Raw genomic sequence first — 102,809 nt, forward strand, 5'->3', positions numbered from 1 at the left:
AGTTGAGTTAGGCGATATCAAAGTACAAGCCTGCTATCTTCATTGTATTGATTCTGTGGTAGGCGGTCCAACTGACCGGTTGCGATATTTAACTAAAGACAGGAATAGCCATAAAAAAACACCAATCAATTTAGAAGTTCATAATTATTTGTCTAATACAGGCAATCTTAACCTATGGGAGCATATGCTAAAATACCTTCCTGAAAAATATCAAGTGAATATGCCATTTTTTAGCGCAGTTATCGATAATACTAAGAACATAACCTATTCTGTTCATGAAAAAGAGTATACCCATCGCTCAAATAGCTGGTTATTTCCTGCATCACATGAGGCGTTAGCTGGAAGACCCAGAAATCAAATTGAACAATGGTCGGGAGATATTGTTCTTGCTGATATTATTCGTAACTTGGCAGAGCTTTCTTTTAAGCTCAATGAAAATTGGGCAAAAAAAATGCTACAAAAAGGACAGATTGCATTAGAGAAATTACGTCAATACAATATTAATTTGGGAAGTTGCAGAAAATATTTAGATTTTGATGACATTACAACTACTCTTTTTGGTAGGGACTCAACAAAAGATGATCACATTCACTCATTTCTGGATATAAGAAATTTTAGTTAACTGGCCAGACATCAGTGCTCACTTAGCTTTATTTCGCTGGATTAATTGTTTTACCTCAAAATAAATAACCATTAAGAAATCACACAACGCAAATGGCCATTCTCCAAAGGTACTTAAAAAATTGGCATAACCACCTAATTGTAATAACCTTTCATGGCATTCGCTGCAAAAATAAACTTTAACAGAAGAACTACTTAACTGACTCACAATTTCTATCTTTGGCGTTGCGCGAGCACCACATTTTTTACAAAAAAATTTCATAGATAAACTTTAATAGTAGATATAGAAGTATAAGATAACCTAATTTAAAGTCTAAATAGTCATAAATTCTAGAAGCGATACTGAACCCTAAAACAACCCAGCTTATAAAATAAAAGTTGCTATATGTCGTCAGAGCTATTAATTTTGTAACTTAATACATTACGTAAGTATTGGGGTACTACAAATTATGGATAATGTCTTAATTTGTCTGATGTTTTTATTTTTACTTGTTATTTCAGATATGATTAGGCGATTAATCCCCTCCTTACCTGCACCTTTAATTCAAATCGTCATTGGGATATTAATTGGGCTTCTTTTTCCTGGCTCACACGTAGGATTTAATCCTGAACTTTTTATGCTTTTATTTATTCCTCCCTTATTGTTTATTGATAGTTGGCGTTTTCCTAAACGCGAATTTTTATCCAATACCAGGCCTATTATTATGCTATCAATTGGTTTGGTATTTTTTACAGTCATTGGAATGGGCTATTTAATTCATTGGTTAATTCCTTTAATACCTTTACCCGCTTCATTTGCCCTAGCAGCAGCTCTCTCACCCACCGATGCCGTAGCCTTACGCTCCTTAGCAACCAAGTCGCAAATGCCTGAACGGATTATTTACATTTTGCAAGGAGAGGCGCTCTTAAACGATGCCTCTGGCCTTGTCTCATTTAAATTTGCTGTTGCAGCAATGCTTACTGGCGTCTTTTCATTAACCGAGGCTGTGTACAGTCTTTTTTTAATCGGCTTAGAAGGACTTGCGATAGGAGTATGCCTTACTTATGTATTCATTATTCTTTTAGGACGACTCAGTATTAAAAGTACCCAAGAAACTACTACAGAAAATCTTTTATTAATTCTTTTACCTTTTACTGCTTATCTCATTGCCGAAAAATTGGGGGGATCAGGAATTTTAGCTGCTGTCGCTGCCGGATTTACTATTGATCAGGCAGGATTTTTAGACAGAACGCTCGCCACAATGAGAATTGAAGGCCATTTTATTAGAGGTATGATTGAAGCCACTTTAAATGGTGCCATATTTATCCTTTTAGGAATTTACACTGCCAACTCTCTGGATTTATTAGCGCATACTGGCAGTAATTTACCTCATTGTGCCGGCATTGTTGTGATTATAACTTTCTCACTCTTCGCTTTGCGCTTTCTATGGATCTATTTAACACTCCCCCTTGAAGTACTTCTTGCACGCTACCGTCATAAAACCTGGCGACGTCCTCATCTAAAAGTAATTACAGCGATTTCCCTAGGGGGGGTTCGCGGAGCAATAGCTTTGGCTGCAATTTTATCTCTCCCAACACTGATGCCAGATGGCATGCCTTTCCCAGGACATGATCTATTAATAACCATTGCTGTGGGTGTCGTTCTTTGTTCTTTACTAGTGAGTATGATAGCTCTGCCTTTAATCTTGCCAGGATTAAAAAACTTAATTGTCGCACCTCCCTACGACGAAGAAAAAGATGCCATTATTGCAGCTGTTGGAGCAGGAATTAAAGCAATTGAAAAACGCATGAAAAAGCTTTGTGAGACGTTGGATGAACATGAAGCTGATATTTGCAAACAAGTAGGAAACACCATTTTGGCGGCTCTAAATCAATTTTTAGCCTCCAATATTGAGGTGGAGACAGAAAGCAGCAGTTCAAATAAATTGTCTTTAGAAATTGAACAGGAGCTTAGGTTAGCAGGTTTAGAAGGTGCCCGTCAGGAATTACGCGTTTTAAGAAAAAGCGGAAAAATAAATGATACAACTATGATGATACTTATTAGCCGACTCGACTTAAGGCAAGTCTCTTTAGCTAACAATAGAAATCTTAACACCAAACTCACTAAACCTTAAACTCTTGCGAGTGAAAATCTCCCTAAACATTCTCATTACTAACTCTTGTATTAGCAACCCCAAATGAGGTAAAAATGATGAGCCAACTAACGTCATAAGGGATTACCATGAAACTATTTTATACAAAGGGAGCATGCTCATTGGCCGTGCGTATTGTTATCAATGAAATTGGCATTAATTGTGATTATGAATCAGTCAATTTAAAAACTCAAAGAACTGAAAACGAACAAGACTTTCTAAGAATTAATCCTAAAGGTGCTGTCCCTACTCTTCAGTTAGAGAATGGCCAATATCTCACTGAAAATGCTGTTATTCAACAATATCTTGCTGATAAATTCCAAGCAAGAGAGTTATTACCACCTATCGGTGATTTTAAGCGTTATCGTATTCTCGAGTGTTTAAATTTTATAACCACAGAATTACATAAGAATTTTGGCAGTTTGTTTAATCCCAATATTCCTCAAGAGATAAAAGACAAGATCTATATAGGACTTATCAAAACCAAATTAGCTTATATTGATAAGCAACTAAAACATCAATACCTCATGGGTGAACATTTTACTTTACCAGATGCGTATATGTTCGTCATACTTCTGTGGGCAATGAATTTTAAAATAGATATTAAACAATGGGATCATCTACCGCGGTATTTTGCAACCCTGAAGAAAAGACCATCCATTGTAAAATCGCTTAAAGAAGAAGCTCTAGAGCTTGCTTGAGTTTTTGAGTCAACTTAACTATAGCCTCGATAAGTCTCAAGGCTATAGTCTTCTCTGGGTTATCTACAAATCCTGTTTGCTACTAACTATTGAGTAATAGCAATATAGGATTACAAATTAGTCAACCTTTGGACGAACAATCAAAACATCACACTCGGCACCATGCAAAATAGCATTAGCGGTTGAGCCTAATAATAAAGCAAGTCCATGCTTACCATGACTTCCCGTCACAATTAGATCAATTTTCTTTTCTTGAGCCACACGCAAAATTTCATTCTTGGTAGAACCAAACTCAATCATGCAATGTGCACTGTCAACACCAAGCTTTCTAGCTAAAGCTGACAGCTCTTTTTCTGCTTGTTCACGAATTGAAACTTCTACTTCAGCAAATCCGGCAAAGCCAGGGTAAGCATATGCTGGAATTGGCTCCACGACATGGACTAATAGTAGGTCAGCACCGTTTTCATCAGCAATTTTTTTTGCTTTATGAGCTGCTTTTATTCCCACCTCATCAAAATCTGTCGCGAATAAGACCCTTTTATACATGATTCTCTCTCCTTGGCTACGCTAATTCTTATATTAGTAGAAATTTTTAATTTCCATGGAAATCAGTTTACTATAAAATTTGCTTATCTTAAATTCAAAATGCCAGAATTAAAGAAACTGAGAAACAGGGGTGCCCTTATTGCTGGATAATTTGATTGTCGACAACTCAAATTGTCTCCTAAAACTGAATTTTCATTCAGAGTCCATATTTATAAGGGCTGAGAAATACCCATCGAACCTGTCGGGTAATGCCGTCGTAGGGATAATGTGATGTTTTTAGATATCTTAGGGACTGTAACGTCCTTATTAGCTACTTATTATTTTATTCAACTCAACAATAAAGCATGGCTTAGTAGCCTATTCGCCACCCTAGCAAATAGCTGGTTATATTGGCAAAAAGGGATTTATGCTGACATGTTGCTTGAATCATTTTATTTTTTAAGCACCTGCTATGGGTGGTATCTTTGGCGTACGTCAACTCAAAAAGAAGTTATAATCATTGGCAAACTATCTATAAAACAATGGTTCGTACTTCTAGGACTTATTGCAGGCCTCTTTGTGCTTATCGTAAATCTGCTAGTTACTTTTACTCATTCTGATATTGCCCTATTAGATGCTTTAACAACCTCATTAAGCCTTGGTGCTCAATGGTTGATGTGCTATAAAATAATTGCCACATGGATTCTATGGTTTATTACAGACGCTATTTATGCATTCATGTACATTCAGAAGGAAATACCATTTCATAGTTTGTTAATGGTTGTATATACACTGATGGCAATTATTGGTTATCGCACATGGGCTAAACAGCGAGGCATTCAACTGCTCAGCCGCACGAAATCATGTCTGCAATAGCAACTCTCTTGACGAGTCTTCATGGCTTATAACTAAGATCTTAACCTAATGCAGCAAGCCCAGAAGTAGAACGAATCCATGGTTTAAATTGGGTAAGAGCAACAGGCAAATTATTAGCTGCATGCTGCGCTTGCTCAAAACGGCCATATTCTCCCAAAGTTAGCACATACCAATTAACTCCTTGCCGCTTTGCCAGGCGAATTTTAGTGTTACTGTCCAAGTGATGCAGATTTATAAAACGTTTAATATCTGCAAGATTCTGGCTAGCTAATATTTGAACCGTAAATTGGCCTTGTTGCATTATAGTAGGAGTTGTCTCTAGAGCTATCGTGCTAACTTCCGCATTAAAAGCTGGTTGAGACATCGGTTTAGGAACATCCCTGGAAGAAACCACACTTCTTTCTAATACAGCAACTTGTTTTATATCCTGATTCACTAGAGTCTTGGGTATAACAACTACTTTATCCATAACCACCAACGACGGGTCATTATTGTTCTCATCCTCATCTAAAACCACGTCAACAACCCTTTTTAATGGTGGCGGTTGAAGTGCTTGTTTTATCGCAGCCATCGTAAATGCAGGAATATAACTATCCATTTTTTCGCCATTAAAACTTGGTATTTGGCTAACTAAAGCGGGTTCGTTATTTTGCATTGCAGGTACCTTGGGCACGAAAGAAGGCAACTTCTGCTCTACAATGACCACTTGGGGCTTTTCTTGATTAACTGGAGGCTTTATTTGTCCAAACATATCCTGATTTTGCCAAATATAAACCGAAGCTAAAAAAGCTACTGCAACAGTTGCAGTTAAACCAATGTATTTTGAAAAAGAGGATTTCTGTATTGCTGCAGATTTTAACGACTCTGGACAGAAGTAATTAGTCATTTCCTTATTGATACGGGCAATATTGCCTCCAGTCAGCTGATAAAATTGTTCCAGTCGTTTATCCGACATAGTTTGATCAATACGTTTCAATGTGGGTAAGCTATTTAGCAGATATGTTTTTGTTTCAGTTTCAGTTAAAGCACCAGGCTCAAAGCGATGAATCATGCTTCCCAAAGAGTCAGCTTCTAACTTGTTTAAACTTGCTGCTAAAGAAAAATCAGAAATTAAACAAATGTGAAAAAAGCATTGCTCACCTTGTTGCTTTAGTACAAGCAAAGTCTCTTGCAGAAAAGCATCGGGAACATGCTGTGCATCATCAATAATGAGTAATACATGAGCCTTTCTCTCATTAATTTGTTGAATGATATTAGCAATAGTAAGTTCAGAATCAGTCCGCAAATGAAACATAGTTGCTAATTGCACCAATAAACTTGCTTGTGTAAATGGAGGAACAGCTTTTATTACCTGTGATTTAATTTGCGAGTCAAGACCTGCTTGCAGTAATTCGATAAAAGTTGTTTTGCCTCCTCCTGCTTCTGCAAGCACGGCTATCAGCGCATTGTTAAATAAAATTAAATGATTAATAAAATCAATTTTTGTAAGCCAAGCCCCTGGTTTAAAAATATTTTTATCAGAGGACTTATTGATTTCCTTATTCTCTAATTCCTGCGTCACATTTTGCATTATTAATCTCCTTCAACTGCAGCTTCCAGTATTAAGCGCAACAGGTTCTCTGGTACATTGTCTTCAATGTAACAATCCCCTACCGCTTTCATTAATATGAAGCGCAAATTTTTATTTTTTATCTTTTTATCCTGCAACATTGCTGACTGCAATTCATCAAGATTGATGTCCTTAGGAATTCGTCGCGGTAATTTTGCCATTAATAACATTTCATCAATTAAATTGACTGTTTCTGCATTCAGATGAGCATACTGTTGCGATAATAATGCTGCACAATAAAGTCCGATTGCTACTGCTTCACCATGCAACCAACGACTATAGTGCGTACATGCCTCAAGTGCATGAGCGAAAGTATGGCCAAGATTCAAAAAAGCCCGTTGACCTGATTTTTCATATTGATCTTGCTCCACATAACTGGCTTTTATCTGGCAGCAATGACTAATAACAGCAGCCAAATCCTCTGAAAGGGTTGATTCCATTCCTTCCTTTAGCATATGAAAAACCAGCTTAAAAAACTCTCCACCTGTTAATAATGCGTATTTGATAACCTCAGCTAATCCAGCTCTAAACTCACGCATTGGCAACGTTTTTAAAGTGTTCAAGTCAATAATTACCGCTGCAGGTTGATAAAAACTTCCAATCATATTTTTTGCTTGAGGGTGATTGATAGCCGTCTTGCCACCAACAGAAGCATCAACTTGAGCCAACAAGGTGGTTGGAATTTGCACGAATTGCACGCCACGCTGATACGTTGCGGCTGCGAAGCCGGTAATATCGCCTATAACACCGCCCCCTAAAGCAATAAGTGTCGTGTCTCTAGAGTGGTGTGTAGCAATTAATTTATCATAAATAGCAAATAGACTTTCCTGATTTTTGAACTCTTCCCCATCATCAAGAATGACAACGTCACATTGCCTATTTGCAAATGCTCTTTCAAGATAGCTAAGGTAGAGCGATGCTATTTTGTCATTAGTAACGATTAGAACCTGCTCGCCTGCCAAATAGCGATTAAGAATTATTGGATCCTGTAAAGCATTATATCCTATAGTGATAGGGTACTCTTGATTTGGTAAATGAATTACCAATTCTTTGTAGATCTCAAACTTCGCCATAGATATATTTGATAATGTTATTAGCTACAGCTTTTACAGTTAACTTGTCCGTTTCAAAGCTGATATCAGCAAGCTCATCGTAAAATGGTTCTCTCTCATCGCGAAGCATTTCTAAACGACTTTCTAAATCTTCAGTTTGCAGTAGCGGGCGCTTAGTATCACGCTTTGTACGCTCATATTGTTGCTGTAAAGATGTTTTTAAATAAATAACGGTTCCTCTTCCAGCTAAAGCATTGCGATTTTCAGGTGTCATAACCACACCACCACCCGTGGCGAGTACGATATTCGTTTTTTGTGTTAACTCATCAATCACCTTCTGTTCACGACGACGAAACCCTTCCTCACCTTCAATATCAAATATCCAAGAGATATCGGCTCCCGCACGCTCTTCAATCACCTCGTCAGAATCATAGAACTCAAGCTTGAGCTCCTTTGCCAAAGTACGGCCTATTGTGCTTTTACCTGCTCCCATCGGCCCTATTAAAAATATATTTCGTACTTTAACTATGCTCATTTTTAATTACATACCCCTTCAGCTGAAATATAAGAAATATCTTATATTTAGATTAAACATAGTACACTCAAGGAAAACCTTAATGAGTTTTACCTAAGCAACAGCTCTCCTATCGCTGGATATTAGCATACCCTTTATGGATTTAATTACTTACTCACCTGCTCTAACTCTACACCTCTTACCAATTCTTTCCGTCGACTGCCAAAAGTTTTTGGCGATAAATTGTTTGATATTATCCTAGGAGTAATGAAAATGAGCAACTCCTCATTTCTAGTTGATATCGATTGATTTCTAAATAATGCTCCTACAACCGGTAATTCACCTAAGAATGGAACACGGTTAACTTCATTATTTTTATCTTGTTTATAAATTCCACCCAGAACAATTGTACGCCCATTATTAACCACGACGTTTGTTTGAATTTCTTTGGTTAAAATAGTCGGCACGCCATTAAAAACTTTGGGTGAAGGAATATCTTGATTAATTTTTAAATCCATCAAAATTTTATTATCAGGAGTAATTTGCGGCGTTACTTTCAAACTCAAGACTGCCTTTTTAAAAGCAACAGCTGTTGCGCCACTCGAAGTTGCCTCTTGATAAGGAATCTCCTCTCCTGACTCAATCAATGCTGGTTGTTGATTAGTTGCTATAAGCCTCGGACTAGATATAACTTCTCCAAGCCCTTCACTTTCAAGGGCAGACAACTCTAAATCCAACAAAATACCATCACTCAACCTGGCAAGTGCTACGCCAACCACTGGTGAAGTAGCCATTGACGCACTTCCCAAATCTATATTCAATCGTTCCCCCAATGGTATAGTACCCGTTGAGTTAACCTTATTTGCCATTTGCTTACTTTTTAAGATGTCGGGATAAATAGGTTTTGAGACATCAAAATGTAATCCTAAATCCAGCGTAAAGTCTTTAGTAACATTGACTATTCGAGCCTCTATCAATACTTGCTTAACAGGAACATCAAATTGTTTGATAAGCTTTCTAATAGCTGTAAGACGCTCGGGATTATCTTGTATCCACAAGGTATTGGTTCTAATGTCAACAGCCAACCTGCCTCGTTTGGATAAAAAAGTTTCCTCTTTTTCTTGCAGAAGATTAGCAATGTCGGCCGCTTTAGCATAATTGATTTGAAAAAATGCTGAATGCAAAGGGGCTGTATTGTTTATTTCAAATTGAGTTCGTCGTATTTTTTTCTCACGTTTAGTCATCTCTTCGGCAGGTGCGATAAACATGATATTGCCCATTCGTCGTTTCTCTAAAGATCGGGTTGTTAAAATGATACTCAAAGCTTGATTCCAAGGTACCTCATTCAAGCTTAGTGTAATATTACCCGTTACTGTATCACTGATAACCACATTGATGCCAGTAAATTCGGCCAATAATTGCAAAACAGCTTTTACCTCAATATCTTGAAAATTTAAGGAAATTCGCTTGTTCTCAAATTCACTTTTAGCAATTCTATCCTTTTCTGTTTGTACTGTAACCTTTTTTAAAGTGGTCTGTGATGAAATATTTTGAGCATATAAGCCATCAACACAAAAGAAGATGCATAAACTTAGGAATGTTTTACGCAAATTTGACTCCTTTCCCCTGGCTTAAAAAAACCTTGACTCCTTTTTTTCGCCATTTACCATTCACAAAATTTTGCTCTTCGAATAGAAGATCATTTTCATTTATTTTTAATAGCCTCATATTATTTTGCCCGACATAATCTCCTTTCTTCACATGAATAATTTTCCCATTAGGCACCTTAATTAAAGCCCACGTCATAGAAAAATTGCGAATTAATCCTACAAATTTTAAAGAATTCATCGAGAATTCTGTTAATAAATGGTTAGAAGAACTTTTCCTAATTTTCCTGTTTTCACGGCTTATTAGTTTAAAAGGATCCCTCCGTTGATTACCTTGAGGATAATCAAAATTCATGACTGGTTTAATCAAGGATATTTCTTCTTGGTAAGGAATAGCTCGATCTTTTATTGTTTTTATATAGACTTTTAAATCATCATTTGTCGAATTACCGCATGAAATCAACATCGAAAAACCCAAAACGACCAACCAATTTCTTTGAATCATTTTTCTCTTGAACGATAAATTTTAATGGTAATTTTCATGAGCAAAACATTAGACAAATAACTTTCATTTTTAACCGATAATTTGGTTATCTTAAAATAATCAAAGGTTATAAGATAAGGAAAGCTTGCTATTTTGCTTAAAAATAATGCCAATTGGCTATATTCTCCCGTAACAGCCATTTCAATAGGTAACTCGACATAGAAACTATGTTGGCTCTCAACATGTGGAGCAAAAAAATTAATAGTAAGGCCACAATTTTTTGCTGTCTTAAAAATTTCTTCAGCTAAGGGAGAAATTTCATTATGCCTAGGCAGCAATTTAAGCATTAAACTCAACTCATTATTTAACCGTTTGATTTGAGCACGGTGATTTCTTAAATTAGATGAGGCTAGATATTTTTTCTCAAATGCCGTTCTTAATTCAGTTTCTTTTAAAAACAGATTTTCATACTGCTCTTCATTAGGCTTAATAACTAGTAAATAATCTACAAAAAGTACTAAAACAGCTATAAGAACAACCAAGGGATATTTTCTTGACCTTAACCATCTCGTAATTTGTCTTATTGTTACTCCACTATTATTTATTTTTATTAGCGCATTATTGACCATAAAGTTTCACATCAATATTTAATTTAAATTTATTATATTTTTCACTTTTATTTCTATCTTTTTTTATCTCTGTTATCTTGGAGTTTAGAAGCCATTTATTTTTATTGATTTTCCGCATAATTTTCATTACATCATGATGCTGTTTTACGCACCCAGATAAGATAATTTTATTGTCCTTTTTTTCAATACCATTCAAATAAGATTCGCCAGGAATTATTTTTGGAATGTTGTCGAAAAAATGGATAATTGAAACAGTACTTTTTTGCAAAAAATATATTTTTTCAAGATGAACTCTAATTGATGCACTCAATTTTTCAAGCCGGGTGATTTCCTTAATTTTTATATTGCATTTCTTTATTTCATCTTGCAGATAAGCGTTGCGCAGCAATTGATTATCATAAAGATAATTCATACGCATATGCATTATGTAGATGAATGTTATAGTGAAAGCAAAATTACCAACCACCCATATTATAAACTTATTTTTTGCCTCAATTTTTTGACGGATACGCCAAGGAAGTAAATTAATTTCTGACATAACTTAACCTCATTCTCTTAAAGCCAAGCCACATGCTATAAGTAGAGAAGGAGCTTTCTCTATGAAGTTTTGTGAAAAAGCGTTATTTGAAAAGCACATTTCTTTAAACGGATTCGCCAAACTGGTGGGAATACCTACTTTTTCTTGCAGTCGCTGACAAAAATTCGGCAAACGTGCCGTATCACCTGCTAAAAATAGATGATGAATTACTTTCGACGAGTTAGCTGAGTAAAAGAATTGTAACATCCTTTTAATTTGGCGGATTAGTTGCTCCATCCTGATCACTTGTGATTTTTGCTCACCTAGGGTAATCGAGCGCTCCATTTTGCAATAATTGCCTTCTTTGGAGTTATCATGTTGTGGCATCAAAACCTCACCCCATTGATTACAACCGCTTGCCTCTTCATGAGCAAATATTATTTTTCCATCCTGTGCCATCTTTAAATGGGTAAAAAGCTCATTAATATGAATGATAGCAATACCTTTCTTTTCTTCCTTTGACAATCTTGTTGTTAATAAGGGAATCACTCGCTCCAATGCACTTGATTCACTTTCCACCACCTGGGCAGTGAGTCCAGCTCGTGTAATTGCTTCAACACGAGTGTTAACATGCTCCGCTCTGCAAGCAGTAATCAAAACATCAAGCATATTGCCATGAATCGATGAAGGTCCTCGTATGGCGAAATCCATATTAATTTCGTGAAGAGGGCAAGAAAAATGTTTACTTGCTTCAAGAAAAATAATCTCATCCATTTCATCTTTGGGCAGATTATTCTTAATTTGAATTACTTTTGTAATAATTGCCGCATCAGGCACTGCCAGAACAATTGATTTACATGACCAATTTGCCCTAAATAAAAGTTTTTTTATACTATTGAACAGAGCTTCCTGATCTCTTATTTGGTTATCGACAATTACATGAGGATCTAAGGATTCAGAAAGAAAATTATCAATATGATAAGTAGCAGCAATTTTTGTAATTTGTAAAGCATGAATTGAGAGCGAAGTGATATCCATTCCTATCATGGAACGATTTTGTGACTTAAACCGTTTGAGCACTTTAATTCCTTATTTATTTCCTTTGGACTTGTCTACTAAGTCTCTATTCCATTTTTTTAAGAAACTTAGAAGGGATGCAAATATAACCGATGCCAATCCAAAAATAAAATATTTTTATTTAAAATCAATAAATTTCTTTATTAGATGGTTCAAAATTTGGCGTATTAACTTTTGCAATTTACCGATTGTCCAACACTTGCACTCATCGTTTTATTTAAATATAGTGGATTAGTTATTACCGCTTATCATCTCGTCACTATATTGTTAAAAGGAGTTAATATGTCGCGATTACAAAATGTAATTCTTTCTCTGTGTGAAGTTATTATTAGCTATTCTGAATCTCAATCCAAAACTAATAAAACATACTCAAGGGAAGAGCTGCTTAAAAAATCACATCTAGACTTTATGGAATCCTTACAAACTATTATTAATGAGGGTACAACAATCTATGTTACCAGAGTGAGTTTACTTAATTATTTTCATTTTGAAATTAATAGATTAAAACCGCTTCTCGAACAAAATGCTCCCTTGAGCCAAGAAGATACCCTCATTATGCAGCAACATTTGCAAGCACTGATACTTAATGTAAACAAATTATTAAATACTTCACAAAGCTCAACCGTCACCATCAATTACAGAAAAAAATCAGAAGATATTCCTGGATTTATCCGTGGCATGGCTAAAGGCTGGACTCTTTGTAATTCTGGGCAAATTATTCAAGATGGATTTATTGCCCCTTTAGGACTTCTTGAGTATTCCGAAAAAACTGTTGCTAATTTTATTGATTGCTTGATTAAAGAACATCAGTTGGAGGTGGGGATGCCTCTTCTATCCAGAGAAAACGGCGAGCTTAAAAAAGAAATTAGTACGTTGAAAGAGAATAACGAAAGCTTAACAGAGGCAAATCTGAAATTAGAAAATGACAAACAACGAATGTCAGAGGAGATTGAAAGCTTAAAACTGGACACGTCAACTCTTAAGGAAGAAAAAGGAAAACTGGAAAAACAATATCAAGATGCACACGATGAAGTTGAGCGTCTCAGAAAAGAAATTGCTCTATTAAAAACCTCAAAGCCCTCCCTTAATTTTACCTCTAAAAAATATTACCATCCTTTTTGGGGCATGGGCATAAATGGACTTAGTGCTGCTTTATTACCAGGGACAATCAATACTACTGAACAGGTCGAAGAGCTAGATCCTGAGGAAAAAACCACTTCATCAAATCCTCTTTTTAATCCTTATTCTGAATAGTTTCTCTCCCTCTTCTTGAGAGGGAATTAGGGTCTATCTACAATTCTACTATCTTGGCTGAAAATTAAGGCTTTTCAACTCAAGTTAGCGAATTGTAAAGACCCTTCTAATAGGTTTTTAAAAAATCTTAAATAATCTTTACAATAAAATGCAGAAGATCGGTGTAAAAACGACGGAAGAATTCGCAAAATACTATTAAATAGCGCTATAATCCGCTGATTATAGATCTACTACATATTACAATATCAGATGAGAAAATCGGCATATTTCTGGCGTAAGGGCTTATGGGCTTTATTTAGTCTTTTTTTCCTACTTGTTGTTGGCATAAGTTTTCTTTATCTTTATCTTGAAAGTCAGCTCCCTAATGTAGACTCCCTGAAAACTGTGCGTCTGCAAGTTCCTTTACGGATCTACACTCAAGATGGTTTACTTATCCAAGAATATGGGGAAAAGCGACGTATTCCACTTAGTTATGAAGACATCCCACCCACCTTAATTCACGCTATTTTGGCCACTGAAGATCAGCGCTTTTTTGAACATCCTGGCGTAGACATTTTTGGCCTAGGAAGAGCAACTGTTCGCATGATACAAACAGGAACAAAATCTCAGGGTGGTAGTACTATCACCATGCAGGTAGCCCGTAACTTCTTTTTAAGTCGCAAAAAAACTTTTTTACGTAAATTTAATGAAATTTTATTGGCCATCAAAATTGACCGCGAATTAAGCAAAGAAAAAATTCTTGAGCTTTATCTCAATAAAATCTACTTGGGTAATCGTGCTTATGGTGTCGGCGCTGCTGCTGAAGTTTATTATGGCAAATCTTTGAAGGAATTAAATCTGGCAGAATTAGCAATGATAGCTGGTTTGCCACAAGCTCCATCAACTCAAAATCCAATCGCCAATCCTCTTGCCGCTAAAAAGCGACGTGATCATGTTCTGGAGCGTTTGCTTGAAGAAAAATATATTACTGATAAACAATACCAAGAGGCTGTGAGCCAACCTATTACTGCCAAATATCACGGCACTAATATCGAAGTCAGCGCCCCCTATGTTGCCGAAATGATTCGTCAATCCCTTTATGATCATTTTGGACCGAAAGCTTACACTAAAGGATATAAAGTCTACACAACTATTAAGGGTCCTTTGCAAATTACTGCAAACAAGGTTGTTACAGACAGCCTTCTCTCTTATGACCGCCGTCATGGTTATAGAGGTCCTATAGCCAAAATAAGCGGCGTCGATAGTCAATCACCTGACTCTCTACACAAGTTATTAGCCCAATATCCTGTTATTAATGGCCTTGAACCTGCCGTCATTTTGGCTGTTGGTGATAAAGAAGCAATAGCCGCAAATCGTCATGGACGTAATTTTACTATTCCCTGGGAAGGACTCTCCTGGGCGAGACCTGCTCTTAAACACGGTTGGATGGGTAAAGCACCTACTAAAGCCCAGCAAGTCGTCGCAGTGGGTGATATTGTCTATGTCCATAATCAAGATAATAAGTGGCAATTGTCGCAAATTCCTCAAATCGAAGCTGCATTAGTTGCCTTAAACCCCAATAATGGCGCCTTGGAAGCATTAGTAGGTGGATTTAACTTCCAAAAGAGTAAGTTTAACCGCGCTACTCAATCAGAAAGACAGCCAGGCTCAAGCTTCAAACCCTTTATTTATGCCGCTGCCTTAAATAAGGGTTATACACTCGCCACTCTTGTCAACGATGCTCCTATAGTTGTTGATGATCCAAGTCAGGCAAATCTATGGCGCCCTCACAATGTCAATCTTACTTTTAATGGTCCTACTCGTCTTAAAGACGCGCTAGTCCACTCACGCAATCTAGTTTCTATCCGCGTTTTAGATGATATTGGCTTTGACTATGCGATTGATTTTATTTCTCGCTTTGGTTTCCGTAAGGAAAAATTGCCAAAAGCTTTATCATTGGCTTTAGGTAGCTTATCGGTAAGTCCAATGGAGCTAACTGCTGCTTATGCTGTTTTCGCAAATGGTGGTTTTAGAATCGAGCCCTATTTAATTGATCACATTACAGATAATGACGGTGAAATCCTTCTGCAAGCAAAACCTTCTATTGCTTGTGATCAATGTGAGTTAGATAAAGTCGACCCCTCTACTCTCGCACCGCGAGTGATTTCTGCTGACATAGCTTTCTTAATGACCTCAGCGTTAAAGGGGGTTATTCAACATGGTACTGCCCATGCTGCAAGAGTATTAAATCGCCCCGATCTGGCAGGCAAAACAGGAACCACAAATGATCAAGTGGATGCATGGTTTGCTGGCTTTAATCCCGATTTAGTAGTAACAACTTGGGTTGGCTATGATAATCCGCAATCACTGCATGAATATGCGGCTGGCTTGGCTTTACCCATGTGGATTGATTTTATGAAAATTGCTTTGATCAATATGCCAGAAAAGCAACTACATCAGCCTGAAAACATTGTTGCTGTTCAAATTGATCCGGCAACAGGTTTACTGGCTAAAATGAATCAGCCCAATACCATTACAGAATATTTTCGTGAGCAGGATGTTCCTGGCACAGAACCTACTTCAGATGATACAGAAACCTCTACAGACGCTGATACACAAGACAATTTATTTTAAAGAATGACGTCCCATATTGGAATAGTATGGGACAGTTCCATATTAAGCAGGCACTAGGTGGATTGTGTAGTGTTGAGATGAGGATAGCGCAAATATGCGGTATCCCTCTAAATTTATCTATATTTTTTAACTGGCTAATGCTTCCGCAGCATCCACATACTCATAACCAAGATCAAGGGCTACAGCTTCAAAAGTAATCATACCTTTGTGGACATTCAGACCATTCAACAAATGACCATCGCTTAGCAAAGCCAATTTAACTCCTTTGGTCACTAGACTCATTACAAAAGGTAAAGTGGCATTATTTAAAGCAAAAGTAGAAGTACGAGGCACAGCACCTGGCATGTTGGCTACACAATAATGAACTACGTGCTCAACAACATACGTTGGTTCTTGGTGTGTTGTAGGACGGCTTGTTTCAAAACAACCACCTTGATCAATTGCCACATCGACTACAACGGAACCAGGCCTCATTGACTTTAGCATCGCTCTTGTCACTAGCTTAGGAGCTGCTGCTCCAGGCACCAACACAGCACCAATGACTAAATCAGCTTCAGCTACATAACGCTCTAAGGATTCAACGGTTGCATAGATAGTATTCAGTTTAGAGCCAAATTGAAAATCCAACTCCCGCAAACGGGACAGCGATTTGTCAATAACAATTACGCGCGCTTCCATACCCATGGCCATGCGTACAGCATTACTACCTACAACCCCCCCTCCAATGACAACAACATTGGCTGGAGCAACCCCAGGGACACCACCCAATAAAACCCCGCTACCCCCCTGAGCCATTTCCAAGCAATGCGCTCCGGCCTGGATAGACATTCGCCCAGCAACCTGGGACATTGGCGTTAAGAGCGGTAAGCCTCCATCATTTTGAGTTACCGTTTCATAAGCAATTGCTGTTGCTCCAGACTCTTTAAGTAAACGAGTTTGCTGCGGATCGGGAGCCAAATGCAAATAGGTAAATATAGTTTGCCCTTCTCTTAGACGTTTGCATTCTATTGGTTGGGGCTCTTTGACTTTAACAATTAATTCGGCTCGCTCAAAAACCTCATCTGCCGTAGCAACAATCTCAGCCCCAGCAGCACGATATTGTTCATCACTAATACCAATCCCTAAGCCAGCGCCCTTTTCGACGAGAACATTGCTTCCCACTCTTACAATTTCCCGTACGCTTCCTGGAACAAGACCAACACGATTTTCTTGAGACTTAATTTCCTTTGGGACACCTACAAACATAGCTTCTTCCTTCTAAAATAGCTTAACATCGTTGTTCTAAGTAAAGGATTACCTGAAATTCAAAACCCGCTACAGAGAGGTACGAGGAGGCACGTAGCATTGAAGACTCGAGCCCTGTATCATAGACGCAACTCTCCTCTGCAGTAGAGTTTCAAAGAAATTCACTAATTAACTATTACTTCAATTGCTTAATAAGCTCGGGTACTAATTCAAATAAATCACCAACCAAACCATAATTTGCTATTTGAAAAATTGGGGCATCCTCATCTTTATTAATAGCAACGATGACTTTGGAGTCTTTCATACCTGCTAAATGCTGCACTGCGCCTGAGATACCCACAGCAATATACAAGGTTGGGGCAACAACCTTTCCTGTCTGCCCTACTTGATAATCATTGGGAACAAAGCCTGCATCTACAGCAGCCCTAGAAGCACCTACTGCAGCACCGAGAGCGTCTGCTAACTCTTCTATCAACTTAAATTTTTCAGCGCTCTGTAATCCTCTTCCACCAGAAACAACAATCTTTGCACTTCCTAAGTCAGGACGTTCAGAACGGCTTAATTCATGCTTAACAAATTTTGTCTTTGTTTCGCTAGAAGGTTTATCAATAAGTTCTATACAACAAGGAGGTTGAGTGCCATTAACGCCGTCAAACGCAGTAGTACGAATAGTAAGAACTTTTATTGGATCTAGAACCTTAACAGTTTCAATCGCATTCCCCGCATAAATAGGATGTTCAAAAATGTCTTGCTCAATAATGCGACTTACATCTGAAATTTGAGTCACATCTAACTTCGCTGCAACCCGTGGTAACAAATTTTTACCAAACGTTGAGGAAGGTGCCAAAATAGCAGAAAACGATGATGCCATAGAGGTAATTAATTCAGCTAAATTTTCTGCAAGTTGATGTTCATAGCAAATATTATCAACCAACCATACAGCGTGAACCCCCTCTATAGCAGCAGCTTGTTCCGCCACAGCTTTACATTGATGGCCGGCTACTAACAAGACAAGGTTTTGCTTTAACTGCATTGCAGCAGCAATAGTATTCCGTGTCGAAGAATGCATTGATTGATTATCATGTTCAACGATGACCAAAGTGCTCATTTTTTCTCCCTATAAAGCACTTTGGCTTCATTTTGCAGTTTATTCAGTAATTCCTCTACCGATGCTACCTTGATACCACCACTTCGAGACTCAGGTGCTGTTGTTGCCAGTATTTCGACATGCTCTTTCAAAGTAAGATTGAGATCATCGCACTCAATAATATCCAGAGGCTTGCGTTTCGCTTTCATAATATTAGGCAAGCTAGCATAACGTGGTTCGTTCAAACGCAAATCCGTACTTACTATTGCGGGTAATTCCATTGCTAAAGTTTCTAACCCCCCATCAATCTCTCGCGTTACTTCGAGTACCTGGCCTTGAATTGTCAGTTTGGATGCAAACGTTCCCTGAGGCCAGTTAAGCAATGCTGCAAGCATTTGAGGAGTTTGATTATTATCACCATCAATGGATTGCTTACCCATTAAAATCAAATTAGGTTGTTCATCGCCAGCAACTTTTTGCAATATCTTGGCAATATTTAGACTACAGAAGTGTTTATCTGTCCGCACCAATATAGCCCTATCAGCACCGAGAGCAAGCGCATGCCGTAATGTTTCTTGGCTAGCGTCGGGACCAATAGTGACAGCAATGACTTCATTGGCGATATTTTTTTCCTTTAAACGAATTGCTTCTTCTATAGCAATTTCATCAAAAGGATTCATAGACATTTTAATATTTTGTGTTTCCACCCCAGTATTATCTGACTTAACCCGGATTTTAACGTAAGGGTCAATCGCTCGCTTCACTGCAACCAGAATTTTCATAGTTCCTCTCTGGAATATCAACCAGTCAGCATCTTGCCAGAGATGTTGACTTAAATTCAAGTTAGTTTTTATTACTTTTTCCGTTTAAAGACCAGACGCATCTAATTTAGATGCGTTTACCCCAGCCTCTATTTCGACTATCTATCATCACTTAAAGTTCGTAGATATTCATTAAATTCCTGCCCAATCTCAGGATGAATCAAACCCAACTCAACAGTTGCTTGCAAATAACCCAATTTTGAACCACAGTCATAGCGCTTTCCATGAAACTGATAAGCTTGAACTTTTTGCTCCGTTAATAATCCTCGAATACCATCCGTTAGCTGAATTTCACCGCGATAATCAGGCACCGTCTGCTTGAGGCAGGAAAAAATTGCGGGCGTAAAAATATAGCGACCTACTGCTGCAAGATTAGAAGGAGCCAGCTCTCTTTTGGGCTTCTCTATCATTGCAAGTATAGTTGAATAATTTTCCGCGGCATCTACTACTCGCACCACACCATATTGGGGAACATCATGCCAAGGCACAGGTTGAACTGCTAAAACAGACAAATGATCTCTTTTAAAATGCTCAGTCATAGCCGATAAGCATGGGAGTCTTGAATCATCAATCAAATCATCTGCTAATAAAACCGCAAACGGATCTTCGCCAATAACATGCTCTGCACATAAAACTGCATGACCAAGCCCTAATGGCTGATTTTGCCTAACATAAGTAAATTGGATACCTGGCGGTGAAACACCCTTTACAAGCTCGAGCAGTTTTTCTTTTCCTTGCTCTTCAAGACGTTTCTCTAGTTCGAAATGATTATCAAAATGATCTTCAATAGCTCGTTTGCTTGAACTTGTAATAAAAATCATATGATTAATTCCAGCGCGAACAGCTTCCTCAACGGCATATTGGATTAAAGGCTTATCAACAATAGGTAACATTTCCTTTGGATTAGCTTTCGTAGCTGGTAAGAAGCGCGACCCTATACCTGCTACTGGGAAAACAGCTTTTTTTACTTGCATCCTTTATCTACTCCTACTCGATGCACATCCAACCAATGGACGCCCCACAGAATAATAATATGCTAATCGTGCAGCTACTATCTTTGATAAATCAAAGCAATTGCGACCATCAATTAGAGGGGCATTGTCTAATTTGCTTTTTAATGCTTCTAAGCCAAAACTTTTAAATTCTTGCCATTCAGTCACAATAACTAATGCATCCAATCCTTCGTCGAGTACAGCCGCAGCCGAAGGACACCAGGTAATAGCCGAATCATCATTTAACAACTTTCGTGCTGCTGACATTGCTACGGGATCGAACACTTTAAGGTGAACATTAGACTCTAATAATGCTTTAATTGCCACAAGACTACTTGCTTCACGCAAATCATCAGTTCCTGGCTTGAATGCCAATCCCCAAATACCAATCGTCAATCCACTAAGATGATGATTAAAATGCTTTGACAATTGTCTAAACACCCAACTTTTTTGTGTCTCATTGACACTATCAATCGCTTGCAAAAGCGTGGTATCAATATCTATTGTTTTTGCAGTTTGCACCAAGGCACGAACATCTTTTGGGAAACAAGAGCCTCCATAGCCAATACCGGCCTGTAAAAAATGAGGCCCTATTCGATGATCAAGCCCAATACCCTGACGAATATCATCAATATTAGCATTCAGCTCTTCTGCAATTTGACTAATTTGATTGATAAAACTTATTTTACAGGCAAGCATGGCATTGGCTGAATATTTAGTAAGCTCCGCGGAACGTCGTCCCATACATAATAAAGGGATACCTTTTTCTACCAAAGATTGGTAGATGCTCTTCAGAATAGGTAAAGCTTTTTCTTCGCCACCAATAATGATTCTGTCAGCATTTAAGAAATCATAAACAGCAGTTCCCTCCCTCAAAAATTCAGGGTTAGAAACCACGTCCATGCTAATTTTTTTGCCCCATCGAGATAACTCCTTATCCACTTCAGCTTGAATGGCATCACCTGTTCCAACAGGAACAGTGGATTTGGTTACTAAAACTCCATCTTTACTTGCTTCTTGAGCCACCCGTGTTGCAACTTCAAATACTTGCGATAAATCGGCACTACCATCGGCTTGGCTTGGAGTTCCTGTAGCAATAATATGGACATCAGCCATTTTAATAGCTTCAGTGAGATCATTAGTAAATTTAAGTCGTGTTGATTTTAGTTGCTCTTGCAGCAATTCCGGGAGCTGTTCTTCATAAATTGGACACTCTCCCTCTAGCAACATAGCAATTTTTTGCTTGTTAATATCTGCACAAATGACTTGATGTCCAAGTTTCGCCAAACAAACCGCAGAGACTAATCCTACATAGCCTGCACCATAAACAGAAATGATCATTGTTGTCTCAAGAAATTAAATACCCTGTATTATCCTAAAAAACACGGTAGCATTCTACTATGAGCTGCAAATAGTAAGCTGTTTTTGCTCCTCAGATGAATTAGGATTATGAATCAGCCGTAATGTTGTTTGCGCAACCTCAATTGCTTTATGAGTGCCACTCCCCTTGACATTAATCAACTTATTATCAACAAGACTTTTTATAATTTTTTCAGCCTCTTCAAGTTTAGTAGTCACATCAAGGTCACGTTTATCCAATCGACGTAGTGCACGTAACGCTTCTTTAATAGCGGCATTTTTTTGACTTCCTAGACGCCATCCAGACAGCCATTGACTATCCAATTGTTTTGACTTTAACTCAAGACTCATTGCAATCACTTTTAATTCAAATGTTTTGAAGCGAATGCCACCAAATAAATCTTGAGGAGCTAGTATCAGAGCTTTATTCTCAGTAGTTGTCTTGGTACTTGGTTGAGAGACTGTCAGTAATCTGTAAATGCCATCTCCAGCATCAATGCTTAAATTAATAGCTCCTTGCACCATAAAAATATTTAGTTCCGTAAGACGAGCAATAAGTGCAGTCACTGCATTAAAAATCGTAGTACCAAATACCCGCATCATGTGCCCCACAGTTTGACAACGTGTTGAGGAAGATTGTTCAAGCCATTGACCGCCACGGGATAAAGTAAACGTTACAGCATAAAGCAACGCTAATTCTTCCAGAAAGAAGCTAACACAATAACCTGTCGTTAAATAAGGCATCAATTGAGTAATTCTTTGTGCCCAAACAATAGATATATTGTCATTGATTTGATTATTGTAACCTTCAGCTGAAGTTAGCATTACCAGAACACTTTCCAATAATGCTCGTTGAGTATGAGTTGTTGCCAGTTCTATATCTCTTTTCACACGTGCTATTAAAGCTTCCATGGTCAAAATATTTTGAAAATGAAAATCTGGATCTTCTGGTGTTGTTAATTTTTTTTCACATAGTTTAACTAGGTGGAAACAAGTACCTTGCTCAGTTATTCCTGAGCTCAGTGTGTATTGCAACCATTTGCTTTCAGGAGTACTTACAGGGTATTTATCGGGATGAAATAGCAACTGTAATTTTTTAGTGTGAGGATTTATCGCCTCAGGCGTTAATCCATCTTGCGAAAGGTATTGGCAAATTAATGCAATTAAGCTTGCTTCGATTTTTTGCTTGTCCTCCAGTGTGATGTTTTTTTTATCTTTATAGATAAAATTTTCTTGCTCAAAATCGGCATATTGTCCAATTAGTTCCTTTAAGTGCATATCAAAATCCATCATGTGCTCCCTGCTTATGATCCCTTATCACTACAGCTTAAAATAGACTACAAAAAAATCCAACAACAAACTTTAAAATTTCTCAAATTGATGAAAAATTGCCGACATAAAACTAGAAGACGAAACGCTAATACAGTAGATTATCCCTACTTTTTCTAGGATAATACCACCCCTATCTATCCGTGTATTGTAGCCAATATGGATATTCAAATAAAAAAAGAGGGATATTGGTCTGAGCATCCAGCAGTCAGTTTATTAGTTGTCGCTGTGATTATTTTTTTAATTAGGATTTTCTTACGTGATCAGGTTCTCTTATTGGATGAAGCAGAGCAGGTCATCGTTGCTCAAAAATTACTGCCTGGTTATCCAGCTCAACCGCCTCTTTATACCTGGCTGCAATATTTCTTTTTTGAACTTTTTGGTATTAATTTATTTAGTTTGGCACTCTTAAAAAGCCTTCTTATATTTGGCTGCCTCTACTTTTATTACTTAATTTGCCGCATTCATTGTGAAAATAATGTGTTAGCTTGGTGTGCAGTAATATCTTGGGCTCTTATTCCACCTATTGGTCTGGATCTCATAAAAGATAATACCCACTCCATACTTGTATTATTCGCAGCTTGTCTGACTTGGTATTGGCTAATAGTGGCTGAACATTGGTCAAAATTGCTTTGGTATTGTTGCTTTGGCGGAATTCTAGGGATAGGTTTACTCTCAAAATTTAACTACTTACTATTTCTTTCAATCCTATTTCTTAGTTCACTGACAATCCCAGAGTTTCGTAGGCAATTTCTTAGTCCTTATATAATTCTGAGCTTAGTAATAATGGCCATTATTACTAGTCCTTTTTTTAGCTGGCTTTTAATAAATCAAAATCTAGGACTTTCAAGCCTGCATAAACTAAACACCGCTACCTCCTTTTTTTTGGAAGGGCCTCTTCGTTTAGCGACAGTAACTCTTCTATTTGTAGCACCTGTCCTCGTGGTTTTGATTCTTCTTTTCCCAAGAGCGAAAAATCGAAACTCTCAGCATAAAAAGACAAATAAGTTACTCTTTCGTTATCATGCTTTTAGCCTACCCACGTTAGCAGTTATTATTTTAATTGCAGACTTTCATAATTTTAGAGGCCGTTGGCTTGTTCCTATTTTATTTTTGTGCCCCGTTTTCTATTTAAGTCAATTAAAATATGGAGTCAAATTAAAAAGCAGAGTGATTTCACTAGTGAGTCTTTGCGCGATAACCCAGTTTATTTTTTTTGCTATACTCATCTACAATAGCTACTCCAAACACACAAAACAAAAACAGTTCCCATTAAACCAGATCATAGAATTGGCCAAAGCGAATTCAGCTCAAGTAGATTATATTGTTTCCGATTCTTATTGGCTTTTAGGTAATCTTGCCATCGCTCTTCCCACAAAAAATATCTGGATGATACGGCCTTCTGAACTACTCTTGCCGAAAGGCAGATCTTTAATTTTATGGAAAGGTACACAGCTCCCTTTTTGGGTTGAGTTGTTTACTAACACTTATTATGTAACCGAATTGAATCTTCTTCTGAATGTTGAAACCAAAGCAGCAGTGGGTGGCCAAGCCTTTGCTTACCGGCCCAGCGTTGAACTCACTCCAACTGGATTTTTGTATACAACATCGGAGATAAGAGGCTTAAGATAAGCCCCCCTCACTAGTACGATTTAATTTTCCAACACGAGAGGCTCTCTCGCGTTGGATTAGATATAGATTACGGGCGTAAATAAAAACTCCGGTAGATTGTCCCAAGATAAATACAGGATCTTGCTTATAAATTGAATAGATTAAAAGCGTTAATCCGCCAAGTAGGCTTAAGTACCAAAAAGCCACTGGAATGATACTTTTTTTCTCTTTTTCACTGACTAACCACTGTACTATGAAACGAGCAGAGAAAATTCCTTGCCCAACCAAGCCAAGAGCAAGCCAAAGATACTCAGTGTTCATATTTAGAAACCTCCGGTGCACAAGGACGTTTTAGTAGCCAACGCACACCAATTAAATCATGGATACCTACAAATAATCGATTCATCACACCATATTTAGAAACGCCATGCCAACGAGGACGATGATTAACCGGAAAGTTTACCAACGTAAATCCTGCTCTTTTAAATAAAGCAGGTAAAAAACGATGTAAATGATTAAAATGCGGCAAAGCTAAAAAAGCATCGCGAGGAAATAATTTTAAACTGCAGCCTGTATCAGGACAATCGTCATTAAGTAATCGTTGGCGAATACCGTTGCCAATACGCGAAGAAAGTCGTCGCAAGGTATTATCATCCCTTTTTTTACGAATTCCTAATACCACTGTTTGAGGGTCTCTACATTGCTCAAAAAGACGAGGAATATCATTGGGATCATTTTGACCATCTCCATCCAAAGTGATGAGCATGGAGTACTGCGCTGCTCTGGCACCGCTAACCAAACCTGCACTCTGGCCAAAGTTTTTTTTGTGATACACAACACGCAAATTACTATAGCTTTGCGACAGTAATTTTAGCCGCTCCGTAGTTCCATCAGTACTACCATCATCGACGAAAATGACTTCATAAATAAAGCGTTCATTGGGAAGAGCCGCTACAATTTCTTTATAGAGTCCTTCAACGTTATCGACTTCATTGTAAACAGGTATAATTATAGATACATCTTGCTGTTGCTTGTTTGCGAACATTACTTCATCCAAAGTAAATCAAAATTTTTGTATTATACTGCATGTACCCAGGCAGGTGCCAGCCAAGATTTGCGACGTAAAAAACAAAGCAAAATACCTATTTCCAGTAGGGATAAGTATCCTGCAACTAATACATCACTCAAATAATGATGGGTTAACAACACTCGAGACATTGCTACAGTAATCCCAGTTAAGAGCAATGCATAGCAGTAGCGTGGGAATACAATACTTAATCCAAATACTACACTCATGATGGTAGTTGTATGACCTGACGGAAAAGACCAAAATGGTGCATGGAACTGTAAACCATAAAAACCGTACAGATCATTATGTATCCATAAATTGGGGCGCGCACGTCCAAATAATACTTTTAAAAATACACAGATAGCATTAGGTATAACAACACACATAAAGAGGAACCATGCGCGTGCTTCCCATTCACGATTAGTACGAATATAACGAAAGAAAACTGCCAAAATAAAAAACAGGGACATATAGAGAACACCTAATCCTAATTTGGTAATCCAACCTATTAAAGCCAGGTGCTTTCTCACATCAAAATTATAAAAATATTCAGCGATTGGTTTGTCAAAATATAAAAAAGACAAAACTATCAAACCAACATAACCTATCATTACACCAGGCTTGGTCATAATTGCCAGTAAGCGATCAAATGGCGACATTAGTGTTTCTCCTTTTGTTGCGTTACAAGAACAAGCTCAAGCCAACGCCCCTTAGTGTAATTATATCCTGTAGTCTGAGCTTTAATAGATAATTGAAGTCCATCTCTTTTCCATGAGTCTAAAATAGTAGGGTTAATTAGGGCTAAACGTGTAGCATCGTTTTTTACTGCTTCTTCAGCACTAGTGCTGTCAAGAAACTTCACCAATTTAGTATTAAAATTAAACACTAAACTTGGCTCTTCAAATCCTACTACCAACAGGGGTTTTTTGTCTGATATTTCATTTTTTTCGATTAACTTCGTCACGTTATATGTCAGCCACAACGGCTCCATTTGCGGCAATAGTTTTGAAAAAATTAAAGGATAGGCGAATAGAGCGGTAACAAGAACAGCAATGCTTGCCCGCTGATAAGCTCCATGCCATGAAAAATAGACGCAGACAACCGTCATCATCGCTATCCCACCCAAAAGTATAAAGCTAATAGCAGGGATTTGTTGAGATACTAAGTAAGGAAGAACAACTAGGCCACAAGCCAAACCAATTGATAAAATTCCCCACATTATTTGCAAAAAATGCACCCATTTCCCAGGAGTCTTGGCTGGTTTATTATTTACAATAGCTAAAGCACAAAGCAAAGCAATTACCGGAAAGGTCGGCAAAATATACTGGGGTAGCTTCGTGGGCATAATCTCAAAAAACAGCCACGTTGGTAAAAGCCAGGCCAATAAAAATTTAACGATTTTCTCATGCCGATGACAATAGGCGTAAACGCCTCCAAGCCATAAAAATAAAGACGCAGGCCAAAAAGTTAATGGTAAAATCAAAAGATGAAATAATGGCGGTTTGCCATGAGACTCATGTCCACCTTGTAATTTCGGCAATAAATCCTTATGCAACATCTTCATGAGATAATTACTGTTCTCTGCCTCATTAACCATAAATAGCCAGGCTAATGTCAGTACTATAAAAAGTAATAACCCACGATAAACCCGTAAACCACGAAGCCAATCCATTCGCCGCTCTAGAGTACAAAGCGCAATAATTGTTAAAGCACCTACTAAGGGAGTCACTCCTTTTAATACCATTCCATAAGCCATTGCAAACCAAAAGCATAATGCCCATCCCCAATGCACCTTTTGGTTCGTAGTCCCCCTTTCATAGCAATACCATAAAGCACCCTGCATTAGTAAAACAGAGAACAATAAAGAGGCGTCTATCACAGCCATGTGTGTTTCAATAATGAGCAACAATGAGGTTGCAAATAATGCTGAAGCCAATAAGGCTGCACGTCGACCAACAAAATTCCGAGTAAAAAAATAAAGCAATAAAACTGAAAACAAGCCCCCTAAAATAGAGGGAACGCGGTATGGCCAAATTTGAGAGGTCTCAGAATTACTGAATAAATTAACACTCGCAGCTTGCAACCAATTAATGCCCGGTGGTTTTTGAAAACGTGTTTTTTCTTGAAAACGAATTTGAAAATACTGACCAGTTTGAAGCATTTGTCGGCTTGCTTGCGCAAAATGAGCTTCATCTCGATCGATGACTGGCAATTTCATGATGCCAGGAAGAAAGAGTAGTAATGAAAAAAAAGCCAACATTAAAGAATGCTGTAATTTATACAAGATTCCAGCCCAAATGCAAATTTTCGATGATATAGGAAGAGCACGTAAAATTCTACAATTAGATCAAATTACAAAGCAGAGCCATGATTCTTTGTTTTAATATACCCACCTTCAAGGACTCATTTGACAATAGAAAATTAATGACCTACTACAATACATACTGACCACAAAAAGCCATCAATCATGCCATTTGAGCCCAAATTCTTTGTGGAAACACATGAGTTAAAACAAAAAATTAATTTAAAAGAAAAAGTTAAGGCAGTAGATTTCACTATATTATCTTCTTCATTTTCCTGTAATAGTGAATTAGATTTAGCTATTTTAAAAGAATGCATTGCCGCTTTTCCCAAGGAGTTTGTTAGAAATCTCGTGTGCATCCGTCCAGAAAGGCTTATTGAACATGAAATCCTTGCCCAATTACAGGCCACTATAAAACTTGATCGCTCCGTTGACGATGAGGCAGACACATTTGGCAGAGCATTTACTTTGGTACAAAAAAACCTTAACGATAAGGAAATTCAGCAAAAATGTCTTGAATTATACAAGGTATCTCAAATTGAGATTTCTAATTTTTTTAATGAATTAAGCCAAAATAAAGAACCCAAATCTGATTTTTTTACCTCTAAAGATCACGAGATATTAAAATCTTTTTATTCTGATCTTTCGGGCAAGAAACCCTGGTCTAGCGATACGGATTTGTTGAAAGCAGTTTGTACGCAAAGTGCCATGGCAATTATTTATACTCGTGAGGCCAGAAAGATAATAGCACCAGAAGTACACGGCGTAATTGATAATCTCTGTATTGATCAAACAATGACCCCTCTCGAACCTGTTAAAAAAGATGAAGGAATAGCAATCTTTACCACAGGTGGAGTTGCCTCTGGTAAAGGTACCTGTTTAAGAAATATAGAGGATACCTTGAAACAACGTACCCCAAAAGCGATTCAATGGAATGAGCTAATCCATCATAATGCTGACCGATTGAAACCATTTCTGCAAAATCCAGAACTTGATCCCAAAAAATACTCTCAATATACCTATGAAGAAGCCTTACTAGTCAAAGAAAGAATAATGCAGATACTTGAACAACAAGGACTTAAACTTGGCGGTTATCCACATTTCCTGCATGATCAAACCAAACTAAAACCAGATGAGCTTAGAGAGGCTGCCAGTCGCTATGGAGAGGTGGTTATTACAGCGATCTCAACTGAGGTTTCCTCTTCTATCGAGTGGGCATATGGTCGGGGAGAAAAAACAGGGAGATATGAGCATACAGAGGGTCTTTTAGGTTCCCATCAAGCTGTGCCTGGAGAATTTATAAAGTCATTAAATCAAGATGAATTAATAAGTAAAGGCAAAATTAGTGTGGCTATGTATGACAATAATAGCCCAACCAGAGAACTAACTATGTTTGCTTCAATTGATATGCAGAGCAAAACGATCACTATTTATAATGATGAGATGATGCAAAAATGGATTAAAAAAGAGAACATTAATACTAAAGCAGATCCTAATGGCGAGCTATATTTTGATAAACCTACCCGCTCTACTGACGAATATTTTGGACCATTAACTCAAAAAGGTTTTGCGATTAGTTATGAGAATTTAGATCTTAAAATAGAGAAGACATACTAGGCAATGATCTAATTCGCTAAATATACTAAGAAAAATTTTAATAGATGCATCGGTTATTAACTTTATCCACTGTGTGATAAAATTAACCGATTAAAGTAAAGGGGTATAATATGAAAGAAATACCTAAAGATAAACCAGCTAAATGGTCTTTTATAGAAACTTCTCGTTCTGTATTAGAGAAGCAAAAGCTTACGAATTCTTCTGAATCCGTAGAGTCATCCGATAAAACGAAAATCCCGCTTACGCCAGATAATATCTCAGAGGCTGATCCGGAAGTAAAAGAATTTTTATCAGATTTATCGAAATCTTCTCTCAGGTAATCAGGTAATGCTCAGGATTTTCTGTTTTAAGCTTTACCAAGTAATTTGGCTATCGGACATAACATTTTGCCCATCTACCCTTGAGTAGAAACCTTACTATCCGCTAGAATGGCTAATTTTATTATTTAGTGAATCGGCATGCTCGAACTAACCACAGCCCAACAAATTGCTATCTGGTTACTTCCTGTCCTATTTGCCATAACCTTTCATGAAGCAGCCCACGCTTGGGTTGCTTATCGTCTCGGTGATACCACAGCAAAAATGTTGGGACGTTTAAGCTTTAATCCTATTCGTCACATCGATCTTGTGGGTACTATAATTGTGCCTATTGCTGTTTTGGTCTTAACTCAATTTAACTTTGTATTTGGCTGGGCAAAACCCGTCCCTATTAACGCATCGCAACTTCGTAACCCACGGCGAGACATGGCTTTGGCCACCGCTGCAGGCCCTTTGTCAAATCTAGTAATGGCCTTATTATGGGCAGGCTTACTTAAACTGGGAGCCAGTTTAAATTTTCAATCATCCAATATTGCCTTGTTTTTAGTACTTGCTGCCAGGGCAGGAATAATTATTAACTTACTACTAGCCTACCTTAATCTAATTCCTATTCCTCCCTTGGATGGTAGTCGTATTGTGGCAAGCCTCTTACCCCGAAAACAGGCGTATCAATATCAGAAAATGGAACCATTAGGATTTATTATTCTACTGATCCTGATGCTTACAGGCGTTTTGGCCTGGCTTATTAATCCCCCTATTCAATGGTCTCTTGCAGCCATACGTGCTTTGTTTAATTTATGAAAATACTTGCTGACGCTACATTACCTGGATTACTTACCGCTTTCCCAAATCCATTTGAATTAACCTTATACCACAATGTTAAAGAGCTCCCTGCTCTACTAAAAGATCAACAGATTTTGCTTTGTCGATCTACCCTGAGAGTTACTGAAACCCTATTAAAAAATTCTTCGTTAATCTATGTTGCTACAGCCAGTAGTGGGACTGATCATATTGATGAGCATTATCTTGAAACTCGTGGTATTAAACTGATTGATGCGAAAGGTAGCAATGCAACTGCAGTGGCCGACTATGTAATTGCAAGCCTTGCCTTTTTAAAGCGGCATAAAGGGTTTCAAGGCACTAAAGCTGCAGTCATTGGTATTGGCGAAGTAGGTGAAAAAGTTGTCAAACGACTTAAAGCAGTTGGCATGCAAGTACTATGCTATGATCCTCCTAAAGCCGAACGAGATAGCCGCTTTATCAGTTGTCCGATAGAGGCTGTTATGACATGTGATCTAATCTCTATACATGCCAATTTGCATACAATTCCCCCATACCCTAGTCTCAATTTAATGAATAACAAGGTACTAAAGCAGTTAAAACCTTATTGCGCTATTATTAATGCCTCTCGAGGTGGAATTGTTAATGAAAGCGACTTATTCCGCTTAAATCTGCCTCTCCTCTATTGTACAGACGTCTTTAGTAGTGAACCATCGGTGAGTCGAGAAACTGTTAGTTATGCCAGTCTATGCACGCCTCACATTGCCGGCCATAGCATCGAAGCTAAATATGAGGCCGTGAGGATGATAAGTCGAAAGCTGCATTCAGCCTACAAACTACCCCATGCAGAAACAATTTTACCAATGGCTAATAACGCTCCCCTCTTCAACTGTGAACAAACCTGGGAAGAATATGTATTGTCACTTTATAACCCTGCCCATGAAACCATCCTTTTAAAGAGTGCAACTAATCTTGAAATAGCTTTCTTAAATTTGCGGAAAGCCCATCAAAACCGTCATGATTTTAATTTTTATGCAAAAACATTAAATGTCGATAACAATTTATTACACATACTTGGCCTCTAGAATAAACAATTTATAAAAAAATCATTGACCCCCAAAAAATGATCTATATTTAAACAATGCGTTCGTTTTTTGATGACAATATGCCTAGTAACTGCACGATCGAGCTTCTCCTCAACGTATGCGAGTATGTCTATGCTGATTATGCGGAACTTAGTCCCGCTAAGAAGATTACTGATCAGAAAAACCAATCTAACAATCCTCATCCTCAGGAAAAAGAACTTGAGAAAAGCATCTTGAATAGTCAATACAGAGTATACGCTGCCAAAAGTTTTAAAGGGATTGGAACAATACATGACACCGGATTAAATGAATATCCTGGTTTAGGGTACGGTGTTTTTGTACCACTAGAGCCAGAAAATAATAATGAGCCCATTATAATTGCCTATAGAGGTTCCTACGTTTATCAAGATGTTTTAGAGGATGTGAAAATTGGTTTAACAGGAGCTACAGGAAAACAATATCAAGAAGAAGCCTATAACGTCTATCTCGCTGTCAGAAAACAGTGGCCAAATCGTAATATTGTCTTAACTGGACATTCATTGGGCGGCTATATGGCAAATTATATTGGGCAAAGAGCCAGTGCTGAAAAAGATGACGAACAATTAATTCATGTAAGAACTTTTAATAGTCCAGGACTTCACTCAAATCACGAAAATAACATGGTAAGTCATAATAAAAAGTTGAAGCAACCTAATGTATTTCATTATTCATTATGGGCGGATCCCCTACGATTAACGTCTCGAACTGGACAACACATAATATGCTTTAAGGAATCAAGAATACCAACTATCGCCCATTCACTTAATAGTTTAATGGCCGATATTCCTGATGAAATTAAAGCCATTACTGTGGGACTCTCTAGTATTGAAGCAATGAAAGAAGCTATCATTGGTTTTACAACAACTTATGACTCAACACGCACCACAGAAACAGTCCCCCCAAAAAACTATACCCAGTATGCAAAGTCCTTCTTTTTCAACTTCCTATATGAAGATTTCTTGCTTCAAGAACCCTTCTTTTCACTAGAGACATTAAAGTCTGATCTTTTGCTCATTTTAGGTGATGAAACACTTGATCAAAAAAGCAGATTACAAAAAGTTGAACAATATTTATCTATTTACAAGGCTAACATTGATAAATTTAAAAGCATATTTAATAACTTATCTGACCGACTTGGACCTCTAATTGATCGCTGCAAACAATACCAAGCACCTTCTTTAATGCGAGAAGTTAATATTCTTAAAGAAGAAAATCTACTATGTGATTCTCTGCAGAGATTAATTATAAATGCCATAGAAAGCTCTGCTCCAGGGATTGACCCCAGAGAAGTTATCAACAAATTTGATAAGGTACAGCTGAATTTATTAAAAAAGTTGCATCAATTGATTGATCAAACGAAAAATTTCTCAACAAAAGATATAGAGGGTTTGAAAGATTATTTTATTGAGGCAAACCTTATCATGTTAAAGCTTCTTGATCCAACTCAAGTACATCCAAGCCAAAAAGCAGATCTGCATGCAATAAATAATAAACTGCAAGAGTATTTTAAAATATTCTATAACACCAGCGAAGTCAGTAAAATATTGAATAGCAAGAAAAACGAGTCTGCAAAGCTTCAGTCAAATTTAAATGAGAAAAAGCTATTTTTCGAGAGTCTTAAAGGAAAAAATGGGAAACTATTTGAAAAAATTTCAAACTATATCCCAGGAGTAATTAACAACAATGCAAGCTATCATACTATCAAAACAAATTCAGAAAACATTATTTATGAGCTAAAAATTAATCCTCAACTTCATAAAGAATTCCCCAAATTGCTTGACGGAATGGAGGAAATTGTTAAATCCATACAAAGAATAGAACATCTTCAAAATACGCTCGATAAAATAAATAAGAATTCAGCCACTTCATCTTTAGGTAAACTAACGCTACACTCACCGAGTGTATCAAACAAACCCGATGACGACTCTGAATTATTGACGATTTCTTTAGATCCCTAGTGTTCAAAAATACATCGTGTCGCTACATTGCCATGAAGTGCCTATTCTAAATAGATTTAAGAAGGTGAGAGTCCTGCGAAATCCAGACTTTAGTTAGAGGCTCAGACAGGTAGTTTACTCGTTAATCGTTTTATAACCGCCTGATCAGAAAAAGGATGCCGAACATTTCCAATTTGTTGATAGTCCTCATGACCTTTGCCAGCAACCAAAATAATGTCATCTTTAGTAGCTAAACTGAGTGCTTTTGCAATGGCCTGCTCTCTGTCAGCAATTTTAAGAACATTTGCTGAGGTTGTTATCCCTGCCTCCACTTCTTCGATGATAGTCATGGGATCTTCATTACGTGGATTATCACTGGTAATGATCGCGATATCTCCATATTGACTGGCAATTTTTCCCATCAATGGCCGTTTAGTTTTATCTCTATCGCCTCCACAGCCAAAGACAACTAAAATACGACCCTTTTTTACCTTGCTTAAAGTAGCTAGCACATTCTCTAAAGCATCGGGAGTATGGGCATAATCAACAATCATATAAGGCTCATGGGCAACCACCTCCATACGTCCAGGGGCTGCTTGTAATTTAGCCATTACTGAAACAACTTTAGCAATAGGGTAGCCACTAACTAAAAGACTCGAGAATACTGCCAAAGCATTATAAATATTGAAAAATCCTAAGGCATTTATTTTTAATTGTTCTTCTCCCCATGGAGAAGTCACGGCAAAACTTGTCCCCGTTAAACCTACACTCCAATCAAAAGCTCTTACATCAGCACCTTCTTTAATACCATAACTAAGAGTTTGGCAAGATGCTTCTGTAATTGCAGCTTTCATTAATTGGTGGTATTTATCATCTTGATTAATAATAGCCCACTTTAAAGTTGGCCTCGCAAACAATAAAGTTTTAGCCTTTGCATAGGCCTCCATAGTAAGATGGTAATCCAAATGCTCATGACTCAAATTAGTGAAAATTGCTTGTTGGAAATCAATACCATCCACTCGTTGTTGACAAAGAGCGTGAGAAGATACCTCCATACAAAGCTGTTTGACTGAACTTTGTTGGTATTCTGCTAGCAAATGTTGCAAGCAAAGTGCATCTGGTGTTGTGTTTCCTAGAAGTTCTAATTCAGGTACTCTACCTTGCCCTAGCGTACCAATATAGGCCGATTCCACTCCCATTAAACTATGGGCTTGCGCCAATTGATAAGCAATTGTTGTTTTTCCATTGGTACCTGTAACGCCAGTTACAGCCAATTTTTTGGTTGGGTATCTATAAAAGCGATTGGCGATTTCTCCCAACTTTTTTGCAACCCCAGGAAAAGGAACACAAATTATGTTCTGTGGTAGCTGGCAATTATTTGGCCAATTAGTTGGTTCATAAATAATAACTGAAGCACCCGCTGTTACCGCTTGGGGAATAAACAGACGACCATCAGTTTGAGCACCAGGATAAGCAAAAAAAATGAAGTTGTGCTTTATTTGTCGACTATCGTTATGCAACCCCAAGATTTCACAATCGGGTAGAACCACATCAATCCAGGGGCGCATTAATTCAGCTAGCTTCATTGATAACCTCACATCGTCGTTTTATCAGGAGGAACCTCTAAGATTCGTAACGCTCCAGACATAACCTGTGCAAAAAGAGGAGCCGCTACCGCTGCCCCATAATAACTGTTTTTCGTTGGTTCATGAATAACTACAACCACAACCAATCGTGGATTTGATACAGGGGCTATACCCACAAAATTTGCGATATGGCGATTTGCTTCATAGCCATTTTTTCCAGCAATACGCGCCGTACCTGTTTTGCCGGCAACTCGATATCCCGGCACTCGTGCCAATTTTCCTGTACCTTCATTTCCAAGCACAGCCTCCATCATTGCCAAAACTTCACCAGCTGTTTTTTCATCCAATACTTGCTCACCTAAAGTCGTTGCCTGATTATGCAATAAAGTGACCGGTAAGGCTCGACCTTTATTAGCAAAAATAAGATAAGCTTTAGCTAACTGCAAAGCTGTCACTGATAGACCATAGCCAAAGCTCAAAGTGGCTAATACGAAAGGGTTGGCATCTTTGACATCAACAATATTACCCTCACTTTCGCCAGGATAACCACTTTCTGTTCGCTGACCAAATCCGCTTCGACGAAACAAGCCAATTAATTGCTCAGGAGGACTTTGCAAAATCATTTTAGTCACACCCACATTGCTTGAGTGCTGCAGAACTCCCGTAACATCCAAGACGCCATAATTACGCACGTCACGAATAGTATGACCATGCACTATCATCCAGCTAGGTCTTGTATCAATAATGGTATCTGGTTTAAAAAGGCCACTGCCAAGCGCGCTGGCAATACTAAAAGGCTTAATTACCGAGCCAGGTTCAAAAGTATCTGTAATCGCTTTATTGCGATAGCTATCGCGAGTATAATGTGCACGAGCATTTGGATTAAATGATGGTGCATTTGCTGCAGCGAGGATCTCACCGTTTGTCGTGTCAATTACTACAACCGAACCTGATTTAGCAGCAAATTTTTGCAATGTGTTTTGTAATTCATGATAGGCAAGATATTGTATGCGGCTATCAATACTTAAAACAAGTTCATGTCCTGGACGTGGTTCTTTTAGCACTCCAAGCTCTTCAATGATTTGCCCCATGCGATCTTTTAATACACGTTTTTTGCCATTTACTCCCATCAACCAATCTTGATAAGCAAGCTCCAAACCCTCAATACCAATATCATCTATATTAGTAAAACCTATAAGCTGAGCAGCATTGTCTCCTGCGGGATAATAACGTTTAAACTCTTGTTGGAAATTAACACCTGGAATCTTAAGCTGCTCAATCTTTTTAGCTAACATAGGAGGTAATTGACGACTTAAATAGAGAAACTCTCGACCCCTTGCCCGCTTAACTCGAGCCAGCAAAGTTTTAGCAGGAATTCCCACTAACTTTGATAATTCCGCTAGTTGCTTAGCATCAGGAGAAAAAACTTGAGGATTTAACCAAACTGACTGTACTGGTGTACTGACAGCAAGCGGGGTTCCCTGCCTATCTATTATCATTCCTCGATGGGCAGGAATATCAACAGTCCGAATACTGCGGGCATCACCCTGGCCTTGCAAGAATTGACGATGTAAAACTGTCAACTCAAGCATTCGCCACAAAAGAGCTCCTAGCAAGATGACAAAAAAACAGGACACAACGATTAATCGTGCCTTATCTCCTCGAGCACTCATCGTGTTTGCAACACAAAAGTATCTTTATCGGCAGGCAATTTCATTTGCAGTTTTTCGACTGCAAGTTCCTCTACCCTACCTGGTGTTGCCAAACTGGCTTGCTCCAATAACAATTGCCCCCATTGTAACTGCAATTGCTGAGATTGCTGTTCCAGGCGTTGCAACTCACTAAAGCTAATGCGATGTTCATTAGTGACGTACACAACAGCCAATGCACTAACTAAAACAGCAAGTAATAGCGATAAGATGAAACAAAGATGCTTTGAGAGACGCATATCTGATAAATGTCCACTAAAAAGATTGCTTTGATGAATCGCTCTGGCTGCTGCGTTCATGCTATTTTCTCCCCTATTCTTAAAACTGCACTACGAGCTCTGACGTTTTGTTTAACTTCGTCATTGCTTGCCTTTATCGCCTTACCAACTTTTTTAAAATTTGTTTTTATCTCTTCGTATCGCACTGGTACTCCAGGCGGGAGTCTATCTCCCTGTTCTTGTTCACGCATAAATTGCTTAACAATCCTATCTTCCAAAGAATGAAAACTAATTACTGCCAAGCGTCCACCAATTGCTAAAACATCAATTGCTGTATTCAAAGCTGTCGTCAGATCACCCAACTCTTGATTGATGTGAATACGTATGGCCTGAAATACTCGAGTAGCTGGATGTTTATGCTTTTCCCATCGAGGATTAGCTTGTTTAACAATTTCAGCTAAAGCTTCGGTAGTTTCGATTGGTGATACAGCTCTTGCTAAAACAATTGCTCGAGCTATACGGCCAGCAAAACGCTCTTCCCCATATTCTCTGAAGATTGCAGCCATCTCATCGGCTTCTGCTTCATTAATAAATTGTGCAGCACTTAAATCTTGCTCCAGATCCATGCGCATATCTAAAGGACCTTGCTGCATAAAGCTAAATCCACGAGCCGGATTATCAAGTTGCGGTGAAGAAACACCTAAATCCAATAAAATTCCATCGACTCGTCCATAAACATTTTCTTTTCTAGCAAATTCAGCGAGTTTCGCGAATGAACCATGATAAATATGAAAACGTTTGTCATCGGCAAAATTTTGATGCGCATATGCAATTGCTTCTGGATCTTTATCAATAGCAAGCAACTTTCCAGAATTTGATAAACATTGCAAAATAGCGCGACTATGACCACCTCGGCCAAAAGTCCCATCAATATAGATCCCATCTGCCTTGATAGCTAAGCCGTCTAGTGCTTCATGCAACAATACAGATTGGTGCGTTGTCATCATTATTTCCATTACAAAGAAAAGGTTTTCATTTCATCAGGCAATCCGCCACCCTCACCAGATGCTTCGTCAGCTAGCCACTTCTCACGTCTGGATTGCCACAATGCTTCATCCCAAACCTCAAACTTATTACCTTGCCCAATCATTACTACCCGCTTATCGAGGTGGGCATAATCTCTCAATAAGGGAGGGAGCAGCACGCGCCCATTACTATCTAATTCCACATCAGTTGCATGCCCTATCAGTAATCGCTGAATTCGACGGGCTGCAGCATTAAAACTAGGCAAACTTTGTAATTTATCTTCAATGATTTGCCATTGAGCCGCAGGATAAAGCAGCAAACAGGTTTCTTCAGTATCAATTGTCACCACCAAGGGCGCCTTATCATTGCCTCCGACCAACGCATCGCGATAGCGCGTTGGCACTGCAAGACGGCCTTTTCCGTCAATTGTGATGGCATTGATTCCACGAAACATAATCTTCTCTTTGTGGCTCGCTTAAAAAAGCTTTCCCACAATTCTCCACTTTTTTATATTTTAACCCACTTTTATACACTATAGAAACACTATTTCCCAAGCGTCAACCCCTGAATGCATTTTTTTTACTAAAAAGAAGGCAAAGTTGTCTTTTGCAAATAAAAATACCGATATTGAATTCACAATGGACAAATTAAGCGCATTCAATCCAGAGCTTACTAACTAATAAGCTCTAAGACTGCTCTGCTTCTGCGTAATAAAATTTAGTGCTTCGAATAAAACAGAATTACAACTGAGTTACTGCAAAAAAGTGTCACTATTTCTTTCAATTTAAATCACACCGTCATTCTAAATTGCGTTAACGAATGACGGCAGGCATAATCAATTAAATATTTAAAGCCGCTGCCAAGCGGATACCTTGTAATACTAGATCAGGAACAAGATGGTCATAAATACCTTGCTTATCAAATAAAGAGGCAAATCCCCCTGTTGCCAAGACCAAAACTTCTTGACCTATAAACGACTCCTGTTTAATGCGAGTTATTAATTCGCGGCAAGCACCCAATGCCCCATAAAACACCCCGGATTGAATACTCTCAATAGTCGACCGCCCAACGACTTGTTCCGTTCTTACAATTTCCACAGCAGGCAATTTTGCTGTTTTTGTAGCAAGAGCATCAACCGATAGACGAACCCCAGGCAGAATAGCCCCACCTAAATAGGCTTTTTGTGCGGTGATTACACAAAACGTGGTTGCCGTTCCAAAATCGATCACAATAATATTTTTACCCGGATAAGCATGCGTTGCAGCGATCGCGTTGGCAATTCTATCTGCCCCTACTTCAACTGGGTTACGGTATTTGATATTCAAGCCGGTTTTTACACCTGCTTGCAATAAAAAAGGATCTACGGAAAAGTATTTAACACAAGCCGACCTTAATGAATAATCTAATTGAGGTACTACGGAACAAATAGCAATTTCATTAATTGCCTCTGGCGAACACTGATTCTCACGTAATACAGATTTAAGAAAAATACCCAACTCATCAGAAGTACTTACCTGTGAGGTATGCCGAAATCGCAGACGAATTTCTTCTCCGGCAAACACACCACCATAAATGTGGGAATTACCAACATCAATACATAGCATCATGGTCAAGACTCAGCCATTAGAAAGCGCGATAGTAAGACTAGTTATCGCGATAATCAAGTGGGAGGAGAAAAGGCATAGATTTTCACAATAGCTCTTCGATGAACTATGCTGAATATTATAAGAAAAGTCGGTCGATAAGCCGGGTTCTGTCTTGGACAATCATTCATCTAGGACATGCGTCACCACATGCCTCAAGCGACCTACCCGAATCCCGTACGGGCCATACGCGCAAGCTTTTCAGCTAGCTGGATTCCTATTTGGTCTTGCTCCGAGTGGGGTTTGCCCTGCCACGACTGTTACCAATCGCGCGGTGCGCTCTTACCGCACCATTTCACCCTTACCTATTATTTGTAGCGATAACTACAATTAAAGGCGGTATATTTTCTGTGGCACTTTCCGTAGGCTCGCGCCTCCCAGGCGTTACCTGGCACTTTACCCTATGGAGCCCGGACTTTCCTCCTTTTGCGCGAAGCAAAAAGCGATTGCCTGACCGACTTTGAATCAATATTAGCAAAATGCCCAGTGAAAGACCAGGTGGTCGAAACAGCTGGGCATTTTGCTCTTAAGCATACCTAAATACTGGTATGCTTATTATCCACGCGTACCAATAAATTCATCATCAAAGTAACGCTTTAATTTAGTACGTAAAGTACCACGGCTAACACCAAGAACTCTAGCAGCTTTTGATTGGTTATAACGTGTTAATTCCATTACTGTACGAAATAAAGGCGCTTCAACTTCTTCAACAATCAATTGATACAGGTTGAGGTTATTGTCTTTACCGCCAACAGTATTTAAATAACCTTTAACAGCACCAACAACTTGTTGGGTTAACGCTTCATTATATTGTTCAACTTGTTGCATAACTGCACTCATTATCCTCTCCTACATCCAAAATAAAACTGATTTTTAAATTAGTCAGTCATTGACCAACTATCATGCTCGATATACTATCAAATATCACAAAGTATGTAAACATTGTCTTATTGATATTCATTTCTTAAGGGAAGCTTAAGGAAAATTGAGGATTTTTTCAAGCAATTTTTGCACGAACAACGCATTTCAGAGTCATTCGTACTATTTTTTTACAATTTCTTTACATTAAGGAGTATTTCGATGCTGAGAATTTTGAGTGAAATGACTTAAACCCGACAAAAAAGAGAAAAAGGGCATATGGCATTTGAGCGCGAGAAGGAGGCGCTATTGAAAGCCTTCAATAGCGTTTAATCATTAATATTAAAACTCATCTACAGTAAAACTTTCACCACAACCACATTGTCCTTTTTGATTGGGATTATCAAAAACAAATTTATAATTTAGCCCCTGTCTCACATAATCTACCTTCATGCCTTTAAGATAGGGGTAGCTGGCTTTATCAATACAAAGTTGGTAGTTTTCTGTTATTGGTTGCACTATATCGTTTTCATGAGGGGTCTTTACATAATCAACAACGTAGGATAATCCCGAGCAACCAGTCTTTTTCACAGATAAGCGAATACCCTTAACTTCGTTCTGCTTATCAAGATAAGATAAGATATGGCGCTTAGCCGCTTCACTTAAAGAAACCCCAGCAACTACATTACTTACATGTTGCATCACTTCAGACATTCTTTTCCCCCTGTAGCTTAGTTTTCATTATTACTATAATTTCTCGATAACCATCCTCAATTTGTAATGCAACTGGATATCGAGTTCTAGGTATTTCTAATTGCTCCACCAACCAAGAATAATCACATTGAGGATGGTCATTAATATTACTACCTTCCAGGCGTTGGCAAATTAACTCTGCTGCAGCGACCAAATATGGGCTACCATAAGCTTTAAAACGAGCTTTAAGAATATGTCCCTGCTCATTACAGAGTAGATAGAAATCAAAAACATCGCCTCGCCCTGCTTCACCACCACGATAATGCACGCTGAATGGTTCCGATAAATCAACAACTCCGACGTGTTTGGGCTCAAAAAAACACAATTCTACTAGTTCATTATACATCATAGTGGTGATATTTCATGCAAACGGCCAACCTGGCGACAAATTATATTAATAGCCTTCTTTATCTGCTCTTCCGTGGTAAAACGACCACAAGATAAGCGTACTGAGCTATAAGCTAGCTCATCATCCAAACCTAAAGCTCTTAAAACATAGGAAGGCTGCAGACTTGCTGAAGCACAAGCAGAGGTTGTTGAAATGGCTAACTCGCGTAAAGCTAACAAAAGCGAATCACCATCCACTCCTGCAAATGTCAAATTCAAATTCCCAGCAACCCGCTGGTGCTCATGACCATTCAAACGCACACCGGGAAGATGCTTCACTCCCTCCCACAATTGTTGGCGCAAATGTAGGATGCGCGCCTGCTCTTCAACCCGTGAAGCTTCAGACAAGAAAAACGCCTCACCCATTCCCATAATTTGGTGGGTTGCCAAAGTACCAGAGCGCAAACCACCTTCATGACCACCACCAAACGATTGCGGTTGTAACCGTACTCTTGGTTTCTGCCGAACATATAAAGCCCCAATTCCTTTAGGGCCATAGTTTTTATGGGCAGAAAAAGACATTAGATCCACTGCTAAGTGATTCAAATCTATTTCTAATTTACCAGCACTCTGTGCTGCATCAACATGAAAAATAATACCTTTGCCACGCAAAAACTCACCAATCGATGCAATATCCTGAATCACGCCTATTTCATTATTGACATGCATAATAGAGACTAACAACGTATCTTCTCTAAGCGCATGGGTTAAATCATCCAAATTAAGCAACCCATTGGGTTGTGGCTCTAAATAAGTAATCTCAAAGCCTTCTTTTTCCAATTGATGAAAAGTATCAAGGACTGCTTTATGCTCTGTTTTCATAGTCACGGCGTGGCGCCCTTTACGCTGATAAAAATGCGCAGCCCCAAGAATAGCCAGATTATTAGCTTCTGTTGCACCGGAAGTAAAAACTATCTCTGCAGCTGATGCGTGGATAACGTCCGCTATTTGTTGGCGGGCATACTCAACCGCCTCAGCAGCTCTTTTGCCATAAATATGAGTTCTAGACGCAGGATTACCAAAAATCCCCTCCGGGCCTAAATAAGCAATCATTTTCTCAATTACCCTGGGATCCACGGGGGTGGTAGCCATATAATCCAAGTAAATAGGCAAGTTACTCATCCTTTAACTCCTATTGTATTGTTGCATCTGTCCATAAATAACTATATACACTACTTCAAACAAATTATGCATCAGACTTCTTTTCAAACTCACTGAAGCGAGGGAAGAGTGAGGAGATTTGGCGCACAGAACCGGGGTGTACACGCAAGTACATGGGGATTTGTGTACCGTATCATTGATGCAGTTCCCTGATTCATTAACGGTTGGAAAGAAGTCTATTTTATTTGCCATTCAAAGCCTTTTGGACATGACTTAAGATACCGCGCAAGATAGTGACTTCCATATACTCCAATTTTGCACGATTAAATATGCGACGAATTCGTTGTAGTAAACGTCTTGTAGGTCGAGTCGGTTTTAGAAACCTTATTGCCGACATGACAACATTCAAATGCTCATAAAATTGTTCAACCTCATCCGCAGTCGCCAGACGATCGTGGGGACTCAACTCCACTTCAGCAATGGGGGACAATAATTTCATGCGTAATTCATAAGCGACAATCTGCACAGCTTGAGAAAGATTAAGCGAACTATATTCAGGATTACTTGGAATATTAATATGATAATGACTACGCAATAGCTCTTCATTTGTTAGACCAGCATGTTCACGTCCAAAAAGAATAGCAATTTCGGTTTGGTCTGATTTCCCTGCAATTAATGTAGCACTCTCTGATGGGGTTAGACCCGGCAAGGCAATCCCACGGGGTCTGGCGCTCGTTGCGAAAACTAATTGACATCCTTTTAGAGCTTCATCAAGGGAGTCAGTAACAATTGCTTCATCCAGTACATCATCAGCACCAGCGGCCATCTCGTAGGCTTTTTGATGAGGAAATGATTTTGGGGAAACCAAGTAAAGTTTGCGAAATCCCATCGTTTTCAATGCCCTGGCTGTAGAACCAATATTGCCAGGATGAGAAGTAGCAATTAACACTATGCGGATTGCTGAAAAATTCATAATAAGATCAATTGTACCGGATTACATCAAATTGCCATCTCAAGCAGTAAAGGACTCCCTTTATAGAGATCGGTCATTTTGAGCCAAAGCTAATGCCTTGCACAATATCTCTATTACGCAGGAAATAACAATTCATAGAGTTGTCTTTTTAATAATTGCAACTATACAGCAATGACTTCTCTCTGTACAAAAAAAAATGTGCTAGAATCGCTGACTTTTGTGGAAACGAGCAAACCCATGCAACCATTATTAAATATTGCCATCACTGCCGCACGCTTAGCTGGCGACATTATTCTCCGTCATATGGAGCAAATCGACCGCCTAAAGGTTACCGCTAAAAATGGTGAAGAATACTTTAGTGAAGTAGACATCAAGGCTGAACAGGCAATTATTGCTGCTATCCATAAAGCTTACCCCGATCATGGTATTATTGCTGAAGAGAGCGGTATTTATAATGATGATGCAGACTCCGTTTGGATTATTGACCCCTTAGATGGCACTACTAATTATCTGCATGGGTTTCCTTTTTTCTCAGTATCTATCGCGCATCGGGTAAAAAATCGTATTGAACATGCAGTAGTTTATGACCCTCTACGACATGAATGCTTTTCAGCGAGTCGCGGACGAGGAGCTCAATTGAATGACCGTCGTATTCGTGTATCGAAGAAAACCCAATTATCTGAAGCACTACTTGGTACTGGCTTTCCTTTTCGTAACCTCACATTAGCACAACGATATCTGCCCACTTTTGAAGCGTTAATAGGAAAATGCGCTGGGGTGCGTAGAACCGGCTCTGCTGCACTTGATTTAGCCTATGTGGCAAGTGGACGATTAGATGGATTTTGGGAGTTTGGCTTGCGCCCCTGGGATATCGCAGCCGGTGCATTATTGATCAAAGAGGCCGGGGGCATGATCAGTAGTTTGCAAGGTGGCGAAGACTATATGAAGCAAGGGGATGTAGCCGCAGGAACACCTAAAGTGTTTAAATCTCTATTACAAACATTAATGCCAGTGGTTAAACGCTAGTTAAATTCCAGAGTCCGAGCATATCCAGTACTCGGACTCGTGCCAACCTTTCTATTTTCGTTGCCTATATTTTAGATTCCAACTGAGCTCTCAGACCGGGTTTTAAACCTAAAGCCGTAGGTAATTGATCAGCGAGCGCTGTACCAAGGTTTTTAGAGAAACGCTCAAGCACACTTTCCTTGAAGGTATAGTCAATGACTTTCTCAAGCTGCATTTTATCGCGAACTATCTGACCGCTACTTGCAAAGTCATCGATGAGACCTCTTTCTTTTGCTTGTTCGCCAGTCCAGAAAAGCCCCGAAAATGTATCATCATCAATTTTAAGACGACTCCCTCGTCCTTCTTTTACCTTCGCTATGAATTGTTGGTGAATATTATCAAGCATGGTTTGGAGTAATTGTGCTTGTTGCGGGGTTTCAGGAGAAAAAGGATCTAGGAATCCTTTATTTTTACCCGCTGTCTGCAGACGTCGACTTATGCCCAATTTCTGCAGGGCATCGACAAAACCAAAGCCATTGTACAATACCCCGATTGAGCCCACGATACTGGATGGATTAGCATAAATTTCATCCGCTCCTGCAGCCACGTAATAGGCAGCTGAGGCACACATATCTACACAGACTGCATAGGTTTTAACTCCAGGGTATTTCTGGCGGTAATATTGCAAAGTATTGAACATATAATCTGCCTGTACTGGACTTCCACCAGGGCTATTAATACGAATTATCAACGCCTTTAAACCCTTGCTTTTGTAGGCTGAATCCAACCCTTTTGCAAAATTCTCAGCATTAGCAGCATCCGTATCAAATATTGTTCCAATCACATCAATCAGACCAACATGCGGTTTAATTCGCAAACTCTTATCTTCCTCACTATAGGTATATATCTGATAAATTATGAAAACAAAGAGGACAAAGAAAAGAGCACGCTTGACCCAACGCCAACGTCGTTGGCGCTTTTGTTCGCGCATGTATTCAATAACTATCTGATTTAACAGTACCTGTGAATCAGGGGTCTCGTTTGCTGGAGTATCATTCATTTGTATTTTTACCACTTGATTTTTATAAATGAACCCACATTTTACGGCAGGTATGAAGTATTTTAAACAATCATTTTAAGAGAGGTTCATGTCATGCGGATGGATAAGCTTACCTCAAAATTTCAAATGGCTCTGGCTGATGCACAATCATTGGCTTTAGGTCGGGATAATGGTTTTATTGAACCTGAACATCTTATGAAAGCGTTGCTTGATCAACAAGGAGGCAGTTGCCGTCCATTATTGACAAAAGCAGGCGTAAATCTGTCACAGCTACGTAATTTAGTTGATCAGGCTTTAGATAAATTACCTAAAGTTTCAGGCACTGGTGGTGAGATTCACATCTCCAATGGGCTTGGACGCTTATTAAATTTAACGGATAAATTAGCGCAACAACGCAAAGACAGTTATATCTCAAGCGAATTATTTATTCTTGCAGCTATTAATGAAGATGGCTCTCTTTCTCGATTATTAAAACAGGCTGGCGCCGATGAGAAAGCTTTGGAAAAAGCAATTAATGATATTCGTGGGGGTGAAACTGTTAATGACCCCAATGCCGAAGAACAACGCCAAGCATTGGAAAAATATACGATTGATTTAACTGAACGCGCTGAACAAGGAAAATTAGACCCAGTCATTGGTCGTGACGATGAGATTCGCCGAACTATCCAGGTCCTACAACGCCGTACTAAAAATAACCCTGTACTCATTGGTGAACCAGGAGTTGGTAAAACAGCAATTGCTGAGGGGCTTGCACAACGGATTGTGAATGGTGAAGTTCCAGAAGGTTTAAAAAATAAACGTTTATTATCTTTAGATATGGGAGCTCTCATTGCCGGAGCTAAATTTCGTGGTGAATTTGAAGAACGCTTAAAAGCAGTTCTCAATGATCTAGCGAAACAAGAAGGACAAATTATTCTTTTCATCGATGAATTACACACCATGGTTGGTGCTGGTAAAGCCGAGGGGGCTATGGATGCCGGCAATATGTTGAAACCTTCCCTGGCTCGTGGGGAATTACATTGCATTGGAGCGACAACTTTAGATGAATACCGTCAATACATCGAAAAAGATGCTGCTTTAGAACGTCGCTTTCAAAAAGTATTGGTCGATGAACCCAGTGTTGAAGATACAATCGCCATACTGCGAGGCTTAAATGAGCGTTATGAAGTACATCACGGGGTCGATATTACTGACCCAGCTATCGTAGCAGCAGCTACCTTGTCTCATCGTTACATCACTGATAGACAATTGCCTGATAAAGCAATCGATTTAATCGATGAGGCAGCGAGCCAGATTCGGATGGAAATTGATTCTAAACCAGAAAGCCTGGATAAGTTGGACAGACGTCTAATCCAATTAAAGATTGAGCGAGAAGCACTTAAGAAAGAAAGTGATGAAGCCTCTAAAAAACGATTAGAGGATTTAGAAGAATTAATTGATGAACTCGAAAAGAATTATTCGGATCTTGAGGAAGTCTGGAAAGCAGAAAAAGCCACTTTGCAAGGAGCCACTCAGATTAGGGAGTCGCTAGAACAAGCCAAGATTGAGCTGGAAACTGCTCGACGAGCAGGTGACTTGGCACGCATGTCTGAACTGCAGTATGGCCGTATCCCTGAGCTTGAGAAGCAGTTAACCCAGGTGACCGCAACTGAAGCCAGTGAAACTAAATTAGTGCGTAACAAGGTTACTGAAGAAGAAATTGCGGAAGTTGTCTCCAAGTGGACAGGTATTCCTGTCTCCAAAATGTTGGAAGGTGAAAAAGAAAAACTATTACATATGGAGGAAGCTCTCCACAAACGTGTAATTGGTCAAAACGAAGCAGTTGATGCTGTCGCTAATGCCATCCGCCGTTCACGCGCTGGATTGTCCGACCCGAAACGTCCAATTGGCTCATTTTTATTTCTTGGTCCAACTGGCGTCGGCAAAACAGAGCTATGTAAAGCTCTAGCCGCATTTCTTTTTGATACCGAAGAAGCAATGGTACGCATTGATATGTCTGAGTTCATGGAAAAGCATTCCGTTGCAAGACTCATTGGAGCGCCTCCTGGCTATGTAGGCTACGAGGAAGGAGGTTATCTCACCGAAGCAGTTCGTCGTCGCCCTTACTCCGTTATTTTGCTCGATGAAGTTGAAAAAGCGCACAGTGATGTATTTAATATTCTCTTACAGGTGCTTGATGATGGTCGCTTAACGGATGGCCAAGGCAGAACTGTTGATTTTCGCAATACAGTTATTGTAATGACATCTAACTTAGGCTCTTCTCTCATTCACGACATGGGGAGTAAGTTAACTTATGAGCAAATTAAAACTGCTGTCATGGATATTGTGAGTCAACATTTCCGTCCTGAATTTATCAATCGAATCGATGACACCGTTGTCTTCCATTCTTTAGGAAAAGAAGAGATTGCAACCATCGCCTCTATTCAAATTGGCTTTTTGCAAGAGCGATTGCAGCAGCAAAATATTTCCTTGCATGTTAGCCCTGATGCACTGGCTCATTTAGCGGCAGCAGGATTTGATCCAGTCTATGGAGCAAGGCCATTAAAGCGCACTATTCAACAAAAACTTGAGAATCCCCTAGCTCAAGCTTTGCTAACTGGTCAATTTAAACCCGGTGACACTATCCAAGTTACCTGGAAAGAGGAGCATTTGTACTTTGACACAAAGTAAAGTAAGAAACAGGCTGAGAACGCTTATAAATGTTCTCAGCCTGTTTTTAAAAAGCTAAAACCTCTGAGACTTGTTTTAATTTATTATGCCGAATATCCAAATCCATCTTCATGTGCTCTTCCCCAGTATCATCACTCCATGCTTTACAATTAAGTTGTGGTCTACCTGGAATTTCCACATAATTTTTAAATGCGGTTAAACTTAGTTCTTTAGCCGTATCATCGAGTAAATTCTCAACCATCGAGTTAATACCAGAATTAAGCACATCTTTTAATTTTGGAGTATGAGAATTACACCGTCCCAATGCCATCACATAAGCACCCAACAAAGTATAGGTACTGTTAATCGTTAACGCCTGAGAAAGATAATCTTGAAAACCTATATACCTTGTCATTTCACTGCTAGGAATTGGTACACCTTGGGGCAAAACACGCTCAGGCAAACTAAGTTTGAGTATTTCTTTTGATGTTTCACTCATGGTTGGTTGGAAAGAGTTAATCAACTCAAGCAAATTATCACGGGTCAAAAAAGACTCCTTAGTAAACTTTCCAATGACCATTTTTGAAAATTTTGGCAGGATATCTGCAATTGCTTTATCGGTTTCGCGCAAAGATTGTGCCACTGACTCTACAAAAGAAATAACATGTAATTGTCGTGTTATAGGTAAGGCTTTCTGACGAGCAGTCACAATAATTTCCTTAAGGTTTATATAAAAATCTGGGTCCTCTTGAATATAAGGAAATTGATCACCTACAGTTTTATTTTCAACAGTAAGATCAGGTTGCTCCAGATAGGTCTTATAGGCTTCGCAACAAGTTGCTAGCGTTTCATCATCTAATTTATCAAGTTTGAACTCTTCTTCAAGCACTTGAAACAGGGTACAACTGTTTTTTGCATTGTAGCCAAAAAATGCGTAGGGTTGACTATAGGAGTTATCGAGACGTTTATAACGATAAAATATAGCTCCTAATAAAACATTTTGTGATTGATTTAATATGGTGGGCGTTCCTTCGGTAGGTAGTTTCGGTAATAGCTGATTAATACACGCTGTTTGATCACGTCGTAACTCTTTATTAGTACTAATAAAAAAGCCCGATTTTTTCGGTGCTTTTTCATTATATTTCCCCTCTAAACCTCCTACCTTTTTGCGTAATTCGTCATACTTAGCTGGAATATAACGCCTGGACAAATTATTAAATGTAGTAATTAAAGTATCTGTCTTTTTCTGTAACTCTTGATACTCTGGCGGTATATAGCCCATATGCTCTCCTTAAAATAGGCTTTTAATCCCTATTTTTGTCATTAAATCTGAAAATCCGCCCCAAGAATCTGAGGCGAGTTGACCTCTTTGTGCGTGAAGGCTTCCCTGCATATTTGTTGGAAAAGCTTCAAACAAATTTTTTGTTTGTTGATACTGTGTACTTTTTTCATAAACCCAACAGCAAAAATTCTCTAACTCCATGAGGCTTGTTTTGTAAATCTCAAGATCAAGTTCGCTCAAAGACTCAATACCAAGATGCTGTTGCAACAATCCTAGCAATGGTTTATTTAAAAACCATTGCAAAGTATTGTCATATTTAAACCAAACATAAGCATAGATACCGATCAAAACTAAATGCTTCGTGTGTGAATTTATTACATGGCCTGAATGCGTTGCCCCCGAGTAAAAATCCAAGCAATTTGCTGTTTGCTGGATCAAATAAGCATCATCGAATAATTGCTTATGCGGTGTTGAAAGAGACCAAGTACAAAAGAGACTGCCAAATGAAGATTGCTTTGCCAAAGCGTGAGTTAGTGATTCTGACAAACTCCGAGCATCCTGCTGCAAATCCTCAAACGTTGGCATGGTTTTCTCCTTGCAAGCCTTCGCCCGCACTCAACACAGCGAGCCTGCTGACCCAAAGCCATTATCCTTGGGAACCTTCTTTTTTTATAACAATCTGCCAAAGAATTTGCAACATGTGAATGATTAAATCTTTATTTGTTAAATTCTTAAACATTCATGGCAATTCCAAAAAGACTTGGGAAAGCACTAGATTTATATGAGCAGGTTTTAAAAAAATCGCTAAAAAGGGCAAAATAGATTGCTATTTGCGCCTTTTAGCAAGTTTTTGATAAGTGGTGTTGAAAGAGTTACTTAAATTTTAAATCAATATAAGAGACTAAATGTTGGTGGATATTATCAAAGCCGCGGTTGCTCATTACTAAAATTGCATCCCCTGGACGAGCCTCTGCTACTACGGCACTTACTATTGCATTGGCATTGGGCAATACTTGGTAAGGGCAGACCCAATCTTTTACTACATTAGAAAGACTAAAGTGCTCAGGATTTAGAACGTAAGCGCAATCAACGGTTGACAAGGCTTGAGCCATTGCATTGGCATGTACGCCAGTTTTCATGGTATATGAAGCAAACTCCAGAACTGCCAATATACGTTTATGCCGATTACTTTGCTTTAAGGCATTAATAGTTTTGGTAATGGCTGTAGGGTGATGAGCAAAATCATCATACACCGTAATGTCATAGCGATTTGATTTTACCTCCAGGCGACGCTTAACCGGTTTAAATTCAGCCAATGCGCGAGCAGCCACTTCAATTTCAACACCAGCATGATAGCTTGCAGCAATTGCAGCTAAACCATTTTCAATATTAAACTGTCCAATCAAGGGCCAATTTACCTCTGCCACTGCCTTGCCTTTGTGCCAAACACAGAAAGAACGCCCACTCTCATCCCGTATTTCTGCCCGCCAAGTTGCATCACCATTTAAAGCTAACTCCTCAACTGGAGAAAAAACCCCTTGCATCAGTACCTTGTTTAAAGCTGCATCATCACGTGGCTTAATCACAACCCCCTTACCCGGAATAGTTTTTAAATAGTAATGAAACTGTTGCTGGATAGCTTCAAGGTTGGCGTAAATATCTGCGTGATCAAATTCCAAATTATTTAGAATAGCTACTTCAGGCCGATAATGCATTAATTTTGGCCGTTTATCAAAAAATGCACTGTCATATTCATCTGCTTCAATGACAAACCATTGACCCTGACCTAGATAAGCACTTGTATTAAAATTAGGAGCAACACCACCTATGAGAAAACCTGGCTGCAAACCAGCCTGCTGCAAAATAAACGCTAACATGGATGTGGTTGTAGTTTTCCCATGGGTACCTGCAACTGCTAGTACGCGATAACGAGGCAATATATTTTCTGCTAACCACTGAGGCCCAGAAGTATAATTTTTTCCAGCATTAAGCACTGCCTCAAGTACAGGCATACCTCTTTTAATAGCATTACCAACAATGACACAATCAGCTTTTAGTGCTAGCGTACTATCGTCATACCCTTCAGTCCATTCAATATCTTTTGCCCTTAATAAGTCGCTTACAGGGGGATAACAATTGGCATCACAACCTGTTACTTTAAACCCTGCCTCTCTGGCTAAAATGGCCAAAGCACTCATAAACGTTCCGCTAATTCCTAAAATATGTAAATGCATAGTCTTTCTCATCGCCAAAATGAAACGGTTAAAATATTGCATGCCAGTAAACCAAAACTAGCTAAAATGGAAGTAAGGTTATCTACCTCAAGGGCATGTTTATACACATGTGCCGTTACCAAAAATTGCCAAACCGTCAAGATTAAAGTCAAAATTAAATAAATAATTCCTAATAATAACGCAAAACCATGGCTCATGTTTACAGTTGCTAGCGCTGGAGCTACAAGTAACAAAGGAACAGCAAAAAGATGAACAACGAAATGACATGCGATAAGTGAGGTTATCGTTTGGACCATGCGATTCGCCTTGCGATTTGCCTTTAATAATACAAATGTAAATATAAAATACGCAGTAATTAAGCCCATACCGGCAGCAATAGAACTTGTCATCTCAAATTGCTGTTTTACATCTGCCATAAACCACTGCAACACGATTAAGAAAAAAAATAAGAAGACAACAATAACCATTAATGGTATTGAATAAGGAGTATTGGCTGGGCTTTCTTTGAAAATAGAAACCTGCCAATAACACTTAAAAATTGCCTCCCACATTCTTGATCCTGTTTAAACTTTACGCTTCTTAATAATTTTTACTTGCTGCACAACCGGTTGCCGCCAAGGGCCAGAAATTTTGTAGGTATACCCACTTATTTTTTGCATTCCTTGATTAATTATTTTACTAGCCACCCAAGTTGCAATACCCGCAATTGGACCACCAGCAATGGTTGCTACTACAGGTAAGCTCGCAGTGATATGAGGATTTACTTTTAAATCAAGATCATAGTATTGCTTGGCGATATCAAGTTTTCCTTTCATGCTAGCATAGGCAACGGGGCCGTCGATATAACTATCTTGCGTAGTCATGACACCATTAGCAATTGAAAAACTACCTTCGAATTCATCAAAGCTGTAGCCACTTTCTGATAAATCACTAAAGTCCAATTTAAGGCGCCGTGGTATCGTTTGTAAACTCAAAATGCTTAATAATTTACCCAAACCCAATTTTTCTTCTGTTTCAGGGCTAAGATTGGTAATGCGCCCATCTTTAAAACTGATCCCCATTTGTCCATTAAGTTTGGTCAATGAAAAATCATAAATAGGGCCTTTCCAGCCACCACGAAATTGCACATCCCCCTTATTTGCCTCAACAACGGGACTTACTTTCCAATTCTCTAAACTTTTCGCGAGATTTGTAATATGCAAATTTGCTTGTAATTTAGTCTGATTCCCTTTGCTGCTTTCTTGCCAATAACCCTTCGCAGTCAATTCATAAAATGGCGATTTAATTTTACAAGAATTAAGTTGCCACTGATTTTTTAGGGTAGTGGCTTTCAATGAAACATCACCAATATCTAGTTGATCAAATTGAAAAGAAGCTATTCTTAAATCAAGATTAGGCATATCAGCTGGCTTTAATTTGGAGAGATTTTCCTTCGTGAAATTCGCATCATTCTTTTGCTCTAAATGCAATTTCTCAAATACCCCAGTTACCGTATTACTTGTTGGTTGATAGCGCAAATTGGCTGCAATTTTTTCTTGATTTAAGTGAATGGACCACCCGCCTTTTTCCAATTTAATTGCTTTAATTGACAAATTTTTATAACTTTGATTAAAAATCTTGGCCACCTGGAGTTTAATATCAACTAAATTTAAAACCTCAGGTAAATCTTGTTGTTCCGAATTTTGAGCAAGTTTTTCCTTTATACTAAGCCATTGTTGTAAATCAAAGTCCGGTAAAGAACCTAAAATTTGTAAGCCATGCTGCTGCTCGTGCCCTTCAACATCATTCTGACCTAGAATGATCTTTCCTTTTTGTAATTCAAAAACACCTTTAGGCCTTGAGAAAATCAAGTCACTCCGAAGCTTTTCATCGTAATTAAATCGCAATCTCACTACTTTTTGCGGATTAAAATCTATGTCGATTACCAAGGGGGCGTTACTTTCACTTGTTTTCCCTAACGGTGAAGGTAAATCTATACTTAAACCATGCAATGAAGTCTGGATACGCAAATGATCCAAATCACTTGGCTCATCAGTCAACGTGAGCAAACTTTCTAACCACAAGGAACCATCCATTAATGAAAATAAAGGCAGCTTAAATTTTCCCTGTAGCACAGAAATATTAGTCTGGCCTTTTAATCTCACCTCCGTAGAGGGTGATGGGCCGTGAATAGATTTAATTAACAAACTAACTGGATTACCTAAGAGTTTTGCTTGAAGATTGCTATCCAGGACACCTTGTTGATCAAACTGTAGGGTCCCTTTCAAGTTTTTAAGCTCCACATTATCCAAAGCATGATGAACATTCACATTATTGTTATTAAAAACAATATCTCCCAGGGCTAGTATTTCATCATTTTCAGGATAAAGTGGCGCTTCTAATTGTAAATCTAACTCTATCGGCCCTTTCATTTGGATTATATTCAAGGCCGACAATTTTTTCTTCAGCGGAGAAGAACGTACATAGGCTAATGCCTTACTGGCATCAGTTTTCGCCTTCGTATGAATTAATAAAGTCTCGCGATCCAAACCCAGATCATTAACACGTAGATTGCCTTGCCCGATTACAATACCTTGTAAGTTAGCATGAACGATATCTGCTTCAAGAGTTCGTTTTTCCACATTAAGATAAGCTTCAATATCTCGAGTAATTGGCCAGTTACGAGCAAAAATTAAATCAACACCGGATAAATAGCCTTTAATAGAGAACTCACCAGGCTGTCTATCAAAAGGAAAATCACTCATATTACCATTAAATGTTAGTTCACCAGTGGCCTTGCTAATACGTTTGATGTTATTTTTCAACCAAGCATCCAACTTGGGTTTCAAATGCTTAGATGGTAGGTAAGGCAACCACTGTTGAGCGTCATTGGATGAAAACTCAGCTTTCAACCGTAATGGTCCTGTAAAACCCTTAGATATCTCATCAGCTACACCCTGAGCGCTCAATAGGAGATTAGGATGGCTTAGTACAAAACGCTCCATACTTACCCGCATCCCCTGCTCCAATTCTTTCCAGTCGAAAGCAGCATTTAACATTGAGAAAGTAACAGGTGGTTGATTTTGAGGCACCAAGACAGTGTTTTCACCATCCAACTCCAATCGTCCCTCTGTAGGTTGCCAATGAATTACCCCTGAAAGATTTTCAACACCAGGATGATTATTATTAGGTAACCATCCTAATTTGGTAAAACGTGAAAGCGCATAATTAATCCCATTTTGATCCATTTGCAGCTGTGTGTCATGAAGCTCACCAAAGGGCTTCATTGCTAAAATAGAATTCATTGAGTCTGGCCATACAATAGATGCTGAAAATAGGGATTGTAGTAAAATATTTTTTATATAAATAAAATAATTCTGAGTATTTTGTTGGTAGCGAATTAAAAAAGAATTTTCTGGCCATGAGGTACCACTTAATCTTAGGCCGATGTGGTCTCCTGATAACTGCCAATTACCTCCATTAGTAGGACTCCAGGCCAAATTGGCTTTCAATGATTGAATAAGCTGATCCTTTTCCGTGTGCGTATCCCTCCAAGCTAAATGATCAAAATGCAATCTCCCCTGAGCATTCGCAAATGCTCCTTTGTTTATATCCGCCCATAATTGAATATCCCCCATTCCACCTAGCAATTGAAAGCGAGTATTAGGAATAAATTTTTGCCATTGAGCGGGTAACAACTTTTGAGCAGAAAAAAAGGCATGACCTGAGGTTTTATTTAAAGCATCAGGATCTAAATTGAGATCTGCCAGTAATTCAAAACTAGTTGGAGTAGCTTGTTCAAGGTGAGCTCCGCCTTTTATATGATAACGTCCAGAATGATTAGCAATACTAAGATTAAGCTCATTCAATGGAATAAGCGTACCATCTTTGAAATAAACATCTGCTGATAAATTTTTTAAAATTATTTTTTGCTGGTCTAGAATCCACTCCAAAACAGGTTTTAAAGTTTCAGCATCGAAGCTCATATTTTGCTGATTAGTAATCCCTTCTATCTGCCAACCTTCCTCTGTTTGATGTAAATTCAAATGCAGATCATCGATAAAAAGCACGCCTGGCTGAATTTGCCAATGCCATAAAGAACTAAATACATTAATACCAACAAACAGTTTGTTTAATTTAAGAACCACCTTTTTCCCATCTAAAACTTCAACCTGGTTCAATTTAATTACAGGCTCAAACCAATACCATCCCGTTTCCATCGTACTAATGGCAACCGGCTCGCCCAATAGGGTTGACAGATGATGTTCTACGTCTGTTTTATATTGTTTTGCCCAGGGGGTTAACGCGCGAAAAAGGCTTGAAATAACCGCAGCGACAATAACCAGGATAGCTAAAGACATCCAACATCGTTTTAAGAATTTATTCACCGCGTTTGTTAAATTTAATAGTAGAGCTTTTACTATACCACTGCTTTTGTGCGTACTCATCACTTTCTTTCTGTTCCGTGCGTTCTTGTTTCATTTTTTGCTGTTCTTCCCAACGTTCTAATAAGCGTTTTACTGCATCTTCCTCAGATTTAGTTTGTAAATAAACTGCCTCATAGTGTGATCTTTGCTTAGCAAGTTGAGCCAGATGTTGGTTCATTTGTCCAAGAGCGGTATCCAATTGCGCAATAAAATCAATGCGGTTACGAATACGGCCAACTGTACAACCAGCATCACCTAAGTTATTCAATTGCTGAACATAGTCTTGACGATAATCGAGTAACTGATTGTGCCGCGATTTACCTGATAAAAATTGTTCTCGTGATCGAATTAAGTTTTCACAGGCTAATTTCGTAGCCTGCTCTTTGATTGCAAGTAACCGCAATAACCGGTCTTTCCGTGAGCTCATGAGTTAGTTTTCTTCCAATAATCCTGCCAAACTTTCAAGCAGCTGCAAACTCGTATCAAAATCTACTTTTTCATCCATATCCTGCACAATATATCCATTAATGTCCTCTCTATACTTAATGGCTTTATCTAATTGTTCATCGTTCCCCTTCGCATAGGCGCCTAATAGAATAAGGTCTTTGTTCTTTTCATAAATAGAAAGGTATTTTTTTACAAGGAGCATTTGCTTCATCTGCCTATCAGGAGCAACAGTAGGCATGACGCGGCTAATTGACGCTTCCAAATTAATAGCTGGAAATTGTCCTGCCTCGGCTAATTCCCTATCCAAAACGATATGTCCATCAAGAATAGCACGCGCAGCATCAGCTATTGGGTCTTGCTGATCATCTCCTTCTGTTAATACAGTATAAAATGCAGTAATTGAACCATTACCAGGCTTGCCATTGCCCGCCCTTTCGACCAGTTGCGGTAATTTAGCAAAGACAGACGGTGGATAACCTTTGGTAGCTGGGGGTTCTCCTATTGAGAGTGCTATCTCACGTTGAGCTTGGGCAAAGCGAGTTAATGAATCCATTAATAATAAGACGTGTTTGCCTTGATCACGAAAGTATTCAGCAATACTTGTCGCAACCATAGCACCATGCAAGCGCATCAAAGGACTTTCATCAGCTGGTGCTGCCACAACCACAGAACGACTAAGCCCCTCTTCCCCTAAATTATTCTCAATAAACTCCTTCACTTCTCGCCCACGTTCGCCAATTAAACCCACTACCACCAAATCAGCCGCAGTAAAACGTGTCATCATGCTAAGCAACACTGACTTACCCACTCCACTACCAGCAAATAGGCCTAATCGTTGGCCACGACCAACGGTGAGCAATCCATTGATTGCTCGGACTCCCACGTCCATAGGCGTGTCAATTGCTGCTCGTTTCAGGGGGTTAAAAGGCTGACTGACTAAGGGGTAAGACTCTAAGGTTTCGATTGCCTCCTTATCGTCTATAGGAAGGCCGGCGCCATTGAGTACTCTTCCTAGCAAATTATACCCAACACCAACCTGCGCCACTCGACCACTGGGAATAATGAGCATTCCTGGGCCAATACCTTGTGTATGTCCAATGGACATGAGGTAGGCATTTTCATTATCAAAGCCTACAACTTCAGCCTCCACTTGTTCGTTATTATTTATTTTTACCCAGCATCTTGCACCCACAGCTTGATGAAATCCGCGAGCCTCCAGAGTCAATCCCACCGCTCGGCTAACACAACCACAATGCAGTAACCCCGAAGTGGGCTTTGCTCGCACAGCGTTTAAAATTTTGCTTAATTGCGATTCATAGGGCTTCATTAGGTATCTTTCTTTTTAGTGGGGTGTGGGGTTTTAATTTCTGTAAAGTGCTTTTTAAATATTTGTTGTAGACGTGTTTTTAAGCGACCATCTAATTCGCTGTACTCCCCTTTTAGATAAAAATCACCCCTTTCCAAATGTTCATCCGCAATCAGAAACGTACTTAACTCTGCAGCTTGCTGCTTATCAAGTTCATTAAGCAACCATTGTATATCGGAAGGATTCATCAACAGTTGCTTGTCAGCCTGGAGGGAAGGAAGTTCTTTTTTTATTTCCTCCAATAACAGCAATAGTTTGTCTGGATGTATTGAAAGTTCAATGCCAATACAAATTTCACATATCCATAGAATGGTTTGTATTAATTCTTGACTTAAGTTGTTATCTAGCAGGAGGACCGGTTTTCTTAATAAATCAAACCAATTAACCAATTCTTGCCGCTTCGATTCTAATTCCTCAGCAGCCATTTGCATGCCTTCTTGATAACCAAGCTTTTTGGCTTCCTCCCGTAATCTTTCACATTCCCTTGCTAATTCTTCCTGCGGATCAATTTCATCAATAGGTTCAGGTTCCGGCACTTTGAATTCCCATACATCAAAGGCGTCCTTATCTTTTTCTTGATATGATGGCTGAAAATCATTATCCACTTAACATCCTCTCTCTCCCTCAAGGTCTAGTTCCATTTCACACGTAGTATGTGAGTATCGAAACAAAGAAAATCAAGCCAGTTTGGCCAAGATAGTAGAAATGGAAGTAGACCTTACTAAATCATTTCATCGCCGCCCTTAGTACCTAAGGCAATTTTGCCTTCTTCTGCAAGACTTCTTGCGATCGCTAAAATATCTCGTTGTGCCTTTTCCACTTCGCTTACCTTGACGGGTCCCTGCATCTCCAAGTCATCTCTTAATAAGTCTGCTGCACGCTTTGACATGTTACCAAAAATTTTCTCTTTTACTGGTTCAGTTGTTCCCTTGAGCGCCAACATTAACTGTTCTGTTGAGACATCACGTAACAAAGTTTGTACACTGCGATTATCCATATCGACCAAATTCTCAAAAACAAACATCTTATCTTTGATTTTGTCGCAAAGCTCTTCATCCCACTCTTGAATCCTATCCAAAACATCAGTTTCAACAGATCCTTCGAGGAAGTTGATGACATCAGCAACGCTTTTAATACCCCCAGCTGAGGCTGCTTTACCTACCTTTTGACCGCTTAATTGTCTCTCAATCACATGACCAAGTTCAGATATAGCCTCAGGTTTGACGGTATCAATAGTACACATACGCAACAGTACTTCAGCCCGTTTCTCTGATGAAAAATAACTGACCACTTCTGCGGATTGCTCACTGTCCAAATGAATTAAAATTGTTGCAATAATTTGTGGGTGCTCATTGCGAATCACATCCGCAATCAAACGTGCATCTAACCACTTTAAGCGATTAAGGCCACTGTCTTTATCAGAAACCAAAATCCTGTCAATGAATGGGATCGCATTTTCTTCTCCCAATGCATTAATAAGCACGGTCCGTAAATAATTTTCTGCATCTACAGTAAGGCTTGTTTGATCTTCAATAGCATTTAGAAACTCGCCAAGCACACCTTGCATCTTGGCTTTGCTAACACTACTCATGGTAGAAATAGCCATACCCACTTTTTGAACTTGCCTTGGCTCAAGATGTTTCAATACTTCGGCAGCATTTTTTTCACCCATGCCCAATAGCAGAATTGCAGCCCGCTCTATCCCATCCATGTTTATCCCCGCTCAACCCAGGTTTTTACTACTTGTGCTACCCTTTTGGGCTCTTTATCCACAACCTGGCGTAGTAATGCCAGTTGCGACTCATAATCATTGGCATGTGGTAACAAATTCTGTGCCTGATACGTTAACTCTGCTTGCTCGGTTTCTGTGGTTTCTTCCTTTTGTGTACCTACTAAAGATCTAAAAAGTGGTCTGAAAAGTCCGAAAATTAAGACCAATATAAAAAGAGCAGCCCCAGATTGCCTCATTATTGACCAAAAGGAATCTTTTTGCCAAAAATGAAGATCGGGTACTGGCTCAATAGGATCAGGTTTAACAAAATGACTGTTCACAACGTTTACGCTATCCCCGCGTTTAGAATTAATACCTATAGCATCAGCTACCAAGGTTTTAATCTGCTCAATTTCGGCTGGCGTTAAGGGCTTCGCTTCCATTTTTTTGGTCTTTGGATCAAAAACCATGCGGTCATCCACCAAAACAGCTACTGTAAGACGCTTAATAGCACCAGGTTGATTTCGAGTATGACTAATCGTTTTATCAAGCTCAAAATTTTTAGTCGTTTGCGAACGAAAATCACTTCCTTCTACAGAATCGGTGTTATTTGTTAATTTTGAATTGTTTTGATTGTTATTGTTATTATTATTTTGCTGCAAGGCTGCATTTGCAGGAGGAGTATTAGACAATGAGCCCGGGACCCCACTTGGACTAGAACCAACATTACGTTTTTCTTCCATTTTTTGTTCGCTTCGTAGCGACTGGGACTCCGGATTATACATTTCCTGGGTTTGCTCAAAAGCAGTAAAATCAACATCTGCGGAAACTTTTGCTTTCACGCGCCCGAAACCCAGTAGTGGTGTTAGAATATCTTGAATTTTTTGGACATATTGTTGCTCGAGTGTTTGACGATAGTCCATGAAGCGTTCGGTGTTCGTAAACAATGTTTGTCCACCCCCCTCACTTAATAGCTGTCCGTTCTGATCAACAACCGTAACTCGGTTGGAAGAAAGGCTGGGAATGCTTGATGCTACTAAATTAATAATTGAGGCAATGGTTTGCTTTTTAATCTCTACCCCAGGATAAATATCAATAAAAACTGAAGCACTTGGCTCACGGTTATCCCTTACAAAAGCAGACTCTCTTGGAATAGCTAAATGAACACGAGCCGATTTAATATCATGAAATTGGCTAATTGTACGTGCTAATTCGGTTTCTAAGGCTTGCTTGTAGCGAGCATTTTCCATAAATTGGCTACTGTTAAATGCATTTTTATCAGCAAATAATTCATAGCCATTGCCGTTACCACGCGGCAAACCTTCTGCTGCTAATTTAAGGCGAGCATCTTGTGCCTCATCAGTTGCTACTAATATTGTTCCTTGATTTTGATCGACTTTGAAAGCTATTCCATGGCGCTGTAATGAGTCCACAATATCAGCGGCATCGCGAGTGCTTATTTCATTGTATAAAGGCATATAACTTGGTTCTCGCGACCATAGTACTACAGCCACACCGATAGCAACACTAGCTGCAAGTCCGAGCATTAAACCTAATTGTCTTGGAATTGATAAATTCGCAAATTTCGCTGCAGCTGTTGAAGCATTGTCGGCCAATGCCATAGTGATATACTCCTGTCCTTACTAAGAAATCCTCAACGACCTCTCAGTTTATAGCGATCCTATTCATCAAATGCCCACAGATTTACTTTCAAAGTTATGCTAATATATTTGAAGTTTTCTAAACGGGCATATTCATAATATCTTGATAAGCTTGTACCATTTTGTTTCTAACACGTAAAGTTGCTTCAAATGCTAGATTGGATTTCTGAGCTGCAACCATTACCTCACCGATACCAACCTTTGGATCCCCCATTTCAAAGCGTGCCTTTAAAGCGTCTGCATTTTGCTGCAGATCATTCACTGTCCCCAGTGCATCTTGTAAGACAGCGCCAAAGGGAGCTTCAGCTGGACTAAATTCAACACTGCCCTCAGCTTTGGAAGCCATCAAACGTAGCTGATTTAATAAAGACACAGTATTTATCTCGCTCATAATTGCCTCCTTGGCACCTAAAACTAAAAAGCAACCTCACTTTTGCCTCTTATTTTGATATCTCAAATACTCAAAATTTGTCAATTTCCCACTAGAGTGTCCGTGTTAAATTATACAGAGTATCCTTCCTCACGCATTTTTGCCAACTTGTAGCGTAAAGTACGCTCGCTTACCCCTAAAATAGCCGCTACCTGCTGACGATTTCCATTATGCTCTTTTAGTGTTTGTTGAATTAATTCAAATTCATGGTTTTGCAAACTTTTACCTTCAACCTTTTTTACATCTGGGCTGTCTATTACAACTAACTCATCCGCATTTTTGGGAAGCTGCAAATGAGGAACTTCAATAATTCCATGTGTTTGTAAAACTAACGCCCTTTGAACTACATTATCCAATTCTCGTGCATTACCAGGCCAGCTATACTCTAAAAGCGCTTGTTTCGCCTCATCACTTAAAGCAGGAATCACAGGTTGATTATTCTGACAGTGACGACGTATTAAATAATTTGCTAAAGGAATAATGTCACATACTCTCTCTCGCAGAGGAAGCCAGTGGAGAGGAAAAACATTTAGACGATAATATAAATCTTCACGGAAACGACCCGCTTTCACTTCATCAAGTAGTTTTCTATTACTAGTTGCTAGCACTCTAACATCAAGTTGAATAAGTTTATTTGCGCCTATTCTTTCAACCTCTTTTTCTTGAAGCACACGTAATAATTTTGCTTGCAGACTTAAGCTCATTTCGCTCACTTCATCAAGCAACAATGTTCCGCCTTGAGCTTGCTCAAATTTACCTGGGGTTGATTTATAAGCACCGGTAAAAGCACCTTTTTCATAGCCGAATAGTGTTGCCTCCAACATTTGCTCAGGAATTGCCGCACAATTTATTGCAATAAATGGATGTTGTTTACGAGGGGAATGATCATGTATGAAATGAGCAAGTACTTCTTTTCCGGTACCACTTTCACCGCTAATCATTACACCAACATCAGACTGTGCCACTCTTAATGCCATTGATAATAAGGCTTGGCTTTTAGGATCCTGGGCAACAGGTTGACTATCATCAGTAGAGAGAGGTTTGATATAGCGATTAATTTTTTCTGTCAGTGCATGTGCACTAAAGGGTTTTTGTAAATAATCTACCGCACCATTGCGCATAGCAGCAACAGCATCTTCAACTGAACCATGAGCAGTCATTAGGATGACAGGCACACCGGGATTACGGCGTTGAATTTCTGCAAGCAATCGCTGGCCATCTATTTTGTCCATACGGATATCACTAAGGACAATAGCAGGATTATGGCGCTCAAGCATTGCTAAAGCTTCTTTGCCATCTTTAGCAGCCAAAAAAGAATGCCCTGCCAGATTCATTGTTTCAGCCAGTGCTTCACGTAAAACTGGATCATCTTCAACTATTAAAACATCACTCATGGTATATCCTTTGTTTAAAGTACCATTATCCTGAAAAAGCAATTGCATGCCACTATATGCCTTTCTCCAGGCTACCTGGTAGATTAATTGTTATACAACTCCCTTGTCCCGACAAAGAATCTAATACCACCTCTCCGCCATGTGCTTTTATTACCGCATTAACGACAGCAAGCCCTAAACCTGTCCCTTGAGCCTTCGTTGTGAAAAAAGGCGAAAAAGCCTGTGATTTAACCTCTTCTGACATGCCAATACCGTTATCAGTAACCTGTATTTGCACGTTATTTGTCTCAACTTTCTGAATATTTACCGTAATATAACTTGCTTTTGCCTGCAAGGCATTGATAATCAAATTTAACAGTGCTCCTGTTAATGATTCTGCATGCAATGAAACTTCTTTGTCCCGTAATTCGTTATTAATTTCTAATTTTGCAGATTGAGCCTGAATTAAGGGTTGCGCCCTTTCAATTAATTGCTCGACCCAACTTTGTATACGCGTTAGCGCAAGCTCAATAGTTTCACCACGAGCAAATAGTAATAAATCTTGGATCTGCTGCTCAATGCTGGCATGACATTCTTGTAATCGTGTAATCCACTGTAGACAACGACTATCCATAGCAGGCTGTGCCGCTAAATGTTCAGCATACAGGATTGCGGACGACAATGGCGTTCTTATCTGATGTGCTAATTGTGCTGTCATCCTACCAATAGCCATGAGACGATGCTGATTTGCTTTCGCTTGCTCATAATCACGCGTTGCAGTCAAATCAGTTAAAATTACCAATTGTCCTGGTAAATTATCTAAAGAAGAAATAGCAACCCGTACTCTGCGACCATCTACTAAAGAAACCTCATGGCCATCATCTTCACGTGGGGCAAATGCTTGTTGAATGACTTCACGCCATGCTGCTCCTCGTAAATGAGATCCCAACAAAGCTTCAGCAGCAGCATTTAGCCAAATAATTATGCCTTTAGCATTAAGCACCAAAAGACCACAGGGCAAACAAGCAAGAATATCTTGTGCTGGTAAATCGATAAATTCTTCTACATTTAAGGGATCTTTTATCACTAGGTAGCCTATACGCTGATAGCTTCTTTATCTAAGACTTTAACAAAATTTGCCGAAAAATAAAAATATAAATAAAAATCATAGGATTAACAAATAATCATATTTGAAAATTATTGATTCTTCATTGGAAAACGAGAATTACGCGGATTTTGTTGCAATTTTTTCAGTTCTACCTGCATAATTTTATAAAATTTGTATGTCTTGATTTAAAATCAGCACGAAGTAAGAGAAGCCATGGATCAACTACAGCATCTACTCAACTATATTTTACACATCGACACCTATCTTTTTTCTTTCGTATCTCATTATGGAACATGGACTTATTTCGTTTTATTCGCAATCATTTTTTGTGAAACTGGCTTGGTTATCTTGCCCTTCCTTCCAGGAGATTCCTTATTATTTGCCAGTGGCAGCATCGCCGCCCAACATGAGGCATCCTTGGATATCTTGATATTATTTGGCTCACTTGTCCTTGCTTCCATCATAGGCAATCAACTTAATTACTTCATTGGTAGACTAGTTGGCCCTCAAGTTTTTTCGAGTAACAACTCACGCTTTCTTAATAAAAAATATTTGAATAAAACACATGCTTTTTATGAAAAACATGGTGGTAAAACAATTATTTTGGCCCGATTTATTCCCATTATTCGCACATTTGCTCCCTTTATTGCGGGAATTGGTTATATGAACCGTTCACAATTTTTCCTTTACAATTTCGCGAGTGCGACTCTTTGGATAGGTAGTCTTGTTTGGTTAGGATACTTTGTTGGCGCTCTACCCATTGTAAAGAATAACTTTACCTTGGTGATTTATGGCATTATCATTCTTTCCATTCTTCCACCCATTCTCACTTTTCTCTATCGTAAGCTTCTTGCCCCTCAACAACATCACAAAATTTAACAATTTTGTCTTTATTTTGTTGCAGCTTTGTAAAAATTATTGCATTAACACCAAAAAATATTGTGCCTGAGCAAATTAGCCACTAAAGTAACGGCTTTTTATAACTAGGAGTAACAATGACTCATTCCTTTTTTGTAAAGCCTTCCAATACTTTATTTGAACACTCTACAACTTTAGCACTATACAATGATAAAAAAGTTCCATTTAATGCCGAAGATCCAGCCCATAGAAAATTAATTGACGATTGCACTCGTACTGTGAAAGAGAAATTACAAGCTCTACAAGCGATGGATGTCAAAATAGCAACGAGTTTCTCTCTTGGAACAATCGCACTAGGCTTATCATATATTCTACCTTTAACTTTGGTTGCTGGTGGTTGTTTTGCTTATGGTGCTTACCAATTAGGACAAAGAAAATTTGCTTATGGTGAGTATACCGAAGCATTGGAAAACTTAGCTAAATGCTGCCGATGGTCTTTAGGAACAGTCCGTAATGAAAATGTTTTAAAAAATGAAACAATCAATGGCATGATCACCACGCTAGCTCCACTTACCACAGCACAAGATTTGCGTGACTTTATTGACGATAAATTTGAAGATCAAGTTATCGAGCAAGCCGAAGATACTAAGCAAAATCTTGATTTCTTAGAACATCATCTTAATCAAAAAGAACAAGAACTTTATTTCCAAATTTATGGTTATAAGCAAGGTGGCTTTTTGAATATTTTGAATGGTATCGCTTATGCGATTAAAAATAGCTTTAACGCACTGAAATCAGCTTGCATCAGTCAAGAACCTGCTCAACCAGCACCATTGCACTAATAACATCTTACTTACCATTTCAAATCCTCTAGATGTTCAATTTGTTCTAGAGGATTTGATGTAGTGCCATAACTACATTTAAAACATACAATGTGTTTTTAATAGCATCGACTCTAAAGTAAGGCCAGGCCCAAAAGCACAACTGAATATATTTTTTTTATGATCTTGTTTCTTCAAACTATTCCAAATACGTTTCAGAACAAAGAGCACAGTCGCAGAAGACATATTGCCGAATTGATTTAGAACTTCATAAGAATATTGATTATCTTCAGGAGTTATATTTAATGCACTTTCGCAAGCCTGAAGAATTTTAAAGCCCCCAGGATGAATTGCATAATAATCAATATCATTAAAAGACCAGTTCTTTTTATTTAATAAATTCTTGGCAAACGCAGCAATACCAGACTTTATCACGTCAGGTACATAAGAGCTAAGTACGATATCAAATCCAGAATCGGCTATATGCCAGGCCATTTCCTGATTGGTCTGTGGTACCAAATCACAATGAAATGACTCCAGCGTTAAATAAATCGAATTGTTTTGTTTTCCCTGAATGAGCACCGCTGCTGCCCCATCAGCAAAGATAGCATTAGAAATGATATTTTCTGTGGTCTGAGCCTTTTGGAAATGGATAGTACATAACTCTATACAAACGACGAGGACATTAGAATCAGGGGCTGCTTGGCAAATGGTATCTGCGATTCTCATGCCATTAAAAGCACCATAGCAACCCATAAAATTAATCGCGGTGCGTTTAGTACTAGGAAGCAACTCCAAACGCTGGACAATTTCTATGTCTAAACCAGGCGCATACATTCCAGTACAACTTACTGTAATGAGATGAGTGATTTCTTTCTTGGAAAATGTTGTTAATCCTTCTAAACAATTTTCAATTGCTTGCAGAGCTAATATTAATGCATGCTGTTTATAAATTTGCATCCGCTTGGCAGTGGTGGGCAATTGCTCATCGGGTTGATTAGGGAAAAAATCAAACTCGCCTTGAGACTTACAATAGTCACTAAGAACGCTATGCCTTTGTTGAATACCCGAAGCTTTGTATATCGCTTTTAGAAATCTTTTTTCGGCAGGTCGGAGTTTAAGTCCTTCACAAATAAGTTCTGCAATTTCTTGCTGAGATCGTTTGTAAGGCGGTGTTGCGACTCCAATAGCAGTAATTGCAGGTTGCATTTGTCAATTCCCTTGAACATAAATTATTTTATTGAATCTTAAAGAGATCACCACACCTCAAAACAACTGTATACTTTAGCATAAATTCATTATGGTTATTTCTTAGTCACTTCTTTATCCAGTTTTCTTAAAAAAGCCATTTTCTCGGCAATCTTAACTTCTAATCCTCTAGAAACAGGTTCATACCAACCAGGTTCTTTCATCCCGTCAGGCAGATAGGTTTCTCCAGCAGCATACGCATGAGGTTCATTATGCGCATAACGATATTCATGTCCGTAGCCTAACTGTCTCATTAAGCGAGTTGGAGCATTACGAAGGTGAAAGGGAACTTCACGGGACTTGTCTTTTTTTACAAAGGCCATTGCCTCATTATAAGCTTTATAACCGGCATTACTTTTAGGAGCTATCGCCATATAAATCACAGCTTGACCTAAAGCCAATTCGCCTTCAGGTGAACCCAAGCGTTCATAGGTAGAAGCAGCATCATTTACCAATTGCATCGCGCGGGGATCGGCTAAACCAATATCTTCCCAAGCCATCCTAATAATACGGCGTATCAAATAAAGTGGATCTACTCCACCGTCCAGCATCCGGCACAACCAATAAAGTGCGGCATCAGGATGTGAACCGCGAACTGATTTATGCAGCGCCGAGATCTGATCGTAGAAATTTTCTCCACCTTTATCAAAGCGTCGATTGGCAGGGCTAAGTGCATTCTCAACCAGTTCGGTTGTAATCTCAATTACCTGTTGGTTTTGCGCTGCCGTATTAATTTGCTCCAATAAATTAAGCAGACGACGAGCATCACCATCAGCATAGGCAACTAAAGTATCGATAGCCTCTTCCTTAAATTGCAGTTGAGGAAATACTTTATTCTGTGCTCGATACAATAAGGCTTTAAGATCAGCTTCACTTAAGGCTTTTAATACATACACTTGCGCTCGTGAAAGAAGTGCTGAAATCACCTCAAACGATGGATTTTCTGTGGTTGCCCCAATAATGGTTATAAGACCTGATTCCGTAAATGGCAACAATGCATCTTGCTGCGCTTTATTAAAGCGATGGATTTCATCAATAAACAATAACGTTCGCCGCTTTTGCTCCAGGTTACGCGAAGCCTCATCAATTGCCCCACGAATGTCTTTGACGCCAGACAAAACAGCTGAAAGAGCTAACCATTCACAATCAAGAGCCTGCGCGCTTAATCTGGCTAAGGTTGTTTTACCTACGCCAGGTGGTCCCCATAAAATCATGGAATGAGGAACACCTGAATCAAAAGCAACTCTTAATGGTTTGCCCTCTCCTAGCAAATGATCTTGCCCAATTACCTCGCGCCAATGCGTAGGTCTTAATAGCTCAGCAAGTGGCATTTGAGATTGCATATTTCTTCACTCATTGTTGAACGACATCCGTTCCTTTCGGCGGTTTAAATTTAAATAGGGTTGTAGCAAGCTTGAGATTAGTTTTTACGTTTTTCAATTTGACAATGGTATGTTGACCTAATTGATCATACATTTCTATGCCACTTAGAGTATCACCCTCAAAAATTAGTTTAACGCGCTGGAAATTCGCTTTATTTGATTTTGAATGTAGATCATATAATTGCGTCTTCCCTTTTGTCGTAGCTGTCACATCAAAATCACGCGTGACGGTATTATCATAGCCACTTAAAAATAAGGCTGCTGTTCCTCCTACACCTTTTTCTTGTTTTTTAACGGTCACTTGTTCTAAATCTACATCATAAACCCATAACCGCTCGCCATCAGCAATAACTAATTGTTCCATGGGATCTTTCGTTTGCCAACGAAACCGTCCAGGGCGTTCAAGCGCCATAGTACCTGATGAGCTAGAGAGTTCTCGTTCCTTCGCTTTTACAGTTTGACTGAAATTAGCACTTAAACTGCGAATTGCATTCAATTTGGTTTGCAAAGTATCTCCCGCATTTTCACTAAATGCACTGGTAGCCAATAGCAATAAGACTAATAAAGCTATTTTTTTCATAATTAATCCTCAGTTATTGTGGAGACCAACACATCCCTAAAGCCTCCATCTAAAGGCCCAACAATTCCAGTGCGCTCCATTTCCTCTACTAATCGAGCAGCACGGTTATAGCCAATTTTTAAACGACGCTGTACTGCTGAAATACTCGCTTTCCGCGTTTGGATTACAAACTCAACGGCTTGATCATACAAAGGATCAGCTTCCTCCGTATCTTGACTTTCCTCGCCAAAACCGCCTTCTGAAGCTTCGCCTGTTTGTGTAATTTCATCGATATATTCAGGTACACCACGAGCTCGCCAATCATCTGCAACGCGATGAACTTCCTTATCGTCTACAAAAGCACCGTGGACTCGTAATGGTGCGCCACTACCTGGCGCCAAATAAAGCATGTCACCATGCCCAAGTAGTTGTTCTGCACCTTGTTGATCAAGAATGGTACGAGAATCAATTTTTGAAGACACTTGGAAGGACATACGAGTTGGAATATTAGATTTTATTAAACCTGTCAAAACATCTACAGAAGGTCTTTGGGTTGCTAAAATTAAATGGATTCCAGCAGCACGAGCTTTTTGTGCGATACGGGCAATTAATTGCTCTACTTTTTTGCCCACAACCATCATCATATCCGCTAATTCATCAATGATAACCACAATATATGGTAAAGCTTGTAAAACTGGGGCAACCTCATCCATTGAATTGCCAGGTTTCCATAAAGGATCAGTGAGTTCCTCACCTTTGGCTGCAGCTTCAGCCAATTTCGCATTAAAACCTGCCAAATTGCGAACCCCTAAAGCAGCCATAAGACGATAGCGTCGCTCCATTTCTCCTACACACCAGCGCAAAGCACTTGCTGCTTCTTTCATGTCGGTTACAACAGGGGTTAACAGATGTGGAATCCCATCATAGACTGACAGCTCAAGCATTTTAGGATCAACCATGATAAGACGGACCTGCTCAGGAGTTGACTTAAACAAAAGACTTAAAATCATGGCATTAATGCCCACTGATTTACCGGAGCCCGTTGTTCCTGCAACCAATAGATGGGGCATCTTTGCTAAATCCACTACCATTGGATGACCCGCAATATCAACGCCTAGAGCCAATGCAATCGGTGAGTGAGCTTGCTGGTATACTTCAGCAGATAAAACCTCTGACAACCTTACCATGTCACGATGTTGATTAGGTAACTCAAGACCAACAACAGTTTTTCCAGGAATAACCTCAACAACTCGCACACTAATAACTGATAAAGAACGAGCTAAATCTTTAGCGAGTGCCGAGAGCTTACTGACTTTAATGCCCGCTGCAAGTTGTAACTCAAACCGGGTAATCACAGGTCCAGGATGGACTGCAACTACATCAGCTTGAATGCCAAAATCCAATAGATGCTGTTCTACTTCACGAGATACGGTTTCCAACTCTTGGTGAGTGTAACCTCCCATTGTCTTGCCTTGTTGTCCTTTATCCAACAAATTAAGCGAAGGCAAACTACCACTCACCTGAGGAGTTTGGCTTAGTGGTTTAGGCACTGAACGAGGAGATTCCTTAATTTTTACAACCGGTGCAACAACAGCTGGTGCCACCAAAGGAGTCGACGATACAGGTGCTGGAATTGAAGGTAGAGGTTCTATTGAAGGTAACGGTTCTAAAGAAGGCATCACTCTGGATGTAGACTCAGGCTTTTCCTTCTTGGTCAGTAATTTGCGTGCAGGCTTTTCAACTGAAAGCTCATTTTTTTGTCCCTCTTTAAACTGCTTAATTCTCGCCCTTATCAATCGCGAGCTCACCAATACGCTACGAAAAATCTTATTGGTTGCAATCGTTGTATAACAACCAATGAGTTCTACTACATGTATCCAGGAAAGTCCTGTTAGTAAGGTGACACCAACTAAAAAAATGGCAGACAATAGCAAGGTTGCACCTTGTATGTTTAGCGCATAATTAAATCCATCTGCCACAAAACCACCCAGTACTCCTCCGGCACTGTGTTTAGCATCCAAAGCAAGTTGTGGATCCAGGCTCAATAAGGAACAACCACCAAGCATCATGAAAATAAATCCGCTACCACGTAACAACATGGCAGGCTTATCGATAGTTTGCAAAGCACGGTAATCTTTAACAATTATCCAGGAGATGTAAGCAAAGACAATTGGAATAAAAAAGGAGAAATAGCCAAAAACAAAATAAAGGGCATCCGCTATATAAGCCCCGACTTGCCCTCCAGCATTAGTAATCTCCGTATTACTTTTACTCATCTGAGACCAATTCGGATCGCTTAAATCATAAGTACCTAGCGAAAGTAAAACAAATAACGCAAAGGTTGCTACTAGAATAAAACCGCCCTCACTAAGTCTTTTAATTAAAAAAGTTGGTAAAGCCTGCTTGCGTTGATTCACCTGTTTACTCGTTTGTTGTTTTCCCATAGGTATTTCTTTGTTTGTTATTTTGTCATAATATTTGCCATCTTAACACAATTCATAAGGAAGGCAGAGAAGATGATAAGCGATAGCAATCACCATCGCCTCATAATTCTTGGCTCAGGTCCTGCTGGCTATACTGCAGCAGTTTATGCAGCCCGTGCAAACTTAAATCCTGTACTCATCACAGGGATGCAACCAGGTGGTCAACTAACAACTACTACTGAGGTCGACAATTGGCCCGGTGACATCGAAGGTTTGCAAGGACCTGCGCTTATGGAGCGCATGCAAAAACATGCAGAACGCTTTGAAACAAAAATTATCTTTGATCATATTGTAAAAGCCGATTTACAACAACGTCCTTTTGTGTTGCAAGGTGACAGTGAAACCTATACTTGTGATGCTTTAATTATTGCCACAGGGGCTTCGGCACGTTACTTAGGGCTTGAATCTGAAAAAGCCTACCAAGGTCGTGGGGTTTCTGCATGTGCTACCTGTGATGGTTTTTTCTACCGTAATAAAGATGTTTGCGTAATTGGCGGAGGCAATACCGCAGTTGAGGAAGCACTTTATTTATCGAATATAGCGAAATCTGTAACACTCATTCATCGTCGCGATACTTTGCGTTCCGAAAAAATTTTGCAGGATAAATTGTTTGAAAAAGCACGTACCGGCAACATAAAGCTATTATGGCACAGCACCCTGGAAGAAGTGCTCGGTGATGACATAAAAGTTACTGGCATCAGAGTGCGAAATGTTATTGATAATAGTGAGCAGAATTTAGCACTTGATGGGGTTTTTATTGCCATTGGCCATGATCCTAATACCGCTATTTTCAAGGATCAACTTGCCATGAAAGATGGCTATATTACCATTCGTTCTGGTTTGGATGGCATGGTAACAGCAACGACAATTCCTGGTGTCTATGCTTGCGGTGATGTAGCGGATTATGTCTATAGACAAGCTATTACTTCTGCCGGCTTTGGTTGCATGGCAGCCCTTGATGCAGAAAAATATTTAGACATGTTGGAGAAATAACGATTCCTCCCTTAACATTCCTGGCAAGTGATAACTTTGATTTTCCAGATCCAGAAAAAAGTGACACACAAGGATTACTTGCTGTTGGAGGCGATTTATCGCCAGAGCGTTTATTGTCAGCTTATAGCCGAGGCATCTTCCCCTGGTTTGAGCCAGGATGCCCTCCCCTATGGTGGTCTCCTGATCCACGTTTAATTCTCAAACCTAATTCCTTCAAAATATCCCGCAGCTTAAGGCAATCCCTCAAAAAACCTCACCGTTTTACAATAGACACTGCTTTTTCAGAAGTCATCAATGCTTGTGCTTCAAGTGAGGGTCGAATTAATAAAACCTGGATCACGGATGAGATGCAAACCGCATATATCCTATTGCATACCATGGGTTATGCTCATTCTTATGAAATATGGCAAGAAAATGAACTCGTTGGTGGTTTATATGGTATAAGCTTAGGACGAGCTTTTTTTGGGGAATCAATGTTCCACCTAACACGTGACAGCTCAAAATTAGCCATGTATTATCTTTGTAAGACTCTGCAAGAGTGGCAGTTTGATTTTGTCGATTGTCAACTACCAACAGCTCACTTGCAAAGCTTAGGTGCGGTAATCATTAGCCGTCGCGACTTTCTTCATCAGCTACAAAAGACTTTAGAATACCCAACTCATCAAGGTCGATGGACTAATGTCTTTAAGCTGGATATAAGTTAACATGGGTAGATTTGCAGAGTTATATAGGAAGAGGCATTAAACGGTTGTCATACTGGGCGCAGGCAGAATTTGGCTGAATCATTGCCATTTCTTTTATTTTAGTGCACTATTTGCGCCTTATTTGTTACTAAATTCAAATGGGAGCCCCATGGCAAAAGAAGATCATATTGAGATGCTAGGTACCGTAATTGATACTCTACCAAACACTATGTTTCGCGTAGAGCTTGAAAATGGCCATATTGTAACCGCTCATATTTCAGGGCGTATGCGTAAAAACTACATACGGATATTAACCGGTGACAAGGTAAAAGTGGAACTGACACCTTATGATCTGACAAAAGGTCGTATTATCTTCCGTGACAAGAACTAACTCACCCAGCCAAAACTTCATAACTTTGACCATCTGCTCCCTACTAAAACAAGATTCTTAAATCCCGCACTCGATGCTGCGGGATTTTTGAGGGTTCTGTTATTACCAGTAGTGTTATGGAATTGGTATGGGTGTTGTCCGAGTAATATTCATTCCAAGTATGGTAATTTTATGACGCGGTATATGGAGAGGTATGCGATCTTTATCTCGTAAAATACTGGAGATACTATAGCGTAAAGTACCTACTTCGCTTCCCTCCGCTTTTTCATAACTCATATCATGCAACCACACACCAAGTCGCTTAACATGATGATCTTTACAAGGATATCGCAACTCCCAACCCGTTAAAACAGGGATCGCATAATCATATGGAACATTCTCAATGACATGTTCTTCAGTTATCACATCACCACCAAGCTCACCGCAATTTCCAAAGTCTTCTTTAGGAATGATAATAAACGGAGCTTGCTTCGTAGCCACACCGCGACCAGCTATGACACTCACAGCAGAACCAAAGCGAAAATCTCTTTTCGCACTATTGTCTTTAAAAATTCCATGGGTTTCCCAACTCGCAAAGCCTGATGCTTGGTGATTGGTAATATTAGGTGCCGGTCCACTCCAAGTTCGCCCGGCTTGCACAAAAATCTCACTGTGATCAAGATTATAAGCTATTTGTAAAAGATGATGATCACTTTGGCTAAAACCCTCCTCCCAGCCATAAACAAATCCTCTGGGTAGAACTACAGCATTCACATTATCAGTTAGGGCAGTATTTCTAAGAAAACCAGCAGCAGAAACTAATGCAACGCTTTCATTATCGTTTATAAAAGAAAAAGTCGTATTATCTTGAAAACCTAAAACTCGTGCATCAATGCGATCGCGATTCCAAGCAACTACTGTAAAACGGTAACACCAGCGAAAACCATCATCAAAATTCTTATCGCGCAAAAGACCTACAGCTTCCCAAGTCAAACGTGAACCATCTCTCTGTGGACTTCTAATGATAGCAGCAACTCGACCAATATGATGATCACTACTTAAATATCTTGTGTCCCAACCATTTAAAAATACCGTTGCGTCAGTAGCATAATCAGGTAAATCAAAACTGCCTTGCAAAATTATAGGATTTTCCTCACCCGAACGATTGGACTCCCCACAGGCCGAGCCATCTTCAACAACAATTATACCGACATCTTCCAATGCTTTGGCACGAAACTCAGAGTCAGGCTTAACATGGACTGCATGGGACGTATCGAGTAATTTTTCCTGCGACATTTTTGCAAATGACGGTGATATAGAGCATAACGATAAAATCACAACCGCAACTGAGGATTTAAAAAGTTGAGTATTCATTTTTCAGAACCTCCCTGGTTACTGAACTCCCCAGAGCTTAGCGTAAAGGAAATTTAATAGCCATAGTACAATTGAAAGTTTTGTTAAAAAAACATGCTACTTTTCTTTTGGATGCTAACCCTATCAATGCAAAAAACCTACAATGCATTGTCCATGTGGTTAATAATGGTGGAAAAATGGTACAAAATCGTTCAGAATCAGACATTGGTTTGGTTCTTTGATTTTATGACATTAAGGTTCAATTATTATGCAGGCAACTCAAATCCTTAATCATCGATTTCGGAACATATTATCCTTAAATAAATCTCTAACTGTTTTGTTAGTTGCCTTGTTTTTTTTCCTCCCGTTGAGCTTGTCCCTCAGGGCGATTTGTTTCGCTGGTTTGCTCGTACCCTTATGCTTGAATATGTCAGCACCTGATGCATTTCGAGCAGCATGGTCTGAACCTTGGTGTAAAGCCCTCCTCATATTTCTTGTATTCATCCTAATTAGCTGTTTTTGGAGTTCGGCCCCAGGTCATGAACAATACGTTATCGTGAGGAAAAATCTAAAATACTTAGCCTTACCTGTATTAGTTGCAGCATTTCATCTAACTAAGGCTCAATATCCAGCGCTATTTGCGCTCTTGTCAGGACTTCTTCTTGTTTGTTTTATCTCTATTGTCCAATATTTTGGGCTTTACACAAATGCTCTTCATGATTCTGGCACTGTGTTTTTTAATCATATTTTCACAGGGCTCATGATGGTTTATGGCGCCTACCTATGTACCTGGTTGTTCTTAGAGAAAAAAAATGGCCATCGTCTCCTCTGGGCTTTCTTCCTTTCTCTTTTTCTTTTTCAAATCATATATGCTAATACCAGTAGAACAGCTTACGTTCTAATGCCTTTATTACTGTTGTTCTTAGCTCTTCAATATTGTAATCGCAAACAATTTGCCCTGGGCTTATTATGCTGCACCTTGTTTTTACCCATTGCCTATTATACAAGTCCGGCATTACAAGAGGGAGTTCGCTCAGTTACAGAAGATCTCAAAAAATATAAACAAAATGAAAAAGATACTAATGTGGGATTCCGCCTTCAACTTCATCAATATGCTGAATCCCTGACTAAGAAACACCCTTTGATTGGTAATGGCGTGGGTAGTTTCTCCTTTTATTTCTATCGGGATAACCCTCTTCCAAACCTGCATCCAAGTGTTGTTCATCCTCATGGTGACTATTGGCTCATCACGACTGAGCAAGGCTTTATCGGTTTAGGGCTTTTCTTTATGCTTATCACTATGCTCTTTTTCCGCAGCTGGTCTTTGCCTACTTTGCGAGCCCCAGCATTAGGTATTTTAGGCCTGATGTTAATAGGTAATTTTTCGGATTCCCTAATGTTTAATAGTGCGACTGGATACTTCATCTTGAGTATCCTGGGCTTATGTTTATCAGAGGAACTTTAACGTGCACTCCCATCCATATCCGATTGATGCAGTTATCACCTGGGTAGATGGACATGACCCTGCTCATCAAGCTCGATTAGATACCTATTTAAAATCAATTGGTGTGGAATCCAGACCTGACGAAGTTTCCCCTGAACGTTTAATGCCTTGTCGAGAAATTGAATATTGTATTCGCTCCATCTTGCGTTTTGCGCCTTGGATTAGAACTCTATTCATCGTAACAGATCAGCAAACCCCATCAATTGTTAATAAATTAAAAGACTCCCTAGAGCCTAATAAAATTCAAATCATTGATCATCAGTTGATATTTCCAGAGCCACAACACACACTCCCTTCATTTAATAGCCTTGCGATTGAGTCCGTTTTGTGGCGTATCCCTGAATTATCGGAGACCTTTATCTATTTCAATGATGATGTCATCCTGCTCCGACCCACTCAAGTACAGGATTTTTTCATTCATGAAAAGCCCGTGCTCCGTGGTCATTGGAAAATTCAATCGGATACAAAAGTATTTCAAATGATTCAACGTTTCATTCACTTGGGAAAACTAAAGCTCCTTTCTATGCATCGCCGAGTCCAACAAAACAGTGCTAAATTGATAGGATTTCATAAATTCTTTTTTAATTTAACCCATGTCCCCTTCTCATTAAAAAAATCCATGTTTGAGCAATTCTTTTCACTACAACCCCATCTGCTGCATGAGAATACAAGATATCGTATCAGAAACCGAGAGCAATACTCTCCCATCTCATTGATTCACCATCTTGCTTTGCTTGAAAAAAGTTCATCTATCGATAGGAAAAAACGCTCATTGGGTATTGATGCAAGTCGCCATTCGCTAAAAAAAATTCAACATAAATTGAACCGTGCCAAACAAAAGCCTCGATATTTTTGTTTGAATATCCAAAGCCTGGATCAAGCTGAGCCCAGCAAAAAAGAACTGATCTTTAACTGGCTTAACCAAATGGTTAATAACCCCTAAGCACTATAAACAAAACTTTCCTCAATGAACTTACTAGTTATTATTTTAATAGCCTACCCAACCTGCTATGCTAGCGCATTCATAAAATAGCCAATTTGAATATCCAAGATATTCCCTAGGGAGGCTGAATGTTGTTACTGATTTGCCTTTTATTTTGCTGTGTAATCATCGGTTGGGCATTTGCATTTAGTAAGTTATTGAGAAGCAATTTTTCCGAGGGACTGTTCAGCACGATATCATTTTTAGGGCTAGTCATGTTTTGTAGTTTCCTACTTGCTCTACCTAAGTTCATCGCCCTTATCCTGCTTGCAACTGGTAGCATTTTTTTTCTCTTTTTTATTTACTCATCCCTCAACAAACCTCTTTTGCTTAAGCAAGATATAATTACCATCTGCTTTTTTTTAGGCTTATCTATAGTAAATTTAGCCATTGTCTATGGACTTAAATATCGAAGTATTGATGACTATTCTTTTTGGGGGACTATCAGCAAATATTTGTTTCTTTTTAACCAATTACCAACGAATGGTGACTATATTCATCCTGTTTACTTAAGTTATATTCCAGGGGCAGCAAGTTTTCATTACCTTCTTTATACGTTAGCCGGTGGATATTCTCAAACTCTAGGATATTTTGCTCAGGGTCTCATTTTAATCTCAGCCTTCATGATACTCTTTGATCCTAAATATCTTTCACGTTCAGTCTGTTATTTAAGTTTGTGTTTTATATTGTTCACCTTAGCTTACGGTACTGTATTTGCTCGCATGGAAGTAGATGCCTACGTAGCTGCTTATTTATTTGCTATAACTTGGCTCATCTATAAGAAAGGCGATTCTCCACAACTCATTTTTGCCCCTATCATTTTTCTCTCTCTTATAAAGGAGATTGGCCTTCTATTCTCTATAGCTGCTATCGTCCTGCTTTTAGCCTTAGAAAAGAGCAATCGCAAAGCTATCATTTATGGATTTCTTGCCACAGCAGCTGTGTTAGCTATTAAGCTGCTATGGAAAATTCACGTAACGTCCCTAGGATTTTATAGTTTTGCCCAAGCTGTTAATCTTAAATCAGCTGCTGCTGCATTTAATCCTTTCAACACTTACTATCATCCAGTCCAGGTGCTTTTCTTAAAAGCTGTTTTTTTTGCAAGTTTTGATTACCTCATTAAAACACCTTATCTTGTAATGTATGGTTTAATCGTCGGTCTATGGTATTGGCTATTGAAAAAAAGCCCTATTAATAGGGCTCGAATGAATAAATTAATGATTATTTTTGCTCTCTTTATAATTGCCTATTTGATCATGCTTTACTTTTTACAAGCCATTGTCTTTGACATCGGGCATACAAATCCACAGATTTTGTCTTTTCATCGCTATTACAATATGCTTTTTCTTCCTTGGGCGTGCATCATTGTCTTTATGGCTTTGGATAGCCTTAAACCACAAGCTTTTGAGTCTTTGCTCAGTCGAACCTCATTGACCACTGTCTCTCTAGCGCTGGTAATCCTAATCGTTGGTAAGATTGAGCGTGGAAAAAAGTTTTACGACCATAATCAGCTTTATAAGATCTATGCATTGCTTAATAAGAGCACAGCGCAATTAAGCCACAATAACTGGTCGGTTTGCCTGTTGAATCCTCCTAAGCCTGAGTATGAGGTGACGATGCCCCTAACCTACTTTTTTATGCCTCATCGCATATTTTATCCAGCCACAAAAGAACAACTTGCTTCTTGTGATTTAAGCTTGGAATGGGCAGATGATAGCGAGATTTCCCTAAGGGTTCATCATTCTAAGGAGTTAGTCTAGAATCACTCAAAATATCATCCGTATTGGCTTCCAGCTTAGCCAAAATTTCCTTTGCTGAAGGCCTATCATCGGGACGCTGATCCCATGCCTTAGTGATTAGCTTACCCAACTTGTGCGGTAAATTTTTAGGCAACTCCAGCCTCTCGCCTTGAGTCACTCCGACCAAGAATTGGTGAAGAGTTTTATCAGACTCAGGAAGACTCCAACTGACAATTTGTAACAAGGTGATAGCCAAACTATAAATATCTACTTTCTCATTGTAGGATTCGCGTAAAATAACTTCTGGTGCCATCCACAAAGGAGTTCCTACCATACCTTGCAAAGGCTTATCAGTCATTATGGCTGCCGAACCGAAGTCCCCTATTTTGGGGTTCATGTCTTTGTCTAAAAGAATATTAGCACCCTTAAGGTCACGATGGACAACATGATTCTCATGTAAAAATATTAATCCTTCCGCAATTTTCTTTATCCACTGAAGCCGTAATGACAACGGCAACGGCTCTTCGTTACAATCTATAAAATCTTCTATTGAGCCATTAGGCATATATTCCATAGCGATTAAATACCGGTTTTCACACAACATAAAACCTAGTAATTGCACCACATAAGGTTTATGCAAATCGGTTAACTGCCTCATAATCTCTTTTTCATCTTTCGCTGTCTTATGAGCATTCTTGCGATCATCTGAGATTTTCAGTGCGGCTTTCTTGTTACGAAACATTACCTCAATAACCGTGGCATAACTACCCTTACCAAGAACCTCACCTCCATCAGTAAAATCTTTCACGGTCATTGAATAAGAATTAGGTGTAGCTGTAGTAGGTTCGGATGCTTCTAATTTAGTTTCTATAGTCATAAAGGTCACTTTCAGGTGAAGACTACCTGATAAAATCAGGCAATTAGATCAAATAATGAACAATTATAAAACTGTTTTGGCGATCTAAGTATGGGTAAAATTACCTATATGAGATCGTGCATGTTACTGGTGGCAACGCAAAACGCTATTGTATCCAAGTGGATGCATACATTTAAAGTATGTGAAATGTAGCGCAGAAAATTAAGGCTTTGCAGCCAGAATTATTTCATTTAGCTCCTGTTGAATCTGCAGATCAAAAACGAAATGAGCGCATTGATTCATCAAAGATTACATTTTTATTGCTTTATACTTAGGATTGTATTCTTTCTGACATTTGACTTAGCTAAATTCTTGTAAAATAATCCAATATCACCGAATTATTCAACAATATCCACTTGTAGAGTCAATAAATTAAGAAAAATTATGATTGTTATCTTCGTTCATGGTTGGAGTGTCACACATACCAATACTTATGGAGAACTTCCTCAATGGCTTGAAAGTCAGAGCAAAGACGGAAAGCTGGATATTCAAGTTGGTAATATCTATCTTGGACACTATATTAGCTTTGACGATACAGTAACAGTCGACGATATAGCACGTGCATTTAACCATGCAGTGCATGATGAAATTTCTGATAAGCTGCGAGATGGGGAGCGTTTTGCTTGTATCACTCACTCAGCCGGTGGCCCCGTTGTTCGTAAATGGATGGATTTATACTTTAAGAATAATCTTGCAAAATGCCCATTGAGTCATCTTATTATGCTGGCTCCCGCCAACCACGGTTCAGCGCTTGCTCAACTTGGTAAATCCCGACTAGGCCGTATAAAAAATTTTTTTGAAGGTATTGAACCGGGAGAGCATGTTCTTAATTGGCTTGAGCTCGGAAGTGATATGAGCTGGGAACTTAATGAAAGTTGGCTTGATTACGATTACACTGCTAATGGCATCTATTCTTTTGTACTTACAGGCCAGAAAATTGATCGCCAACTTTATGATGCTATTAACTCCTACACAGGAGAAGCAGGATCTGATGGAGTTGTTCGTGTAACTGCTGCAAATATGAATTACAGCCTATTAAAGTTACATCAGGAGGGGAATAACGGTGAAAATCTTGTTGTCGCCCAAATGACACGGACACAGCCAATGGCATTTGGGGTTCTACCTGGGTGTGCGCATTCCGGTAAAAAAATGGGAATCATCCGCAGTGTTACTATGGCCAATGCAGCCACTCACCCAACAGCTATATGGGTCTTGCGATGCCTCCAAGTAAGAAATCGTGACTCCTATAATAGATTGGCAAAGCAACTAGATAGGATTACTAAAGAAACCCAGAAAAATGAACATACAGAACTTGTGAATACACTTATCTATAAGCGCGAATATATTACTAATCGCTACTCTATGATTATATTTCGACTTATTGATGATCGGGGAAACCATCTTGACGATTATGATCTTTATCTAACTGCTGGCCCCAACTATAGCGAGCATGCGCTTCCTACGGGTTTCTTCGGAGACCGCCAGCGAAACCAACTTAATCGAGGAAAACTGACTTATTATCTTAACTACGATATCATGGAAGCCGGAATTAATACGCCAAAAATGCAGGGTAATCTGGGATTTCGTATTAGGGCACGCCCTGAAGCGAGTGACCAAGCCCTTGCTTATTACAAGTTACTTGATTTTCATTCCTCGCTCGCCGACATTAACAAAATTCTTCATCCCAATGAAACAGTAATGGTTGAAATCATGCTTCAGAGACGAGTAGATAGAGCTGTCTCTCGTATCACCAACAACCTTACTCCGGCAAAAATCAGTTCGAAACCGAGTGGCAAAAAAGTAGATTGACGTTTTAACGTTTCTACTGTTGTTGCTCGCATCAGGATTAAATATCTGGTTAATTAAGAATATATATTTTTCAATTTATTGAACCTCAAGCAAAAACATACACAATTTTTTATATGTAAGACTAAACTTTAAGAAAGAGAAATTATTCCTCTGCTATACTAACGTGTAAAAAACGAGGCAACATTATTAAAATGTCAACCAATATAAGAAGTCAATTAACAGATCTGATCATAAACAAATTAAATGAAACTAAGGAGCACTTAAAACAACAATTCTTCCTTGAGCATCCTATAAAAGTTGCCCGCCATTTTGTACTTGATAACCTTCTTCCAACTGAAATTGCTGAGAAAATATACGCTGCCTTTCCTAAACCAAATCAAATGCATTTATTAAGTATTTGGGGAAAATTAAAATTAAAATACAGCCACTTAAGAGATGTACCCAGTCTATTACAAGATATTAATTTTGCAATTCAAGATCCTAGAGTTGTCGCTATGATTGAAGAAATAACAGGAATTAAAAATCAAATTCCTGATCCGACAGAATATGCTGGTGGAATTAGCACGTTACTCAAAGGATACTATATTAATCCTCATTTAGACCTTTCACATGATATACACAGAAAACATTATCGAACAGTGAATGTCCTTTATTATGTGACTCCTAATTGGCAACTCGAAAATGGTGGCAATTTTGAGCTATGGGATAAATCAATCAAAAACTGCATTGTTATCCCCAATCTTTTTAATCGACTACTTGTGATGGAAACAAATCGAAGCTCTTGGCATGCTGTTAATACAGTTCTATGTGATACGCCTCGATGTTGTGTGTTTAACTACTTTTTTTCTGAACAATCCCCTGAAAATGAAGATTATTTTTTTAATGGGATCTCATATAGAGCTCGGCCAGAACAAAAAATTCGTCGTGCAATTCAACAGGTCAAGAACACTTTCATAAGAAGATGAGGCTTATCAATACAACTTGATACAACTAGAAAGCATTGAAAGATGTTGAAATTTAAAGACTCTAGTTTGATGCAATAACCGAGCAACATTTTTGGATTTGCTTTAATACCTTGGGGCTATATGAGGAGTCATGAATAAAATGACTTCATTGCCTAAATTTTAGTAACCACTCCAGCTCCTTTAAATTTCAAATGACTATACATTACTGCCATTATATAATTCAAGATAATCCAAAAACGACCACGATGTATAATATGTGAAACCATTGTATTGTAACTCATGCCATACCAAAAGAGGAAGACGCTCGAATTGTCGCAATCAAATTGCGCATTCTATTGTCGACACATCATTGGATTGTACAATTATTCAATATAATAAGTTTCAATCAGAACAATATTTATATATTTTGTTGAGAGCGACTCATGCATACATTATTTATTCCCTTTTCAGTTGATGAAGAAGGTTATGATCTTTTTCTAATGGGAACAACATGGCGAAAGAATATAGAGGAAACTGGTAAATTAGATAAAATGCCTAAAATTGTGATGTATCCAGGTGAAGAGGAAGATGTTACAAATATTTCAGATGATTTATCTTACATGTTTAGGGATGAAGATATTAATGCTAATGATGCTATTTATATTCTTTCCCAAGGAATGGATAGCGAGGATGAGGTAGCTGCTAACCAATCAGAAACTGAAAACTGTTTCTTAAAAATACAAGATGTCGCGGCACGAATGAAAAAATGTGGTTTTACACCTGAAATAGCTAAAAAAATAAATTCATTAAAATTGTATATTTGTGGTGGTGAGAAGCATCGCAATCATCAGTTAGCCATTAGTTTTGCAAAAGCTTTAGGTGAAGAGTATAAAGATTTAACTATCCATTATTATGAAAAATTAGTTTACATTCCTAAGAAATATATACATGGGACTATAGAACTCTTTCATAAAATAGCAAAAAATACTGAAGACGCTAAGGAAATATTCCGAGCCAGTGAAGTAAGAAAAACCATTAAAGTTAGTGAATCATCTATTTTCTTTACAAATACCAAAAGAAAACAAACTGAAATTACAAATGAAGAGGTACGTGAAATCGAAGCCAAAGTTATACGTATTGAATAAATGAAAATACAAAGGGATTGGTTAGACAGTATTTGAAAAGCGTAGTAGTTTTTTGTCAGTGACAGATGATCGTCTCATTGATATTATGAATAAATTAAATACACGCCCTAGAAAAACATTAGGATATCAATCACCAAGTGAGCTATTTTTATGCGATCACTAAATGATGAGAAATATACTATGCTGCTAGAAATCGAAACTCAACGCACAATATTGCGCTTGATAAATGAAGAAGATCTCAATCTTGTGGCTGAATTAAATTTAGATCCAGAAGTTAGAAAGTATTTTCCTGATGGAGTACAGTCGAAGGAACAAACTAAGCATAGAATTAAACAGTTTATAGGTTTTTATAAAGAATATGGACTCCCTTGTTTTGTTATATTTAATAAGGAATCTAATGAATTTATTGGACGCTGTGGTTTTGGTCCTATAGAGACCGGTGAAATTGAAGTTGGATATCTAATCGCAAGAAAATTTTGGGGCATGAATTATGCCTCAGAAGCTTTAAAAGGACTTCTAAATTGGAGTAAAAAAAATATTAAAACCGATTTTATTATTGCTTTTGCTCCTATAGAACATAAAGCCTCGCACCGAGTGATGGAAAAATGTGGGATGCATTACTATAAAGATGGAATTGGGCATGGTATAGAATGTAAATTTTATCGAATTAAGAACAGTGATTAGTGTTGTTGCATTAGCGAGTTGAACCCTCGGCTTTATCTGGCTTTCAATTTTAGTGCTAACTCGATAATAATAATTTCGCCATTAATTGCGGAGCAGGCTCATCTAGTAAGCCTAAATCTTGCTTTGTAACAGGTGGAATATTTTTCTCATTAAAGAATAATTGCATATTATTAGCAAATAAATGATTCGGTAAGTAAGGCTTTACCTCTTTATCGTGACAATAGGGCTTTTTCCCTTTCACAGCTTCCCCATTTATTAATGCACCTGCAACGGCTTGACCAACTTTAAGAGCAACCGCACAAGCATCAGAGCCTGTAACCTCCGCTTCAAGAATATAATACTTATTTTGAATTAATTTAGAAAATTGCTCTTCTTTTTCTTTAAGCAAAATATGTTTTATAGCTTCTGGCAGAATAATTTTAAATTGACTCTCAATTCCGATAAATCCGTCGCATAAGGAGAATAATCTCTCACAATAATTTATAAGATCTTTTTGTCCTGGATGAATGCCAAAGCGAACTTGCATATGTGGATGTTTGTCATGTTGTAATTCATTTAATAGCGCTTCGACAAATGCAAGATCAACGTCAATAGGTTGTGAAGTACCTGAAATAAAGAACAATTCATCTGTCTCATTTAAAAGCAGCTTTTGTCTTGTGGCATAATGAGCAGTTGGTGGGCTTGCTGCTAACGCGCGATCAATGCTTAAATGGCCAACTGTATCAACAATTGCATTAGAATTTACAGCTAAGATATCAGCACTTGCAGCTTTTAAAGGAGTTGCAAACCGACAATTTGGTAGTGTTGCTAGAGTATTAACATATTTTGCCCAAAACGGATGTTTTTTGGGTTTAAACATATATTCATACGCGATAGTACAAGGAATAGAAGGTGAAATAACCTCAATTAGCTGATAAGCACTTTCTTCATCAACAGCAGAAGGAACGCCAAAATAACAGCTGGTGATGTTCTTGGCTATGACAAACTCATTGACTTTGATAAGTGCATCTTGGGTTAAGCGATTATAGGTGTAGATGTTAGGCTTTTCAGTTATTGCATCAAGGTTAATAAGATGTAATTTGTTGTTAAAAGTTAAATCTTTCACCTGATCTTTAGCTATTAAAGTTAAGGGAATCACATATAAATTATCACTAAAACCGTTACTTTGTAAAAACTCAACCGTTTTTTTGGCTAAATCACTATCACCAATACTGCTAATAAAAAATGCCAAAGCCATATTTCTATCTTCTATTTCTAAACTGACAATTGATTTAACATAATCTCACTATAATTACGCAGGTTAGGAAATTATGTTTTATATTTTGAAAAATTGGCTTAATTCTATATTAAATGAACTTTTATGACAAATCTTGTTTATTTTTACAACCCTTTATAGGGATATCCATATTTATATTTCTCTATCTAACTAAAGATTATTTATAATGCCTTGATAAATAATGTCGGTCGTATAAAGGTAGACGAGATTTATCGAGACTATTGAATTTCGGCAAAGGCGTTGACGCCGAACTGCTTTTCATTATCAATGTACCCCTGAAAGCCAGAGCGTACCTCAAAACCCTGGCCGGACAATGATCACTTAACCCACTAAGGCTTCATAGTAGCAATTTGCTCACGTAAATCTGGTGGCAAATTAGAAATTTTTTCCGAAAAAAAGTTTATATTCTTTTGAATATACCTAACGCATTGTTCTTCTAATGATGGTACTGCTAAAATGAATTCTAAATTCTTAGCAAATTTTAAAACATCATTTAGAGATTGAGCCATTTGAGAAGAAAATGGATGAATCTTACTAATTTCGATTAATATAGCCCCCAATTGCTCTTTGGTAGCAACCAGTCCATTATCATAAATAGAACAACGCATAGAAGCAATCCAACCATTTTCTTCAGTATGCCAAGCAATACTATTTGCCCCCATCATATTTTGATCTTCTTTAAAAATTTTTAAATTACCCATTAAATCATTTAATTGTTGTTCATTCTCAGTGGAGAATGATAAATAAAATTTTCCTGTTTTAAATTTTACTAACTTTAATGATGTAATTTGTTGTAATTCAAATACATGTTCCTCAAAAAAAGCGGTAAAAACATCTGGGTTCAGTTCAAACTCTGGATCATAGCTGTTAAGAAAGCCCGCAAAAGATTGCCCTTCCTTCATGGGTTTAATTTGCCATTTTTTCATAATTATTTCTCGTTAAATAAAAACATAATATTGCACAGTTCAAATATTGTATAATGTGTCATCAAATAACTCAACAGAGAAAAATTATATGTATGGCTGACTATCAGAAAAATTTCCTCAAGAGGATTTAAACTACGTGGTAAGAAATCTTGCACAGTTAAGCTTAGAAAACTCACGTCTTATTAGAAGTGATATATGTCAGATCACAATCGTAATGAAACGCATAGTATGCACTGTATTGTTTTTAAATATATCGATGATAATTGTAATAACAATGATAGCCTAACATCCGGCTACCATCATTTCAGCAATTAAAACTGAACCACAGCGAGTGGAGTAGTTTGGATTAATGTCACTACCTACGGCAACGATGGACTTAAACATATCCTTAAGATTGCCAGCAATGGTTATTTCTTCTACGGGATATTGAATTTGGCCATTCTCCACCCAAAATCCAGTGGCACCCCGCGAATAATCACCTGTTAAACCATTGACTCCTTGCCCCATTAATTCTGTAACTAATAATCCTTTATTCATTTTCTTAAGTAAGTCTTGTAAATCACCGGCATTAGCATCAATCGTAAGGTTATGAACTCCTCCGCTATCCGCAGTGGTTTTTAAACCCAAGCGGCGGGCTGAATAGCTTCCTAGTACATATTGACACAATACGCCATTATCAATAAAAACATTATTTCTGGTAGGGACACCTTCACCATCAAAAGGAGAACTGCCCAACCCCCTTAATAAATAAGGCTGTTCATATACCTTAAAGCCAGTTGGGAAAATTTCCTTACCAATAGAGTCCAGCAAAAATGAATTTTTACGATATAAATTCCCACCACTAATGGCATTGATAAAACTTGAAAAAAGACCACTTGAAATGCGTGAAGAAAATAGCACAGGGACCTTTTGTGTTTTTATCTGCCTTGCTCCCAAACGACTGGTCGCTCTCTCCACAGCATTTTTTGCAATTTCTTCTAATGAACATAATCCTTCAGCATATCTTGCGGTGGTATAATCATAGTCCCGCTGCATGCTATCCCCTTCTTTTGCAATCAGAGAGCAGCTAACACCGTGACGAGTGCTTTGTATTATGCCCTCACCACCGTAAGTATTGGCAAAACCATTGCAGAAAGCATGAGTCGAAAAATTTACCCCATCAGAATTACTGATTCGTTTATCTAATGCCAAAGCATGAGATTCACATGCAAGCGCTTTTTTAATTGCTTCCGGCGGCGTAATTGCCCAAGGATGATATAAATCCAGATCAGGATACTTGGTAGTCATTAATTCCCGATCAGCAAGTCCAAAACAAGGATCGGCTGCACTGACTTTGGCAATATCGCAAGCCGCAGCCACTAAAGTATCCAGCGCCGCAGGAGAAGTATCTGTACTACTAGCGCCGCCTTTGCGATTGCCTATATAAACTACAAGGCTTATGCCCTTGTCTTCATTAAAAGCAACTGTTTCTACCTCTCCCATGCGTACATCAACTGAAAATCCACTATCGTGATTCACTGAAACCATTGCATCAGTCGCGCCTTGAGCCTTAGCCCTATCGAGTACTTCATGCATTAATTCAGATAAATTGCTGGTTGACTTACCAGCTACTCTATTGCTATTTTCCGGTAATGTTCGCATGGTGGTTCCGCCGCTATAAAAAGTAGTTCACAAGGATACAAGATTAATATGTCCAGGCAAACCATTACTTCTGCAAAATGGCTTATTCGGGTAAGTCAATTGCTCATTGCCATACTAATATCAGTATTTTTTAGCAATTATGCATTGGCAACTAGCGAGTGGCGAAAATTAGCGCCAGGCATTGAGTACCAGGATCTGGATGGTAGTTTTTTAACCCCTTGGTCACATATCCATGCTTTTCGTATTAACTTAAAAGAAAATCAACTTTCATTAATTACCGCTGCTGATTTAGCACGCGAGAATGCTTCCGTTGATGAATACGCGCAACACACTAAGGCTCTATTAACTATAAATGGTGGTTTTTTTGACAATAACTACAAACCTTTGGGTTTAAGAATTTATAATAAGCGACAAAAAACTCCCCTTAAAAATATTAGTTGGTGGGGTATTTTTTACATTAGGAATCAAAAACCTTATCTAACCAATGCCAGTCAATTTCGACATAACAGCCAAATTGATTTTGCTATTCAAAGTGGCCCAAGATTACTTATAAATAGCCGTATTCCACCCCTGAAACCAGGAAGAGCTGAGCGCTCAGCACTAGGGATTACCCATGATGGCCGTATCATCATCCTGGTCACAGATAATCTCCCGCTTTCTACCACTGAGTTAGCGCAACTTATGAAAGCTTCTCCCCTCAACTGTCAAAATGCGCTTAACCTAGATGGCGGTAGTTCTAGCCAATTGCGCGCGCAACTGGATTCATTTCAACTAGAAGTGCATGGCTTTTCCAACGTAAGTGATGCCATTATTGTTAAAGCCAGACACTAAGGTTCATTAATTCTTGTTTTTCATTTCTTCAGGAATAACACCCATATTCATGTAAAAAGGCTCCCACACATGGCCATTAATATCTTGGAATGCTCGCCCATACATCCACCCATGATCTTGAGTAGGTCGATATTCTTTACCACCATTAGCGATGGCTTTTTCCATTATTTCATCGACTGCTACACGGCTTTCAAGTGCTAAAGCGACTAGCACTTCTTTTGTTTTCATCGCATCATTAATCTCATGATGAGGAATGAATCCTTTGAAAAATTTTTCTACCAAAAGCATCACAAAATTATTTTTGCCCACGATCATGCAGGTCGCATTTTCATCTGTAAATTGTGGATTAAATTTAAATCCTAAGTCAGTAAAAAATTTCACCGTTTGTTTTAGATCCTTCACCGGTAGATTAACAAATATTTGTCTGTCCTCGTTTTCTAATGCCATCTGATATCCCCCTTAAACTGAATAACAATGTCTTGCTCAGAAAGATAGGCTAACTCATAATCGTTCAGACTCAAAATCATGTTTCAAGAGTAGTAAAGTTGCAAAAGTAATGAGGGAAATTAAAGTAAGATAAATAGCAGGCATAGATAAAATACCTGTTGCATGAATTAAGGAAGTTGCCACAGCTGCACTAGTTCCACCAAATAACGCATTTGCTAAATTGTAAGACAACGATAAACCCGTATAACGAAATGCAATGGGGAATAACTCCAACAAGGAAGCAGGAATCGCTGCGTAACTCAAAGCGACCATCACCGCGAAAATAGTCTGACTAATAAAAATAGCACTTGAGCTCCCCTCTCCCAATAGAATGTATAAAGGAACCGATAATAAAAAAAAGGAAGAAGCCCCTACTATCAGAACCTGCCATTTTCCAATTTTATCGGCTAAGAATCCTATCAATGGGCAAGCTAGAATAAGTAAAAACAAAGTTAACGTATTAATGATCATGGCATGAAGCAAATTAACAGTTAGAAAATAATTAAGATAGGTTGGCAAGTATAGGAATGTTATATAGAAGGCAGTTGCCGGTAAAACAACAAGGGCAGTACCTTTTAATATCAGTAAAGAATGTCTACTCACTAATTCTTTAAAAGGATTTATGTTGATTTGGTGTGTCTTCTTTAGTTCCTCAAAAACAGGTGACTCGGGCATACGCAGACGTAAATACAATCCTAAGGCACCTAGAATAATGCTCAACAAAAAAGGAATTCGCCAAAGCCAGACAATAGTAAACAACTTAACGATCGTTGCAGCAATAGCTCCCAATAATAGGCCGCAAAATGCAGATGCCATTATTAATGCACCGTAAAGTCCTCGTCTAAAGTCAGGAGCATGCTCCAATAAATAGACCATCGAACCTGTAAACTCCCCCCCTACAGCCAATCCTTGTAATAAGCGACAAATAATAAGCAAGGTCGGCGCAAGGATCCCAATTTGCTGATGATCAGGAAGTAAACCAATGAATGTTGTAGGAATAGCCATAAGGATGATAGATGCAGACAATGCCTGCTTGCGCCCAAAACGATCCCCTATATAACCAAAAACAATTGCACCTAAAGGTCTTACAAGAAAGCCTATTGCAAAGACCTCAAAGGTCGCAATTAAACCGACAGTAGCATCTTTACTAGGAAAAAATAAAGGCGTCAGGATTGCAGCAAAATATCCATATAGAGCAAAATCATACCACTCCAGAACATTACCCAGTAATCCTGGAATGACAACTCGATATAACGAAGGGTGGGAAGTCATATTATCTTCTTATTACCTAAGGTTAAGCCTATACCTTCTTCTGAAATGCAATTTTTTTGCCAGAAAGATACATCGTCCTCTCAAGCGTTGTTGGTTTTTCATATCTAAAAAACTTCTACTGGTTCTTAAAGTCCAGTGACACTCCTTTTTGATTTTTACACTGCAAAATATCAATATTATTAGTTTTAGCAAATGCCTCAAGCTCCTTATATTTTTCAAAATAAGAAACAGTCCATGAGCTACCATAAGGCCCAGATTTACCCTCAAAAAAAGAAAAATGTCCCGACTCATAGCGAATAAATTTTCCAGGCGAGCATGCAAAATCATCTGCATGAAAACTATAGTAATTCGCTTCCTGCTGGCTATATTTAGTACTTATTTTATTGATTTGATAGTTAAAATATCCCAGTGGCATCAAACAAAGGAGTGGAATCAATAAAACGATTAGAGAACCCATGGAGTCCTTCGGAAGTTGACGACAGGCATACAGCGCCCCAAATACAATTAAGGGATATAACCAAATATAGTAACTCCATATATTAACGTAGAAGGGATGGCTCCTAATTTCCGCTGCAGCAGCCCCTCCGCATAATCCTGCATAACAAAGATATGAAATGAGCGCATAAGGCACAATCAGTAAAGAAATCCAGACTACCACAAGTAAAATAGTTCGGAAAAAAGAATGCATTACCAACCTCACCTTTAAGCTATTTATCTTAAAATTACAGCGAAGGACTTTTAAAAGTCGAGTTATTTTAATGTTTTGTAGTATGAATATAGCTTCCTTTAACAAAACCAAGCAACTGCTCAAATTTTGTATTACGCTTAAATAAGAGACAACATTTCTAAAGGATTGGATATGGCTGCTCAAAATTCTTGGCTATTTTATGATTCCTTACGCATGCGTCTAGCCAATAAAGCATACACCGAGGTAAGACCAATTGCCCCTATTGACCTTGCTTTTCTAAAGCAAACGATGGGTGGATTAGTTCCTAAAGTAATTGCTGTTACCAACTCCATGGATTCTACCGATTCGCCAACCACTACTTTTAGGTATACTACCACCTGGTTTAAAAATTTGCTGGGTAACGGTGGTGCAGGAGTATTACTGTATGTCTACTGGCAACCAACAGCTGCAGTAGTTGATGAGGTATTGCAATTAGGGAATGGGATGTTAGGTTACGGACAAGTGGTTGCAGGCGTTTATGATCTTTTTAGCAACCGTTATTGGATGTCTGATCATATGAACTGGCCTCATGAAATTTTTCAATAAATGTTACCAGTTGTATCAACGTCTCTAAATATACTTCTAAATGATCTTAATGTAGAGTTTCATCTATGGTTAAATTGTCGATGAATCGTTAAGACGATAGAGAATTTCTATTGTTAAGTAAACTCTCACACTTTATCCACAGCTTATACCCATATTATTCTCTTGCTTTTCGTGAAAAACACAATATCTAGTTACTGTTTATTTATAAAACAACCAGATATTGTGTTTCCAGGGTTGTACTCTAGCGCAAATTATTCTATATTTTAAGTATGGGCTCCGTTAGTTTTAAGGATCAAAACTAATAAGTTCTCACTACACAACACCTTCCGTGGAGAAAACATGTCTGAAATTCTTGAGCCGGTAAAAGATGTACCGCAAACAAGTCACTTAGAATTGGCTGCCAATGCCCCTGGTTTGTTAAAAACCATTAAACGCAATGGCAAGGTCGTTCACTATGATGACAATAAAATTAAAGTTGCCATCACAAAGGCTTTTATTGCAGTAGAAGGTAGTAATGCCGCAGCTTCTAACCGCATTCATCAACAAGTTAATGAAATAACACAACATATTACTCAAGCATTTAAGCGTCGTTTGCCCAGTGGTGGGGCTGTTCACATTGAGGACATTCAGGATCAAGTTGAGCTTGCATTAATGCGAAGCAGTCAATATGAAGTTGCCAGAGCCTACGTACTCTATCGTGAAGAGCATCGTAAAGCTCGCGAAGTAGCACTAAAAGAACAAGCTCGTGATGCCAAAGTTCCATTAATCACAATGCCAAATGGTGACGTCAAACCATTGGATATGGCTCGTGTGACAACGATTGTTAATGAAGCCTGTCGTGAACTGGAAAATGTTAAACCCGAACCCGTTATTAAAGATGCCCTACGCAATCTCTATAATCAAGCTAAGCTAGAAGATGTTCATAAAGCACTGATTATGTCTGCCCGTGCACTCGTGGAGAAAGAACCCAATTATACCAATGTGAGTGCTCGATTATTACTCGATAGCTTACGAACAGAAGCACTTGGCAAATTAGAAATGCAAGCCGAAGCCACTTTTGATGAGATGGCAAAAATTTACCCTGTTTATTTCAAAGCTTATATCGCTCAAGGCATCAATCAGGGATTATTAGATCATAAATTAAGTGAGTTCAATTTAGACAAACTAGGCAAAGCATTATTACCTCAACGAGACATGAACTTTACCTACCTAAGTCTTCAGACTCTTTATGACCGCTATTTTATTCACGAGAATGGTGTTCGCTACGAACTACCCCAGGCATTTTTCATGCGCGTTGCTATGGGGCTTGCTATTCGTGAGCAATATAAAGATGAAAAAGCAATTGAGTTTTATTTGCTGCTGTCTTCTTTCGATTATATGTCATCGACCCCCACACTCTTTAATTCAGGCACGGTTAGACCTCAATTATCAAGCTGCTATCTAACCACCGTACCCGATGATTTAGACGGTATTTACAGTGCAATTAAAGATAATGCATTGTTATCTAAATTCGCAGGGGGTCTTGGTAATGACTGGACGCCAGTAAGAGCAATGGGTTCACACATCCAGGGAACCAACGGTAAATCTCAAGGTGTTGTCCCCTTCTTAAATGTTGCTGATGCAACAGCCGTTGCAGTGAACCAGGGAGGTAAACGCAAGGGGGCTGTTTGTGCCTACTTAGAGTGTTGGCATCGTGATGTGGAAGAATTTCTTGAGTTACGTAAAAACACGGGGGATGACAGACGTCGTACTCATGATATGAACACAGCATTGTGGGTTCCAGATTTATTCATGAAGCGTGTCCATGAAGAAGGTGAGTGGACCTTGTTTTCACCCGATGAAGTACCTGAATTACATGACGAATATGGTAAAGCGTTTGAAGTTCTCTATGCGAAATGTGAGGAAAAAGCGCGTCGTGGCGAAATTAAAAATGTCAAAACGGTACCTGCTATTAAATTGTGGCGCAAAATGCTTTCCATGTTATTTGAGACAGGACACCCTTGGCTAACATTTAAAGACCCTTGCAACCTGCGCTCACCACAACAACATGCTGGAGTCATTCATAGTTCTAACCTATGTACTGAAATTACTCTGAATACTTCGCAAGAAGAGATTGCTGTTTGTAACTTAGGTAGTATCAATCTTCCTGCGCATATTAAAAATGGCAAGTTAGATGAGCAAAAGTTAAAACGTACTATTACTACTGCCGTACGGATGTTGGATAACGTGATTGATATTAACTACTACTCAGTACCCCAAGCACGTCATTCAAATCTACAGCATCGCCCAATTGGTTTAGGTTTAATGGGCTTTCAAGATGCACTCTATGAATTAAAAATTAATTATGCATCTAAAGAAGCAGTTGAATTTGCTGACACCTCGATGGAGCTAATTAGTTATTATGCTATTGAAGCATCTTGTGAACTGGCTAAAGAACGAGGCAATTATTCAAGTTACGAAGGTTCACTATGGAGCAAAGGTATTCTACCGATTGATTCCATTAATTTATTACAGCAAGCTCGAAATAAATACCTAGAGCAAGATCGTTCACAGCGTTTAGATTGGGAAAACTTACGTGTTAAAGTAAGAACTCAAGGCATGCGTAATTCAAATGTCATGGCAATTGCCCCTACTGCAACTATTTCTAATATTTGTGGTGTTGCGCAATCGATTGAGCCAACTTACCAAAACCTCTATGTGAAATCGAATTTGTCAGGCGAATTTACAGTTATTAACCCTTATTTAGTGGCAGATTTGAAGGCACTAAATCTGTGGGATGAGGTAATGGTTAATGACCTAAAATACTTTAACGGTAGCGTACAACCCATTAATCGTATTCCTAATGAGTTAAAAGCGCGCTATGCAACAGCCTTTGAAATCGATCCTATTTGGTTAGTTGAAGCCGCTTCCCGTCGACAAAAATGGATAGATCAAGCGCAATCCCTGAATATTTATATGGCTAAACCATCCGGGAAAAAGCTTGATCAGCTTTACAAGCACGCATGGATACTAGGCTTAAAAACAACGTATTACCTGCGCAGTATGGGTGCTAGTAATGCTGAAAAATCAACAATCACTGATGGAGCGCTCAATGCAGTTAAAATAGAGGAACCTAAAGTTTGCTCAATTTTAGATCCTGACTGTGAAGCGTGCCAATAAGAGGAGGATTGAATGTCAATAAAAAGTATAGAATCTACAGTAGCACCCAAACACTTGGGTGCCACAGGCCTAGAGTTGTTGGAAATGGGAGCCGGCCGAATTCATGTTGATGATAAACAAATCATTAACTGTCGGGCTGACCTAAACCAGCTTGTCCCTTTTAAATACAAATGGGCATGGGATAAATATTTGGCTGCCTGCGCTAATCATTGGATGCCCAATGAAATTAATATGAGTGCTGATGTGGCTTTATGGAAAGATCCAAATGGTTTAACTGAAGATGAGCGTATGATTGTCTTACGTAATTTAGGCTTCTTCTCCACGGCTGACTCATTAGTAGCAAATAACTTGGTACTGGCTGTTTACCGTCATATTACCAACCCCGAATGCCGTCAATACTTGCTTCGCCAAGCTTTCGAAGAAGCATTGCACACCCATGCCTATCAATACATCATTGAAAGTTTGGGATTGGATGAGGCTGCTGTATTTAATATGTATCGTGAAATTCCATCCGTTGCAAAAAAAGCGTCCTGGGCCCTACCCTTTACCCAAAGCTTAGGCGATCCTAATTTTCATACCGGTACTTTGGAAGATGATCAACGATTGTTAAGAGATTTGATTGCTTTCTATGTCGTTTTTGAAGGTATCTTTTTCTATGTAGGATTTACCCAGATTCTATCCATGGGAAGACGCAATAAGATGGTGGGTACATCTGAGCAATTCCAATATATTTTGCGTGATGAATCGATGCATATGAATTTTGGTATTGATGTTATTAACCAAATTAAAATCGAAAATCCCCAATTATGGACCACTGAATTCAAAGAAGAAATGATCCAGCTCATTAAAGACGGGGTTGCCTTAGAGTATCAATATGCCAAAGACACCATGCCACATGGTATCTTGGGTATGAATGCTGAAATGTTTGAAGAATATTTACACTTCATTGCTAACCGTCGCTTAAATCAAATAGGCCTCCCAGAACAATACCCTGGTGCCGAAAATCCTTTCCCCTGGATGAGTGAAATGATGGATCTGAAAAAAGAGAAGAATTTCTTTGAAACCCGCGTCATTGAATATCAAGCTGGTGGAACATTGAGTTGGGAAGATGAGGATTAAATCTAATATCAAAAAACCCTTGATGGCATGCCATCAAGGGTTTCTCAGTATCCCTATATACTCACACTAGCCCTGCCAATTTTTAACATACTAGTCACAATCCTTTAGAATTCCCCATCCACAACTGTATTAGCTTGCTAATACAGTTGTGGATGATTTTCTGAGATTAATTTGAATATTTTAAAAACAAAATGATATAATAACGCCCTTTCTGACTTTTAGAAAAGCCAGAGAACGATTCTGGAGTATACCAGCGAGGGAGTGTATATAGATTCATATGAACCAATTGGAGTAAATAGTGAAGGCAAACCTGACCGATTATATAAGCACTTTTGCAGCATTCGATCCAACTTTTGATGCATTAAAGACTAACCCTCTTACTAAAATTAGACAAATCTATCAAGCTACAAAAATCTTCCTGGCTTCTTTAGAAAAACAGTCAACAAATTTCCCTGAATTAAAAGAAATTAGAACCAAGATAGCCGATCTCAATGATTTTTTTGCCGATATGATACTAGAGCAAACAAATGGCGCACTAAAGCTTGCCGAAGATGCAAACCTGCAAGTTGCAAAAAGTCGCAATAAATTTGGCCATGTATTAGCAAAAAAAATTATTAAAAATCCTGATGAATTTTTAGAGTCAATCGAAGAGTTTCTTGATGCGGCTAAAAAACAAATTAACCAAGCCCAACAAACTACTCTCGATGAAAAGAAAAAATTAGATGAAGTCGATCTCACTCTTCTTACTAATTCAATGGTTTCTCTTGGATTCCAAGATAGATTCTTTGGTGGTGCTACAAATATCAATGCAAAAACGGAGCGCTCAAATGTGTCTCTATTTGCTAATAGAGATTTCCAAGATTTAGCTAGTCCAACAGTCAAAATTGAAGGTCGAGATGAATTGCTAAACACAGTCGCAATGCTACAAAAATTTGTTGACATAACCTATGCCCTAGATAATAAATTCGGATTTTCATCTGAAGAACCATCTATATCCTATAGTCAAACTCTCTAAGTCTAGTACGAGCCAGGGAAGGCTAAATAATTTCTTCAAATAAGCTACCCATTTATTGGCAAATATTTAGAGGATTAACTCACTACACACTTTTGGGGATTAGTTGTCTGCATTTTTGCTATACGCTGCAACAATTTTAGATTGGTGGAAGCAATATTATAAATCGTACTAATCGTTTCATTTTTGAGATCATCAAAAACCAATCTTACTTTCTCAACAGACTCTTCATCTAAAGATAAGGTATCGGTCTTCCCTATCAAACTCCTCATTTCTTTTAAGTTAAAGTATGAGAACTTATAGAATGCGTTATTTTGGTAAATGTACTCTGGAAAAACTAAATGACGATTAGCCACTTCCTGTAAATCTACTGCATGGATTTTTTCTTCCAGAGCATATTGCGGCGGTCTTTTGATAAAGTTGATTTGATTTAAGAGAAAAAACTCTTGTGATATACCAGTAATGCTCCTATCGACAATTGAGCAATTAATCACAGGAAGACCTAAGCCTATATAATTGAAAAATAACAGATCAAATAAATCTTTAATGTATGATTCAAATGCAGTTTCTCTGTTATTTAAAATGGAATTTAAAATATAATTAAAATCCAAGCCCCTTCCACGATTCCCATGACCTCGATGAGAGTACCAAATGACATAAAAATACCCCTCCCAGGGAGAGGAAAAGTATTTTTCCAGCAAGGAATTTTGAAAATTCCTTATCTCGCTAGCTAATGTGGGGGTGATTACCTCAGCCAGACAAGGCTTGAGACAAACAGAAACTCCCATAGAGTTAATTTCCTTAATGACTAATAACTCTAGCCCTAACATATGGACTCCTCTGCCTTAATCAATATTAATTTTTTTGTGGCATCCGAGCCCTTCTATCCTTGTCCCCCTATAAAGACAAGTGATTTTTTTAATTAGATTATTTAATCCCAATCTGCTTAAAAAGCATTTATTTTTAACAGGTAATTTACAGAATAGAATCTATTTGCACAAAAAACAAACAATTTTGACATATATTTTCGAATCCTTTGTTCAAATTGTTGTTTATTTTTGGAAATATTTGGGGATTTTAAAATGCCAAAATTGTCAAAAAATCTCTGAGTTACACAACAATAGGTTAGAAGCTAAATTTTTAAACTTAAAATAACCCATTGTTTTTAAATGGTTATTGATCATCAATCAATTTTTCGATTAACTCTTGTCGTGAATAAACGTGCATTTTATCTTTCATATTTTGCAAATAATCTTCGATAGTACGAAAAGAAAGATTCAATTTAAGAGCTATTTGCTTAGCACTATATCCCCTAATTAGCCAATAGGCACACTCTTGTTCCCTGGGTGCTAAGAAAGCATTATCAATTCTATAATTTTCATTACCAAATATGGCAGTTACGGGGTTAAATAGTCCAAGGTTTCGTATTTCCTGTAACGAAGCAAGTAAGGAATGCGTTTGTAAATTAAAACTTAATCCTGCTGAACCAACTAATTGACTCTCTTGGTTAAACCAAGGGAACTTAATAGAAAAAATAGATTGGCTATCGCCACTGACACTTACCAATCTTTCTTCAAATGCCTTAATAGCATTAATTTTACAAACTGCACGACTGTTATGCATTAACTCCAGTGCTGAATTACGTTGCACCACATCAAGTAAAGTTCTTCCTATAGAAGCATCTACAGAATCAAATCCACACAACTTTGCACCGTAAGGATTCATCAAGTAAGTCGTACTCTCAGGATCTAGAAAATAAACACTCATATTTAGTTTAAGCATGTCCGATAATTGAGGCTTAGAGCCACTGCAGCTTCCTTTTCTAGAGTTAACCTCACTGGGGAAGAGTAATTTAATTCCTCCTTTATCAGGAAAAAGTAGCATTTCTTCATGCAATAAATTTTTGGCTTTCTTAAATGACATAAGCGCTAATGCATACCGTATTCAATACGGGATTAATTTGTTGACAAATTATCTTATATTCTGAGTTCAAATTTTACAATAATAGAGGATAAATTTGTGATGAAAGCCTTTGATAATTTGGAAAAATCCCCTCTCGGTCGAACAGTTAACTACTCTAACAGATATGATAATTCTTTGTTATTCAGGATATGTCGCAAAGAGAAACGAAGAGATATTGGTTTAAGTCAGACTCTTCCTTTTTACGGCGAAGATATCTGGAATGCTTATGAGTTATCTTGGCTTAATCCCAAAGGAAAACCCATCGTCGCCCTGGCAACTATTATCGTGCCTGCTGACTCATCTTATATTTTTGAATCAAAATCCTTAAAACTTTATTTGAACTCGCTAAACTCAACCTGCTTTGCTAGCGAACAAGAAATTCGCACAATTATTGAAAATGACTTATCCAACCTGGTGAATAAGAGGATTACAGTCGCACTTGGCTCACTAGAAGACTCAAGACTGCATGTAATTAATCTACCGACAGGAATTAATATTGATCATCGTGACATAGAAACGTATTGCTACTATTATACTCAAGAATTTTTATCGACTTCAGGAGAGTATGTCATAGAAACGCTTCATTCCAATCTTTTGCGATCAAACTGTCCAATCACCAATCAACCTGATTGGGGAACAATTTTTATTAATTATGAAGGTCAGCAAATAAACCATGATGGCCTGCTTAAATACATTATTTCTTTGCGAGAGAATCATGAGTTTCATGAACACTGCATTGAGCGAATTTTTAATGATATCTTAAAAAAATGCAGCCCCAACAAACTCTCTGTCTACGCAAGATATACTCGCCGTGGCGGTATTGATATCAATCCTTGGCGCTCTACTCCAGGCTTTAATGTAGAAACTAATTTTCGTTTAGTGCGGCAATAAACCTAGGATCTGTTTACAATTTGCTAACTGAGTCGAAAAGCCTTAATTTTCGAGCAACGAAGCACAGAAAATCAAGGTTTTTCGGCCAAGATAGTAGAGTTGTAAACAATACGGCGATGGATGAGATCTGATTAATTGATACATTGAATACTTAGTTCTTATGTTTAATTTTTATCTATTGTGCTAATATTCTCCTCTTTATTTTTAAGTTGCAGATTAAGACATGCTCACTAAAATTCGAAATTACCTCGCAAATTTAGGTTCAAATGTAGTCTTTTTCTCTAAAGCTGCTGCTGAATCCTCAACATCACTGCTTCATAACCCTACAGCGGAAAAAATAGTCAAGCCATTAATAGCTATTTCTATTGAGGATTTTTTACCTGCTGCAATCGCTTATTCCTTAAATAATGGCTTACAAAGTAGCTTCAGTAAGGAGCAAGAGTCTGATGAGGATCCAACTGTACAGATGGTATTAGTCGCTGTGGCAAACTTTGCATTGACAGGTTTTATGATTAATAAGCTCATACGTGGAGGCGTACGCTCAATAGCGCTTAGCAATGCAATACCTCTATTATTAAATGAGGAAACCCAAGACAACATCCCTCCTCCAAAGTTTTATAGCAGAGATACCATTGTATTTAATGCCAAGCGAATTCAACAAGCAATGAGCGTAAATATTATTGATGAGGGCATTAGCGCTATCTTACCCAATCACTACGTTATTCAAGCCATTATGAAACTAGGAAGGGGTTATCAAATTGTCAATGGCGCACTCGATGAACAAACCTTAACGCGATTAAGCAATCTCAAAATAAATAGCTTACCTTTGATGGTGGGCAGTGTTTATTTACTAGGTACTGTTTTAAGAAGTAGCATTCTACAAGGTGTTAATAATCCTTATCTCGACCTGCTAATTGATAATGTTATCTGCATGAGTTTATTCACGATTACTGCCAATCTAAAATTACAAAATATACCATTGCAATCTGAATTGTACTCGCCAAATCCATCGTCATTAATAGAGCATCTCCCTGTAGACAAAATGATTCATGATGGCTACCAGTTTATAAAACGTATGCCACCAGAAGAATTACGTGCAATTAAAACAGTTTTAACGACTTATTTTCGGGTTCATGTAACGCTTGCAAAAAAAGCAGGTGTGTTGCCAGAAGTGCTCCAATCACCTGAGAAATTGTTTGACGATAAGGTGATTAGTTCATTATTGACATCATTACCAGAATCAAGCAAAACCTATGTTTTAAATAAGTACTCCAAACAACAAATCAAAACGTTTTTAAGACATCTTGAAATTGTGATTACCCAACGACCAGCCAGTCACACTGACGATATTTCTAGATTTCTCGAATTAGACCGCTGGGTCGGTGCATTAAAGAATACGATACGTTCAAATCAATATTCGCAATCCACACTCCTGACAAGAGGAGGTCTGTTTAGGAGAGAGGAAGATAACGATGAAGATTTAGCCTACATCGTAAATCCTAACAGTAGTTATAATTAGGACGCAAAATTAAACAATAATTGGAATGATGATCATCATCGTCATATTTCTTTCTGATTGGGAAGGAGTAGAGGTTTATTAAAAAATCAAAATCTTCGGTAGTGTTTAAATAACTGTGTCATCTCTTTTAACTTGTTATAATTTCAACACTTAAAAGAGGTGCCCATGAGTAAGAATAAAAA

The 102,809-nt window shown here is 38.5% G+C and carries 93 protein-coding genes, 1 other RNA gene and 1 pseudogene; 35 read left to right on the plus strand and 60 right to left on the minus strand.

What is annotated here, in order from left to right; translation table 11 throughout:
• Positions 1-622: hypothetical protein (locus tag Lbru_RS07490; protein ID WP_162262397.1), on the plus strand; the 622-nt coding region annotated here is incomplete at its 5' end.
• Positions 623-640: 18 nt separating this feature from the next.
• Here the strand turns inward: Lbru_RS07490 and Lbru_RS07495 are convergent.
• A complete protein-coding gene (locus Lbru_RS07495; RefSeq protein WP_058441567.1) occupies positions 641-883 on the minus strand; it encodes a hypothetical protein in 243 nt (80 codons plus the stop codon).
• Between the two features lie 187 nt (positions 884-1,070).
• Between Lbru_RS07495 and Lbru_RS07500 the strand changes: the two genes are divergently transcribed.
• Both Lbru_RS07500 and gstA read left to right on the plus strand, forming a co-directional pair.
• Positions 1,071-2,735, plus strand: coding sequence for a Na+/H+ antiporter (locus Lbru_RS07500; protein WP_058441568.1), 1,665 nt, complete (start codon positions 1,071-1,073; stop codon positions 2,733-2,735).
• Between the two features lie 107 nt (positions 2,736-2,842).
• On the plus strand, positions 2,843-3,454 hold the full coding sequence (gene gstA, locus Lbru_RS07505) for a glutathione transferase GstA (RefSeq protein WP_058441569.1): 612 nt from the start codon (positions 2,843-2,845) through the stop codon (positions 3,452-3,454).
• 117 nt (positions 3,455-3,571) lie between these two features.
• Here the strand turns inward: gstA and Lbru_RS07510 are convergent, their stop codons facing one another.
• On the minus strand, positions 3,572-4,000 hold the full coding sequence (locus Lbru_RS07510) for a universal stress protein (protein WP_058441570.1): 429 nt from the start codon (positions 3,998-4,000) through the stop codon (positions 3,572-3,574).
• Positions 4,001-4,270: 270 nt separating this feature from the next.
• On the opposite strand from Lbru_RS07510, the gene pnuC reads away from it, so the two are divergent.
• Positions 4,271-4,855 carry a nicotinamide riboside transporter PnuC gene (gene pnuC, locus Lbru_RS07515; protein ID WP_058441571.1) on the plus strand — a complete coding sequence of 195 codons (585 nt, stop codon included), beginning with the start codon at positions 4,271-4,273 and terminating at the stop codon, positions 4,853-4,855.
• 40 nt (positions 4,856-4,895) lie between these two features.
• Here the strand turns inward: pnuC and Lbru_RS07520 are convergent, their stop codons facing one another.
• The 8 genes from Lbru_RS07520 to pilM form a co-directional block, all read right to left on the minus strand.
• Positions 4,896-6,425: an AAA family ATPase gene (locus tag Lbru_RS07520; protein ID WP_058441572.1), complete on the minus strand. Its 1,530-nt coding sequence runs from the start codon at positions 6,423-6,425 to the stop codon at positions 4,896-4,898.
• 2 nt (positions 6,426-6,427) lie between these two features.
• A complete protein-coding gene (aroB, locus tag Lbru_RS07525) occupies positions 6,428-7,537 on the minus strand; it encodes a 3-dehydroquinate synthase (protein ID WP_058441573.1) in 1,110 nt (369 codons plus the stop codon).
• Positions 7,524-8,051 (minus strand): shikimate kinase AroK, encoded by a 528-nt coding sequence (gene aroK / locus Lbru_RS07530; protein WP_045106431.1) that lies wholly within the window; start codon positions 8,049-8,051, stop codon positions 7,524-7,526. The genes aroB and aroK overlap by 14 nt, the downstream gene beginning before the upstream one ends.
• Positions 8,052-8,197: 146 nt before the next feature.
• The gene (locus Lbru_RS07535; RefSeq protein ID WP_058441574.1) at positions 8,198-9,640 is read right to left on the minus strand and encodes a type IV pilus secretin PilQ; all 1,443 of its coding nucleotides are present in this window, start codon (positions 9,638-9,640) and stop codon (positions 8,198-8,200) included.
• Positions 9,633-10,142 (minus strand): pilus assembly protein PilP, encoded by a 510-nt coding sequence (locus Lbru_RS07540; RefSeq protein ID WP_058441575.1) that lies wholly within the window; start codon positions 10,140-10,142, stop codon positions 9,633-9,635. Before Lbru_RS07540 ends, Lbru_RS07535 begins: the two co-directional genes overlap by 8 nt.
• Positions 10,139-10,750: a type IV pilus inner membrane component PilO gene (locus Lbru_RS07545; RefSeq protein ID WP_058441576.1), complete on the minus strand. Its 612-nt coding sequence runs from the start codon at positions 10,748-10,750 to the stop codon at positions 10,139-10,141. The genes Lbru_RS07540 and Lbru_RS07545 overlap by 4 nt, the downstream gene beginning before the upstream one ends.
• Entirely contained in the window at positions 10,740-11,288 is a 549-nt protein-coding gene (locus tag Lbru_RS07550) for a PilN domain-containing protein (RefSeq protein WP_058441577.1), read from the minus strand. The genes Lbru_RS07545 and Lbru_RS07550 overlap by 11 nt, the downstream gene beginning before the upstream one ends.
• A gap of 9 nt (positions 11,289-11,297) precedes the next feature.
• Positions 11,298-12,347, minus strand: coding sequence for a type IV pilus biogenesis protein PilM (gene pilM / locus Lbru_RS07555; RefSeq protein WP_083500864.1), 1,050 nt, complete (start codon positions 12,345-12,347; stop codon positions 11,298-11,300).
• Between the two features lie 279 nt (positions 12,348-12,626).
• Here pilM and Lbru_RS07560 point away from each other — a divergent pair, with 279 nt between their 5' ends.
• The gene (locus Lbru_RS07560) at positions 12,627-13,598 is read left to right on the plus strand and encodes a coiled-coil domain-containing protein (protein WP_058441579.1); all 972 of its coding nucleotides are present in this window, start codon (positions 12,627-12,629) and stop codon (positions 13,596-13,598) included.
• A 249-nt stretch (positions 13,599-13,847) separates the two neighbouring features.
• The gene (locus tag Lbru_RS07565; protein WP_058441580.1) at positions 13,848-16,211 is read left to right on the plus strand and encodes a penicillin-binding protein 1A; all 2,364 of its coding nucleotides are present in this window, start codon (positions 13,848-13,850) and stop codon (positions 16,209-16,211) included.
• Between the two features lie 126 nt (positions 16,212-16,337).
• Here the strand turns inward: Lbru_RS07565 and ald are convergent, their stop codons facing one another.
• The 6 genes from ald to Lbru_RS07595 form a co-directional block, all read right to left on the minus strand.
• Positions 16,338-17,456 carry an alanine dehydrogenase gene (ald, locus tag Lbru_RS07570; protein WP_058441581.1) on the minus strand — a complete coding sequence of 373 codons (1,119 nt, stop codon included), beginning with the start codon at positions 17,454-17,456 and terminating at the stop codon, positions 16,338-16,340.
• 175 nt (positions 17,457-17,631) lie between these two features.
• Positions 17,632-18,564, minus strand: coding sequence for an electron transfer flavoprotein subunit alpha/FixB family protein (locus tag Lbru_RS07575; protein ID WP_058441582.1), 933 nt, complete (start codon positions 18,562-18,564; stop codon positions 17,632-17,634).
• Entirely contained in the window at positions 18,561-19,325 is a 765-nt protein-coding gene (locus tag Lbru_RS07580; protein WP_058441583.1) for an electron transfer flavoprotein subunit beta/FixA family protein, read from the minus strand. Before Lbru_RS07580 ends, Lbru_RS07575 begins: the two co-directional genes overlap by 4 nt.
• 137 nt (positions 19,326-19,462) lie before the next feature.
• Positions 19,463-20,338: a UTP--glucose-1-phosphate uridylyltransferase GalU gene (gene galU, locus Lbru_RS07585; protein ID WP_058441584.1), complete on the minus strand. Its 876-nt coding sequence runs from the start codon at positions 20,336-20,338 to the stop codon at positions 19,463-19,465.
• Positions 20,339-20,341: 3 nt separating this feature from the next.
• Positions 20,342-21,697: a UDP-glucose dehydrogenase family protein gene (locus Lbru_RS07590; RefSeq protein WP_058441585.1), complete on the minus strand. Its 1,356-nt coding sequence runs from the start codon at positions 21,695-21,697 to the stop codon at positions 20,342-20,344.
• Positions 21,698-21,754: 57 nt separating this feature from the next.
• Complete coding sequence (locus Lbru_RS07595; RefSeq protein ID WP_131793451.1) at positions 21,755-23,008, minus strand: hypothetical protein; 1,254 nt, start codon at positions 23,006-23,008, stop codon at positions 21,755-21,757.
• Between the two features lie 195 nt (positions 23,009-23,203).
• On the opposite strand from Lbru_RS07595, the gene Lbru_RS07600 reads away from it, so the two are divergent.
• On the plus strand, positions 23,204-24,676 hold the full coding sequence (locus Lbru_RS07600; RefSeq protein ID WP_058441587.1) for an ArnT family glycosyltransferase: 1,473 nt from the start codon (positions 23,204-23,206) through the stop codon (positions 24,674-24,676).
• Here the strand turns inward: Lbru_RS07600 and Lbru_RS07605 are convergent.
• The 4 genes from Lbru_RS07605 to Lbru_RS07620 are packed head-to-tail and all read right to left on the minus strand — an operon-like array spanning position 24,668 to position 27,984.
• Complete coding sequence (locus Lbru_RS07605) at positions 24,668-24,976, minus strand: lipid-A-disaccharide synthase N-terminal domain-containing protein (RefSeq protein ID WP_058441588.1); 309 nt, start codon at positions 24,974-24,976, stop codon at positions 24,668-24,670. The two genes, Lbru_RS07600 and Lbru_RS07605, sit on opposite strands and share 9 nt — an antisense overlap.
• Complete coding sequence (locus tag Lbru_RS07610; RefSeq protein ID WP_058441589.1) at positions 24,966-25,700, minus strand: glycosyltransferase family 2 protein; 735 nt, start codon at positions 25,698-25,700, stop codon at positions 24,966-24,968. Before Lbru_RS07610 ends, Lbru_RS07605 begins: the two co-directional genes overlap by 11 nt.
• Positions 25,701-25,732: 32 nt before the next feature.
• Entirely contained in the window at positions 25,733-26,383 is a 651-nt protein-coding gene (locus Lbru_RS07615; protein WP_058441590.1) for a phosphatase PAP2 family protein, read from the minus strand.
• Positions 26,383-27,984: an ArnT family glycosyltransferase gene (locus Lbru_RS07620; protein WP_083500865.1), complete on the minus strand. Its 1,602-nt coding sequence runs from the start codon at positions 27,982-27,984 to the stop codon at positions 26,383-26,385. The genes Lbru_RS07615 and Lbru_RS07620 overlap by 1 nt, the downstream gene beginning before the upstream one ends.
• A gap of 207 nt (positions 27,985-28,191) precedes the next feature.
• Here Lbru_RS07620 and Lbru_RS07625 point away from each other — a divergent pair, with 207 nt between their 5' ends.
• The 5 genes from Lbru_RS07625 to Lbru_RS07645 all read left to right on the plus strand — a co-directional run bounded on the left by Lbru_RS07625 (position 28,192) and on the right by Lbru_RS07645 (position 33,822).
• Entirely contained in the window at positions 28,192-29,643 is a 1,452-nt protein-coding gene (locus tag Lbru_RS07625; RefSeq protein WP_058441592.1) for a DEAD/DEAH box helicase family protein, read from the plus strand.
• Between the two features lie 110 nt (positions 29,644-29,753).
• Entirely contained in the window at positions 29,754-29,963 is a 210-nt protein-coding gene (locus Lbru_RS07630; RefSeq protein WP_058441593.1) for a hypothetical protein, read from the plus strand.
• Positions 29,964-30,101: 138 nt separating this feature from the next.
• Positions 30,102-30,761 carry a site-2 protease family protein gene (locus Lbru_RS07635; protein ID WP_058441594.1) on the plus strand — a complete coding sequence of 220 codons (660 nt, stop codon included), beginning with the start codon at positions 30,102-30,104 and terminating at the stop codon, positions 30,759-30,761.
• Entirely contained in the window at positions 30,758-31,825 is a 1,068-nt protein-coding gene (locus tag Lbru_RS07640; protein ID WP_058441595.1) for a 4-phosphoerythronate dehydrogenase, read from the plus strand. The genes Lbru_RS07635 and Lbru_RS07640 overlap by 4 nt, the downstream gene beginning before the upstream one ends.
• 80 nt (positions 31,826-31,905) lie before the next feature.
• Complete coding sequence (locus Lbru_RS07645) at positions 31,906-33,822, plus strand: Tle-like phospholipase domain-containing protein (protein ID WP_058441596.1); 1,917 nt, start codon at positions 31,906-31,908, stop codon at positions 33,820-33,822.
• A 101-nt stretch (positions 33,823-33,923) separates the two neighbouring features.
• Here Lbru_RS07645 and Lbru_RS07650 read toward each other — a convergent pair whose 3' ends face one another.
• The 12 genes from Lbru_RS07650 to Lbru_RS07700 form a co-directional block, all read right to left on the minus strand.
• Positions 33,924-35,387: a UDP-N-acetylmuramoyl-L-alanyl-D-glutamate--2,6-diaminopimelate ligase gene (locus Lbru_RS07650; RefSeq protein WP_058441597.1), complete on the minus strand. Its 1,464-nt coding sequence runs from the start codon at positions 35,385-35,387 to the stop codon at positions 33,924-33,926.
• An 8-nt stretch (positions 35,388-35,395) separates the two neighbouring features.
• Positions 35,396-37,060, minus strand: coding sequence for a peptidoglycan D,D-transpeptidase FtsI family protein (locus tag Lbru_RS07655; protein ID WP_058441598.1), 1,665 nt, complete (start codon positions 37,058-37,060; stop codon positions 35,396-35,398).
• Entirely contained in the window at positions 37,057-37,395 is a 339-nt protein-coding gene (gene ftsL / locus Lbru_RS07660; RefSeq protein WP_058441599.1) for a cell division protein FtsL, read from the minus strand. The genes Lbru_RS07655 and ftsL overlap by 4 nt, the downstream gene beginning before the upstream one ends.
• Positions 37,392-38,318: a 16S rRNA (cytosine(1402)-N(4))-methyltransferase RsmH gene (gene rsmH, locus Lbru_RS07665; RefSeq protein WP_058441600.1), complete on the minus strand. Its 927-nt coding sequence runs from the start codon at positions 38,316-38,318 to the stop codon at positions 37,392-37,394. Before rsmH ends, ftsL begins: the two co-directional genes overlap by 4 nt.
• Before the next feature lie 11 nt (positions 38,319-38,329).
• The gene (gene mraZ, locus Lbru_RS07670) at positions 38,330-38,794 is read right to left on the minus strand and encodes a division/cell wall cluster transcriptional repressor MraZ (RefSeq protein WP_058441601.1); all 465 of its coding nucleotides are present in this window, start codon (positions 38,792-38,794) and stop codon (positions 38,330-38,332) included.
• 385 nt (positions 38,795-39,179) lie between these two features.
• A complete protein-coding gene (locus Lbru_RS07675; RefSeq protein WP_058441602.1) occupies positions 39,180-39,947 on the minus strand; it encodes a type III pantothenate kinase in 768 nt (255 codons plus the stop codon).
• A 119-nt stretch (positions 39,948-40,066) separates the two neighbouring features.
• An RNA gene (gene rnpB, locus Lbru_RS07960) (RNase P RNA component class A) lies at positions 40,067-40,445 on the minus strand.
• A gap of 93 nt (positions 40,446-40,538) precedes the next feature.
• A complete protein-coding gene (locus tag Lbru_RS07680) occupies positions 40,539-40,823 on the minus strand; it encodes a helix-turn-helix domain-containing protein (RefSeq protein ID WP_058441603.1) in 285 nt (94 codons plus the stop codon).
• Between the two features lie 360 nt (positions 40,824-41,183).
• On the minus strand, positions 41,184-41,555 hold the full coding sequence (locus Lbru_RS07685) for a HesB/IscA family protein (protein ID WP_058441604.1): 372 nt from the start codon (positions 41,553-41,555) through the stop codon (positions 41,184-41,186).
• On the minus strand, positions 41,548-41,943 hold the full coding sequence (locus Lbru_RS07690) for an iron-sulfur cluster assembly scaffold protein (RefSeq protein ID WP_058441605.1): 396 nt from the start codon (positions 41,941-41,943) through the stop codon (positions 41,548-41,550). Before Lbru_RS07690 ends, Lbru_RS07685 begins: the two co-directional genes overlap by 8 nt.
• A complete protein-coding gene (locus Lbru_RS07695; RefSeq protein ID WP_058441606.1) occupies positions 41,940-43,103 on the minus strand; it encodes an IscS subfamily cysteine desulfurase in 1,164 nt (387 codons plus the stop codon). The genes Lbru_RS07690 and Lbru_RS07695 overlap by 4 nt, the downstream gene beginning before the upstream one ends.
• A 220-nt stretch (positions 43,104-43,323) precedes the next feature.
• Positions 43,324-44,055: an RNA methyltransferase gene (locus Lbru_RS07700; RefSeq protein ID WP_058441607.1), complete on the minus strand. Its 732-nt coding sequence runs from the start codon at positions 44,053-44,055 to the stop codon at positions 43,324-43,326.
• 237 nt (positions 44,056-44,292) lie between these two features.
• Between Lbru_RS07700 and Lbru_RS07705 the strand changes: the two genes are divergently transcribed.
• Positions 44,293-45,081, plus strand: a complete 789-nt coding sequence (locus tag Lbru_RS07705; RefSeq protein WP_058441665.1) for an inositol monophosphatase family protein — start codon at positions 44,293-44,295, stop codon at positions 45,079-45,081.
• A gap of 64 nt (positions 45,082-45,145) precedes the next feature.
• On the opposite strand, the gene Lbru_RS07710 is transcribed toward Lbru_RS07705, so the two are convergent.
• The gene (locus tag Lbru_RS07710; protein ID WP_058441608.1) at positions 45,146-46,120 is read right to left on the minus strand and encodes a S49 family peptidase; all 975 of its coding nucleotides are present in this window, start codon (positions 46,118-46,120) and stop codon (positions 45,146-45,148) included.
• A gap of 93 nt (positions 46,121-46,213) precedes the next feature.
• Here Lbru_RS07710 and clpB point away from each other — a divergent pair, with 93 nt between their 5' ends.
• The gene (clpB, locus tag Lbru_RS07715; protein WP_058441609.1) at positions 46,214-48,790 is read left to right on the plus strand and encodes an ATP-dependent chaperone ClpB; all 2,577 of its coding nucleotides are present in this window, start codon (positions 46,214-46,216) and stop codon (positions 48,788-48,790) included.
• A 46-nt stretch (positions 48,791-48,836) separates the two neighbouring features.
• On the opposite strand, the gene Lbru_RS07720 is transcribed toward clpB, so the two are convergent.
• The 13 genes from Lbru_RS07720 to Lbru_RS07780 form a co-directional block, all read right to left on the minus strand.
• Entirely contained in the window at positions 48,837-50,051 is a 1,215-nt protein-coding gene (locus Lbru_RS07720) for a hypothetical protein (protein ID WP_058441610.1), read from the minus strand.
• A gap of 9 nt (positions 50,052-50,060) precedes the next feature.
• Positions 50,061-50,636 carry a hypothetical protein gene (locus tag Lbru_RS07725; RefSeq protein WP_058441611.1) on the minus strand — a complete coding sequence of 192 codons (576 nt, stop codon included), beginning with the start codon at positions 50,634-50,636 and terminating at the stop codon, positions 50,061-50,063.
• A 287-nt stretch (positions 50,637-50,923) separates the two neighbouring features.
• Positions 50,924-52,285 carry a UDP-N-acetylmuramate:L-alanyl-gamma-D-glutamyl-meso-diaminopimelate ligase gene (gene mpl, locus Lbru_RS07730; RefSeq protein WP_058441612.1) on the minus strand — a complete coding sequence of 454 codons (1,362 nt, stop codon included), beginning with the start codon at positions 52,283-52,285 and terminating at the stop codon, positions 50,924-50,926.
• A gap of 8 nt (positions 52,286-52,293) precedes the next feature.
• A complete protein-coding gene (locus Lbru_RS07735) occupies positions 52,294-52,836 on the minus strand; it encodes a hypothetical protein (RefSeq protein WP_058441613.1) in 543 nt (180 codons plus the stop codon).
• Positions 52,837-52,848: 12 nt separating this feature from the next.
• Positions 52,849-56,712: a YhdP family protein gene (locus Lbru_RS07740; RefSeq protein WP_083500867.1), complete on the minus strand. Its 3,864-nt coding sequence runs from the start codon at positions 56,710-56,712 to the stop codon at positions 52,849-52,851.
• Positions 56,645-57,118: a flagellar export protein FliJ gene (gene fliJ, locus Lbru_RS07745; protein ID WP_058441615.1), complete on the minus strand. Its 474-nt coding sequence runs from the start codon at positions 57,116-57,118 to the stop codon at positions 56,645-56,647. The genes Lbru_RS07740 and fliJ overlap by 68 nt, the downstream gene beginning before the upstream one ends.
• A gap of 3 nt (positions 57,119-57,121) precedes the next feature.
• Positions 57,122-58,465 (minus strand): flagellar protein export ATPase FliI, encoded by a 1,344-nt coding sequence (fliI, locus tag Lbru_RS07750; protein ID WP_058441616.1) that lies wholly within the window; start codon positions 58,463-58,465, stop codon positions 57,122-57,124.
• The gene (locus tag Lbru_RS07755) at positions 58,465-59,109 is read right to left on the minus strand and encodes a FliH/SctL family protein (protein WP_058441617.1); all 645 of its coding nucleotides are present in this window, start codon (positions 59,107-59,109) and stop codon (positions 58,465-58,467) included. The genes fliI and Lbru_RS07755 overlap by 1 nt, the downstream gene beginning before the upstream one ends.
• Before the next feature lie 116 nt (positions 59,110-59,225).
• Complete coding sequence (gene fliG, locus Lbru_RS07760; protein WP_058441618.1) at positions 59,226-60,215, minus strand: flagellar motor switch protein FliG; 990 nt, start codon at positions 60,213-60,215, stop codon at positions 59,226-59,228.
• 2 nt (positions 60,216-60,217) lie between these two features.
• Positions 60,218-61,837: a flagellar basal-body MS-ring/collar protein FliF gene (gene fliF, locus Lbru_RS07765; RefSeq protein WP_058441619.1), complete on the minus strand. Its 1,620-nt coding sequence runs from the start codon at positions 61,835-61,837 to the stop codon at positions 60,218-60,220.
• A 118-nt stretch (positions 61,838-61,955) separates the two neighbouring features.
• Positions 61,956-62,267: a flagellar hook-basal body complex protein FliE gene (gene fliE / locus Lbru_RS07770; protein WP_058441620.1), complete on the minus strand. Its 312-nt coding sequence runs from the start codon at positions 62,265-62,267 to the stop codon at positions 61,956-61,958.
• A gap of 110 nt (positions 62,268-62,377) precedes the next feature.
• A complete protein-coding gene (locus tag Lbru_RS07775) occupies positions 62,378-63,700 on the minus strand; it encodes a sigma-54-dependent transcriptional regulator (protein ID WP_058441666.1) in 1,323 nt (440 codons plus the stop codon).
• A gap of 52 nt (positions 63,701-63,752) precedes the next feature.
• Positions 63,753-64,766 (minus strand): sensor histidine kinase, encoded by a 1,014-nt coding sequence (locus tag Lbru_RS07780; RefSeq protein WP_058441621.1) that lies wholly within the window; start codon positions 64,764-64,766, stop codon positions 63,753-63,755.
• Positions 64,767-65,000: 234 nt separating this feature from the next.
• Here Lbru_RS07780 and Lbru_RS07785 point away from each other — a divergent pair, with 234 nt between their 5' ends.
• Positions 65,001-65,666: a DedA family protein gene (locus Lbru_RS07785; RefSeq protein WP_058441622.1), complete on the plus strand. Its 666-nt coding sequence runs from the start codon at positions 65,001-65,003 to the stop codon at positions 65,664-65,666.
• 116 nt (positions 65,667-65,782) lie between these two features.
• The gene (locus Lbru_RS07790) at positions 65,783-66,487 is read left to right on the plus strand and encodes a hypothetical protein (RefSeq protein WP_058441623.1); all 705 of its coding nucleotides are present in this window, start codon (positions 65,783-65,785) and stop codon (positions 66,485-66,487) included.
• A gap of 78 nt (positions 66,488-66,565) precedes the next feature.
• On the opposite strand, the gene Lbru_RS07795 is transcribed toward Lbru_RS07790, so the two are convergent.
• The 4 genes from Lbru_RS07795 to Lbru_RS07810 form a co-directional block, all read right to left on the minus strand.
• Complete coding sequence (locus tag Lbru_RS07795) at positions 66,566-67,675, minus strand: type III polyketide synthase (RefSeq protein ID WP_058441624.1); 1,110 nt, start codon at positions 67,673-67,675, stop codon at positions 66,566-66,568.
• A 95-nt stretch (positions 67,676-67,770) separates the two neighbouring features.
• Entirely contained in the window at positions 67,771-69,057 is a 1,287-nt protein-coding gene (locus tag Lbru_RS07800) for a replication-associated recombination protein A (RefSeq protein ID WP_058441625.1), read from the minus strand.
• 10 nt (positions 69,058-69,067) lie between these two features.
• Entirely contained in the window at positions 69,068-69,676 is a 609-nt protein-coding gene (gene lolA / locus Lbru_RS07805) for an outer membrane lipoprotein periplasmic chaperone LolA (protein ID WP_058441626.1), read from the minus strand.
• 2 nt (positions 69,677-69,678) lie between these two features.
• On the minus strand, positions 69,679-72,099 hold the full coding sequence (locus Lbru_RS07810) for a DNA translocase FtsK (RefSeq protein WP_058441627.1): 2,421 nt from the start codon (positions 72,097-72,099) through the stop codon (positions 69,679-69,681).
• A gap of 72 nt (positions 72,100-72,171) precedes the next feature.
• On the opposite strand from Lbru_RS07810, the gene trxB reads away from it, so the two are divergent.
• The 3 genes from trxB (at position 72,172) to infA (ending at position 74,205) form a co-directional block, all read left to right on the plus strand.
• Entirely contained in the window at positions 72,172-73,131 is a 960-nt protein-coding gene (trxB, locus tag Lbru_RS07815) for a thioredoxin-disulfide reductase (protein WP_420795315.1), read from the plus strand.
• Positions 73,132-73,151: 20 nt separating this feature from the next.
• Complete coding sequence (aat, locus tag Lbru_RS07820) at positions 73,152-73,835, plus strand: leucyl/phenylalanyl-tRNA--protein transferase (protein WP_058441628.1); 684 nt, start codon at positions 73,152-73,154, stop codon at positions 73,833-73,835.
• Between the two features lie 148 nt (positions 73,836-73,983).
• Entirely contained in the window at positions 73,984-74,205 is a 222-nt protein-coding gene (infA, locus tag Lbru_RS07825; protein ID WP_044011715.1) for a translation initiation factor IF-1, read from the plus strand.
• A gap of 114 nt (positions 74,206-74,319) precedes the next feature.
• Here the strand turns inward: infA and Lbru_RS07830 are convergent, their stop codons facing one another.
• Positions 74,320-75,558 carry a hypothetical protein gene (locus Lbru_RS07830; RefSeq protein WP_058441629.1) on the minus strand — a complete coding sequence of 413 codons (1,239 nt, stop codon included), beginning with the start codon at positions 75,556-75,558 and terminating at the stop codon, positions 74,320-74,322.
• 80 nt (positions 75,559-75,638) lie between these two features.
• On the opposite strand from Lbru_RS07830, the gene Lbru_RS17165 reads away from it, so the two are divergent.
• The 4 genes from Lbru_RS17165 (at position 75,639) to Lbru_RS07850 (ending at position 79,783) form a co-directional block, all read left to right on the plus strand.
• Positions 75,639-75,779 (plus strand): hypothetical protein, encoded by a 141-nt coding sequence (locus Lbru_RS17165; protein ID WP_157061500.1) that lies wholly within the window; start codon positions 75,639-75,641, stop codon positions 75,777-75,779.
• A gap of 185 nt (positions 75,780-75,964) precedes the next feature.
• Positions 75,965-77,002 carry an O-antigen ligase family protein gene (locus Lbru_RS07840; protein WP_162262398.1) on the plus strand — a complete coding sequence of 346 codons (1,038 nt, stop codon included), beginning with the start codon at positions 75,965-75,967 and terminating at the stop codon, positions 77,000-77,002.
• 1 nt (position 77,003) lies between these two features.
• Positions 77,004-77,984: a Stealth CR1 domain-containing protein gene (locus Lbru_RS07845; RefSeq protein WP_058441632.1), complete on the plus strand. Its 981-nt coding sequence runs from the start codon at positions 77,004-77,006 to the stop codon at positions 77,982-77,984.
• A gap of 128 nt (positions 77,985-78,112) precedes the next feature.
• On the plus strand, positions 78,113-79,783 hold the full coding sequence (locus Lbru_RS07850; protein WP_131793450.1) for a hypothetical protein: 1,671 nt from the start codon (positions 78,113-78,115) through the stop codon (positions 79,781-79,783).
• On the opposite strand, the gene Lbru_RS07855 is transcribed toward Lbru_RS07850, so the two are convergent.
• A complete protein-coding gene (locus Lbru_RS07855) occupies positions 79,767-80,639 on the minus strand; it encodes a protein kinase domain-containing protein (protein ID WP_058441634.1) in 873 nt (290 codons plus the stop codon). The two genes, Lbru_RS07850 and Lbru_RS07855, sit on opposite strands and share 17 nt — an antisense overlap.
• A gap of 423 nt (positions 80,640-81,062) precedes the next feature.
• On the opposite strand from Lbru_RS07855, the gene plaB reads away from it, so the two are divergent.
• The 5 genes and pseudogenes from plaB (at position 81,063) to Lbru_RS07875 (ending at position 85,260) form a co-directional block, all read left to right on the plus strand.
• On the plus strand, positions 81,063-82,487 hold the full coding sequence (plaB, locus tag Lbru_RS07860; protein ID WP_058441635.1) for a phospholipase PlaB: 1,425 nt from the start codon (positions 81,063-81,065) through the stop codon (positions 82,485-82,487).
• Positions 82,488-82,678: 191 nt separating this feature from the next.
• Positions 82,679-83,452 carry a 2OG-Fe(II) oxygenase gene (locus Lbru_RS07865; RefSeq protein WP_058441636.1) on the plus strand — a complete coding sequence of 258 codons (774 nt, stop codon included), beginning with the start codon at positions 82,679-82,681 and terminating at the stop codon, positions 83,450-83,452.
• Positions 83,453-83,874: 422 nt separating this feature from the next.
• Positions 83,875-84,576, plus strand: a complete 702-nt coding sequence (locus tag Lbru_RS07870) for a hypothetical protein (protein WP_058441637.1) — start codon at positions 83,875-83,877, stop codon at positions 84,574-84,576.
• Positions 84,576-84,739, plus strand: a pseudogene (locus tag Lbru_RS17770) (IS30 family transposase); the annotation flags it as partial. The gene Lbru_RS07870 and the pseudogene Lbru_RS17770, both read left to right, overlap by 1 nt.
• Entirely contained in the window at positions 84,727-85,260 is a 534-nt protein-coding gene (locus tag Lbru_RS07875) for a GNAT family N-acetyltransferase (RefSeq protein ID WP_238583849.1), read from the plus strand. The pseudogene Lbru_RS17770 and the gene Lbru_RS07875, both read left to right, overlap by 13 nt.
• Positions 85,261-85,315: 55 nt before the next feature.
• Here the strand turns inward: Lbru_RS07875 and Lbru_RS07880 are convergent, their stop codons facing one another.
• The 3 genes from Lbru_RS07880 to pmbA all read right to left on the minus strand — a co-directional run bounded on the left by Lbru_RS07880 (position 85,316) and on the right by pmbA (position 89,103).
• The gene (locus tag Lbru_RS07880; RefSeq protein ID WP_058441639.1) at positions 85,316-86,497 is read right to left on the minus strand and encodes a hypothetical protein; all 1,182 of its coding nucleotides are present in this window, start codon (positions 86,495-86,497) and stop codon (positions 85,316-85,318) included.
• 368 nt (positions 86,498-86,865) lie between these two features.
• Positions 86,866-87,462 (minus strand): hypothetical protein, encoded by a 597-nt coding sequence (locus Lbru_RS07885; protein ID WP_058441640.1) that lies wholly within the window; start codon positions 87,460-87,462, stop codon positions 86,866-86,868.
• A 282-nt stretch (positions 87,463-87,744) separates the two neighbouring features.
• Positions 87,745-89,103, minus strand: a complete 1,359-nt coding sequence (gene pmbA, locus Lbru_RS07890) for a metalloprotease PmbA (RefSeq protein WP_058441641.1) — start codon at positions 89,101-89,103, stop codon at positions 87,745-87,747.
• Between the two features lie 48 nt (positions 89,104-89,151).
• On the opposite strand from pmbA, the gene Lbru_RS07895 reads away from it, so the two are divergent.
• Positions 89,152-89,934 carry a phosphodiester glycosidase family protein gene (locus Lbru_RS07895; protein WP_058441642.1) on the plus strand — a complete coding sequence of 261 codons (783 nt, stop codon included), beginning with the start codon at positions 89,152-89,154 and terminating at the stop codon, positions 89,932-89,934.
• 6 nt (positions 89,935-89,940) lie between these two features.
• Here the strand turns inward: Lbru_RS07895 and Lbru_RS07900 are convergent, their stop codons facing one another.
• The 3 genes from Lbru_RS07900 to Lbru_RS07910 form a co-directional block, all read right to left on the minus strand.
• Positions 89,941-90,381 (minus strand): VOC family protein, encoded by a 441-nt coding sequence (locus Lbru_RS07900; protein ID WP_058441643.1) that lies wholly within the window; start codon positions 90,379-90,381, stop codon positions 89,941-89,943.
• 54 nt (positions 90,382-90,435) lie between these two features.
• A complete protein-coding gene (locus Lbru_RS07905; RefSeq protein WP_058441644.1) occupies positions 90,436-91,692 on the minus strand; it encodes an MFS transporter in 1,257 nt (418 codons plus the stop codon).
• 115 nt (positions 91,693-91,807) lie between these two features.
• Complete coding sequence (locus Lbru_RS07910) at positions 91,808-92,380, minus strand: hypothetical protein (RefSeq protein ID WP_058441645.1); 573 nt, start codon at positions 92,378-92,380, stop codon at positions 91,808-91,810.
• 171 nt (positions 92,381-92,551) lie between these two features.
• On the opposite strand from Lbru_RS07910, the gene Lbru_RS07915 reads away from it, so the two are divergent.
• From Lbru_RS07915 to Lbru_RS07930, 4 genes are all read left to right on the plus strand, one after another.
• Complete coding sequence (locus Lbru_RS07915; RefSeq protein ID WP_058441646.1) at positions 92,552-92,965, plus strand: hypothetical protein; 414 nt, start codon at positions 92,552-92,554, stop codon at positions 92,963-92,965.
• 339 nt (positions 92,966-93,304) lie between these two features.
• Positions 93,305-96,124, plus strand: a complete 2,820-nt coding sequence (locus Lbru_RS07920) for a ribonucleoside-diphosphate reductase subunit alpha (protein WP_058441647.1) — start codon at positions 93,305-93,307, stop codon at positions 96,122-96,124.
• A 12-nt stretch (positions 96,125-96,136) separates the two neighbouring features.
• On the plus strand, positions 96,137-97,243 hold the full coding sequence (locus Lbru_RS07925; RefSeq protein ID WP_058441648.1) for a ribonucleotide-diphosphate reductase subunit beta: 1,107 nt from the start codon (positions 96,137-96,139) through the stop codon (positions 97,241-97,243).
• A gap of 298 nt (positions 97,244-97,541) precedes the next feature.
• Complete coding sequence (locus Lbru_RS07930; protein WP_058441649.1) at positions 97,542-98,258, plus strand: hypothetical protein; 717 nt, start codon at positions 97,542-97,544, stop codon at positions 98,256-98,258.
• A gap of 74 nt (positions 98,259-98,332) precedes the next feature.
• Here Lbru_RS07930 and Lbru_RS07935 read toward each other — a convergent pair whose 3' ends face one another.
• The gene (locus Lbru_RS07935) at positions 98,333-99,085 is read right to left on the minus strand and encodes a hypothetical protein (RefSeq protein ID WP_058441650.1); all 753 of its coding nucleotides are present in this window, start codon (positions 99,083-99,085) and stop codon (positions 98,333-98,335) included.
• Positions 99,086-99,428: 343 nt separating this feature from the next.
• Positions 99,429-100,178 (minus strand): helix-turn-helix transcriptional regulator, encoded by a 750-nt coding sequence (locus tag Lbru_RS16820; RefSeq protein WP_058441652.1) that lies wholly within the window; start codon positions 100,176-100,178, stop codon positions 99,429-99,431.
• A gap of 99 nt (positions 100,179-100,277) precedes the next feature.
• Between Lbru_RS16820 and queF the strand changes: the two genes are divergently transcribed.
• Positions 100,278-101,108 (plus strand): NADPH-dependent 7-cyano-7-deazaguanine reductase QueF, encoded by an 831-nt coding sequence (gene queF, locus Lbru_RS07950; protein ID WP_058441653.1) that lies wholly within the window; start codon positions 100,278-100,280, stop codon positions 101,106-101,108.
• 223 nt (positions 101,109-101,331) lie between these two features.
• Positions 101,332-102,627, plus strand: coding sequence for a hypothetical protein (locus Lbru_RS07955; RefSeq protein ID WP_058441654.1), 1,296 nt, complete (start codon positions 101,332-101,334; stop codon positions 102,625-102,627).
• Positions 102,628-102,809: the final 182 nt, after the last annotated feature.

Origin of the sequence: Legionella brunensis (assembly GCF_001467025.1) — a bacterium.
Lineage (GTDB): Bacteria > Pseudomonadota > Gammaproteobacteria > Legionellales > Legionellaceae > Tatlockia > Tatlockia brunensis.

Bases quoted from the DNA above. Each gene is read 5' to 3' on its own strand.
- Lbru_RS07495 (WP_058441567.1), bottom strand. From the start codon at position 883: ATGAAATTTTTTTGTAAAAAATGTGGTGCTCGCGCAACGCCAAAGATA.
- Lbru_RS07500 (WP_058441568.1), top strand. From the start codon at position 1,071: ATGGATAATGTCTTAATTTGTCTGATGTTTTTATTTTTACTTGTTATT.
- gstA (WP_058441569.1), top strand. From the start codon at position 2,843: ATGAAACTATTTTATACAAAGGGAGCATGCTCATTGGCCGTGCGTATT.
- Lbru_RS07510 (WP_058441570.1), bottom strand. From the start codon at position 4,000: ATGTATAAAAGGGTCTTATTCGCGACAGATTTTGATGAGGTGGGAATA.
- pnuC (WP_058441571.1), top strand. From the start codon at position 4,271: ATGTTTTTAGATATCTTAGGGACTGTAACGTCCTTATTAGCTACTTAT.
- Lbru_RS07520 (WP_058441572.1), bottom strand. From the start codon at position 6,425: ATGCAAAATGTGACGCAGGAATTAGAGAATAAGGAAATCAATAAGTCC.
- aroB (WP_058441573.1), bottom strand. From the start codon at position 7,537: ATGGCGAAGTTTGAGATCTACAAAGAATTGGTAATTCATTTACCAAAT.
- aroK (WP_045106431.1), bottom strand. From the start codon at position 8,051: ATGAGCATAGTTAAAGTACGAAATATATTTTTAATAGGGCCGATGGGA.
- Lbru_RS07540 (WP_058441575.1), bottom strand. From the start codon at position 10,142: ATGATTCAAAGAAATTGGTTGGTCGTTTTGGGTTTTTCGATGTTGATT.
- Lbru_RS07545 (WP_058441576.1), bottom strand. From the start codon at position 10,750: ATGGTCAATAATGCGCTAATAAAAATAAATAATAGTGGAGTAACAATA.
- Lbru_RS07550 (WP_058441577.1), bottom strand. From the start codon at position 11,288: ATGTCAGAAATTAATTTACTTCCTTGGCGTATCCGTCAAAAAATTGAG.
- Lbru_RS07560 (WP_058441579.1), top strand. From the start codon at position 12,627: ATGTCGCGATTACAAAATGTAATTCTTTCTCTGTGTGAAGTTATTATT.
- Lbru_RS07565 (WP_058441580.1), top strand. From the start codon at position 13,848: ATGAGAAAATCGGCATATTTCTGGCGTAAGGGCTTATGGGCTTTATTT.
- ald (WP_058441581.1), bottom strand. From the start codon at position 17,456: ATGTTTGTAGGTGTCCCAAAGGAAATTAAGTCTCAAGAAAATCGTGTT.
- Lbru_RS07575 (WP_058441582.1), bottom strand. From the start codon at position 18,564: ATGAGCACTTTGGTCATCGTTGAACATGATAATCAATCAATGCATTCT.
- Lbru_RS07580 (WP_058441583.1), bottom strand. From the start codon at position 19,325: ATGAAAATTCTGGTTGCAGTGAAGCGAGCGATTGACCCTTACGTTAAA.
- galU (WP_058441584.1), bottom strand. From the start codon at position 20,338: ATGCAAGTAAAAAAAGCTGTTTTCCCAGTAGCAGGTATAGGGTCGCGC.
- Lbru_RS07590 (WP_058441585.1), bottom strand. From the start codon at position 21,697: ATGATCATTTCTGTTTATGGTGCAGGCTATGTAGGATTAGTCTCTGCG.
- Lbru_RS07595 (WP_131793451.1), bottom strand. From the start codon at position 23,008: ATGATGGATTTTGATATGCACTTAAAGGAACTAATTGGACAATATGCC.
- Lbru_RS07600 (WP_058441587.1), top strand. From the start codon at position 23,204: ATGGATATTCAAATAAAAAAAGAGGGATATTGGTCTGAGCATCCAGCA.
- Lbru_RS07605 (WP_058441588.1), bottom strand. From the start codon at position 24,976: ATGAACACTGAGTATCTTTGGCTTGCTCTTGGCTTGGTTGGGCAAGGA.
- Lbru_RS07610 (WP_058441589.1), bottom strand. From the start codon at position 25,700: ATGTTCGCAAACAAGCAACAGCAAGATGTATCTATAATTATACCTGTT.
- Lbru_RS07615 (WP_058441590.1), bottom strand. From the start codon at position 26,383: ATGTCGCCATTTGATCGCTTACTGGCAATTATGACCAAGCCTGGTGTA.
- Lbru_RS07620 (WP_083500865.1), bottom strand. From the start codon at position 27,984: ATGTTGGCTTTTTTTTCATTACTACTCTTTCTTCCTGGCATCATGAAA.
- Lbru_RS07625 (WP_058441592.1), top strand. From the start codon at position 28,192: ATGCCATTTGAGCCCAAATTCTTTGTGGAAACACATGAGTTAAAACAA.
- Lbru_RS07630 (WP_058441593.1), top strand. From the start codon at position 29,754: ATGAAAGAAATACCTAAAGATAAACCAGCTAAATGGTCTTTTATAGAA.
- Lbru_RS07635 (WP_058441594.1), top strand. From the start codon at position 30,102: ATGCTCGAACTAACCACAGCCCAACAAATTGCTATCTGGTTACTTCCT.
- Lbru_RS07640 (WP_058441595.1), top strand. From the start codon at position 30,758: ATGAAAATACTTGCTGACGCTACATTACCTGGATTACTTACCGCTTTC.
- Lbru_RS07645 (WP_058441596.1), top strand. From the start codon at position 31,906: ATGCCTAGTAACTGCACGATCGAGCTTCTCCTCAACGTATGCGAGTAT.
- Lbru_RS07650 (WP_058441597.1), bottom strand. From the start codon at position 35,387: ATGAAGCTAGCTGAATTAATGCGCCCCTGGATTGATGTGGTTCTACCC.
- Lbru_RS07655 (WP_058441598.1), bottom strand. From the start codon at position 37,060: ATGAGTGCTCGAGGAGATAAGGCACGATTAATCGTTGTGTCCTGTTTT.
- ftsL (WP_058441599.1), bottom strand. From the start codon at position 37,395: ATGAACGCAGCAGCCAGAGCGATTCATCAAAGCAATCTTTTTAGTGGA.
- rsmH (WP_058441600.1), bottom strand. From the start codon at position 38,318: ATGACAACGCACCAATCTGTATTGTTGCATGAAGCACTAGACGGCTTA.
- mraZ (WP_058441601.1), bottom strand. From the start codon at position 38,794: ATGTTTCGTGGAATCAATGCCATCACAATTGACGGAAAAGGCCGTCTT.
- Lbru_RS07675 (WP_058441602.1), bottom strand. From the start codon at position 39,947: ATGATGCTATGTATTGATGTTGGTAATTCCCACATTTATGGTGGTGTG.
- Lbru_RS07680 (WP_058441603.1), bottom strand. From the start codon at position 40,823: ATGAGTGCAGTTATGCAACAAGTTGAACAATATAATGAAGCGTTAACC.
- Lbru_RS07685 (WP_058441604.1), bottom strand. From the start codon at position 41,555: ATGTCTGAAGTGATGCAACATGTAAGTAATGTAGTTGCTGGGGTTTCT.
- Lbru_RS07690 (WP_058441605.1), bottom strand. From the start codon at position 41,943: ATGATGTATAATGAACTAGTAGAATTGTGTTTTTTTGAGCCCAAACAC.
- Lbru_RS07695 (WP_058441606.1), bottom strand. From the start codon at position 43,103: ATGAGTAACTTGCCTATTTACTTGGATTATATGGCTACCACCCCCGTG.
- Lbru_RS07700 (WP_058441607.1), bottom strand. From the start codon at position 44,055: ATGAATTTTTCAGCAATCCGCATAGTGTTAATTGCTACTTCTCATCCT.
- Lbru_RS07705 (WP_058441665.1), top strand. From the start codon at position 44,293: ATGCAACCATTATTAAATATTGCCATCACTGCCGCACGCTTAGCTGGC.
- Lbru_RS07710 (WP_058441608.1), bottom strand. From the start codon at position 46,120: ATGAATGATACTCCAGCAAACGAGACCCCTGATTCACAGGTACTGTTA.
- clpB (WP_058441609.1), top strand. From the start codon at position 46,214: ATGCGGATGGATAAGCTTACCTCAAAATTTCAAATGGCTCTGGCTGAT.
- Lbru_RS07720 (WP_058441610.1), bottom strand. From the start codon at position 50,051: ATGGGCTATATACCGCCAGAGTATCAAGAGTTACAGAAAAAGACAGAT.
- Lbru_RS07725 (WP_058441611.1), bottom strand. From the start codon at position 50,636: ATGCCAACGTTTGAGGATTTGCAGCAGGATGCTCGGAGTTTGTCAGAA.
- mpl (WP_058441612.1), bottom strand. From the start codon at position 52,285: ATGCATTTACATATTTTAGGAATTAGCGGAACGTTTATGAGTGCTTTG.
- Lbru_RS07735 (WP_058441613.1), bottom strand. From the start codon at position 52,836: ATGTGGGAGGCAATTTTTAAGTGTTATTGGCAGGTTTCTATTTTCAAA.
- Lbru_RS07740 (WP_083500867.1), bottom strand. From the start codon at position 56,712: ATGAGTACGCACAAAAGCAGTGGTATAGTAAAAGCTCTACTATTAAAT.
- fliJ (WP_058441615.1), bottom strand. From the start codon at position 57,118: ATGAGCTCACGGAAAGACCGGTTATTGCGGTTACTTGCAATCAAAGAG.
- fliI (WP_058441616.1), bottom strand. From the start codon at position 58,465: ATGAAGCCCTATGAATCGCAATTAAGCAAAATTTTAAACGCTGTGCGA.
- fliG (WP_058441618.1), bottom strand. From the start codon at position 60,215: ATGGATGGGATAGAGCGGGCTGCAATTCTGCTATTGGGCATGGGTGAA.
- fliF (WP_058441619.1), bottom strand. From the start codon at position 61,837: ATGGCATTGGCCGACAATGCTTCAACAGCTGCAGCGAAATTTGCGAAT.
- fliE (WP_058441620.1), bottom strand. From the start codon at position 62,267: ATGAGCGAGATAAATACTGTGTCTTTATTAAATCAGCTACGTTTGATG.
- Lbru_RS07775 (WP_058441666.1), bottom strand. From the start codon at position 63,700: ATGAGTGATGTTTTAATAGTTGAAGATGATCCAGTTTTACGTGAAGCA.
- Lbru_RS07785 (WP_058441622.1), top strand. From the start codon at position 65,001: ATGGATCAACTACAGCATCTACTCAACTATATTTTACACATCGACACC.
- Lbru_RS07790 (WP_058441623.1), top strand. From the start codon at position 65,783: ATGACTCATTCCTTTTTTGTAAAGCCTTCCAATACTTTATTTGAACAC.
- Lbru_RS07795 (WP_058441624.1), bottom strand. From the start codon at position 67,675: ATGCAACCTGCAATTACTGCTATTGGAGTCGCAACACCGCCTTACAAA.
- Lbru_RS07800 (WP_058441625.1), bottom strand. From the start codon at position 69,057: ATGCAATCTCAAATGCCACTTGCTGAGCTATTAAGACCTACGCATTGG.
- lolA (WP_058441626.1), bottom strand. From the start codon at position 69,676: ATGAAAAAAATAGCTTTATTAGTCTTATTGCTATTGGCTACCAGTGCA.
- Lbru_RS07810 (WP_058441627.1), bottom strand. From the start codon at position 72,099: ATGGGAAAACAACAAACGAGTAAACAGGTGAATCAACGCAAGCAGGCT.
- trxB (WP_420795315.1), top strand. From the start codon at position 72,172: ATGATAAGCGATAGCAATCACCATCGCCTCATAATTCTTGGCTCAGGT.
- infA (WP_044011715.1), top strand. From the start codon at position 73,984: ATGGCAAAAGAAGATCATATTGAGATGCTAGGTACCGTAATTGATACT.
- Lbru_RS07830 (WP_058441629.1), bottom strand. From the start codon at position 75,558: ATGAATACTCAACTTTTTAAATCCTCAGTTGCGGTTGTGATTTTATCG.
- Lbru_RS07840 (WP_162262398.1), top strand. From the start codon at position 75,965: ATGTCAGCACCTGATGCATTTCGAGCAGCATGGTCTGAACCTTGGTGT.
- Lbru_RS07850 (WP_131793450.1), top strand. From the start codon at position 78,113: ATGTTGTTACTGATTTGCCTTTTATTTTGCTGTGTAATCATCGGTTGG.
- Lbru_RS07855 (WP_058441634.1), bottom strand. From the start codon at position 80,639: ATGACTATAGAAACTAAATTAGAAGCATCCGAACCTACTACAGCTACA.
- plaB (WP_058441635.1), top strand. From the start codon at position 81,063: ATGATTGTTATCTTCGTTCATGGTTGGAGTGTCACACATACCAATACT.
- Lbru_RS07865 (WP_058441636.1), top strand. From the start codon at position 82,679: ATGTCAACCAATATAAGAAGTCAATTAACAGATCTGATCATAAACAAA.
- Lbru_RS07870 (WP_058441637.1), top strand. From the start codon at position 83,875: ATGCATACATTATTTATTCCCTTTTCAGTTGATGAAGAAGGTTATGAT.
- Lbru_RS07875 (WP_238583849.1), top strand. From the start codon at position 84,727: ATGCGATCACTAAATGATGAGAAATATACTATGCTGCTAGAAATCGAA.
- Lbru_RS07880 (WP_058441639.1), bottom strand. From the start codon at position 86,497: ATGGCTTTGGCATTTTTTATTAGCAGTATTGGTGATAGTGATTTAGCC.
- Lbru_RS07885 (WP_058441640.1), bottom strand. From the start codon at position 87,462: ATGAAAAAATGGCAAATTAAACCCATGAAGGAAGGGCAATCTTTTGCG.
- pmbA (WP_058441641.1), bottom strand. From the start codon at position 89,103: ATGCGAACATTACCGGAAAATAGCAATAGAGTAGCTGGTAAGTCAACC.
- Lbru_RS07895 (WP_058441642.1), top strand. From the start codon at position 89,152: ATGTCCAGGCAAACCATTACTTCTGCAAAATGGCTTATTCGGGTAAGT.
- Lbru_RS07900 (WP_058441643.1), bottom strand. From the start codon at position 90,381: ATGGCATTAGAAAACGAGGACAGACAAATATTTGTTAATCTACCGGTG.
- Lbru_RS07905 (WP_058441644.1), bottom strand. From the start codon at position 91,692: ATGACTTCCCACCCTTCGTTATATCGAGTTGTCATTCCAGGATTACTG.
- Lbru_RS07910 (WP_058441645.1), bottom strand. From the start codon at position 92,380: ATGCATTCTTTTTTCCGAACTATTTTACTTGTGGTAGTCTGGATTTCT.
- Lbru_RS07915 (WP_058441646.1), top strand. From the start codon at position 92,552: ATGGCTGCTCAAAATTCTTGGCTATTTTATGATTCCTTACGCATGCGT.
- Lbru_RS07920 (WP_058441647.1), top strand. From the start codon at position 93,305: ATGTCTGAAATTCTTGAGCCGGTAAAAGATGTACCGCAAACAAGTCAC.
- Lbru_RS07925 (WP_058441648.1), top strand. From the start codon at position 96,137: ATGTCAATAAAAAGTATAGAATCTACAGTAGCACCCAAACACTTGGGT.
- Lbru_RS07935 (WP_058441650.1), bottom strand. From the start codon at position 99,085: ATGTTAGGGCTAGAGTTATTAGTCATTAAGGAAATTAACTCTATGGGA.
- Lbru_RS16820 (WP_058441652.1), bottom strand. From the start codon at position 100,178: ATGTCATTTAAGAAAGCCAAAAATTTATTGCATGAAGAAATGCTACTT.
- queF (WP_058441653.1), top strand. From the start codon at position 100,278: ATGAAAGCCTTTGATAATTTGGAAAAATCCCCTCTCGGTCGAACAGTT.
- Lbru_RS07955 (WP_058441654.1), top strand. From the start codon at position 101,332: ATGCTCACTAAAATTCGAAATTACCTCGCAAATTTAGGTTCAAATGTA.